This window comes from Rubricoccus marinus (genome assembly GCF_002257665.1).
GTDB classification, from domain to species: Bacteria; Bacteroidota; Rhodothermia; order Rhodothermales; family Rubricoccaceae; genus Rubricoccus; species Rubricoccus marinus.
Genome location: NZ_MQWB01000001.1, coordinates 3284962 through 3399139, shown reverse-complemented (window position 1 = coordinate 3399139; position 114178 = coordinate 3284962). Strand labels below are relative to the sequence as shown.

General features: G+C 70.0%; 95 protein-coding genes and 2 tRNA genes (2 of these 97 running past the window's edge). 54 read left to right on the top strand and 43 right to left on the bottom strand.

Annotated features, from left to right (window positions below; genetic code table 11):
• From BSZ36_RS14390 to BSZ36_RS14370, 5 genes are all read right to left on the bottom strand, one after another.
• Window positions 1-449, bottom strand: the 5' portion of a protein-coding gene (locus BSZ36_RS14390; RefSeq protein ID WP_218827681.1) for a serine hydrolase. Its footprint begins 454 nt before the window's first position; the window shows 449 of its 903 coding nt (coding positions 1-449); it begins with the start codon at window positions 447-449; its stop codon lies off the left edge, out of view.
• 50 nt (window positions 450-499) lie between these two features.
• Window positions 500-877 carry a hypothetical protein gene (locus BSZ36_RS14385; protein ID WP_094550161.1) on the bottom strand — a complete coding sequence of 126 codons (378 nt, stop codon included), beginning with the start codon at window positions 875-877 and terminating at the stop codon, window positions 500-502.
• 70 nt (window positions 878-947) lie between these two features.
• Entirely contained in the window at window positions 948-1403 is a 456-nt protein-coding gene (gene arsN2, locus BSZ36_RS14380; protein ID WP_094550159.1) for an arsenic resistance N-acetyltransferase ArsN2, read from the bottom strand.
• Window positions 1400-1894, bottom strand: a complete 495-nt coding sequence (locus BSZ36_RS14375; RefSeq protein WP_218827680.1) for an arsenate reductase ArsC — start codon at window positions 1892-1894, stop codon at window positions 1400-1402. The genes arsN2 and BSZ36_RS14375 overlap by 4 nt, the downstream gene beginning before the upstream one ends.
• Window positions 1881-2183 carry an ArsR/SmtB family transcription factor gene (locus BSZ36_RS14370; protein WP_094550155.1) on the bottom strand — a complete coding sequence of 101 codons (303 nt, stop codon included), beginning with the start codon at window positions 2181-2183 and terminating at the stop codon, window positions 1881-1883. The genes BSZ36_RS14375 and BSZ36_RS14370 overlap by 14 nt, the downstream gene beginning before the upstream one ends.
• A 253-nt stretch (window positions 2184-2436) precedes the next feature.
• On the opposite strand from BSZ36_RS14370, the gene BSZ36_RS14365 reads away from it, so the two are divergent.
• The 6 genes from BSZ36_RS14365 to BSZ36_RS14340 all read left to right on the top strand — a co-directional run bounded on the left by BSZ36_RS14365 (window position 2437) and on the right by BSZ36_RS14340 (window position 6047).
• Window positions 2437-2970 carry a LysM peptidoglycan-binding domain-containing protein gene (locus tag BSZ36_RS14365; protein ID WP_094550153.1) on the top strand — a complete coding sequence of 178 codons (534 nt, stop codon included), beginning with the start codon at window positions 2437-2439 and terminating at the stop codon, window positions 2968-2970.
• Window positions 2971-3055: 85 nt separating this feature from the next.
• The gene (locus tag BSZ36_RS14360; protein WP_094550151.1) at window positions 3056-3280 is read left to right on the top strand and encodes a hypothetical protein; all 225 of its coding nucleotides are present in this window, start codon (window positions 3056-3058) and stop codon (window positions 3278-3280) included.
• Between the two features lie 121 nt (window positions 3281-3401).
• Entirely contained in the window at window positions 3402-3635 is a 234-nt protein-coding gene (locus tag BSZ36_RS14355) for a hypothetical protein (protein ID WP_094550149.1), read from the top strand.
• Between the two features lie 110 nt (window positions 3636-3745).
• Window positions 3746-4960, top strand: a complete 1215-nt coding sequence (locus tag BSZ36_RS14350; protein WP_245837507.1) for an MDR family MFS transporter — start codon at window positions 3746-3748, stop codon at window positions 4958-4960.
• A 92-nt stretch (window positions 4961-5052) separates the two neighbouring features.
• On the top strand, window positions 5053-5811 hold the full coding sequence (locus tag BSZ36_RS14345; RefSeq protein ID WP_094550145.1) for a hypothetical protein: 759 nt from the start codon (window positions 5053-5055) through the stop codon (window positions 5809-5811).
• The gene (locus BSZ36_RS14340) at window positions 5808-6047 is read left to right on the top strand and encodes a hypothetical protein (protein WP_094550142.1); all 240 of its coding nucleotides are present in this window, start codon (window positions 5808-5810) and stop codon (window positions 6045-6047) included. The genes BSZ36_RS14345 and BSZ36_RS14340 overlap by 4 nt, the downstream gene beginning before the upstream one ends.
• A gap of 127 nt (window positions 6048-6174) precedes the next feature.
• Here BSZ36_RS14340 and BSZ36_RS14335 read toward each other — a convergent pair whose 3' ends face one another.
• Window positions 6175-6369 carry a hypothetical protein gene (locus BSZ36_RS14335; RefSeq protein ID WP_143536911.1) on the bottom strand — a complete coding sequence of 65 codons (195 nt, stop codon included), beginning with the start codon at window positions 6367-6369 and terminating at the stop codon, window positions 6175-6177.
• Between the two features lie 118 nt (window positions 6370-6487).
• On the bottom strand, window positions 6488-7330 hold the full coding sequence (locus BSZ36_RS20110) for a tetratricopeptide repeat protein (RefSeq protein WP_094550138.1): 843 nt from the start codon (window positions 7328-7330) through the stop codon (window positions 6488-6490).
• A 115-nt stretch (window positions 7331-7445) separates the two neighbouring features.
• On the opposite strand from BSZ36_RS20110, the gene BSZ36_RS14325 reads away from it, so the two are divergent.
• Together BSZ36_RS14325 and BSZ36_RS20050 are read left to right on the top strand one after the other, a co-directional pair.
• Complete coding sequence (locus BSZ36_RS14325) at window positions 7446-8648, top strand: TolB family protein (RefSeq protein ID WP_094550136.1); 1203 nt, start codon at window positions 7446-7448, stop codon at window positions 8646-8648.
• A 111-nt stretch (window positions 8649-8759) separates the two neighbouring features.
• Complete coding sequence (locus BSZ36_RS20050; protein WP_281253157.1) at window positions 8760-8891, top strand: hypothetical protein; 132 nt, start codon at window positions 8760-8762, stop codon at window positions 8889-8891.
• 44 nt (window positions 8892-8935) lie between these two features.
• On the opposite strand, the gene BSZ36_RS14320 is transcribed toward BSZ36_RS20050, so the two are convergent.
• Entirely contained in the window at window positions 8936-17869 is an 8934-nt protein-coding gene (locus BSZ36_RS14320; protein ID WP_094550134.1) for an Ig-like domain-containing protein, read from the bottom strand.
• A gap of 168 nt (window positions 17870-18037) precedes the next feature.
• Here BSZ36_RS14320 and BSZ36_RS14315 point away from each other — a divergent pair, with 168 nt between their 5' ends.
• The 4 genes from BSZ36_RS14315 to BSZ36_RS14300 are packed head-to-tail and all read left to right on the top strand — an operon-like array spanning window position 18038 to window position 36287.
• A complete protein-coding gene (locus tag BSZ36_RS14315; protein ID WP_094550132.1) occupies window positions 18038-19789 on the top strand; it encodes a hypothetical protein in 1752 nt (583 codons plus the stop codon).
• A gap of 3 nt (window positions 19790-19792) precedes the next feature.
• On the top strand, window positions 19793-32245 hold the full coding sequence (locus BSZ36_RS14310) for a hypothetical protein (RefSeq protein ID WP_094550130.1): 12453 nt from the start codon (window positions 19793-19795) through the stop codon (window positions 32243-32245).
• Window positions 32246-32300: 55 nt separating this feature from the next.
• Window positions 32301-34313: a fibronectin type III domain-containing protein gene (locus BSZ36_RS14305; RefSeq protein WP_094550128.1), complete on the top strand. Its 2013-nt coding sequence runs from the start codon at window positions 32301-32303 to the stop codon at window positions 34311-34313.
• Window positions 34314-34343: 30 nt separating this feature from the next.
• A complete protein-coding gene (locus tag BSZ36_RS14300; RefSeq protein ID WP_179271206.1) occupies window positions 34344-36287 on the top strand; it encodes a tetratricopeptide repeat protein in 1944 nt (647 codons plus the stop codon).
• A 24-nt stretch (window positions 36288-36311) separates the two neighbouring features.
• Here BSZ36_RS14300 and BSZ36_RS14295 read toward each other — a convergent pair whose 3' ends face one another.
• The 6 genes from BSZ36_RS14295 to BSZ36_RS14270 all read right to left on the bottom strand — a co-directional run bounded on the left by BSZ36_RS14295 (window position 36312) and on the right by BSZ36_RS14270 (window position 42528).
• A complete protein-coding gene (locus BSZ36_RS14295; RefSeq protein ID WP_179271205.1) occupies window positions 36312-37052 on the bottom strand; it encodes an HAD family hydrolase in 741 nt (246 codons plus the stop codon).
• 312 nt (window positions 37053-37364) lie between these two features.
• Complete coding sequence (locus tag BSZ36_RS14290; RefSeq protein ID WP_094551343.1) at window positions 37365-38075, bottom strand: succinate dehydrogenase iron-sulfur subunit; 711 nt, start codon at window positions 38073-38075, stop codon at window positions 37365-37367.
• A 163-nt stretch (window positions 38076-38238) separates the two neighbouring features.
• Entirely contained in the window at window positions 38239-39978 is a 1740-nt protein-coding gene (gene sdhA, locus BSZ36_RS14285; protein ID WP_094550122.1) for a succinate dehydrogenase flavoprotein subunit, read from the bottom strand.
• Window positions 39979-40029: 51 nt separating this feature from the next.
• Window positions 40030-40620 carry a succinate dehydrogenase/fumarate reductase transmembrane subunit gene (locus BSZ36_RS14280; RefSeq protein WP_094550119.1) on the bottom strand — a complete coding sequence of 197 codons (591 nt, stop codon included), beginning with the start codon at window positions 40618-40620 and terminating at the stop codon, window positions 40030-40032.
• A 1-nt stretch (window position 40621) separates the two neighbouring features.
• On the bottom strand, window positions 40622-41041 hold the full coding sequence (gene sdhC, locus BSZ36_RS14275) for a succinate dehydrogenase, cytochrome b556 subunit (protein WP_094550117.1): 420 nt from the start codon (window positions 41039-41041) through the stop codon (window positions 40622-40624).
• A 311-nt stretch (window positions 41042-41352) separates the two neighbouring features.
• The gene (locus BSZ36_RS14270) at window positions 41353-42528 is read right to left on the bottom strand and encodes a citrate synthase (RefSeq protein ID WP_094550115.1); all 1176 of its coding nucleotides are present in this window, start codon (window positions 42526-42528) and stop codon (window positions 41353-41355) included.
• Window positions 42529-43144: 616 nt separating this feature from the next.
• Between BSZ36_RS14270 and BSZ36_RS14260 the strand changes: the two genes are divergently transcribed.
• From BSZ36_RS14260 to BSZ36_RS14250, 3 genes are all read left to right on the top strand, one after another.
• Entirely contained in the window at window positions 43145-46570 is a 3426-nt protein-coding gene (locus BSZ36_RS14260; RefSeq protein WP_218827678.1) for an Rne/Rng family ribonuclease, read from the top strand.
• A 130-nt stretch (window positions 46571-46700) separates the two neighbouring features.
• Window positions 46701-47006: a hypothetical protein gene (locus BSZ36_RS14255; protein ID WP_094550111.1), complete on the top strand. Its 306-nt coding sequence runs from the start codon at window positions 46701-46703 to the stop codon at window positions 47004-47006.
• A gap of 85 nt (window positions 47007-47091) precedes the next feature.
• Window positions 47092-47892, top strand: a complete 801-nt coding sequence (locus BSZ36_RS14250) for an MBL fold metallo-hydrolase (protein WP_094550109.1) — start codon at window positions 47092-47094, stop codon at window positions 47890-47892.
• Between the two features lie 53 nt (window positions 47893-47945).
• Here BSZ36_RS14250 and BSZ36_RS14245 read toward each other — a convergent pair whose 3' ends face one another.
• The 3 genes from BSZ36_RS14245 to BSZ36_RS14235 all read right to left on the bottom strand — a co-directional run bounded on the left by BSZ36_RS14245 (window position 47946) and on the right by BSZ36_RS14235 (window position 52821).
• Window positions 47946-49253 carry a dipeptidase gene (locus BSZ36_RS14245; RefSeq protein ID WP_218827677.1) on the bottom strand — a complete coding sequence of 436 codons (1308 nt, stop codon included), beginning with the start codon at window positions 49251-49253 and terminating at the stop codon, window positions 47946-47948.
• Window positions 49254-49445: 192 nt separating this feature from the next.
• Window positions 49446-50558: a 2-oxoacid:ferredoxin oxidoreductase subunit beta gene (locus BSZ36_RS14240; RefSeq protein ID WP_094551337.1), complete on the bottom strand. Its 1113-nt coding sequence runs from the start codon at window positions 50556-50558 to the stop codon at window positions 49446-49448.
• A gap of 382 nt (window positions 50559-50940) precedes the next feature.
• Window positions 50941-52821: a 2-oxoacid:acceptor oxidoreductase subunit alpha gene (locus tag BSZ36_RS14235; protein WP_094550107.1), complete on the bottom strand. Its 1881-nt coding sequence runs from the start codon at window positions 52819-52821 to the stop codon at window positions 50941-50943.
• 167 nt (window positions 52822-52988) lie between these two features.
• On the opposite strand from BSZ36_RS14235, the gene BSZ36_RS14230 reads away from it, so the two are divergent.
• From BSZ36_RS14230 to BSZ36_RS14220, 3 genes are all read left to right on the top strand, one after another.
• Window positions 52989-53516 carry a hypothetical protein gene (locus BSZ36_RS14230; RefSeq protein ID WP_094550105.1) on the top strand — a complete coding sequence of 176 codons (528 nt, stop codon included), beginning with the start codon at window positions 52989-52991 and terminating at the stop codon, window positions 53514-53516.
• Between the two features lie 237 nt (window positions 53517-53753).
• Window positions 53754-55220: an aldehyde dehydrogenase family protein gene (locus tag BSZ36_RS14225; RefSeq protein WP_094550103.1), complete on the top strand. Its 1467-nt coding sequence runs from the start codon at window positions 53754-53756 to the stop codon at window positions 55218-55220.
• 45 nt (window positions 55221-55265) lie between these two features.
• Window positions 55266-55670, top strand: coding sequence for a GIY-YIG nuclease family protein (locus BSZ36_RS14220; RefSeq protein ID WP_094550101.1), 405 nt, complete (start codon window positions 55266-55268; stop codon window positions 55668-55670).
• A gap of 23 nt (window positions 55671-55693) precedes the next feature.
• On the opposite strand, the gene BSZ36_RS14215 is transcribed toward BSZ36_RS14220, so the two are convergent.
• The 5 genes from BSZ36_RS14215 to BSZ36_RS14195 form a co-directional block, all read right to left on the bottom strand.
• Window positions 55694-57661, bottom strand: a complete 1968-nt coding sequence (locus BSZ36_RS14215; protein WP_094550099.1) for an FG-GAP-like repeat-containing protein — start codon at window positions 57659-57661, stop codon at window positions 55694-55696.
• Window positions 57662-57766: 105 nt separating this feature from the next.
• Window positions 57767-59290: a MoxR family ATPase gene (locus tag BSZ36_RS14210; RefSeq protein WP_094550097.1), complete on the bottom strand. Its 1524-nt coding sequence runs from the start codon at window positions 59288-59290 to the stop codon at window positions 57767-57769.
• Between the two features lie 240 nt (window positions 59291-59530).
• The gene (locus BSZ36_RS14205; RefSeq protein ID WP_094550095.1) at window positions 59531-60196 is read right to left on the bottom strand and encodes a hypothetical protein; all 666 of its coding nucleotides are present in this window, start codon (window positions 60194-60196) and stop codon (window positions 59531-59533) included.
• Window positions 60197-60236: 40 nt separating this feature from the next.
• Complete coding sequence (locus tag BSZ36_RS14200; protein WP_094550093.1) at window positions 60237-61406, bottom strand: hypothetical protein; 1170 nt, start codon at window positions 61404-61406, stop codon at window positions 60237-60239.
• Window positions 61403-62548: a S1C family serine protease gene (locus BSZ36_RS14195; RefSeq protein WP_094550092.1), complete on the bottom strand. Its 1146-nt coding sequence runs from the start codon at window positions 62546-62548 to the stop codon at window positions 61403-61405. Before BSZ36_RS14195 ends, BSZ36_RS14200 begins: the two co-directional genes overlap by 4 nt.
• Before the next feature lie 508 nt (window positions 62549-63056).
• Here BSZ36_RS14195 and BSZ36_RS14190 point away from each other — a divergent pair.
• The 5 genes from BSZ36_RS14190 (at window position 63057) to BSZ36_RS14170 (ending at window position 68972) form a co-directional block, all read left to right on the top strand.
• Complete coding sequence (locus BSZ36_RS14190) at window positions 63057-64073, top strand: YndJ family transporter (RefSeq protein WP_094550090.1); 1017 nt, start codon at window positions 63057-63059, stop codon at window positions 64071-64073.
• A 79-nt stretch (window positions 64074-64152) separates the two neighbouring features.
• The gene (locus tag BSZ36_RS14185; protein ID WP_094550088.1) at window positions 64153-66492 is read left to right on the top strand and encodes a FlgD immunoglobulin-like domain containing protein; all 2340 of its coding nucleotides are present in this window, start codon (window positions 64153-64155) and stop codon (window positions 66490-66492) included.
• 125 nt (window positions 66493-66617) lie between these two features.
• The gene (locus tag BSZ36_RS14180) at window positions 66618-67445 is read left to right on the top strand and encodes a sulfite exporter TauE/SafE family protein (protein ID WP_094550086.1); all 828 of its coding nucleotides are present in this window, start codon (window positions 66618-66620) and stop codon (window positions 67443-67445) included.
• Window positions 67432-68763, top strand: coding sequence for a glycosyltransferase family 87 protein (locus BSZ36_RS14175; RefSeq protein ID WP_094550084.1), 1332 nt, complete (start codon window positions 67432-67434; stop codon window positions 68761-68763). Before BSZ36_RS14180 ends, BSZ36_RS14175 begins: the two co-directional genes overlap by 14 nt.
• Window positions 68763-68972 (top strand): hypothetical protein, encoded by a 210-nt coding sequence (locus BSZ36_RS14170; RefSeq protein WP_094550082.1) that lies wholly within the window; start codon window positions 68763-68765, stop codon window positions 68970-68972. The genes BSZ36_RS14175 and BSZ36_RS14170 overlap by 1 nt, the downstream gene beginning before the upstream one ends.
• Before the next feature lie 74 nt (window positions 68973-69046).
• On the opposite strand, the gene BSZ36_RS14165 is transcribed toward BSZ36_RS14170, so the two are convergent.
• Complete coding sequence (locus BSZ36_RS14165) at window positions 69047-69265, bottom strand: dodecin family protein (protein WP_094550080.1); 219 nt, start codon at window positions 69263-69265, stop codon at window positions 69047-69049.
• Window positions 69266-69278: 13 nt separating this feature from the next.
• Between BSZ36_RS14165 and BSZ36_RS14160 the strand changes: the two genes are divergently transcribed.
• Both BSZ36_RS14160 and BSZ36_RS14155 read left to right on the top strand, forming a co-directional pair.
• Complete coding sequence (locus BSZ36_RS14160) at window positions 69279-69956, top strand: class I SAM-dependent methyltransferase (RefSeq protein ID WP_094550078.1); 678 nt, start codon at window positions 69279-69281, stop codon at window positions 69954-69956.
• 135 nt (window positions 69957-70091) lie between these two features.
• Entirely contained in the window at window positions 70092-71147 is a 1056-nt protein-coding gene (locus BSZ36_RS14155) for a methyltransferase domain-containing protein (protein ID WP_094550076.1), read from the top strand.
• A 30-nt stretch (window positions 71148-71177) separates the two neighbouring features.
• Here the strand turns inward: BSZ36_RS14155 and BSZ36_RS14150 are convergent, their stop codons facing one another.
• From BSZ36_RS14150 to BSZ36_RS14135, 4 genes are all read right to left on the bottom strand, one after another.
• The gene (locus BSZ36_RS14150) at window positions 71178-71792 is read right to left on the bottom strand and encodes a Uma2 family endonuclease (protein WP_094550074.1); all 615 of its coding nucleotides are present in this window, start codon (window positions 71790-71792) and stop codon (window positions 71178-71180) included.
• A 60-nt stretch (window positions 71793-71852) separates the two neighbouring features.
• Window positions 71853-72515, bottom strand: a complete 663-nt coding sequence (locus tag BSZ36_RS14145) for an MIP/aquaporin family protein (RefSeq protein WP_094550071.1) — start codon at window positions 72513-72515, stop codon at window positions 71853-71855.
• A 63-nt stretch (window positions 72516-72578) separates the two neighbouring features.
• A complete protein-coding gene (locus BSZ36_RS14140; protein ID WP_094550069.1) occupies window positions 72579-73082 on the bottom strand; it encodes an ankyrin repeat domain-containing protein in 504 nt (167 codons plus the stop codon).
• Window positions 73083-73212: 130 nt separating this feature from the next.
• Complete coding sequence (locus tag BSZ36_RS14135) at window positions 73213-74766, bottom strand: catalase (protein ID WP_094550067.1); 1554 nt, start codon at window positions 74764-74766, stop codon at window positions 73213-73215.
• A gap of 109 nt (window positions 74767-74875) precedes the next feature.
• Here BSZ36_RS14135 and BSZ36_RS14130 point away from each other — a divergent pair, with 109 nt between their 5' ends.
• Window positions 74876-75784 (top strand): LysR substrate-binding domain-containing protein, encoded by a 909-nt coding sequence (locus BSZ36_RS14130; protein WP_094550065.1) that lies wholly within the window; start codon window positions 74876-74878, stop codon window positions 75782-75784.
• A 190-nt stretch (window positions 75785-75974) separates the two neighbouring features.
• On the opposite strand, the gene BSZ36_RS14125 is transcribed toward BSZ36_RS14130, so the two are convergent.
• Window positions 75975-77087 (bottom strand): amidohydrolase family protein, encoded by a 1113-nt coding sequence (locus BSZ36_RS14125; protein WP_094550063.1) that lies wholly within the window; start codon window positions 77085-77087, stop codon window positions 75975-75977.
• Window positions 77088-77371: 284 nt separating this feature from the next.
• Between BSZ36_RS14125 and BSZ36_RS14120 the strand changes: the two genes are divergently transcribed.
• From BSZ36_RS14120 to BSZ36_RS14060, 14 genes are all read left to right on the top strand, one after another.
• A complete protein-coding gene (locus BSZ36_RS14120; protein ID WP_094550061.1) occupies window positions 77372-78613 on the top strand; it encodes a tyrosine-type recombinase/integrase in 1242 nt (413 codons plus the stop codon).
• Entirely contained in the window at window positions 78606-79358 is a 753-nt protein-coding gene (locus tag BSZ36_RS14115) for a hypothetical protein (RefSeq protein WP_094550059.1), read from the top strand. The genes BSZ36_RS14120 and BSZ36_RS14115 overlap by 8 nt, the downstream gene beginning before the upstream one ends.
• Window positions 79359-79538: 180 nt before the next feature.
• Window positions 79539-79850, top strand: a complete 312-nt coding sequence (locus BSZ36_RS14110; protein WP_179271204.1) for a helix-turn-helix domain-containing protein — start codon at window positions 79539-79541, stop codon at window positions 79848-79850.
• Between the two features lie 106 nt (window positions 79851-79956).
• Complete coding sequence (locus BSZ36_RS19035) at window positions 79957-80199, top strand: hypothetical protein (protein ID WP_143536909.1); 243 nt, start codon at window positions 79957-79959, stop codon at window positions 80197-80199.
• Window positions 80196-80537, top strand: a complete 342-nt coding sequence (locus tag BSZ36_RS14105) for a hypothetical protein (protein WP_143536908.1) — start codon at window positions 80196-80198, stop codon at window positions 80535-80537. The genes BSZ36_RS19035 and BSZ36_RS14105 overlap by 4 nt, the downstream gene beginning before the upstream one ends.
• Window positions 80534-83350 (top strand): hypothetical protein, encoded by a 2817-nt coding sequence (locus tag BSZ36_RS14100; protein WP_094550053.1) that lies wholly within the window; start codon window positions 80534-80536, stop codon window positions 83348-83350. The genes BSZ36_RS14105 and BSZ36_RS14100 overlap by 4 nt, the downstream gene beginning before the upstream one ends.
• Window positions 83319-83939: a hypothetical protein gene (locus BSZ36_RS14095; protein ID WP_143536907.1), complete on the top strand. Its 621-nt coding sequence runs from the start codon at window positions 83319-83321 to the stop codon at window positions 83937-83939. Before BSZ36_RS14100 ends, BSZ36_RS14095 begins: the two co-directional genes overlap by 32 nt.
• 68 nt (window positions 83940-84007) lie before the next feature.
• Window positions 84008-84304 carry a hypothetical protein gene (locus tag BSZ36_RS14090; RefSeq protein ID WP_094550049.1) on the top strand — a complete coding sequence of 99 codons (297 nt, stop codon included), beginning with the start codon at window positions 84008-84010 and terminating at the stop codon, window positions 84302-84304.
• 2 nt (window positions 84305-84306) lie between these two features.
• On the top strand, window positions 84307-84576 hold the full coding sequence (locus BSZ36_RS14085) for a hypothetical protein (RefSeq protein ID WP_094550047.1): 270 nt from the start codon (window positions 84307-84309) through the stop codon (window positions 84574-84576).
• Complete coding sequence (locus tag BSZ36_RS14080) at window positions 84569-85087, top strand: hypothetical protein (protein WP_094550045.1); 519 nt, start codon at window positions 84569-84571, stop codon at window positions 85085-85087. The genes BSZ36_RS14085 and BSZ36_RS14080 overlap by 8 nt, the downstream gene beginning before the upstream one ends.
• Window positions 85084-85773 (top strand): hypothetical protein, encoded by a 690-nt coding sequence (locus BSZ36_RS14075; protein ID WP_094550043.1) that lies wholly within the window; start codon window positions 85084-85086, stop codon window positions 85771-85773. Before BSZ36_RS14080 ends, BSZ36_RS14075 begins: the two co-directional genes overlap by 4 nt.
• Window positions 85770-88676, top strand: a complete 2907-nt coding sequence (locus tag BSZ36_RS14070) for a coiled-coil domain-containing protein (RefSeq protein WP_094550042.1) — start codon at window positions 85770-85772, stop codon at window positions 88674-88676. Before BSZ36_RS14075 ends, BSZ36_RS14070 begins: the two co-directional genes overlap by 4 nt.
• Window positions 88677-88678: 2 nt before the next feature.
• On the top strand, window positions 88679-89203 hold the full coding sequence (locus BSZ36_RS14065) for a hypothetical protein (protein ID WP_094550040.1): 525 nt from the start codon (window positions 88679-88681) through the stop codon (window positions 89201-89203).
• 222 nt (window positions 89204-89425) lie between these two features.
• Window positions 89426-89839 carry a hypothetical protein gene (locus BSZ36_RS14060; RefSeq protein WP_094550038.1) on the top strand — a complete coding sequence of 138 codons (414 nt, stop codon included), beginning with the start codon at window positions 89426-89428 and terminating at the stop codon, window positions 89837-89839.
• 140 nt (window positions 89840-89979) lie between these two features.
• Here BSZ36_RS14060 and BSZ36_RS14055 read toward each other — a convergent pair whose 3' ends face one another.
• Window positions 89980-90486 (bottom strand): hypothetical protein, encoded by a 507-nt coding sequence (locus BSZ36_RS14055; protein WP_094550036.1) that lies wholly within the window; start codon window positions 90484-90486, stop codon window positions 89980-89982.
• A gap of 162 nt (window positions 90487-90648) precedes the next feature.
• Here BSZ36_RS14055 and BSZ36_RS14050 point away from each other — a divergent pair, with 162 nt between their 5' ends.
• Entirely contained in the window at window positions 90649-91821 is a 1173-nt protein-coding gene (locus BSZ36_RS14050; RefSeq protein ID WP_094550034.1) for a PIN-like domain-containing protein, read from the top strand.
• A gap of 241 nt (window positions 91822-92062) precedes the next feature.
• Here the strand turns inward: BSZ36_RS14050 and BSZ36_RS14045 are convergent, their stop codons facing one another.
• Window positions 92063-93016, bottom strand: a complete 954-nt coding sequence (locus tag BSZ36_RS14045) for a hypothetical protein (protein ID WP_094550032.1) — start codon at window positions 93014-93016, stop codon at window positions 92063-92065.
• 653 nt (window positions 93017-93669) lie between these two features.
• Here BSZ36_RS14045 and BSZ36_RS14040 point away from each other — a divergent pair.
• The 3 genes from BSZ36_RS14040 to BSZ36_RS14030 all read left to right on the top strand — a co-directional run bounded on the left by BSZ36_RS14040 (window position 93670) and on the right by BSZ36_RS14030 (window position 96342).
• Entirely contained in the window at window positions 93670-94806 is a 1137-nt protein-coding gene (locus BSZ36_RS14040) for a hypothetical protein (RefSeq protein WP_094550030.1), read from the top strand.
• A gap of 50 nt (window positions 94807-94856) precedes the next feature.
• Window positions 94857-95564, top strand: a complete 708-nt coding sequence (locus BSZ36_RS14035) for a hypothetical protein (protein ID WP_094550028.1) — start codon at window positions 94857-94859, stop codon at window positions 95562-95564.
• Between the two features lie 70 nt (window positions 95565-95634).
• Window positions 95635-96342 carry a hypothetical protein gene (locus tag BSZ36_RS14030; protein WP_094550026.1) on the top strand — a complete coding sequence of 236 codons (708 nt, stop codon included), beginning with the start codon at window positions 95635-95637 and terminating at the stop codon, window positions 96340-96342.
• Between the two features lie 27 nt (window positions 96343-96369).
• Here the strand turns inward: BSZ36_RS14030 and BSZ36_RS14025 are convergent, their stop codons facing one another.
• From BSZ36_RS14025 to BSZ36_RS14000, 6 genes are all read right to left on the bottom strand, one after another.
• Window positions 96370-96750: a DUF2513 domain-containing protein gene (locus tag BSZ36_RS14025; RefSeq protein WP_094550024.1), complete on the bottom strand. Its 381-nt coding sequence runs from the start codon at window positions 96748-96750 to the stop codon at window positions 96370-96372.
• Window positions 96747-97148, bottom strand: a complete 402-nt coding sequence (locus BSZ36_RS14020) for a hypothetical protein (protein WP_094550022.1) — start codon at window positions 97146-97148, stop codon at window positions 96747-96749. The genes BSZ36_RS14025 and BSZ36_RS14020 overlap by 4 nt, the downstream gene beginning before the upstream one ends.
• 48 nt (window positions 97149-97196) lie before the next feature.
• Complete coding sequence (locus BSZ36_RS14015) at window positions 97197-98108, bottom strand: hypothetical protein (protein ID WP_143536906.1); 912 nt, start codon at window positions 98106-98108, stop codon at window positions 97197-97199.
• A gap of 66 nt (window positions 98109-98174) precedes the next feature.
• Complete coding sequence (locus BSZ36_RS14010) at window positions 98175-98915, bottom strand: hypothetical protein (RefSeq protein ID WP_143536905.1); 741 nt, start codon at window positions 98913-98915, stop codon at window positions 98175-98177.
• Between the two features lie 124 nt (window positions 98916-99039).
• Window positions 99040-99113 (bottom strand) — tRNA-Val (locus tag BSZ36_RS14005).
• A 38-nt stretch (window positions 99114-99151) separates the two neighbouring features.
• A tRNA-Gly gene (locus BSZ36_RS14000) sits at window positions 99152-99224 on the bottom strand.
• A gap of 268 nt (window positions 99225-99492) precedes the next feature.
• On the opposite strand from BSZ36_RS14000, the gene rpmH reads away from it, so the two are divergent.
• The 7 genes from rpmH to BSZ36_RS13965 all read left to right on the top strand — a co-directional run bounded on the left by rpmH (window position 99493) and on the right by BSZ36_RS13965 (window position 107204).
• Window positions 99493-99648, top strand: a complete 156-nt coding sequence (gene rpmH / locus BSZ36_RS13995) for a 50S ribosomal protein L34 (protein ID WP_094550016.1) — start codon at window positions 99493-99495, stop codon at window positions 99646-99648.
• Window positions 99645-100217: a ribonuclease P protein component gene (locus BSZ36_RS13990; RefSeq protein ID WP_179271203.1), complete on the top strand. Its 573-nt coding sequence runs from the start codon at window positions 99645-99647 to the stop codon at window positions 100215-100217. The genes rpmH and BSZ36_RS13990 overlap by 4 nt, the downstream gene beginning before the upstream one ends.
• Window positions 100218-100248: 31 nt before the next feature.
• Complete coding sequence (gene yidC / locus BSZ36_RS13985) at window positions 100249-102153, top strand: membrane protein insertase YidC (RefSeq protein WP_094550014.1); 1905 nt, start codon at window positions 100249-100251, stop codon at window positions 102151-102153.
• Between the two features lie 238 nt (window positions 102154-102391).
• Window positions 102392-103807 carry a tRNA uridine-5-carboxymethylaminomethyl(34) synthesis GTPase MnmE gene (gene mnmE, locus BSZ36_RS13980; protein ID WP_094550012.1) on the top strand — a complete coding sequence of 472 codons (1416 nt, stop codon included), beginning with the start codon at window positions 102392-102394 and terminating at the stop codon, window positions 103805-103807.
• Between the two features lie 96 nt (window positions 103808-103903).
• The gene (locus BSZ36_RS13975) at window positions 103904-104443 is read left to right on the top strand and encodes a hypothetical protein (protein ID WP_218827674.1); all 540 of its coding nucleotides are present in this window, start codon (window positions 103904-103906) and stop codon (window positions 104441-104443) included.
• An 87-nt stretch (window positions 104444-104530) separates the two neighbouring features.
• Entirely contained in the window at window positions 104531-105838 is a 1308-nt protein-coding gene (locus BSZ36_RS13970) for an MgtC/SapB family protein (RefSeq protein WP_094550010.1), read from the top strand.
• A 124-nt stretch (window positions 105839-105962) separates the two neighbouring features.
• Complete coding sequence (locus BSZ36_RS13965) at window positions 105963-107204, top strand: hypothetical protein (RefSeq protein WP_179271202.1); 1242 nt, start codon at window positions 105963-105965, stop codon at window positions 107202-107204.
• Window positions 107205-107225: 21 nt separating this feature from the next.
• Here the strand turns inward: BSZ36_RS13965 and BSZ36_RS13960 are convergent, their stop codons facing one another.
• The 5 genes from BSZ36_RS13960 to BSZ36_RS13940 form a co-directional block, all read right to left on the bottom strand.
• Entirely contained in the window at window positions 107226-107579 is a 354-nt protein-coding gene (locus BSZ36_RS13960) for a hypothetical protein (protein WP_094550006.1), read from the bottom strand.
• 76 nt (window positions 107580-107655) lie between these two features.
• Window positions 107656-108627 (bottom strand): AAA family ATPase, encoded by a 972-nt coding sequence (locus tag BSZ36_RS13955; RefSeq protein ID WP_094550004.1) that lies wholly within the window; start codon window positions 108625-108627, stop codon window positions 107656-107658.
• Window positions 108624-109238, bottom strand: a complete 615-nt coding sequence (gene pnuC, locus BSZ36_RS13950; protein ID WP_094550002.1) for a nicotinamide riboside transporter PnuC — start codon at window positions 109236-109238, stop codon at window positions 108624-108626. Before pnuC ends, BSZ36_RS13955 begins: the two co-directional genes overlap by 4 nt.
• Before the next feature lie 52 nt (window positions 109239-109290).
• Window positions 109291-109668, bottom strand: coding sequence for a hypothetical protein (locus tag BSZ36_RS13945; protein ID WP_094550000.1), 378 nt, complete (start codon window positions 109666-109668; stop codon window positions 109291-109293).
• Window positions 109669-109920: 252 nt separating this feature from the next.
• A complete protein-coding gene (locus BSZ36_RS13940) occupies window positions 109921-110157 on the bottom strand; it encodes a CsbD family protein (protein WP_218827673.1) in 237 nt (78 codons plus the stop codon).
• A gap of 237 nt (window positions 110158-110394) precedes the next feature.
• Here BSZ36_RS13940 and BSZ36_RS13935 point away from each other — a divergent pair, with 237 nt between their 5' ends.
• Together BSZ36_RS13935 and BSZ36_RS13930 are read left to right on the top strand one after the other, a co-directional pair.
• On the top strand, window positions 110395-111138 hold the full coding sequence (locus tag BSZ36_RS13935; protein WP_094549996.1) for an SDR family oxidoreductase: 744 nt from the start codon (window positions 110395-110397) through the stop codon (window positions 111136-111138).
• Window positions 111139-111241: 103 nt separating this feature from the next.
• Window positions 111242-112273 carry an alpha/beta fold hydrolase gene (locus BSZ36_RS13930; protein WP_143536904.1) on the top strand — a complete coding sequence of 344 codons (1032 nt, stop codon included), beginning with the start codon at window positions 111242-111244 and terminating at the stop codon, window positions 112271-112273.
• Window positions 112274-112309: 36 nt separating this feature from the next.
• On the opposite strand, the gene BSZ36_RS13925 is transcribed toward BSZ36_RS13930, so the two are convergent.
• Window positions 112310-113170, bottom strand: coding sequence for a DMT family transporter (locus tag BSZ36_RS13925; protein WP_094549992.1), 861 nt, complete (start codon window positions 113168-113170; stop codon window positions 112310-112312).
• A gap of 60 nt (window positions 113171-113230) precedes the next feature.
• Here BSZ36_RS13925 and BSZ36_RS13920 point away from each other — a divergent pair, with 60 nt between their 5' ends.
• Entirely contained in the window at window positions 113231-113668 is a 438-nt protein-coding gene (locus tag BSZ36_RS13920; RefSeq protein ID WP_094549990.1) for an FKBP-type peptidyl-prolyl cis-trans isomerase, read from the top strand.
• Window positions 113669-113765: 97 nt separating this feature from the next.
• On the opposite strand, the gene BSZ36_RS13915 is transcribed toward BSZ36_RS13920, so the two are convergent.
• Window positions 113766-114178, bottom strand: the 3' portion of a protein-coding gene (locus BSZ36_RS13915; RefSeq protein WP_094549988.1) for a MarR family winged helix-turn-helix transcriptional regulator. 37 nt of this gene lie beyond the right edge of the window; 413 of the gene's 450 nt are visible here — the last part of the coding sequence; its start codon lies beyond the right edge, outside the window; its stop codon occupies window positions 113766-113768.

Below are 114178 nucleotides of genomic sequence, written 5' to 3'. Positions count from 1 at the left end.
TTCGTCGCGAGGTTGGACGAGGTCGTGATGGCCCGGCGCGTGAGGTCCGCCAGAGGCATCCGGGTACCCAGCCGTTCGTAGAGCCCGTCGTCGGAGTCGTCGCCGATGGAGAACGGGGAGCCGTCCACGATGGACGTGAAGCGGTTGACGACATCGATGGAATCGTCCCAGGCGAGGCGCCCGGCTTCTACCTGACGAAACGCCTCGATCATGACCGGCACCTTCATCGTGCTCGCGGCATGGAACGGCCGGTCGGCGGCGATGTCCAGCCGGGTCTCTCCATCGCGCACGGCCACGGCAACCGTCGCCTCGGGATATCGCGCCGCGATGGCTTCGATCCTCTGGCGAAGCGCGTCCGTTTCGGCGGGCTCGGTAGCGGGCATCGTGCTGCGGCAGCCCGCGAGCGCTAGCGGCAGGACCGCCAGGGAGAGGAGGAGGGCGCGGGTCATGCGCCGAGACTACGACGCGCCTCCGGCGTCTCGCCAGAGGCGCGCGGCGGCTACAGGTCGGCCATGACGGCCACGCGGAGGTCGTCCGGAATCGGCCGCTGGCGTGGGAGCGTCTGCACGCGCGAGGAGAACACGGCGTCGGGGTCCGTGAAGGGCTGGATCAGCACCTCGGTAAAGTCCGCGGAGCCGCCGGCAAGGGAGACCGTGAGCGCCACCTCGCCCGCATCTGTGCGGCCGACGCGCTCCACCTGGTAGCCGGTGCGGTTCAGCGCGCGCTCCATCGCGCTCGCGATGGCCTCGGTGTCGGCCTGGAAGTAGGTCCACCGCGTCGCGTCTGGCACGCCGTAGGCGCTGTCGATGGTGCCGGAGCAGCCGCTGGCGAGGAGGGCGGCAACGGCGACGAGGGGAAGAGCGAGAAAGCGGCGCATGCGTGCGGGGGAAGAGAGGTCAGGGCGTACGAACGTCAGGACGCCGGGTGCCCGTGCCCCGTCACGCGGGTCACTCCGGTTCGCCCTTCGCCGTGGGCAACTCGCGTCCCAGACACACGGCGCTCGCGCAGCACCCGCCGGTGAACTCGCTCGACTGTTGCACCGCCAGAGGCAGCGCCTCTCGCGCGATCGGGGCCCAGCCTCTCCTCTGGAAAAAGTCCTCGGCCGTCGTGGTCAGAAGCACCAGGCGTCGGATGCCGCGCTCGGCCGCCCGCCCCAGCGCGGCGTCCACGAGCGCGCCACCGAGCCCCTGTCCGCGCGCCTCTGGCGAGACAGCGAGCGACCGCAAGAGGCCGTGGTCCCCATGCGTCTCGATGGCCACGCACCCGGCGACCTCGCCCGAGGCGCCTCTGGCGACCCAGAACGCGCCGACGTGCTCGGGCCTGAGATCTGCGGTAGGCAGGCCGCTGGCGCCGACGAGCGCGAGGACGGCGGGCCACTCGCCAGGGGCCGCGGGCCGGATCATCCGAAGGTGGCGTCCAGCCAGTCGGCGATCTCCTCGCGGACCTCGGCAAAGGCGCGCCGCCGGTCATCGTCGGTGCCCTCCACCGCCGAGGGGTCGCGGAAGGCGTGGTGGAGGTTGCGCTCCGCCGGGATGTACGGGCACGCCTCGCGCGCGTTGTCGCAAACCGTCACGACAACGTCGGGCGTGAGGTCTCCCAGACTCTCAATCGTTTTCGACGTGTGCGCGCTCGCGTCGATGCCGACGGCCTGGAGCGCTTCGGCCGCGAGCGGGTGGACGCCTCTGGCGACGGTCCCGGCGCTCTCGGCGCGGTAGCGGGCGCCGTACTTCTGGCGCAAGAGGCCCTCGGCGAGCTGGGAGCGCGCGGAGTTGTGCGTGCACACGAACAGGACGAGCGGGCGCGCATCGGAAAACACGTCGTGGTGGTCGGAGCCTTCTAGCGCGGACATCGCGCCAGAGGCGACCGGCGAGGCGCCAGGGTTAGCAGCAGGCATGGCCGTGGAGGTCGTCGAACAGGGAGGTGAAGGCGTCTTTCGCGTGCGCGATGCCGGCGGGGGAGAGGCAGTAGCAGGTGCGCGGGCCGTCTACGGTCCCGGTCACGAGCCCGGCCTCGCGAAGCACTTTCAGGTGCTGCGAGACCGTGGATTGCGCGAGGCCGACGACCTCGACGATCTCGCCGCACAGGCACTCGCCTCTGGCGCCGAGCGCCGCGAGCACGCGGAGCCGGGCGGGATGGGCGAGGGCCTTCGCCAGAGGCGCGAGCGTTTCGGGGGGTGTCGTCATGGAAACCAGGGCCGGCGGGCCGGAACAGGTCCGGCCCACCGGCGGGGCGTTAGCAGCAGTCGCCTCCGCACGTGCAGAGATCGGTGCCGCAGCAGCCGCAACAGGAGGTCTTCATAGGAGTGGGGGTGTTGGTGAAACAGGAACGTGATCGATCATCGTCGATGAACGATAAGACATCTTGTCCTGGCCTGCAACTGCTCGCGCCAGAGGCTCCGGGCGTGCCTGTATTTTTAGGCGCCCCCCCTGCCGCCCCATGCTCCGCACCCTCACGCTTCTGCTCCTCGTCGCCTCTGGCGCTCCGGCCGTTGCCCAGAGCCTGCCGGCGCGTTCGCTGCAGGCCGGCATGGCCGATCTCCGCCTCGCGACGGCCGTCCGCCTCGCGCTCGTGGCCGATCTCCGCACGCGCACGCTCGACGTGGAGGTGGCCGCCCGCGATGGCGTCGTAACCGTCACGGGCATCAACGACGAGGCGTACCAGTCCGTGGCGGCACAGGTCGCGCGGGCGAACCCGCGCGTTCGGGGCCTCCAGGGGCTCGGCGCCGCAGGCCTCAACGCCGCCCCGCCAGAGGCCCGGTCTGCGGGGGCGACGGCCGAGGGGGCCGCTGGCGACGTGGCCGCTCCCGCGCCGGTGCAGATCTCCGAGCAGCCGCGTACCCACACGGTCCGCCGCGGCGACACGCTCTACGGCATCGCGCGGGAGTACAACACGACGCTGGACGAACTGGTGCGGATCAACGGCCTGCGCTCGACCGACATCCGCATCGGGCAGCGCGTGCGCGTGCGCTGAGCCGCTGGCGAGAACCCACGCGCCAGAGGCCCGTAGAGAACGGCCCTGGCAGACGTTATCCTTCGCTCTCACCCCCCACGCATCCATGTTCGACAAGCTCAAAGACCAGGCCGGCGACCTCGCCAAAAACCTCGCCGCTAACTCCGATGGCCTCACCGATAAGGCCGGCGAGATGATCGACGCCGCCGCCGACAAGGCCGCTGACCTCGCCCCAGACGCGCTGAAAGACGCCGCCTCTGGCGCCGCTGACAAGGCGGCCGATCTGGCCAAGAGCGCCCTCGACAGCGCGAAGGACAAGCTGGGCAGCTAGAGCGCCCGCTCCCTCTCTACGCCCCGGTCCGCTCTGCGCAGGCTGGGGCGTTTTGCGTCCCGGGGTGCCGCCGGACCGTGGCTGAGGCGTAACCTCCGGCCCCACGTCTCCCCTCCGTTCTATGTTCGACAAGCTCAAAGACCAGGCTGGCGACTTCGCCAAGGATCTCGCCGACAAAGCCGGCCACCTCGCAGGCGACCTCGCGGACAAAGCGGGCGACCTCGCCGAGGCCGCTGGCGACAAGATTTCCGACATCGTCCCCGACGATATCGAGGACAAGGTCAAAGACGCCGCGGGCAAGGCCGTGGACAGCGCCAAGGGCGCCTTCGACAGCGTCAAGGACAAGCTCGACTGAGCCCGCGCAGGGCTCCGCCTCTGGCGCCCCGGTCCACACGCATGGGCCGGGGCGCCTTGTTTCTCGCCAGAGGCCAGCGGCGCCTCGCTTCTCGACGGGTCGTGCGTGGCATGCTGAGCGGGTATCCTCGTGCCTTCTGGGTGCTCTTTGCCGGGACGTTCGTCAACCGGCTGGGGCTGGTGGTGCTGCCGTTCCTGACGCTGTACCTCACGGGCGAGCGCGGCGCGAGCATTGAACAGGCGACGCTAGTGGTAAGCCTGTACGGCGCCGGAGCGTTCGCGGCAGGACCCATCGGCGGGGCGCTCTCGGACCGGTTTGGGCGACGCGCGGTGTTGATCGGGAGCTTGGTGGGCGGCGCGGCGCTGATGGCGGGGATGCCGCTGGTGCAAGGTTATTGGCCTCTGGCGGGGCTGGTGCTCGCGTTCGGGCTCGTGGGCGAGATGTACCGCCCGGCGGTCTCGGCGGCGGTCTCGGACCTGGTGCCGCCGGAGCGGTTCGCGCGGGCGTTCTCGCTCCTCTACTGGGCCATCAACCTGGGGGTGGCGTTCGGCCCGGCGCTGGGCGGGGTCCTGGCCGAGCGCGTGGGCTACACGGCGCTGTTCGCCGTCGATGCGGCCTCGATGGTGATCTACGCCGTCGCCATCTTTTTCGGCGTGCCGGAGACGAAGCCTCTGGCGGAGGAAGCGGGAGGCGCCGAGGACGAGGCTACGCTGGAAGCCGCGCCGCGCGCCAGAGGCCTGGCGGACGCGTTGCGGGACCCGGCGCTTCTCGGCCTCGCCATCGCTACGCTCGGCGTCGGCATCGCGTTTATGCAGGCCTTTGCAACGCTGCCTCTGGCGATGGAGGCCGACGGGTTGAGCGAGAGGCTGTACGGGTTCGCCGTGATGGTGAACGGCCTCGTCGTGGTGGCCTTCAGCCTTCCCGTTGCGCGGTGGGCGGAGACGCGGCTCGGCCCGGGGCTTCTGGCGTCGGCCGTAGCCACCATCGGCGTGGGCGTGGGGATGCACGCGCTCGCGGATTCGTTCTGGGGCCACGCGGCGGCGGTCGCGGTCTGGTCGCTGGGGGAGATCGCGTTTATCCCACTCGTGCCCGCGATTGTGGCTCGGCTGGCGCCAGAGGCGCTCCGGGGCACGTACCAGGGCGTGCAGCAGTCGGGGTGGGGGCTGTCCAAAATGCTTGGCCCAGCGCTCGGCGGGCTCATCCTCGCGCAGTTGGGCGACGCGGCGCTGTGGGGGAGCGGCCTCGCGCTGGCGCTGGTGGTGGCGGCGGTGATCCTCGCCCTGCGCCTGGGAGCGCCGAACCCTGACCGAGTGGGTGCAGGCTAAGAAGAGACAGCAAGATGGCCCCCTGCAAGCGCCCTCCGGGTGGCCTCTGGCGCGTGGCGGATCCTCAGGCGGGGCCGGGCGGTTGAGAGCCCATGACCGGAACCACTCGCCAGATCGCCGTCGTCGCCGCGGCCCTCTTCAACGTCGGTATGAACGCGCTCGCGGGCGCGGGCATCCTGTTCGATACGCAGACGGGCGCGGTCTCCGATTCCATCCAGACCGGCATCACGCCTGCCGGGTGGGCCTTCGGGATCTGGAGCCTCATCTTTGTCGGCGTGCTCGTGTTCGCGGGCTACCAGGCGCGTCCCAACGCCAGAGGCCCCCGGTACGACGCCATCGCGCTACCGTTTATCGCGGCGAACGTGCTCAACGGGCTGTGGCAGCTCCCGTGGCTCTCGCGGCTGTTCGGCGTCGCGGCGGTCGTGATCTGTGGCATTCTCGCGAGCCTGGTGTGGCTGTACATCCGCCTGGATTGGATGGGCATGAGCAAAAGCGAGCGGCTCGCGCTCGGCGTGCCGACCTCGCTGTTTTTCGCGTGGCTCTGCGTGGCGACGCCGCTCAACATCACCGTCGCGCTCGTCGCGATTGGGTGGACGGGAGCGGCGTTCTGGCCCGCGCTGCTCGTGCTGATCGTGGCGGGCATCGGCGCGGTCATCCTCTGGCGCACCGGGGACGTGGCCTTCGCGGCGGTTCTGCTGTGGGCCTTTGCCGCCATCCTGGCCAAGAATGCGCTCCCGCTGGGCTCGGCACCGCTGCTGACGGGCGCGCTCGGGCTCGGCGCGCTCCTGTTCCTCGCCGCCACCGCCAGAGGCCTCTCGCGCGGCGGCACGTTGCTCCCCGCCTCGCCATGACGGATTACACCCCCATCGCCTGCGATTTCCACGACCGGCTGGAAAGCTGGGCCGTCCGCCGCGAGGCCGTCGAGGTCCTCTGGCGGGCGCCAGAGGCCGAGCACGCGGCACGCACGACGATCGAGGACGTGTTCGCGAAAGACGGCGCGGACTGGGTGCGACTCGGGACCGGTGAGACTGTCCGCGCCGATGCGCTGGTCTCGGTCGGCGGCGTGCCTCTGGCGAAAGCCTGTTGAGCCTTCGGCGCCCGCCAGAGGCCTAGGCGGGGAGGCGGCGCACCACCCTCCTACAACAACGCCCCACCGGCCGAACCGATGGGGCTGAACGCCTCTGGCGCCAGAGGCAGAAGCTGCGCGGTGAGCGCTACATGATCGCGACGACCCGGCGGCGGATGTCGGCGCGCTTCTCGTCCGTCTTGGACTGGATCAGCGACACCATTTGTTTGAGGCTGCCCCGCACGCGCTTCATGTTCTTGTCGTCGAACTCCACGTCGCTCCAGGTTGCTTTGACGCGGTCGCGAACTTGTCTCCAGTCGCGGTTCATCTTCGGGGTAGCCATTTTCAATCGCGCTCTTCAGCGCCGGGTTATAGTACGTCGGTGTTGTATATACACGACCTACATAAAGTGGTTCCCGCAAGACCGTTAGGCTCTCCGGGCCTCTGGCGCGTGAGGCCGCCTAGTACAGCGAGCGGTTGAACACCGGGCGGTGCTGCCTCACGACCGGATCGCTTTCGCCGAGCGTCTGAAAGACGGCCACGATGAGCTTCCGCGCGCCGTCGTCGTCGTAGGCGCGGTCGCTCTGGACGATGTGGATAAGCGTGCCGAGCGCGGCGTCCACGTCGCCTCTGGCGAGCGCCGTGTGGGCGTTGGCGTAGGATTCCTGCCACGTGCCCTCGGGGTACGACTCGCGCAACAGGCTTTCGGCCAACGTGAGGATGGCCTCGGCCTCGGTGGAGAGCAGGCCGCTGGCGAGATCGCGCGCCCGCGCGGGGTCGTCGAAGACGGACAACTGGGCCAGGAGCAGGCGCGCCGCCTCCGCGTCTGAGCCGCTGGCGCCAGAGGCCTCCGCAGCGGTGACGGAGGCTTCGAGCGCTTCGAGCGCGCCGCCCCGGTCGCCGTCGTCCAGGCTCTGGCGGGCTTCGGCGAACAGGCGCCCGGCCTCGGTGGGAAGCACGCCGTCCAGCCACTGCTTGAGCATGTACTCCGGCAGCGCGCCGCTTTGCTCGGCGATCACCTCGCCGTCCACGAACAGCTTCATCGCGGGAATCCCGCGGATGCCGTAGCGCTCCATCAACTCCGGGTGCTGGTCCGTGTTGACCTTGCGAAGCAGCCAGCGCGGTTCGCCAGAGGCGGATTCCTCGTCGGCCATGCGCTCCAAGACGGGGCCGAGCACGCGGCAGGGGCCGCACCACGGCGCCCAGAAGTCGACGAGGACTGGCGTCTCGCGAGAGGCCGAGAGCACGTCGCGGCCGAAGTCATCGGTGTCGTACGTCGGGGCCTCTGGCGGTGTGCTAGACATGTCTCTGGAAGATGGGGCGAAAGTGGGTAAAATGGGGTACGGCTGCGCGCCAGAAGCGGTAGGGTTCAACGCGCCGTGCGCCTTCGCACCGCTTCTCTCGATCCTAGTTCCAGCCATGCTCCGCTCCCTCTCGCTTGTCGCCCTCGCGCTCACCCTCGCCGCGTGCAGCGGCCAGGCCCGCCGCACCGTCCAGGGCGCCGTCCAGGTGGCATCCGCCGACCAGCAGCCCGAGCCGGCCTCTGGCGCCCGTACCGCGTACGATCCCGCGACGGACAGCCTGCGGTTCACCGGCGAGGTGCACCTCCGCAACATCCGGCAACTCACCTTCGGCGGCAACAACGCCGAGGCGTACTGGAGCTACGACGGCACTCAGCTCGTTTTTCAGAGCGACTGGAAGCAGATCAACGACCAGGGCTGTGACCAGCAGTTTGTGATGAACGCCGACGGCTCGGACCTGTCCTCTGGCGAGAAGTACCAGCTCGTCTCCACCGGCCAGGGCCGGACGACGTGCGGCTACTTCCTGCCCGACGGCCGCGTGATCTATTCCTCCACGCACGCCGCCAGCCCCGCCTGCCCCACGACCGCGGCTGAGCGTACGCGCTCCTACGTCTGGGACGTGTTCGCCACGTTCGACATCTACGTCGCTAACGCGGACGGGACGGGCCAGGAGCTCCTCATCGGTGGCGAGGGTTACGACGCCGAGCCAACGGTCAGCCCCGACGGCAAGTACGTCATCTTCACCTCGACGCGCAGCGGCGACCTAGAGCTGTACCGCTACGAGCTGGCCTCTGGCGAGACGATCCAGCTCACCGACGAGCTGGGCTACGACGGCGGCGCGTTCTTCTCGCCCGACAGCAAGCAGATCGTGTGGCGCGCGAGCCGCCCAACGGGCGAGGACGCCGAGACGTACCGGAGCCTCTTGCGCCAGAACGCCGTGCAGCCCGGCGCGCTCGACCTCTACGTCGCCAACATCGACGGGACGAACAAGCGCCGCGTGACGCAGCTCCCGGGTGCCAACTGGGCGCCGTTTTTCCACCCGAGCGGCGAGAAGATCCTCTTCGCAAGCAACCACCACACGATGGCCGAGGGCGGGCGCGAGTTCGACCTCTTCCTCATCGATATCGCCTCTGGCGACCTGGAGCGCGTGACCTACTCCGGCACGTTCGACGCCTTCCCAATGTTCTCGCCCGACGGCACGAAGCTGGTCTTCGCCAGCAACCGCCGCGGCGACCGCGCCGACTCCCGCGACACCAACGTCTTCGTCGCGGACTGGGTGGAAACGCCCACACCGGCGGACCGGGCGTTCACGACGCGGTAGCCGCTGGCGCCAGCGGCGCGTGAACGTTTCGCGACCTCGCCTCTGGCGGCAACCGGCTGAAAGCCGCGAGGTACTGCGCGCCTCCACACCGTCCGCTCCGCGGACACGCCGGTGACTCCTGTTGCCCCCCGCCAGCCCCGTCGCGTTTCATCCGACGACCTGGCACTGTTTGGATTCCTGGGACTGATCGTCCTCAGCATCGTGTTCATCCTCGTGCTCGGCATGTCCGGGCACCTGATGTAGCACGGCCTCTGGCGGGGGGCCACCACACCCCCGCCAGTTGTGGATTAGCGCACGACGGTAAAGGTGCGCATCAGCGCCTGACCGCCTACGAGGAGGCGGCAGACGTAAGTGCCGGGCGCGAGCCCGCGCACGTCGAACCGAACGGTGTGCTCGCCTGCGTCTCGCGCGCCCTCCGTTGCGACGGCGAGGGAGCGGCCGAGCAGGTCGGTCACGTCCAGCCGCACGTCGTCTTGGGGCGCGTCCAGGGTGAACGCGAACGCGATGTCGCCAGAGGCGGGGTTGGGCGCGGGCGTGCGAAGCGCGAAGGGCTCTGGCGCCTCGGCGCGGACCAGAACGCGGACCTCGGCCTGAGCCAATCCGCCCCGCCCGTCGGCGAGGGTGTAGCCGAAGGTGTCCTCGCCGGTGAAGCCCGGCGCGGGCGTGTAGCGCGCCGCCAGAGGCCCGGCTGCCTGGACGCTGCCGTGCTCAGGCGCGAGAAGCGCCGCCACCGTTAGCGCGTCGCCGTCGTCGTCCCGGTCGTTGGCGACCAGCGCGATCTCAACGGATTGCCCCATCGCGGTTTCTGCGCGGTCTGCCACCGCCAGAGGCGCCGCGTTGTCAGTCGGTGTGAGGAGGAAGGCGCGAGGCTGGCCGTTGAAAAGCCCCGTCCCGGCGATCTGGCCCGCGTCGTTGATGCCGCGCGCTTCCAGCAGCGTCCAGCCCGGCACGTCGATGATCGTCCCGAGGTCGAGGGTTTGGCCGTCCACCCACAACACCGCGCGCGTCTCGATCGCGCCAGAGGCTCCCGCCTTCTGCACCTCCGCGCCTCTGGCGGAGCGCTTGATGCTGGATGTTTCGGCAGGCGCACCGCCGCCCAGCGTCTGGGCCTCTGGCGCCAGGCGCCCGCCCAGCGGGAGCGGCCCGCGCGCGGGCGCACCGCCGCTCTTCGCAGCAGGGCCTGCTTCCGCGCCAGAGGCGCCTACCACCCAGCCCGCGCTGTTGATGGCGTACGCCTCGGCAAAGCCGCCGCCGAGGCCGTCCAGCACCTCTGGCGCGCCTCCCCCGGTCCAACGGACCGCGCTGACGTCGCCCGTGCCGTTGCCGATACTGCCCACGACGACGCCCGAGACGTTCGCGGCGTAGGCGCGCCCGTCAGCGCCGGAGAGCAGGTCTGCGCCGGCAAAGGCGCGGGCGTCCACGTCAGACTGCGCATAGCCGACGACGAGGCCAAGCGGGGAGACGCCGAACGCCTCGCTGCGCGCGAGCCCGAACGTGCCGAGCGGCGTGGCCGCGCCGGCTTCGTCCCACGCCAGCGCCTCGATCCCGCCAGAGGCCGGAGCGGACGAGCCCACCGTCGCGCCGCCCTCGCGCACGCCGTAGGCGTTGGTAAGCGTGCCGCCCAGCCCGGGAAGCGTGCCCGTCCCCGTGCGGAACGCCTCGGCCTCGCCGCCCGCGCCGTACTGCACGCCCACTACGGTTTGCCCGTCGATGGCCGTCGCGAAGCCCGAGGGCGCGCCTGGCAGGCCGAGGGCCTCTGGCGTGGCGGCGCCCGTTCCGGTGCGCCAGAGCGTGGGGCGGAGCGCGCCCCCGGCGTCCTCCGCCGTGCCGACCACGCGGCCGTCGGCGGCGACCGCCATCGCGGCGGATCGCGCGCCACCAAGCGTCCCCAGGTCCGTCAGCGCGAAGCGGTAGGCCTGCGCCGTGATGGTGACGGTGGCCGTCGCGGTCGCGCCCTGCGGATCGGAGACGGTGTAGGTGAACGTGTCCGTGTCGCTAAAGCCCGAGGGCGCGGTGTAGCGGATCTGCCCGGCCTCTGGCGCAGCCGTGCCGCCAGAGGCGGGCGTGCCGACAGACGCGATGGTGAGCGCGCCGCCTTCGGGGTCCTCGTCGTTGGCGAGCACGTCGATCAGGACCGAGTCGCCGGGGCGGACGGGCGCCGCGTCGTCGCGCGCGATGGGCGGGAGGTTGGCGCCGCTGACCGTTACGGTGACCTCGGCGGTATCGGTGAGATCGCCGTCCGTGACGGTGTAGGTAAACGCGACCGTGCCGTTAAACCCGGACGCGGGCGTGAACGTGACCGTGGTGCCGTCGGTCGTGGCCGTGCCGCCAGAGGCGGGCGGCGTGACGCTCGCGACGCTCAGCGCGTCGCCGTCCGGGTCCGAATCGTTGGCCAGCACGGCGATCTCGACGGCCGTGGCCTCTGGCGTGACGGCGCTGTCATCGCTCGCCAGAGGCGCGTCGTTGACGGGCGTGACGGTAATGGTGACCGTGGCCGTCGCGCTCCCGCCGGCGCCGTCGGCGAGCGTGTAGGTAAATCGGTCCGTGCCGTTGAAGTCCGGCGCGGGCGTGTAGGTAACGGTCACGCCGTCGGTCTCGGCGGCGCCAGAGGCGGGCTGCGTCACGCTGGAGACCGTCAGGGCGTCACCGTCCGGGTCGCTGTCGTTCGCGAGGACCGCGACCGTTACGGCCTGGTCCTCTGGCGTCGTTGCGTCGTCGTCGGCCGCCAGAGGCGGAGCGTTGCCGCCGACGGTGACGGTGACGGTCGCCGTCGCGGTCAGCGCGCCGTCCGAGACCGTGTATGCAAAGCTGTCGGTCCCGCGGAAGCCGGGGGCGGGCGTGTAGGTCACCGTCTCGCCGTTGGTCGCGAGCGTGCCGTTGGCCGCGCCGGTCGCCTCCGTGACGGTCAGGGCGTCGCCGTCCACGTCGGAGTCGTTGGCGAGGACCGCGATCTCGACCGCCTCGTTCGGGCTCGTCGACGCCGCGTCGTCCTGCGCCAGAGGCGCGTCGTTGACGGGCGTGACCGTGACCGTGACCGTCGCCGTGTCCGTTCCGCCGTTGCCATCGCTCGCGGTGTAGGCAAACGTGTCGGTGCCGAAGAAGTCGGCCTCTGGCGTGTACACGACCGTCGCGCCGTCCGTGGTGGCGGTCCCGTTGCTGGGTTGGGTAAGGCTGGAGACCGCTAGTGCGTCGCCGTCGGCGTCGGCGTCGTTCGCGAGGACGGCGATCGTGATCGCGGCGTCCTCGGCCGTTGTCGCGGCGTCCGCCTCCGCCAGAGGCGCGTCGTTGACGGGCGTCACCGTGACCGTGACCGCCGCCGAGGCCGTGAGCACGCCGTCGGTGATGGTGTAGGTAAAGAGGTCCGTCCCGTTGAAGTCCGGAGCGGGCGTGTACGTGACCGTCGTTCCGTTGGTCGTGACCGAGCCGCTGGCGGGAGTGCCGAGCGCGGAGACCGTGAGGGCGTCGCCATCCGGGTCGGAGTCGTTGGCGAGGACCGCGATCTCGACGGCCTGATCCTCTGGCGTGCTCGCCGCGTCGTCGGCAGCCACCGGCGCGTCGTTCGTGCCGCCGACCTGCACCGTCACGGTCGCCGTATCGGTCCCGCCATTGCCGTCGGCGACGGTGTAGGTGAAGCTGTCCGTCCCCACAAAGTCTAGCGCGGGCGTGTAGCGGACCGCCGCGCCGCCCTCGATGATCACCGCGGCGCCAGAGGCCGGCGCGGTCACGCTCGCGACGTTCAGCGCGTCGCCGTCGGCGTCCGCGTCGTTGGCCAGCACGTCGACGCGGACCGCGGTGTCCTCTTGCGTTGCGACGGCGTCGTTCTGCGCCACCGGCGCGTCGTTGACGGGCGCGACGGTCACGGTCACGGTGGCCGTATCGGTCCCGCCCGCGCCGTCGGCGACGGTGTACGTGAAGGCGTCCGTCCCGAAGAAGTCGGCCTCTGGCGTGTAGCGCACGCGCGTCCCGCCGCTCACGATCACGGCCGCGCCAGAGGCCGGTTGGGTGACGCTCGCGACCGTGAGCGTCTCGCTGTCGATGTCGGAATCGTTCGCGAGCACCTGAACGGTGACCGGCGTGTCCTCGTCGGTCGCGGCCTCGTCGTCGGTCGCCAGCGGCGCGTCGTTGACGGGCGCGACGGTGACGGTGACCGTTGCCGTATCGCTGCCGCCGGAGTCGGTGATGGTGTAGGTGAAGCTGTCGGTCCCGAAGAAGTTGGATGCGGGCGTGTAGAGAATCGCTGCGCCGTCCACCTCCACGGCGCCGTTGCCGGGCGCGGTCGTGGCCGTGATCGCCAGAGGCTCGCTGACCCGGCTCTCGTCGTTGGCGAGCACGCTGATGCGGACGGCGGTGTCCTCGGGCGTTGCCGCGGCGTCGTTTCGCGCGATGGGCGGCAGGACAACAGCGGTGACCGTCACCGTTACGGTGGCGGTGTCTGTCCCGCCCTCGCCGTCGCTGACGGTGTAGGCGAACGAGTCCGTGCCGGAGAAGCCCGCCACTGGCGTGTACCGCACGGCGGAGCCGCCGGCGATGATCTCGACCGAGCCGTTGTCGGGCGTCGTCGTCTCGGCCACGCTCAGCGTGCCGCTGTCCACGTCGGCGTCGTTGGCGAGCACGGCGATGGTGACGGGCGTGTCCTGATTGGTCGTGGCCTCGTCGTCCTGCGCAACGGGCGCGTCGTTCACGGGCGAGACCGTGACGGTCACCGTTGCCGTATCGCTGCCACCGGAGTCGGTGATGGTGTAGGTGAAGTTGTCCGTCCCGAAGAAGTCCGCCTCTGGCGTGTAACGGATGCGCGTGCCGCCGTTGGTGAGCGCGAGGGCGCCGTTGGCGGGGGCGGTCGTCGCCGTGATCGCCAGCGGCTCGCTGACGGTGCTCGTGTCGTTGTTCAGCACCTGCACGGTGACCGGCGTGTCCTCGGGCGTGGTCGCCTCGTCGTCGCGCGCCAGAGGCGGCGTGGCGCTCTCGATGCCCGTTCCGGTGACCTGGACGGTTACAAAGCTGCTCTCCTCGGAGTCGGACTCGACGAATATCTGCCCCTCGAAGGCGCCGGCCTCTGGCGGCGTGAACGTGATCGCTACGTCCACGCTCGCGCCGGGCGCGATCAGGACGGCGTCGTCGAAGGCGGCGGCAAAGGCGGGCTGGGCGCCGCCCTCGTACACGTCGAACACGGTCAGCGGCGAGCCACCGGTGTTGCTCAGCTGAAGCGTGCGCGTCTCCGTCGTGCCCGCCGCGACCTCGCCAAAGCCGAGGGCCTCTGGCGAGACGCTGAGGACCGGACCGCCCGCGGCGGTAAACGCCAGGAGCCCGTCGTACGTCGGCACGATCACGCGGCCCTGGTCGTCCAGGATCGGCGCCCGCTCCAGCCGGGCGTCGATGGGCGTGGTGGAGAGGACGGCGCCAGAGGCGGCGTCGAGGACGAGGAGCGCGCCCGTCTCGCCGGGAAACCGGCGGAGCACGTAGGCCTTGCCCAGCGCGTCAAGCGTGACGGCGGACGGGAACGTGTTCTCACCGAGGTCCACCTCCCACACGGTCTCGCCAGAGGCCACGCTCAGCGCGACCAGGCTGTTTCCGCTCTGAGCGAACGTGAGCGGCGTTGCCCCCGCGAGGTAGCCGGGCGTCTCACCCTGCGTCACGCCGACGCGCTCCCAGATCTGAGAGCCCGTCTCCAGCCCGAGCGCGACGAAGCGCTCGTCCAGCCCCACCAGCACGCGCCCATCGGGCGTGAGGGTGGGGGAGCGGGTGACGCCCTCGAATGCCGCGTTCCACCGGAACGAGCCGTCGGCCGCGAAGGCGACGACGTTGCCGGCGGAGCTTCCCGTCACCACCGTTCCGTCCTCCGCCACGGCGGGCGAGGACAGCGCGAAGCCGCCCAGGTTGCGCTCCCACTTGAGCGTTCCATCCGGGTTGACCGCGAAAAGCTTCTGCGCGTTGGAGGCGATGTAGACCGTGCCATCGGGCGCGATGGCGGGCGAGGTGTTGACGCGATCCCCAGCGTTGAAGCGCCACTTCTGGCTGCCGTCCGGATTGATGGCATACAGGCCGCCGTCGCTAGAGCCGGAGTAGATCGTGCCGTCCTCGGCGACGGCAGCGCTGTTGCGCACGCCGCCGGTTTCGGCCCGCCACCGCTCGGTCCCGTCCGGGTTGACCGCGAACAGGAAGTCCCCGATGTCGGACGTGTAAAGCGTGCCGTCCTCGCCCAGGACGGGCTGGTTGACGAGCGCGAAGCTGACGCCCGCGTCGTACTCCCAGTCCAGCGCGAGGCCGGTCGGGCCCTCCACCGGCGCCTGGTTCGTGTGGGCGAGGTCGCCCCCCTGCATCGGCCACGGCGAGTCCGCGAGGCCGGGGCCGCCCGCGCCAGAGGCCCGCAGCAGCACGCGCGTGGGCTCGTAGACGACCTCGAAGCCCGCCGGCAGATCGGTCTCGTCGAACGAGCCCGCGAGCGCGTTGGCCGTCACGATGGCGTACTCCGCCCCGGCCTCTGGCGCGTACCCGTCGGCGAGGCGCACGCGGAGCGTGCCGGAGAGCGTGGCCGTGCGCGTGACCGTGAGTTGGTCGTGCCCCGTCCCCGGCTCCGTCCCGCCGATCCCGATGTCCAGCGTGCCCGGTCCGGCCGCCCAGTTGCCGCGGACGGGGAGGATGGCCGTGCCGCCGTCCGAGTCCTCTGGCGCCACGACGCCGCGGTTTACGAGGGCGCCGGTGCCGTTGTCCAGGTCGATCTGGCCCTCACCTTGGAGCCGCCCGTCCGGCGTGTTGTCCCACGTGCCCGTGATGCGGGTGCCTGCGCCCAAGACGCTCGCCGTGCCGGTGTTCTCCACATCCCAGGCCATCGACCAAGAGAAGTCGCCCGTAAACACGAGGTCTCCCTGGAGGTCCAGCGTTCCCCCGGTGCCTTCGGTGCGCCAGTCCGGGCCGTCTGCCGAGAGGTCCAGCGCCGCGCCGGGCTCGATCACGAGGCGCCCGCCGTCGCTCACGGTCGTCCGGGCCGAGCCGGGCCACGCGGCGGTCTCGCCAGAGGCGACGGTCAGGGTGCGGCCTTCGATGCGCTTGTACCAGCTCGCCGAGCCACCATTCTGGAGCGCTGTCAGGCCACCCTCGAACCGCGTTTCGCCCTCGCCCGCGTGGACCCCGCCCGTCCACGTCGTGAGCCCCCGAACGGTCAGCGTGCGGGGGCCTTGCACGCGGGCACTGGAGTTGGCGTGCTCGAACGCGCCCGTTACCGTCAGGTCCGATCTCAGGTCGAGCGTGCCTCCAAAGCCGATAGCGAGGCTGGGAACCGTCGAGGCCAGCCCCGGCTCCAGGATCAACGTTCCCCGGTTGCCGCCCACGATGAGGCCGTCGCCCGCGAGGCGCTCCAGCCCGATGCCCTCGCGCAGGGTGAGGGAGCCGCCCGCCCCCCCGAGGCCGCTGGCGTCCTTGATCGCGAGCGTTCCGCCGACGTCGAACGCGCCAGAGGCCGTGACGTCACCGCGCGCCACGCCCAGAGTCGCGCCGGGGCTGACGAGGATCTGGCTCGACGGGGTCAGAAGGACCGAGGTGCCGTCGGGCGTGCCGAACACCAGGCTTCCGGCCGTGACCCTGTAGGTGCCGCCTTCGTCCGTGAGCGCCCCGCGGATCTGGATCTCTTCGTCCGCTGTCTCTAGCTGCAGCGTGCCGCTGATCTCGCTGTCCCAATCCAGCCGGAAGGACGGGAACGAGGACGCGCTGCGGACCAGCGTGCCATCGACGTCGAGGACCGGCGGGGCGGTGCTGCCCGCCTCCACCCAGAAGCCGCGGTACATCTGCCCGACCGAGAGGTCCAGCGTGGCGCCCTCCTGAATCTCCAGCTCGGCGCCGTTGGCGCCGAAGAAGTACCACGCCTCGTAGGTGTTGCTCGTGCCGCCGGGGAGCACCAGCTTCGTGCCGTCCAGCGCCTTCGTGTACGACGCCGACGCGCCCTCGCCGATAAACGAGACGCCGCCGTTGGCCTCTACCGTTCCGCCGCCCTCGATGCGCCCGCCGCGCCACGTCAGGCGCCCGCCCACCGTGACGGCCTCTGGCGCCGAGAGCCGCGAGGACTGGTCCCAGAGCGTGAGGTCCCCGCTTACCGCCAGAGGCCCGTTGAGGTTGAGCACGCCCTGGAAGTCGATGTAGAGCGAGGCGACGGAAAGCGGCGCGGTGCGCGCGAGCGTGACCGTCGCGCGTTGCCCGATGCGGAGCGCGTCGCCGCCGAGCCGCTCCACCGAGAGCGATGCCGGAAGCGTCACGGCCACGCCATTGCCGCCGACGTTGGCGTCCGTGCCGAGCGCGAGCGTGCCGCCGTTGTCCAGCAGGCCACGGAGTTCGAGGTCGCCTCTGGCGAGGCCGAGCGTGGCGCCAGAGGCCACGAGGAACTGGCTCCCCTCGCCGAAGACGACCGGCACGTCGTCCGACGGCCCGAGCACGAGCGTGCCCGCCCCGGCGCGGTAGGTGGCGTTCTGGTCCTCGAAGGCGCCCTCGAACACCAGCTTGGCCTCTGGCGCCGTCACCGCGACCTCGCCGGCGACCCGCGCCCCCCATTGGATCTCCAAAGGCGAGCCCGCCGCCGAGCGCGTGAGCGTGCCGTCCACGACAAGCTGAGGAGCGAGCGTGGAGCCGGCGCCCACGCGGAACACGTTGACAGTCCCGCTCTCTGAGAACTCCAGCGTGGCGCCTTCCTGCACCTCCAGGGTGCCGCCGTTGAGCCCATAAAAGTACCAGGCCGCGAAGTCGCTTTCGGTCCCGGAGGCGAGCACGAGCCGCGAGCCGTCCAGGTTTTTGACGTTGCCGGATGATGCCGAGGCTCCTGTAAACGTCGCGCCGCCTCTGGCGAGAACGGTGGCGGGCGCAGCGGCGTCGCTCTGGAAGGTGCCGCTCTTCCAGCGCAGGCGCCCGTCGATGGTGAGGTCTTCGGGCCCGGTGATGCGTGCGTTCGCGTGGTCGAAGCGCACGTCGCCGCTTACCGCCAGAGGCGCACTCAGCGCGATGGACGCGTTGATGGCCGTCAGCGAGAGCGAGCCGATGGTCAGCGGCTCGTCCACGACGGTCGCGGCGTCCCGAAGGTCGACCACCGCGTCGGCGCTGGGGCCGGGCGTTGTGCCCGTGCTCCAGTTCGCGCCGTCGCTCCACGAGGTGCCGTCGCCACCGCCGGTCCACGTCACGGTCTGCGCCAGCGGCGCGCCCGCGAGGAGCACGAAGAAGAGCGAGGAAACGAGAAAACGAAGCACGGAGTCGGGGGGCGAAGGCGCGCCAGCGGCGGCATCGGGGAGGCTCGGTCACTTCCCACTACATGGATTTGGCGCCCACCTCGTCACCTGACCGAAAAAAAATGAGCGCCGCGTGACGAGGTGCCGCGGAAAACCATGTAGAGGGGGGTGAGCCGCCCGCGCCCCCACGTGCTTTTTCGCTTCCCTCTCCTGATCCTAACCCTCGCGGTCCTCGCGCCAGAGGCCCTCGTGACGGGCGCCCGCGCGCAGACCTCGCTGGGCCCGCTGGAGCTCAGCGGCTCGGTCACGGCCTCTGGCGAGGCCTACGGCGCCAGCGGCATCGAGGCGCGGCGGCCGGGGCTGCTGGGGCGCGTGGGCGCGAACGCGCGGTTCTCGCTTTTCGGCATCGGCACGCGGCTCTCGCTCTCGCTGTCCAGCGACGAGGGGACCGAGTTTCGCCAAGACCTCGACCGCATCCGGCTCGCGACGCGGTGGTCCTGGGGCGGGGCCGAACTGGGCGACGTGTCCCCGACCCTTTCGCCGTACGTGCTCTCCGGCCTCACGCCGCGCGGCGGGTTGCTTCAGCTCCGCCGCTCCGGCATCGAGGTCCTCGCTGGAGGCGGGCGCACGCGTCAGGCCGAGAGCGGCATCACCGCCGAGGGCAACGCGGCCTCTGGCGCCGGGCTCCAGGCCTACGAGCAGTACCTGTGGGCGGGCCGCGTGCGCGTCGGCAACCCGAGCGGCACGTTCGGGGGGCTCTCTCTCGCCGTCGCGCGCGATGTCGCAGGATCGCTCGACGAGTTTGGCCTCGACGCCGAGGACTTCCTCCTGCGCCCCCGCGCCAGCGCGACGCTCGCGCCAGAGGCCGGCGTCTCCTTGCTGGACGGCGCGATCCGCCTGCGCGGCCTGGCAGCTACGAGCGCGTTCACGCCCGATCTGGACGCGGCCTCTGGCGACGGCGAGATCCCCGGCTACCTCCGCCCGCTGGCGGTCTCGCGCGCCGGGGCCTTCGCGCAGAACGCCTACGAGGCCGACCTCTTCGCCGACCTCGCCGCGCTCGGCCTTGCGAGCGACCTGGGCCTGGCGCTCGACGCCTCCTACAGCCGCGTCGCCCCCGGCTACCGGACCCTTGGCGCGCCGCGCCTGCGCGACGACGAGGCGACGTTCCGCCTCCGCCCCCGCGCGACGATGCTCGAAGGCCGCCTGGCGCTCACCGGCGACTTCTCGCGCACGGCCACCAACCTCTCGGACCAGGAGATCGCCTCTGGCGAGCGGCTGGGCTTCGGCGGGACGGTCCTCGCGCGGCCGACCGAATGGCTGAGCCTGACCGCCGCCTACAACGGGCTCCGCAACGAGCGCGAGGCGGGCGTCTTCGGCTCGGGGCCACAGGCCACGCCCGATCCCGGCCTGCTCCAGACCACCCAGACCGTTACGCTCGCGCCGACGCTGAGCCTCCGCCGCGAGTCCGGCCTCACCCACACCGCCACGCTCGCCACCACGCTTGTCCGCTCGCGCGACCGCTCCGCCGACGTGCTGGACGGCACGCGCCCCGGCGCCGAGGCCGACAACGCCTCTGGCGCGGCCAGCTACGCGTTCGCCGCGCCCTCCGGCCTCACGCTCACCGCCACCGCCGACGCCGCCCGGTCCGCGCTGGGCGAGAACAGCTCGCTCCGCACCGGCCTCACGCTCGGCGCCGGGCAGGCCTTTCTCGAGCGCGCCCTCAACCTCGCCGCGAGCGCGGGCGTCGCGCGCACGACGGCCGACTACGCCGTCGGCAGCTTTACCCAGACCCATTTCACCGGCACCCTGACCGGCACCTACCGCCTCGCCTCTGGCGACGCGCTGCGCCTCCAGGTCACCGGCTTCACGTCCGCTGCCGACGCCGGCGCGCCGTCCTTCCAGGAGGTCCGCGCCCGCGTCGCCTACAGCCGCCGCTTCTAGCCCATGCGACGACTGCTCGCTCTTTTCGCTCTCCTCTCCCTCGCCGCGCCAGAGGCCGCCGCCCAGGGGACGGTCCAGACGCAAATCCTCGGCGTGCCGCCGTCGCTCTCGTCGCCGTACCTCAGCGAGCTCGTGCGCGACGTCGAGATCGGGCGCTACCCGCTCCAGATCCTCTACTCCGCGCCCACCGCCGAGCCGCTGGAGGTGCGTCTGCGCCTCGCGATCACCGTCGACGGCCGGCCTCTGGCGGACGCCGAGAGCGCGCCCTTCGAGGTCCGCCCCGGCGCGACGACGCTGCCCCTGGCGGGGCCCGACGTGCGGTTCGATACGCCACTCGAAACCCTCCTCGCGACGGCCTCTGGCGCCGACGGCGAGACGATCCGCCAGACCGGCGCGCTGCCCGAAGGGCTCTACCAGCTCACCGCCGAGGCCGTCCCGACCGACCCGGCGCAGTTCGTGACCTCGGTCCCGGGCACGGCCATTTTTACGGTCCGCTACGCCGAGCCGCCCGTCCCCATCACGCCGCCCGAGCAGACGACCGTGCTGCAAGACGCGCCCGTTTTCGCGTGGACCGCCGTGAGCGCGGCCCCGGGAGCGGACGTGACCTACGAGTTCCGCCTCGTCGAAGTGCGCCGCCTGCAGACCCCGCTGGACGCGCTGCTCGCCAACCGCCCGTGGGCGCAGGTCACGCTGGGTGGCTCGTCGCTGACGTACCTCGCGAACACGCCGCCGCCCACGTCCTTCCCCGCCGCGGGCGACGTGCTGCCGCAGGCGCTCCGGCCGGGCCAACTCTACGCGTGGCAGGTCGTCGCGCGCGATGAGAACCGGCTCACCGCCTTTACCGAGGGCGGCGCGAGTGAGGTCCGCACTTTCCTCTACGACCCGTCGGCCTCTGGCGGGCAGGTCGCCGATCTCGACTTTCTGGATCTGGAGCCTGGCTTCGCGCGCCTTACCGGCCTGCGCGACGCCATCCTGCGCCAGAGGCTCACGCTCGACGTTGACGAGTTCGGCGCGCGGCTGGACGGCGCGGTCACGCTCGAACTGCAACTGCCCAGCGGGGCGGTCACGCAAACCGTGCAGGTCAACGATCTGGAGATCCAGCGCGTCGGCAATGAGCTGCCGGTTCTCGTCTCGGGCGGGCTCAGCGCGCGCGTCTCCCAGGGGCTCCTGGCGGGACTGGGCGACGGGTTGGACGAGGTGCTCCGCCTCCGCGCCGTGGAGTGGACCGTCGGCGGCGGGTTCACGCTGACGGACCCGCAGCTCGTCATCGCGGGCCAGACGATCCGTTCAGCGGGCACCGTCCGGCTCACGCGCAACGGCGTGGCGGGAACGCTCGTCGCCGAGGACGCCAGCGGCCTCGTCAAACTGGGCGAGGACCCCGTCTCGCTTGTCGTCACGCGCGTCCAGGCCGCGTTCCCCTCTGGCGAGACGCTTGCGGACGGCCGCCTCCAACTCTTCAACGGCCCCGAGTGCGACCTGGGCCGGCTCGCGCTTGCCGGCCCGGAGCTGACCGCCCAGGTCTCGTGCGAGGTCAACGAAACGCTCGCGCTTACTGGGGAGGCCTCTGGCGGGCTCGCCTCGCTCGCGCTCACGGTGGGCGGCGTGCGCGGCACGCTGACCGGCAACCTCGCCTCGGGTGACATTTCGCCCGCCCTCCGCGCCGACCTGACCGCCGCGCTCGACGCCCCGCAGGCCGCCTGCTCCGCCCTCGCCACGGTCGATATCAGCGCCTCTGGCGCGACCGCCCGCGAGCTCCGCCCGAGCTGCAACGCGGGCACGCTCGACCTCGGCATCGCGCGGCTGGACCTCGCGGGCCTCGACCTGAGCGGCCTGGCCTACACCGCGGCCTCGGCCGCCGCCACGCCAGAGGACGCGGGCTGGAAACTGGCCTCGCTCGACCTCGACGGCGCTCTCTCGTTCCCGGCTCTCGGCGTCTCGCTGCCACAGATGAACCTCGGCATCAGCGCCAGAGGCCTGGAGGTCCCCGCCATCACGGCCTCTGGCGTGAGCTTGGGCGCGCGGCCGGTCCGCCTGGGCGGCTTCGGGCTGGACCTGACCGAACTGACGCTGCCGGACCTCACGATCCCTCTCCCGTCGCTCGGCGGGATCCGCGCGAGCGCCGACAGCCTCGCGCAAGAGGCCGACAGCACCGCCCGCGCGTGGCGCTTCGCGCTGCGCAGCAAACTGAAAATGCCCGACACGCCCGCGATGCCAGCCTGCCTCCGAGGCCGCGAGGTGGACCTGGGCTCGGCGGGCTACGCCGACGGCGTGCTTACGCTGCCTCTGGCGGGAACGGCGTTCAATGGTTGTCGCCTGGAGATCGCGCCCGGCACGGCCGTCGTCATCGAGAGTCTGGGCGGCGAGCTGACCGCCGGCGTCTCGCTCCAGAGCCTGGACGTGCGCGATGGCGCGCTGGACCTCGCGGCGCAGCTCGAGCTCGGCGCGCCCTTTAGCTGCGCTGGCCCGGCCACTGCTGGCGCCGACCTGGATCTCTCCATCCTGCAAGACGGCAGCATCGCGGGCGTGGCTGAACTCCCCGCGCTCGCCTGCCCGTTCCCACTCGGCCCGATGGACGGGCGGGTGACACGCGCCACGCTGACCTTCGACCGGGCCTCTGGCGGCGGCACGCAGGCGTACCTCGCGAGCGACATCGAGATCGCCCTCAGCGACACGGACAACGCCGTCGGCTTCGCGGGCTTCGACCTGGACGCGGCGCGCATCGACACGCTCAGCGCTACCATCGCCGGGCCGTTCCAGTGGGCCGTCCCTTCGCCAGAGGCCGCGGCGCTGACCTTCGAGATTCAGGGCGCCACGCTGGGTCTGGGCGGCATCGCGATGGACGAGCGCCAGAAGCTGCTCTTCTCCGACGGCTCCGAGATCGGCGCCACGTTCGACGCCGTCCGCGTGCCGTTCGACCGGCTGGGCCTGGACGGCCGCATCCTCTTCGACGCGCCCTTCGCGCTCCAGGCTGGGCTGGATTCGTTCTCCGAGCCCGCCTTCCGCGCCGTGCCGGATACGGCCCGCCTGGACCTCGCGCCGGGCGCGCTGCTCTCGCTCGGCCAGGGCGTCGAGATCTCCGCCGGGCAGATCCGCACCAGCGGGCAGGCCCGCGCCGCCGTCCAGGCCGGCCCCATCGACGCCGAGGCCATCGTGGACTTCCAGGACTTCGGGCTCGACCTGTTCCCCTTCGGCGTCGCCAGAGGCGAGGCGGGCTTCTCCACAGCCTCTGGCGTCCGCGTCGCGGTCCTCGACGCCAGCGGCTTCCGCCTGGACCCCGCCTTTGCCGAAGGCCTCTTGCCCGACACGCTGGGTCTGCCGACCCAGGACGTGGCGTACGTCGTCTTGCGCGATCCGCAGGGCAACGCGCTCGTGGACGTGCAGGAGCTCGGCTCGGGCGGGATCGCAGTTTCCACGCGCGGGCCTCTGGCGCTCGCCGTACCGGCGCTAAGCGCGGCCACAGGCCAGGCGCCGAGCGTGGCGGTTCAGTTCACCGACCTCGCGCTGGACGCCAGCGGCCAGGTCTCGGCCGGCGAGGTCCGCGCCGCGCTCTCGCCCACGCTCTCGCTGGAGCCGTACGGCGTGCCCTTCGAGGTCCGCGAGCTCGTCTACGGCGAGCAGGACGTAGCGGGCGTGCCGACGTGGGGGCTCCACCTCGCGGGCGATCCCATCGCGTTTGAGCAAACGCTGGGCGACGCGGGCACGGCCTCGCTGTTGCTCTCCTCCAACCGCATCCGCGGCGGCCTCGCGCTCCGCGACCTCGGCGCCGACGTGACGCTCGCGGGCGACGCCTCTGGCGCGAGCGCGACGCTGACCGTGGACCGTCTGGACGCCCTGATCGACGTGCCGCTGGCGCTCGGTCCCAAGCCGGGCCTCGCCCTCACGCTCGGCGCCGACTTCGCGCTGCGCGACGTCAACGCCGACGAGCTCGCGGGCGTTGGCCTCGAAGCCGTCGCCAGAGGCGCCTCTTTCCAGGTCACGAGCCTCACGCCGCGCGCCAGCATCGACGGCCGCCGTCTGGACGCCGGGCCTCTGGCGCTGCGCGTGGACAGCCTCAAAACGCTCAGCCTCACGCCGCGGCAGGGCCAGGCGCCCGCCTTCGAGGTCGCGCTCGACCTTACGCTTCTCCTCGACGTGGAAGGCCCGGACGGCGCCACGCAGAAGGTCTCGGTCCCGCTCCAGTCCGCGACGGTCACCAACAGCGGCTTCCGTCTGCCCCGGCAGATGCTCTCCGCCAGCGGCCAGCCCGCGCTCAGCGTCCCGCCGGTCGCGTTCGGCCCGCTCTCGCTGGAGATCGTCACGCTGGACATCACGCGCGACCTCACGCTCCCGTGGGCGCTCAGCGTCCCCGACCTCACCGCGCTCCGCGCCGACCTGCTCCTCCGCCTGGACGAACTCGCCGACGCGGCGCCCGCGCTCGGCGACGATACCATCTTGCTCAACGGCGTCGGATACGATGGCGGCGTGTGGGTGGGCGCGATGGAGCCGTACACCTTCGACGACGCCGCAAGCGTCACGCTCAACCCGACCTCTGGCGCCGCGTTCGCGTTCCAGACCGCCAGCGGCCGCCTCTACCGCGATGGCAACGCGCAGGGCATCGAACTCACGCTGACGGGCGAACTCGACCCGCCGGACCTCTTCGCGCCAGAGGCCGCCTGCGTCCCTGCCGACGTGACGCTCACGCTGAACGCCGCGGGTGACTTCAACGGCGTTGCGAGCCCGTTCGTGCCGTGCGGCTCGCTCGCCTTCGGCCCCGCGACCGTCGCCTTTGCCGCGACCGATGCGGCGGCTCCCGCCGTCACCTCGTCCCTCGCGATCACCGTTTCGCCAGCGGCGTCGAGCGCGGTCTACGATGGCATCCTCGTCGGCACCTGGGCGCGCGAAAACGACCCGGACCTCCGCGCAGTTGGGCGCGGAACCGTCAACCTCCTCACCGGCGAGCTGGACAACGGCTTTATCGACTTCGCCGGGCCTCTGGCGCTCGGCGTGCCGTTCGGCTCGCCCGATCCGCTGTTCGCCTTTACCGTGGACGGCCTGCGGCTCACGCAAGACCGCGTGCAGGTCACCGGCGGCGGCACCATCGATCTGCCCGGCGATGCGTCATCGGCCTCGGTCAGCTTCACTGACTTCGCCATCGGCTTCTCCGGCGACGTCGTCGGCGGCAGCGCCACCATCCAGGCCGCCGCCGCGCTGGACCTCCAACTCGACGCCACCCTCGACTGGACGGTCGTCTCGCCTCTGGCGCCCGTGCCCGTCGGCGCCGCGGCGCGCCTCGCCGCCAGCGGCCAGGTCACCATTACGCCGCAGGGCGTCGGCTTCAATGCGGGCGGGACGGGCTTTATCGCGTACAACGGCGAGACGTACGGCAACCTCGACCTCGACTTCCGCCAGTTCCAGATCGGCCTGGACCCCGTCCGCGTGGCCTCTGGCGTGGTGGACTTCGAGGACGGCGGCAACCGCATCGCCTACCTCGACGCCAGCGGCTTCCACGCCGACTTTATCGGCGCCGCGCTCGCGCTCATCCCCGAGCGCATCGCGCTACCGACCGAGGACGTCGGCTACCTCGACATCGGCCCCGACGCCGAGGGGCAGTCGCGGCTCGTCGTCACCCGCGACGGCAACGGCACGACCGTCGCCACGGCGCCCAACCAGACCGTCGACCTCGTCTTGCCCGCGCTGGGCGCGACGGTCGTGCAGGCCGCCTTTAGCGTCACGCTGGACGACCTCGGCAACGTCGGCAACGCCTCGCTCTCGCTGACGGGCGCGACGGACCTCTCCGGTCCCACCGGCCTGCCCGTCACGCTCACGGCGCTCTCCTTCGCCAACGGCCAGCTCTCCGCCTCGCTCACGGCGGACCTCCCCGACGCGCTCACCGGCGCCGACTTCGCGCTCTCCGCGAGCGTCAGCGCCAGCGGCCTCGACAACATCGCGGGCGCGCTGGGGCAGTTCGCCGCCGCCTACGACGCCTCGCAAGAGGCCGTCACGCCCATCTACGAGGAGTCCTTCGGCCCCGTCCGCGTCGCCCTCCGCGGCGCCGAGGTGGCCTCTGGCGCCAGCGGCCGCGTGCTCCGCCTGTCGGGCCAGGTCTACTCCTCGCTCTACGCCGACGAGAACGGCGATGAACAGCCCATTCACGTCGTCCTCGCCTACGAGAGCGGCGCGTGGGGCGGCGAGATCGATGCGGGCAACCTCCCTGCCGAAGGTCTGGACATGGACTTCGCGACGTTCGAGCCCATCCCAGACGCGAACGACCCGCAGAAGGTCTGGGACTTCACGCTCAACGACCAGGAGCTGTCGCTTTCCGTCGCGGGCCTGTTCAAAACCGACCTGCTGGGCGACGGCTTCGCGCTTACCGTGCGCGATCTCACGCTCACCACGCGGGCGCCCTACGTCACCGTTGCCGCCCAGGGCGACCTCCCACCGCAGGCGCTCGACCTCTTCGGCGGCGTTCTCGCCCTTACCGCGACCGACATCGGCGCGAGCGTAGACGTCAACGGCGCGAGCGTGCTCATGGCCGTCGAACTCGACGGCTCCGCCGTCCTCCTCGACAAGACGCTCACGGTCGACGGCCTCCGCGTCCGCTCCGACGGAGACGTGTCGCTAGCCTCTGGCGAGGCGGTCCTGTTCCGCGACATCGCCGTCATCCCGGACGCCTTCGTCGTGGACGAGGTCAGCATCGTCGCCGGGCAGAACGTCGCCAGCGGCCTCGCGCTCAAGCTGGCCGCGACGGCGACGCTCCCCGCGCCCGTCGCGAGCAGCGCGTCCATGACCGCCCGCATCGACCGCACCGGCCGCCCGACGATTACCGGCCCTACGTTCGACTTCGCGAACAACCCCAACACGGAGTTCGCCATCCCAGGCGACTTCGGCACGCTCAAGCTCACCGCCGCCGCGCTCGACCTCAACATCGCGCAGCCCGCCCAGTCCGCGCTGCTGGCCACAGGCGTCCTCTACGTCGAGAACGACCGGAGCGACCCCACCAAGCACATCTACTTCGGCCAGGCCGCCGACATTCTGACCGACTACGGCGTGCGGCTCACGGCCTCTGGCGAGACCGCGTGGCGCGTGTCGTCGTCCAGCGTGTCCACGAGCAACCCGCTGGAGTTCGAGTACGACTTCTTCCGCTTTGCCCTTACGGCTCTCCAGATCGAGACCAACGTGCAGCGGCCGAATGGGGGCAACCTCCCGTTCCGCCTCACGCTCGGAGGCCGCGCCGGCTTCGCGCTGGACGCCGTGGAGGGCTCGGCGGGCTTCGAGGACTTCATCGTCTCCACCGAAGGCGTCGAGAACATCGGCCGTTTCGCCGGCGGCGCCACGTTCACGCTCTCGGAGATCTTCTCGCTCACCGTCGGCGAGTTCACCTACGCCGAGAACGAGACGCTGCAGATGGAGCGCCGGGCCTCTGGCGCCAGAGGCTCCGCGGAGACCGAGATGGTGGACGTGGCCGTGCGGCAGTACCTCCGCTTCGGGGACGGCGCCGCCAACCCCGCGCTGCGGATCTCGTTTACGGACGCCTTCGTGGGCGGCATCGCCGAGGTGCTGTTCTACGAGGAGACCAACGGCGCCTTCGAGATCGCGCTGACCGACGTGGAGATGGCGATGAGCGACGCCGCGAGCCTCAAGGCGTCCATGCGCTACCGCCAGGTCCCGAACGAGGGCTTCCTCTTCGAGGTCGCCGGTGGCGGCACCTTCGGTCAGACGGGCTTCGGCGCCGCAGGCAAAATCTCGACGCTCAACGACGAACTCCGCTTCGGCATCTTCGCCGCCGCGACGGTCCCGATCCCCATCATCCCCGTCATCATCGAGTTGGACGGCATCGGCGGCGGCTTCTTCTACCGGCCTGAGATCGACGACTTCAGGCTCGTCGAGACCGCGCTTGCCGGCGCCACCGCCAACGGGCGCCCGTTCCGGCTCGTCGGGCCCACGCCAGAGGTCAGCGATTTGAAGTTCGCGGCATTCCTCTACGCGGGCGCCTCGGTCATCAAAGAGCCCTCGATGGGCACCGCGATGCTGAAGGGGCACGTGCTCCTCACCGTCACCGACCAGTTCACCAAGCTAGACGTGAACACGACGATGTACGGGCAGAGCAACCCCGGCACCAACCTCCTCGCAGCCGACATGTACCTCACGGTCCTCTATGGATCGGGCGCCTCTGGCGTCGAGGGCGGCGTGGCTTTCTACGCCGAGTTCGGCCCCGCGCTGGACGCCGAGGCCGGGCTGGACTTCTTCGCGCTCAAGCAGGGCAGCGGCCCCGCTGTCTGGGGCATCGACGGCTACCTGGAGGCGGACGTGCTCTCCTTCCTCGAAGCCGACGGCGACTTCATGGCCGGCCCGGACGGGATGCTGCTGGACCTGACCGTCGAGGTCAGCGGCGACCTCGCCATCGTCTCGGCAGAAGCAGGCATGGACCTCCTTGTCTGGAACCTGCCGAACGGCACCAACCCGTTCGGCGCCTACGCCGGGCTCTACATCGGCTTCGACGTGCTCGGCGGCCTCGCCGCGCTCCGCGCCGACGCGAAGGGTCTTTTCCTGAAACGGAGCGACGCGCTCTACGAGGTCTACCTCGCGGGCAGCGCCACAGTCACCGTCGCCTTCGTCTTCGATGGCACCATCGCGGGGTGGGTCAAGGGCGACTCCCGCGGCGATGTGGACTGGGGCACCGGTCGTAACGCCGACCTGGACGCCGCCATCCAGCAGGCTCGCGCCGACGCCTCTGGCGCGCAGACCAAGGCGCAAGAGGCCCAGAGCGAGATGGCCGCAGCCAAGGACGCGCTCGCAGCCGCGCAGGCGGCCCTCGCGGCCGAGCTGGCGAACCCCGCCAACTACCGCGTGTCCGCCTCGGATATCCGCCTCGCGGGCACGCACATGCTCCTCGCCAACAAGGGACCGTGGGATGTCCCGGCCTCCGCCGCCAGAGGCCCGGTCCTGGACGCGGTGATCGCCGACGAGCGCGCACTGTTCGGCACCGCCGCGTTCTCGGACCCGGGCACGTATGAGGGCTGGCTCTATACCAACGTGATGCGCGGCTCGACCGCCGACCAGCAGTCCGGCTACTACGGCCAGCGCTCTGCGTCCACGCCGTTTGCGGGCAACGCGCACTCGGAGTCTCAGCCCGCCGTGCGCGCCTCCCAGGCCGACGCCGACGCCGTCGCGCAGAAGATCCAGGCTGTGAGCGCCGAGGCCGATCAGGTGGCGCAACGCTTGGCGGCCGCCCGGACCGTGCTGGGCTCCCTCGCCACCCAACTCCGAGACGCGACGACCTCTGGCGACCCGGCGGCCTTCAACGTCCCGAACCCCGTCTCCGCGATCCGCCCTGCCGTTGTTGGCGCGGGCGGGCAGGTGCTCCAAAGCCCCGGCTTCACCTACGACGTGGCCGCGTACGACGCAGGCGCGGACGCGCTCGACGGCTTCGACGCGGACCTCGCCGCTCTCGACCAGGCGTACCGCGACGCTTTGGGAGCGGCGGCAGCGAGCGCCAAGCTCGTGGACCTCGTGCTGGACGGCGCGAGCGCGGTCAACTGGGGCGCCGGCCTCCCCGACATCAGCGCCGTGGAGACGACCGGCACCGCGGTCAACGCCGTCGGCTACGGCTTTGTGAACGCATCGCTGGACCTGGACGGGTACTACGCCTACGCCGTGCAGCGCCTGTGGGACCTCCGCGAGTGGGCCTCCACGCGCGAGGCGCTCCTGCCCTCACTCCCGCTGGCCTCTGGCGGCGCGATGCGGACAGCCGTCCGCAACGCCGCGCACTGGAGGGACGCCTGGATGAACAACGGACTCTCTGCGACCGAAGCCCAGGAAATTGGAGAGGCCGGTGCGGAGAGGCTCCGCGCGATCTGGAAGTTCAACGGCAACGTGAGCGAGGGCACCTCGCGCGCCAACGACTTCATCGCGAGCGTCAACAATCTGCGCCAGAGTCCGAACAACACGACGCTCCGCAACAGCGTCCGCGCCACGTTCAACCAGGCCGCCGACCAGTTCTGGCTGGAGATGCCCAAGCGCGGGCTGGCCGAGGTCGTCACCGCGTCGGAGTCGGCCGTGCAACGCCTCGTGACCGCGTACGACGCGCAGCGGCCAGCGCTGACAACGGCGCACGCCACGTTTACGTCCACCATCGACGAGATGTACGGCCTCAAGGCCGGGATGCTGGTGTCCACATACGGCATGATTGAGCAGTACGAGGCGTGGCGGACAGACGCCGGCCTACCCGCGGCCTCTGGCGTGCGCAACGCTCGTGCGGACGTGGTGGACGCGCTCGCGCCGCCGGACATCGCCTACCTCCGCCTGGAAGGCGATACCGACGACGCCGGCCTGCGCATGGCCAGCGTGATCTGGGGCGTGGGGCACCCGGTTGGCGTGCCGGAATTGAGCTACGCCTTCCGCGTCAACGGCCCGTCGTTGGCGTCGGTCTACGATGATGTGCCGTACCTCACCTCAGGCACCGCGTCTCCGGGAGACGGCTGGTTCCCCGACGCGAACATCGCGATCCAGGAGTTCCCCATGCTGCGCCGCTCGCGCACGCAGACCGCCGCCCGCACCACGCTCTACGTCCGCGCCAGAAGCGCCGGCGGCGTGACGGCCACCCGCTACGTGCAGGCAACCGTGCCTCTGGCGGAGGGCGGCACGTCTACCCAGGGGCAAGGCGGATCGGTGGACGGCACGGACGCGACGCCGCCAGCGGTCCCGACGGCCGTCCTACCCAACACGCGCCGCGCAGGCACGACGTGGGCGCCGGATTCCTCACGCCTGGACCTCGTGCTGTCCTCCCGCGATCCCGAGAGCGGCATCGCGCAATGGGAGGTGGCGCTGGGCACCACACGAGGCGGAACAGACGTGCGGAACTGGGAGGTTTTCCAGGGCGACCGCAGCACCAGCACGCAGGCGACGGGCTGGGGCGGCTGGGGCGCGGGCGACGCCATCGCGGGAACCTTGTACGGCCTCAACCTCGGCTCCACGCCGGTCTACCTCTCCGTCCGCGCGACCAACGGCGCAGGCGCCGTGTCTTCGGTCTACACCCGCTACGAGGGGATCACGCACGACGCGACGCCGCCCGAGGTGACGCTGAGCGTGGCGCCAGAGGCCCCGGTTGTGATCCCGCCCGCCGGGCCGGCGGTGCAGCGCCCGGCGGTCCGCGCCCGCGCAGAGTGGGACGCGCAGCGCATCGAGTTCGACACGAGCGACATCGACGCGGAAACCGTTGACGTGACGTGGGACGGGAGCGATCCGGAAAGCGGGATCAGCCACTACGACCTGGGGTGGGTCGCGGCCTCTGGCGTCGCCCGGTTCGACTCCACGAACCAGGGGTGGGGTTGGAACCAGCAGAGCCGCTTCAACTCGCGGACGGCGGCCTTCCCGTTCCCCTTTACGGGCTCGTTCCGCATTATCGCGCGGGCGCAGAACCAGGCGGGTGGCCTGAGCGCGCCCGTCGTCACCGAGCCCATCCGCCGCGCGGACCCCACGCGGCCCACGACGCCGACCGTCCGCGTGTGGCCGGCTCTCGGCGGGCCCGTTCTAACCCTCTCGCGCGTTTCGCGGGACAACGAGAGCGGCATCCTGGGCTACCAGGTGGCCGTCGGGAGCGCCCCGGGCTTGGACGACCTCCGCGCGTGGCCGCGGGACTCGCTCCGTGTGGACTGGACCGTTCCGGAGGACGTCGCCCTGCGCCCGGCCGCGCAGCACCTCACATGGCGGTACGCCCGCGATGGCGAGCAGTGGGTCAGCGTCCGCGCCATCAACGGCCAGGGCGTCGCGAGCCGCGCCACCACGTCGCTCGTCGTCCACGACCCGACGGCGCCCGTCGTGAGTGAGGCCTCGGTCTCGTTCGAGAGAGACCGCGCGGGCCGCATCACCGCCCAGGTCCGCGCGACGCCGCCCCAGGACCCGGAAACCGGCGTCGTGTCTGCAACCGTCAAGGTGCGCGTGCCGCGCTTTGGAGGCCGCTCGCTCGTGGGCGCCACGACCGTTATCGAGGTGCCTCTGGCGCCGAACGGACAGGCCTCGGCTGGACTGACCGCGACAGAGGCCGCACGGCTGCCCGCTCCCGGCTCCGACATCGCGATCACCATTGAGGCTCGCAACGGGGTCGGCCGCACGTCCTCGCGCACGGCGTGGGTGGCGTACCAACCGCCAGAGGCCCTGCTGGACGCGTACGGCGCGTGCGTGATCGACGCTGAGGCCTCTGGCGTGAGCGCCCGCGAGGCCGTTCAGCAGTGCGTAGAGCGGGCAGGGATGCCCAGGCCGGACGCGGACGGACTCCGCCGCATGATCCAGGAGGAAGAAGAGCGCCGCCGCGGCGGAGGCGCCAGCGCCGCCCTGACGCGGTGCTTGGACAATTCGCTGGAGCTCGACCCCGCCGACGCCGTCCGGTCCTGCCGCGAAAACCTGGGCCTGCCTCGCCTGAGCGACCCCGACCTCAAGGCCGCCGTCGCCGCCGAGGAGCAGCGCCGCGCGGCCCGGTGACGCGCCGCGCCGGCTTTCTCGGTGTATAGAATGACGACCGATCCACTCCCACCCGATGACGCTCTCCCGTTTCCTGTCTCTGGCCTTCGCCCTCGTGCTTCTCGCGCCAGAGGCTTCGGCGCAATCCGCCTCGGGCGGCCTCGCCAGCGCAGGCCTCCGCGTGCTGACCGACGAGGCGGGCCGGACGCACGTCTACCACACGCTGCCGCTCCGCCCCGATGGCGGCGTGGTGGTCACGCGTGAGAGCGGCGGGATCCTCGACACGCTCACCGCCGAGCCTCTGGCGGCGCCGGTCTCGCCAAGCGCGTTCGTGCGCGTGGCCGGCGTAGAAGCGCTGGAAGCACTCGTTCAGGACGACGAGACGCCCGCCGAGGCGTTTTTCCGCGTCCGCACCGGGCCCGTCTCCAACCGCCTCGCGGCATTTCTCTCGCCCGACGTAGCGCGTGGCTTGGGCCGCCTGGTCATCGACGAGACCGCGCCCGACGGCGCGACGGTGACGTACCGCGCGACCCGCGTCGACGCTGACCTCCGGCCGGATGGTGAAGCCGCCGAGGCCACCGTCACCATCCGGCGCCAGAGGCCTCTGGCGCCCGACTCCCTCGCGCTGGATCATGTGGGCCGGCGCGTGACCGTGGCCTGGGAGTACCCGGCGAACCCCCTGGTGAGCGGGGGAGAGGACGACGGCGTGGTGCACTTCCGGCTCTACCGCGAGGCCGGCGGAGAGATGGTGCCGGTGGACGGGGGCCCGGCGATCCTTCGCGTGGACAACCAGACGGCGTACTCCACCGTCATCACGCTTGCCTCGCCAGAGGAAACCGCCGCGGTGGCGGTCGCGGCGGTGGACGCGATGGCGCAAGAGGCCCGGACCGAGACGGCGCGCTACCAGCCTCTGGCGGCAGAGCCGCCGCCGCCGCTGGACGGCATCGGCGCGAACGCGCGGCGCGAGGACGGGGCCGACGTGGTGGACGTGACGTGGCCGGTCAGCGTGGTCTCCGACGCGGCGGGCTACTGGGTGCTCCGTGCCGAGCGCATCAACGGCCCGTACGAGCGGCTCAACGCCGAGCCTCTGGCGGTCCTCGAAACCGTCTACATCGACCGGCCCGAGCCGGGCGCGTACTTCTACGCCGTCGTGGTGGTAGACGAGATGGGCAACGAGAGCCGCCAGAGCGGCGCCGTGGCCGCGACGGTGGAAGACACGACGCCGCCGTCCGCGGTCACGAACCTGAGCGCCGAGCCTCTGGCGGACGGCAGCGTGCGCATCGCGTGGACCGCACCTCAGGCCGCGGATTACGAGGGCGCGCTCGTGCTGCGCCGCCGCGTGGCCGCGGACGGCGGGCCCTACAACGGTGGCGAGGCCGACGTGCAGCTCAACGCGGAGCCCACGCCAGAGGCCTCCTGGCTCGACACGGGCGAGACCGGCGCGCTCGAAGAAGGCGCCTTCTACCGCTACGCCGTCGTGGCCCGCGATACGTCCTCGCTCTCGGCCGATACTGCCGCGGTGGTGCTCCAACTCCCGGACCGCACGCCACCCGCTCCGCCGACGGACCTCGCCGCACTCGTGGACGACGCCTCGCGCCAGACCGTTCTCCGCTGGCAGGCCTCGGCCTCGCGCGACGTGGGCCGCTACATCGTCTACCGTGATTCAGAGCCTCTGGCGGAGGTGTCCGACGTGGCGCTGAGCTTCCGTGACACGACGGCGCTCACCGCGGTGCGGTACACGTACGCCGTCGCCGCCGTGGACACGCTCGCGAACGAAGGCCCGCGCTCCGAGCCTCTGGCGTTCGCGCGGCCCGACCCCGACCCGCCGCGCCCGGTCTACAACCTCCGCGCGCGGCTGGACCGCGACGTGACGGTGCTCACCTGGCCCGCCGTGCCGGCCGAAGACCTCGCGCACTACGTCGTGGAATCCTCCAGCATCCCGACCGGCGTGTTCCAGGCCGTGGGCGAGCCTCTGACCCAAACGACGCTGCGCGTGCCGACGGACTTTGGGCCGTGGTTCCGCGTCCGCGCCGTGGACACGTCCGGCAACGAGGGCGCGCCGAGCGAGGCCGTCCGCGCGAGGCGCTAGCCGCCGCGCCGCGTGCGTAGGATGGGTCCCATGCGCTTCCTCGTCTTCCTCCTTCTCTCGCTCGCCTCTGGCGCGAGCGCTCAGACCTCGGACCCGATGGCCCGGGCGGACGAGGCCTACCGTGCCGGGCGCTACGCCGAGGCTGCGCGCCACGCCGAAACCGCCGTTCGCCAGAGGCCGGGCCTGGCGTCGGCGCACGTCGCGCTGTCCTCCGCGCGCCTCCGCTCCGGCGACGCCTCTGGCGCCGAGCAAGCCGCCCGCTCCGCGCTCCAGCGCTTCCCCGGCGATGCGCTCCTGACGGCGCTCCGCGCCGACGCCCTTCTCACGCTCGAACGCTTCGAGGACGCGATTCCGCTGCTGGACGCCCTGCGTCGGAGTCCGCCGCCCGGCATGACGCCAGAGGTCGCCCGCGAGCGCGCCGCACAGGTGCGGCTCGTCGCCGCGGTGCGCTCGTCGGATCCCCAGCAGCAACTCGCCTGGGCGCGCGAGGCGCGCGAGATCGCGCCGGAGATGCTGAACGCGCGGACCCTCGAAGCTGGGGCGCTGCTCGCGTTGGACCGCGCGCCAGAGGCCCGCGAGGTCGCCGAAGCCGCGCTCCGCCTCGCGCCCGAAGATCCAGTCCTGCTCCGCCTCGTCGCCCAGGCCGATGCGGCCTCTGGCGATGCCGCGGCGCTTTCGGTTTCCGCCGCTCGCCTGGCCGAGGCCGCGCCCGAAGACCTCAGCGCCGCTTTGCTCGCCGGGCGCGCCTATCTGGCCTCTGGCGAGACGGAGCGTGCGGCCGAGACCTTCGGGGACGTGCTGGAGCGCTTTGCAGACAGGCCCGCCGCGTACGACGGCGTCGCGGCGGCGTACGAGCAGGTCGGCTTCGCGCCCGCAGCTGTCGGCGTGCTGGAGGCATGGCGGGAGATCGCGCCAGAGGACACGGCCGTCGTCTCCCGCCTGGGCGACGCCCTCGCGGCGAGCGCGCGGCCCGTGGAGGCCGAGGCCGTTCTGGACACGCTCCGCGCGATGGGCGGCAACGCCGCCTGGTCGCTCCGCCGCTCCGCCCGCGCCCACGCGCTTCTCGACCGCTGGACTGATGCGGCTCGCCTCTACGAAGCCGCCTTTGGAGCCTCTGGCGACGCAGCAGACGCTCGCGCAGCCGTTCGAGCCGCCCACCGCGTAGACGATCTGGACGCGGTGCGCCGCGTCGCTGCCCTCTGGCGCGCGCGCGCGCCCTCGCCGGAGGCTGCCGCAGCGTACGCGCTCTCGCTGCCGCTTCCCGAGGCCCGCGTGCCAACGCGCGATCTGGCCTCTGGCGACGATCCGCGGGTCGCGCTACGCCTCGCGCAATGGAACCGTGATCCCACGCAGGCGATCCGCGCCGCGCGACTCGCGCTCGCCCTGGTCGCCAGAGGCCGCGCGGACGCGCAGGCGGCCCTCGCCGGCTCCGGCCTTCAGACCGACGCCACGCCCGCTCTCGAACGCCCGGGCCTGGACGCCCGGGCCGCTTCTCGCGTGGCTGAAGACGCCCTCGCTCTTGCGGTCGATCTCGACGCGCAGCGCGCGCTTGAGGTGCTAGAGGAACTCCAGGCATCGGATCCAGAAAGCGCGTGGATCGGCGCGTTTCAGGGCCGCGCCCTCGCGGCGCTCGGCCAAGTCGATAGGGCCCGCGACGCCTTTGCGCGCGCGGCTCGGCTCGCGCCAGAGGCGTTCGTCGTCCACGCAGAAGCGGGCCGGTGGTACGAGAGCGTGGGCGAGTGGGACGCTGCGGCACTGGCCTGGGAAAGGGCGGCTGCGCTGGACGGCCCCGCCGCCTACGCCAGCCTGATCCGGGTGCACCGCGCAAGAGGCTCGCTTGGCGCTCTCGCGGATCGCTGGCTTGCCCGCCTCCGCACGACCGCCCACGACGAGCCGCTGCGGCAGGCCACCATTGAGGCGTTGCACAAAGCCGGGCGCTCCGCCGAGGCGCGCGCCCTCGCAGGTCGGGGGTAGCCGCTGGCGCCAGAGGCGGGGCTATCAGCCCGCCATCTCCGAGACCCTCCGGTGTACCGTCTCCGCGAGCGCCTCTGGCGCTACGACAGCCGCCGCCCCCACTTCGCCCGCCTCCACCATCTTCGCGACGCGGGCACGTGTGTAATGGGTGGGCACCGCCAGAGGCTGGATCCCGGCCGCGAGGGCGGCGCGGAGTCCCGCGGGCGAGTCCTCGATCGCGAGCGTGCGATCGCCCCGTGCGCCTAGCCTCTCCATCGCGAGGTCGTACCCCGCGGGGTGCGGCTTTACGCTCGGCACGTCGTCCGCGGTGACCACGGCGTCGAAGTGGTCGTGCCAGTCCAGGGCGTTTAGGACCGCCGTCGCGGCCCAGCACTCGCTGGTGGTGACCAGCGCCACGCGCTCGGCGACCTCTCGCGCCTGTTCCAACAGCGCGGCCGCCTCCGGCCACGTGTTCGCGCGCACGAGGTCACGGTCCGCCAGCATCGCACGGTAGCGCTCCAGCCGGATGCCCACGTACGTCTGCCACGGCTCTCGGCTCGCGCCAGAGGCGTGCTCGCGGGCCTCTGGCGCGAGCGAGAACGTGTCGACGAGCGAGCGCGAGATCTCCTCGCGGGAGTGCCCCACGAGGTGCCCGTAGGCGCGTTCCACCTCGCCGCGGTCGATGCCCGGCCGAAGCTGCTCGGCGGCCCAGGCGTAGGATTGCGCCTTGAGTTCTTCGGAGCGGATAAGGGTGCCGTCGAGGTCGAAGGCGAGCAGGCGGATCACAGGCGGCGGAGAAGAGGTCTGCTCAGACGCCATTCGAGCGTGCGAAGATCTACGCGCCACCTATGGCGCCAGAGGCCTAAAACAGACCCGCCCGCAACCGGAGTCGCGGGCGGGCTGGCAAGCAGGGAGGACCCTGTTGTTAGAGTCACCGGCGGGGCCGGTGCTGGTGTGCTAACCGGCGCGATGCGGGATTGTTGCCAGGCACAGCGCAAAAGCTCGTATTCCGATCCCGCGCCAGAGGCCTCTGGCGCAAACAAAACGCCCCGCTCACCGAAGCGAGCGGGGCGCTAAACCTGTCTCAGACGCCAGGGGCTAGTAGCGCGTCGTGACGGACTTGCGCTTGAGCGCAGAGAGCCAGCGCGTGATGTCGATGCCCTTGGGGCATGCCTGCACGCAGTTGAAGATGGTGTAGCACTTCCACAGGCCGTCCTTGGAGTCGACGACTTTGAGGCGCTCCTCGGACTCCGTATCGCGGGAGTCGAAGACGTAGCGGTACGCCTTGAGCATGGCCGCGGGCCCGAGGTAGTCCGGGTCGGCCCAGGTGCTCGGGCACGAGTGCGTGCACGCTCCACACATGATGCACTTCGTCGCGTCCTCGATGACGGCGTGCTGCTCCGGGCTCTGGATGCGCTCCTTCTCCGGCGTCGGGCCATCGTGGATGAGCCAGGGCATGACCGCGCGGTACTTGTCGAAGAATCGGCTCTGATCGATGACGAGGTCTTTCACGATGGGCGCAGCCGGCAGCGCCTCGAACGTGATCGTGTCACCGTTCTTGAGGCCCATGTCCTGGACGAGGATCGAGCAGGCGAGCTTGTTCTCGCCGTTGATCTTCATCGCGTCGGACCCGCAGATGCCGTGTGCGCAGCTCTTGCGGAAGGACAACGAGCCGTCGAGGTGCCACTTGATGTAGTGGAGGAGGTCCAGTGCGCGGTCCATCGGGTCCGCAGGGACCTGGAACTCCTGCCAGCGGGGGCGGGCGTCCTTCTCGGGGTCGTAGCGCTTCACCTTGACGGTGAGCGTCATCTCGGCCTCTGGCGCCTTGTGGGTGCGCTCAGCTTTGGCGGCCTTATCGGCAGCGGTGGGAGCAGCAGCTTTGATTTCCATTGTGTGGGGGACTAGGGACTAGGGGTTGGGGACCGGGGGGCGTGTTCTGCCAGTCCCCAGTCGCCAGTCCCCATTCCCTGGGCTAGTACTTCCGCTCCTTGGGCTGGAACTGGGTGATGATGACGTCCTTGTAGCCGAGCTCGGTGCCGCCCTTCTGGTCGCTCCAGAACATGGTGTGCTTGAGCCACTGGTCGTCGTTGCGGTCCGAGTAGTCCTCGCGGAGGTGAGCGCCACGGCTCTCGGTCCGGTTGCGGGCGCTGACCGTGATGGCCTCGGCGTAGTCCACCATGAACTGGATCTCGACGGCGTCCATGAGGTCGGTGTTGAACCGCTTGCCCTTGTCGTCGCAGGTGACCGTCGCGGCGCGCTCGCGGAGCGTCTGGAGGTCGTCCAGCGCCTCGCCGAGCGTCTCGTCGGTGCGGTAGACCGAGACGTTCTTCATCATGGTCTCCTGCAGGTCCGTGCGGATGGACACCGCGCGCTCGCCGTTCGTGCGCGAGAGGATGCCGTCGAGCATCTCGCGCGTGCGGGCCTCTGGCGCATCGGTCATGGCGTTGTGGCCCTGGCCTTCCTTGATGGCCTTCGCCATCGCCATGCCCGTGCGTCGTCCGAAGACGACGAGGTCGAGCAGGGAGTTGGTGCCCAGACGGTTGGCGCCGTGGACGCTCACGCACGCGCACTCGCCGCAGGCGTACATCCCCTCCACAACGTCGGAGCGGTCGCCAGAGGCCATGACCTGCCCGTCCACGTTGGTCGGGATGCCGCCCATCGCGTAGTGGCACGTCGGCGCCACCGGAATGGGCTGCTTAACGGGGTCGATGCCCAGGTAGACGCGGCTAAAGGTGCTGATCTCGGGCAGCTTGTGCTCCAGGACTTCTTTGCCAACGTGCGTCATGTCGAGCACGACGTGGTCGCGGCCGTTGACGCCGCGGCCCTCGCGGATCTCCTTGTAAATGCACTGGCTCACCATGTCACGCGGCGCGAGGTCCTTGACCGTCGGCGCGTAGCGCTCCATGAACCGCTCCCCCTCCGAGTTGCGGAGGATGCCGCCCTCGCCTCTGGCGCCCTCGGTGATGAGGATGCCGAGGCGGTAGAGGCCCGTGGGGTGGAACTGGATGAACTCCATGTCCTCCAGCGGGAGGCCTGCGCGGAGCGCGATCGCGAAGCCGTCGCCGGTTCCGGCGTGGGCGTTGCTCGTCGTCTTGAACGCGCGGCCGTAGCCGCCCGTCGCGAAGCAGGTGATCTTGGCGTGGAAGGTGTGGACCTCGCCGGTCAGGATCTCATAGGCCACGCAGCCTGCCACGGGACCGTCGCCGTCGCGGATGAGATCGAGCACCTGGTACTCGTCGTAGAAGTTGACGTTTTTCTTGACGCACTGCTCGTAGAGCGTGTGCAGGATCATGTGGCCGGTGCGGTCGGCCGCGTAGCACGCGCGGCGGACGGGGGCCTCACCGAAGTTGCGCGTGTGCCCGCCAAAACGGCGCTGCGCGATCTTGCCTGCCTTGGTGCGGCTAAACGGCACGCCGTAGTGCTCCAACTCGATGATGGTGCGCGGCGCGTCCTGGCACATCTGCTCGATGGCGTCCTGGTCGCCCAGATAGTCCGAGCCCTTCGTGGTGTCGAAGGCGTGCCAGAGCCAGTTGTCCTCCTCCTCGTTGCCCAGCGCGGCGCCGATGCCGCCCTGCGCGGCGCCCGTGTGCGAGCGGAGCGGGTGGAGCTTGGAAACGACGGCGACGTCGGCGCCGCCTTCGGCGGCGTAGAGCGCGGCCATCAGTCCGGCGCCTCCGGCGCCGACGATGACGATGTCGTGGGAGAAGGTCATGGGTTTAGGGTCGCCAGAGGCGAGGGGAAAGCGCTCCGGGCGCCTCTGGCGCTAGAGGCCAGCGACGATGACGGAGTAGGCACCGATCAGGAAGAGCACAAGCGCGACCGTCCAGGACAGCGCGGCAAGGCCGACCCGCAGCATGTCGTTGCGGACGTAATCGGTGATGACGTTGTTGAGCCCGTAGAAGCCGTGGTGCAGAGCAAAGGCCAGGAAGAGCAGGTTGAAAGCCTTCCAGAGCCCAGCGTAGACGGGGTCCGCGAGTCGAAGCATCAGCACGTCGTAGGACGTGACGGAGGCGTTCTCGCCGGGCGGGTGCGTCGGGCCGGGGGCGTCGCCCTCACGCTCGCCGAAGCGCTCGCTCTGAGCCGGGACGGTGCGCGGGGCCTCTGGCGTCGCGGTGCCCTCGCGCTCCTTGAAGGCGCGGACGGCGGCCGCGGCCTCGTCGGTGTAAAGTGGGCCGATGCCGGCCTCTGCCTCCTCGGCCGTGACGACCGAGTGCGAGATGCTGGCCGTTGTGCGGTCGTAGTGCTGCACCCAGAAGTGGGTGATGAGCAGAAAGACGAGGAAGGTGCCCGTGATCCGGTGGAGGAACCACTGGAAGGCGCTGGATCGGGCGGTGGCGCCGTACTTGCTAGCCATCTCAGCCGGTGGTGAAGTGGTCGACGAGGGCGGCGATGGAGGGGTACCCACCGACGGCGAAAAGGACGGCGGCGATGGCGCCAAGCGACCAGAAAAGCTTTTTCTGGTTCGGGCTCCAGCCCACAAAGTCGATGAGCACAATCCGCATCCCGTTGAGGGCGTGGTAGATCACCGCGCCGAGGAGCAAGAACTCACCCACCTTGAATATGGGCGCGTGGTAGCTCGCGATCAGGGCGTTGTACGCCTCGGGGTTGGTGATCGCCTTGAGGCCCCAGATGTGGACTACGAGGTAGCCCACGAGCGCGAGCCCGGTGAGGCGGTGCAGGATCCAGGCAAACATGCCGACCCGCATCTTGTAGCTCTGTACGGGCTTGGGCGTGTAGGCGAGCGTGCCCGGAGCGTCTTGAACGGCGGTGGCCATACCGAAAAGGGGGGATTAACCGGCGGAATAGAGCAACCCGGACCGGTGTGCCAGGTTTCACTCCAGAGTGAAAGTTCGGCGGGGAGTGCCGCCGGACGTGCCCCGCGAAGGTACGACGGGGCCGCGCGGCGTGCGCCAGAGGCCTCTGGTGGAATCCTCGTAGCCGCGCACCGACGAGTCCCCGTTGCGCCTCTGGCGCCAGAGGCGCGAATAGAAACGGGGCGCGAAGCCGAAGCCCCGCGCCCCGCAGGCGCTGCCGTCGCTCGGCCTCTGGCGCCGGAGGCGCTCCAAAGGCTGGCGGCGTGCATTCTCTACCGCTCCGCCAGAGGCGTGACCGTCAGGCCCTTCGGCCCGTTGTAGCCCGCGCGGGGGCGGATGAGGCGGTTGTCCTCCCACTGCTCCAAGAGGTGCGCCGTCCAGCCGGTGATGCGGCTGAGGGCGAAGATCGGCGTGTAGAGGTCGGTCTCGATGCCGAGGAGGTAGTAGACGCTTGCCGAGTAGAAGTCGACGTTGGCGTTGAGGCCCTTGGCGTCGAGGACGTGCTGGCGGATGGTGTCGCTCATCTCCATCCACTTGCGGTCGCCCTTCTCGTCGGAGAGGTCCTCCAACATGTCGCGGAGGATCGTCGCACGAGGGTCGAGCGCGGTGTAGACGCGGTGGCCGATGCCCATGACCTTCTCCTTGCGGGAGAGCATGTCGTCGATGTAGTCCGTCGCGTTGGCGCCCTTCTCGTCGATGTCGAGCAGCATCTCCATCACCTTGATGTTGGCGCCGCCGTGGAGCGGCCCCTTCAGCGCGCCAATCGCGCCGGTGATGGCGGAGTACATGTCGCTCAGCGTCGCGCCGATCACGCGGGCGGCGAACGTGCTCGCGTTCAGGCCGTGCTCAGCGTGGAGCACGAGGGCGGCGTCCATGATGGCCTCCGCGCTCGGGCCCGGCTTCTCGCCGTTGAGCATGTAGAGGAAGTCGGCCGCGGCAGATCCCTCGCCGCTCGGGGCCACAGGCTCCTTGCCCTTGCGGATGCGGTCGAACGCGGCCACGATGGTCGGCATCTTGGCCGTAAGGCGGACAGCCTTGCGGACGTTGGCCTCGCGGCTCATGTCATCCGCCTCCTCGTCGTAGTGCGCGAGCATCGAGACGGCGGTGCGGAGCGCCGCCATCGGGTTCGTGTTCTCGGGCGTGTGGTGCCGGAGGTGGTCGAGGAGGTCCGGGTGCAGCGCGCGCTCGGCGCGGAGCTGGCTCTGGAGCTCGTTCAGCTCGCTCTGCGAGGGGAGGTCCCCGTTCCACAGCAAGTACGCGACCTCCTCGAAGTCCGTGTTCTTCGCGAGGTCACTGATCTCGTAGCCGCGGTAGAGCAGCTCGCCCTTGGCGCCGTCGATGAACGAGATACCGGAATCGAGGGCGACGACGCCTGCGAGGCCGGCGGCCTGCTTGGGCTTCGCGTCGGCAGCGCTTCCGGCGGGGGTCTGGGTGGGGGTCTGGGCCATCGTTGGGGAAAGGAGGCGGGCGGCCCACTCATCCCGACAAGGCGGGGCCGCAGATAACAAAACAGAGAGGCACCTGGAATCAGGCGCGTCGGATTCGAACGGAGTCCGACGGGCGAGGTTCGCGATACGGAGCCGCGAGAATGGGGAAGACGGCGCGGATACGACGCGTCTCACGGATCGCGGCCGTTCTCGGGCCTGCCGCCCCGTAGCTTCCCTTACCGAGCCCCGCGCGCTATGGTTTTGTGTTGAAGACGCGCCGGGCTCCCCACAGACTGTCAGGACGCCTCTGGCGCCGCCCCGCTCCTCTGGAGCCGCCCACCCTGGGCGATGCGGTCCCATCCCATGCGCTCCCCCCTTTCCCCCGACTTCGGCCTGTTCCTCGGCGCGCTCCTCCTGAGCGCGCTGACCGGCTGGATCGCGCGTGCCGCCGTGGGGCGCCGCGCCGTCCGCCCCAGGCCTTCCACTGCGTCCCCGGCCCCGACGGCCGCCTCCGCGACCGGACCGTTCTCCATGAACGGACCGCTCGCCGCGAGCACACTGCTCGCGCCAGAGGCCCCGCATTCCGCCTCTGGCGGAGCGCCCGTCCGCGTGCGCCGCAGACGCCACCCACACCTCCATGAAGAAGGAGATCGTCATCAACGCGAGCAAAGACCGCGCTCGCATCGCGATTGTAGAAGACGGCCAGTTGGCCGAGCTGTACGTCGAGCACCCCGATAACGTCCGCACGCTGGGCAACATCTACCTGGGCAAAGTCGCCAAGGTGATGGGCCAGATCCACGCCGCGTTTGTCGACATCGGGCAGAAGCAGGACGCGTTCCTGCACTTCTCGGACCTGACGGAGAACGCGCCGCAGCTGTTCGTCATGGCCGGCGAGGACGTGCCCGGCCTGGAAGCCCCCATCCTCGCGAAGGCGCCGCAGAAGCGTGTCGCCGACGACGAGAGCGAGCCCGACGTGGAGGAAACCCTCGAGGTCGAGGACGCCGCCGACGAGTCCAAAACCGCCCGCACGGGCCGCTCGCGGAGCCGCCGCCGCCGCCGTGGCGGACGGGGACGGCGCGGAGGCAGTGGCCGCGACGGCCGCAAGACCGAGGAAGAGGAGGAGCAGGAGGAACGCCGCCTGCCGCACGTGATCGACCTGACGCAGAAGTCCGGCTCGGTCCGCCCGAAGCCGGCCCCCAAGCCCGCTCCGGAGCCCGCCTCTGGCGACGAGAACAAGGACACCGACGAGGCGCCAGAGGCCGAGAAGCCGAAGCGCACGCGCACCCGCTCCAAGAAGAAAACCGACGACGCGCCCGCGGAGGACGACGCCCCGAAGACCGACGGCGACGCACCAGAGGCCGAGGAGGCGCCGAAGCCGAAGCGCAAGACGCGCTCGCGCAAGAAGAAGGAGGACGTAGACGGCGGCGCTGAAGAGGCTGCCTCCGACGAGCAGGCGGAGAAGCCCAAGCGCACCCGCTTGCGCAAGAAGAAGGCCGATGCGCCCGACGACGCCTCTGGCGCCGACGCGAACGATGCCGACGAGGCGCCAGAGGCTGAGAAGCCCAAGCGCACGCGTAGCCGCTCCAAGAAAAAGGCCGACGAGTCCAACGATGAGGTCGCCTCGGAGGAGAAGCCGAAGCGCACCCGCAGCCGGTCCAAGGCAAAGGAAGCGGACGACGCCTCCGGCGACGAAGCCGACGAGAAGCCCAAGGGCCGCGTCCGCACGCCGAAGCAGGAGAAGTCCGACCACGAGAAGCGTGAGGCCGACGAGGCCTCGGAGGACGAGAAGCCGAAGCGCACCCGCAGCCGCTCGCGCAAGAAGAAGGACGAGACGCCAGAGGCCTCTGGCGATGACTCTGGAGCCGAGGAGAAGGCCGAGAAGCCGAAGCGCACGCGCTCGCGGAAGAAGACCGAGGACGCCCCCGCGCCAGAGGCCGACGAGCCCGCCGCGGAAGCGAAGCCCGTCTCGCACGCCGCCAAGCACACCATCGACCTCTCGACGCCCAGCCGCTCTTCGCGGCGCTCTGCGCCGAAGGAGGAAGAGCAGGACGACGAGCCGCGCTCGCGCCGCTCTCGCTCGGACAGTGAGGACGACGCCTCTGGCGAGAACTCGGGCCGCTCACGCCGCAGCCGTTCCAAGAGCGACGACGACTCCAACGAGGACTCTGGCCGCTCGCGTCGGGGCCGCAGCCGGAAGGATGAGGATTCCGATTCCTCCTCCGAGGACGACAACGGCCGCTCGCGCCGCCGCTCCCGCTCGGACAGCAGCGACGACGACGCATCTGGCGACGACTCGCGCTCACGCCGCCGGTCCCGCTCCACGAGCGACGACGACTCGGATAGCGGCGACTCCCGCCGCAGCCGCTCCAAAAAGGACGACGACGCCGACAGCGACGACGCCAGAGGCTCCCGTAGCCGCCGGGGTGGCCGCGGATCGTCCAGCAAGGACGACGACTCGGACGACGACAGCCGCTCCTCGCGGGGCAGCCGTGGTGGACGCTCTTCCGAGCGCCGCAGCGACGACGGCGGGCGCAGCGAGGACACCCGCGACCGCGGCCGCAGCGGCGCCAGAGGCGGACGCAACGGCAACGGCCGCAGTGGCGGCCAGAAAGGTGCTCCGCAGTGGAACGGCAAAGCCGAGGACCTGCTGAAGCGCGGAAGCCGCGTGCTCGTCAAGATCACCAAGGAGCCCATCTCCTCGAAGGGCAGCCGCGTCTCGACCGACATCTCGCTCGCGGGCCGCTTCCTCGTCCTCGTGCCCGCTGCGGACTACGTGGCGGTCTCGAAGAAGATCGAGAGCTCTAAGGAGCGCCGCCGCTTGCGCGCGCTGGCCTCCAGCCTCAAGCCGGCCAACTGTGGCGTCATCGTGCGCACGGTCGCAGGTGGGCAGGACGCGAAGGCGCTGGACCAGGACCTCCGCTTGCTCATTAACAAGTGGAACAAGATCGAGGCGAAGCTGGACAACGGGAACGCCGAGCCGCCGATCCTCCTGCATGAGGATCTGGACATGGTCTCGTCCATCATGCGGGACCTGTTCACGTCGGACTTCGACCGCATCCTGATCGACGACCCGCACCTGCACCGCAAGCTGCAGAACTACGTCAAGGCCGTGGCGCCGGACATGGTGGACAAGGTGCAGATGCACCGCTCCAACCAGCCCGTCTTCCGCGCCTGCGGAATCGAGAAGCAGGTTGAAGAGGCGTTCTCCGAGCGCGTCAACATGAAGGGCGGAGGCTACCTCATCATCGAGCACACCGAGGCGATGCACGTCGTAGACGTGAACTCGGGCCGCGCCGGGCGTGGCAAGCGCCGCGCGGAGGAGAACCTGCTCGCGGTCAACATGGAGGCCGCCAAGGAGATCGGCCGCCAGCTCCGCCTGCGTGACCTCGGCGGCATCATCTGCGTGGACTTTATCGACCTCCGCCACGACCGCGACCGCCGCAAGGTGACCGACGCGATCAAGAAGGAGTTCGCCAAGGACCGCGCCGTCACCAAGGTGATCGGCATGAGCGACTTCGGCGTGATGCAGATCACGCGCCAGAGGCTCCGCCCGAGCATCACCGCGCAGGACGACAGCGAAGGCATGGACGCGATGGAGGCCGCTGGCGCGACCGAGATCGTGCAGCCCGAGCGCGACCACCCGGAGCCCGCGCCGGAGGCGCAGGAAGAGCCGCGCCAGAGCGGACGCCGTGAGGCCTCTGGCGGCGGCCGTTCGCGCCGCGGCGAGTCCCGCCGTGGGGAATCCCGCCGCGAGAGCTCGCGCCCGTCCGAAGACGTCAGCCCGGTCCAGTTGGCCGAGCGCGTCCGCGACTGGCTCGCGCACTACCGCGACAACGTGGACGCGAAGTTCGCTCGCAAGCCCATCGTGGTGAGCGTGCACCCTCTCATGGGCTCGTACCTGCGGCGCGGCTTCCCGAGCCCGCTCACGCGGCTCCGGTTCCGCCTCCGCAACGTCCCGTTCAGCGTCGTGGACGACCCGAAGGTGGACCCGCTCTCGTTCGAGGTTGTCGATGAGAAGTCCGGGCGCCCGCTGCGCTCGAAGTACCCCCTCGGCGACGACTAGAGCCCGAGCGCTCCGCACTCGGTAGACTCCGCGGTCGGCCTCTGGCGCCAGAGGCCGGCCGCTTTACGTTGGCGCGCGGTGGATCCGCCTCTCGCGCGCGTTCGTCTGTTCCACCCCGCCGCACCCCGCTGTGAAGCCCGCCACCGTCCTCCGCGAACTCGAAGACGCCCTGCGCACGCTCGACGTGCGCGTGCGGCGCGAGCGCGGCACGTTCCGCGGCGGCCTGTGCACCGTTGCTGGGCGCGAGGTGGTGGTGCTCAACAAGCTGCACCCGCCAGAGGCGCAACTGGTCGTGCTCGCGGAGTCGATGCGAGAGCTTCCGCACGATGAGCTGTACTTGCGACCCGCAGTTCGCGCGGTCGTAGACGACGTGTGGAGCGAGCTCGACGCGGGCGTAGACGCGCTCGCGGGCACCTCTGGCGAGGACGACGCGTGATGCGCGCGCGTCCAAACGCGTTCGCGCGCCACGTTCGCGCAGAGGGAACGCTCGCCATGCGCCAGCGGCCTCTGGCGCCGGAGGCATGAGGGTAGACGCGACCTTGCTCGGGACGGGGACATCCGTCGGTGTGCCCATCATTGGCTGCAGCTGCGCGGTCTGCACATCCGACGATCCGCGCGACACACGGCTCCGGACCTCGGCGCACGTGGTCGCGCACACCAGCGCGGGGCCGGTACACCTCCAGATCGACGCCGGGCCGGACTTCCGGCAACAGGCCTTCGCCGGGGGGGTGAGCACCGTGGACGCCGTGCTGGTAACGCACGAGCACTTCGACCACGTCGTCGGCCTGGACGACCTGCGGCCGTTCTTTTTCCGCGACCGCACGCCGATCCCGGTCCTCACGCTCCCGCGCACCGCCGCGGCGCTGGAGCAGATGTTCAGCTACATCTTCCGCGACGGCACCTATCCCGGCGTCTCGCGCCTGGAGCTCCAGCCCGTGGAGGACGCCTTCACGGTCGCGAGCCGTTCGGCGCCAGAGGCCACGGTGGAGGTGATCCCGGTCCCTGTTTTCCACGGCGATCTCCCCATCCTCGGCTGGCGCATCGGGCCTCTGGCGTACCTCACCGATGTGAGCCGCATACCGGACGAAAGCCTGGAGCTATTGGAAGGCGTGGACGTGCTCGTCCTCGACGGGCTCCGGCCGACGCCGCACCCGACGCACCTCTCGTTCGAGGAGGCCGCCGGCATCGCGGCGCAAATCGGCGCACGCCAGACGTGGCTGGTCCACATGACGCACGACGTGCTCCACGCAGAAGCCGACGCGATGCTGCCTGAGGGCGTGCGGCTGGGCTACGACGGCCTCCAAATCACGGCCGGCGCGTAGCCGCTGGTGCCAGAGGCCGCTGGCGCAGCGGCAGTCACCCAGGCAGCGGGTCCTTACGGCGTGTTGGCTACGCGCTCCGCGTCTTCCAGAACCCGAAGCGTGCTCAGGCCGAGCACCTTTCGCACGTCGGTCTCGGACATCCCGCCGCGCAAGAGGCCATAGGTGACCCACGGCAGCCGCGTCACGTCGCCCAGCCCATCGGGCAGGCGGGGCACGCCGTCGAAGTCCGAGCCCAGGCCGACGTGGTCAGCGCCGATGACTTGGACCGCGTGCTCGATGTGGGCCACCACGTCGTCCAGGGTCGGCTCGGGGATCTTGCGCGCCTGCTGCTCCTCGCGCACGGCGGTCCACAGCTTGGCGCCGTCGCCGCCGTAGGTGCGCTCCAGCCTCTGGCGCGCGGCTTCCATGACCTCGGGCGTGAGGCGGCGGTTGACGACCGGGTTGTAGTAGTTGATCATCACGACCCCGCCAGAGGCCGCGATGGCGCGCATCTGGTCGTCCGAGAGGTTGCGCGGGTTGTCCACGAGCGCGCGGGCCGACGAGTGGCTCGCGATGACGGGCGCGGTGCTGACGCGCAGCACGTCGTCCAGGGTGGCGTCGCTCACGTGCGACACGTCCACGAGCACGCCCATCCGGTTCATCTCGCGGACCATCTCCTCGCCCAGTTCGCTCAGGCCGTCGTGGATCGGGCGGTCCTGGGAGGAGTCGGCGAGCTTGTTCGAGTTGGTGTGTGTGAGCGTGACGTAGCGCACGCCTGCGGCTGCGAGGTCGCGCAGCACGTCCACGCTGCCCGCGAGCGCGTGGCCGCCTTCCAGGCCGAGCAGCACCACCTTGTCGCCTCTGGCGGTGACGCGGCGCACGTCGGCGGCCGTCCGTGCGATCTCGACGCCAGAGGCGGCCGTGATCTGGCGCTCGATCTCCGCGACCATGTCGGTCGCTCGCCGAGTGGCGTTCTCGCCCTCGCCGAGGTCGCGGCTGACCCAGATGGCGAAAAACGGGGCGTCGAGCCCGCCCTCGATCATGCGCGGCAGGTCGACGTGCGCGCTCCCGCCTCTGGCGCGGTGCCGGCTCGCAAAGCGGTAGCGCCGCAGCAGCATCTCCGTCGGCGTGTCGATGTGGCCGTCCATGATCAGCGCGTCGTAGTGGATGCGGAGCGCGTCCTCCCACAGCGGGTCCTCGGCGATAAGCCGCGCGACGGTCGCGGAGTCCATCTGGACCGTTCCGCCGGTCGAAAACAGCGTGTCAGCGCCAGAGGCGGCGGTGTCGCCGGAGGCGTCGGGCATAGGGGCGGGGGCGTCGGCGCCGCAGGCCGCGGTGGCGACGGCGAGCGCCAGAGGCACAGCGAGAAGGAGGCGGGACACGACGATGGGTCGGTGGCGCCAAAGGTAGAACGGCCTCTGGCGCGGTGTGGCCTCCAAACGCCGCCACGGCCGAGTCCAGCGTGCGGCCTGGGCGCGCCGCGAATCGCCGGCTCCTCGTGCGACGGCCCTACGCGCCGCGTCTAGAGCCGTGCGTACCAGGCCTCTGGCGCCAGAGGCCCGGCCGTCACAGGCTCAGGCCTCGATGGTCCATGTCTGGCCTGCGCGCAAGAGGTCGTCCAGGCTCACGTCGCCCTGGTCGGCGACGACGGCCTCGATCTGCGCGTTGAGAAGCGCGTCGTACGTCGGCCGGTCCTCCTGGTAGAGCACGCCGAAGGGGCGCGGCATCTCGGCATCCCAGAAGGTCTGCTGCGCGACGAGGAGGGCGAGCGCCTTGTCTGTGCTGTCGTACACCACGCAGTCGTCCGCGCTCCATTCGCCAGAGGCCAAGTCGGCCACCTTCAGGTGGATGCCATCGAGGCGGAGGCCTCTGGCGCCCCCGGCGAACAGGAGCGGCTTGCCGTCCTCCACGAACAGCGCGCGCTCGGGCTTGCTCTCCTTCTCGGTGAAGTCGAAAAAGGCGCCGTCGTTAAAGATGTTGCAGTTCTGGTAGATCTCGACGAGCGACGTGCCGGTGTGGCCATGCGCGGCCTTGAGGACCGTCTGCATGTGCTTCGGGTCGCGGTCCAGCGTGCGGGCCACGAACGAGGCGTCGGCGCCGAGCGCGAACTGCACCGGGTTCACCGGATGGTCCAGCGAGCCGTACGGCGTGGACTTCGTCACCTTACCGACCTCGCTCGTCGGCGAGTACTGGCCCTTGGTGAGGCCGTAGATCTGGTTGTTGAACAAGAGCACCTGGCAGTCCAGGTTGCGCCGCAAGAGGTGCAGGATGTGGTTGCCGCCGATGCTCAGCGCGTCGCCGTCGCCCGTCACGACCCACACGTCGAGTTCGGGGCGCGTCGCCTTGAGGCCTGTGGCCACGCTCGGCGCGCGGCCGTGGATGGTGTGGAAGCCGTACGTGTCCATGTAGTACGGGAAGCGGCTGGAGCAGCCGATGCCCGAGATGAACACCACGTTCTCTTTGTTCTCGGCCAGATCGGGCAGCACGCGCTGGACCGCCGCGAGAACCGCGTAGTCGCCGCAACCGGGGCACCAGCGCACGTCGGCGCCGCTGACGAAGTCCTTCCGCGTGAGGACCGGCAGGTCGCCGCCACCGTCGCCACCGGGGACGAGCCGGCCGCCGGGCGGAAGGCCCGGGCGCTTGGCGCCGGGCGGGCGTGCCGGAGGCCGCACCGGCTTGGGCGGCATCTTCGGGCCTCTGGCGGGAGGCCCGGCAGGCTTAGCGCCCGAAGGGCCCTTCGGCTTCGCGGGGCCGACCGCAGACGTGGCCGCGCCAGAGGCGGGCACGTCGCCGTCATCGGAGTGCGCCTCTGGCGCGTCGGACTGAATCGGCGGGAGCGCGGGCTGGTCGCCGACGCGCGGCGACTCCGGCGCCTGGACGGGCTTGCGCGTGCCCGCAGGCTCGGGCGTGTCGGGGCGCGCGCCTTCCATGCCGCGGGGCTCGGGGGCGTCGCCGCCGGGCTGGATGGAGTCGGGCTGACGGTCTTCGGTGTTCTCGCTCATGTCGGGGTGGGTGTGCATCTGCGCCAGAGGCCTCGGTAGGTGCCCCTCGCGCATCACGCAATACGCTTTACGCGACGGCCTCTGGCGTCTCGGACGTGGCAAGCTCCACGACGGCCGCGCCGATCTCGCGGGCGCTGAACGGGAGGCCCTGGATCTTGGCGAGGCTCACGGCATCGAGCAGGTAACGCTCGCGCAAGAGGCGGATGAGTTGGCCGTGGTTGAGCTCCGGCACGAGGACGCGGCGGTACTTCGCGAACGTCTCGGGGAGCGCGGGCGGCATCGGGTTGAGCCACCGGAGGTGGAGGTGGCCCGCCGTCACGCCCTGCTCGCGGGCACGCTCTACGCCGGCCTTCACGGCGCCATAGGTGGAGCCCCAGGCCACGACGAGCACGTCGCCCTCCTGGTCGCCTTCGACCTCGACGGGCGCGAGCTCGGCGGCGAGCCGCTCCAGCTTCTCGGCGCGCGTGTCGGTCATGTGCTGGTGGTTTTCCGGGTCGTAGCTCACGCCGCCGGTGAGGGCGTCTTTCTCCAGCCCGCCGATGCGGTGCTCCAGGCCCTTCGTGCCCGGCCGCGCCCACGGACGCGCAAGCGTCGCCTCGTCGCGCGCATAGGGGAGGAGGGCGCCATTTTCGTCCTTCGGTGCCGTATCGCCTTCTGCGAACGTCACGTCGAAGTCCGCGAGGCCGCTGGCCTCGGGGATGCGCCAGGGCTCCGACCCGTTGCCGAGGTAGCCATCGGAGAGCACGATGACGGGCGTCATAAAGCGCGCGGCGACGCGGCAGGCGTTGTAGGCCACCTCGAAGCAGTCGCCCGGGGTGCGGGCGGCCAGGACAGGCGTCGGCGCTTCGCCGTTGCGGCCGTAGACGGCCATCATGAGGTCGCTCTGCTCGGTCTTGGTTGGCATCCCGGTGCTCGGGCCGGCGCGCTGCACGTCGATGATGACGAGCGGCAACTCGGTCATCGTCGCGAGCCCCATGAACTCAGACTTGAGCGCCATACCGGGGCCGGATGTCGCCGTTACGCCCAGGTTGCCGCCAAACGCCGCGCCGATCGCGGCGCCGATCGCGGCGATCTCGTCCTCGGCCTGAAACGTCTTCACGCCAGAGGCCTTGTAGCGCGAAAGCGCGTGGAGCAGATCGCTCGCGGGCGTGATGGGGTAGGTGGCGTAGAAGATGCCGAGCCCGCTCTTCTGGCCTGCGGCCGTGAGGCCGAGTGCGAGGGCGTCGTTGCCCTTGATCGCGCGGTACGTCCCGGGCGCGAGCTCAGCGGGCGCGACCTCGTAGCGGTTGGCGAAGGCCTCGGTGATGTCGCCGTAGTGGACGCCTTTTTCGAGCGCCGTGAGGTTGGCGTCGCGGATCTCGGGGACCTTGGCAAACTTCTTCCGCACCCACTCGCGCGCGGGGTCGATGGGCCGCGTGTACATCCACAGCGCGAGGCCGAGGGCGAACATGTTTTTGCAGCGGTCGACCTCCTTGAGCGAGAGGTCCGTATCGGCCAGAGCCTCTCGCGTGAGCCTCGTCAGCTCCACCTCGAACAGCTGGTAGCCGTCGAGCGACCCGTTTTCGAGCGGGTTCTCGTCGAGCCCCGCCAGCTTGAGGTCGCGCGCCTCGAAGCTGCTCGTGTTGACGAGCACGGCCCCGCCCTCGCGCACGCGGTGCAGGTTGACGTGCAGCGCCGCCGGGTTCATCGCCACCAGCAGGTCCACTTCGTCGCCGGGCGTGTGGATGTCGCCGGAGCCGAAGTGGAGCTGGAAGCCACTCACGCCGTAGAGCGTGCCTGCGGGGGCGCGGATCTCGGCGGGGAAGTCGGGGAGCGTCGCGAGGTCGTTGCGGGCGAGCGCGGTGGCGAGCGTGAACTGGCTGCCGGTGAGCTGCATTCCATCGCCGGAGTCGCCGGCGAAGAGGATGGTGACCTCGGGGACCTGAACGGTGGTCGTCGTGCTAGACATGCGGAGTGCGGGATCTGCGCCGGGTACGCGGCGCCTCTGGCGCGGATTCGCAAGGTCGGCACCGCCAGAGGCCGGTTCGGGCCTTTCGCGGGGAATCCTCGCCTCTGGCGTCAGGGACGAGAGCCTTCTGGGGGTTAGTCTCGTCTTCTAGAGACACACCGAACTGTATGGACACCATCCGACTTGACGTAGAGAATGTCCGCTGGCTGGAAGGCATTGACTCAACTCACGACCTCTGCGCTCATGGAGATGTAGTGTTCGATCTTGATGGCCGCTCTGCGTGGGCGACCGGCTCGGACGACCTCTGCGTCAGCGCTGCAGCCATGAACCTGCTGAGGACGCTAGAGCAGGACCATCCGAAAGAGGATCCGGTCACGGATGATCTCTTTCCTCACTGCGGCCACATGTGGTGGCTATCGGAAGACCACGGCTTGGTGAACATCGCTGGCTGCTCGGCTGGGAAGGATGCGCTTGTATTCCACCGAGGCAAGAACGTTGTGATCCAAACACCTGCAGGCGGGACAGCCGAGATCTTGAGGACAGAATGGGTCGGTCATGTTTGCGCGTTCGCAGATAAGGTCGAGGCGCTCTATCAACGGTCCGATCCGAAGGAGCCCGACGCCGACGATGCGGCGTGGTACGAGTTGTTCTGGCCTGAATGGCGAGCTCGGCGCGCACGCGCTCAGGAGGAATAGCACGGCGCCCTCTGGCGTCAGAGGGCCACTGTCTCTCAACCTTGTCATCCCGACAGAGCGGAGCGACGAGGGTTTTAGCCTGTCACCAAAGGGCTGCGCAGCGTCCGACGCCACACTGCAAGTAGTGCGCTCTGGACGGTAACTGAAGCGGTCCTCGCCTCTGGCGCCAGAGGCCTCTGGCGGAACACCGCCCGCCGCCAGAGGCTAGGCAACGGCGTAAACATCCCCGCACCGCACATGGACCGCTACAGCACCCTCGCCCAACTCTACATCGGCGGCGAATGGCGCGCCGCCGCCTCTGGCGAGACGGCCCCGGCCACCGACCCGTTTACCGACGAGACGCTTCTCGACGTCGCCCAGGCGACCAAAGACGACGTGGACGCCGCCTACCGCGCCGCCGAGGCCGCGCAGGCCGAGTGGATGGAGATGCTGCCCACGAAGCGGCAGGCCATCCTCGCCAAGGCCGCCGAGGTCATTGAGCAGCGCCGCGAGGAGATCACCGACTGGCTCGTCAAGGAGTCCGGCAGCACGAAGCTCAAGGCAGGTTTCGAGATCAGCAACGCGATCGGCATCACGCAAGAGGCCGCGACCTTCCCGCTCCGCATGGAAGGCGAGCTGTACCCCTCCGTCACGCCCGGCAAGGAGAACCGCGTGTACCGCCAGCCGGTCGGCGTGGTGGGCGTGATCTCGCCGTGGAACTTCCCGTTTCACCTCTCGATGCGCAGCGTGGCGCCCGCGCTTGGAGCCGGCAACGCGGTCGTGCTCAAGCCGGCGTCCAACACGGCCGTGACGGGCGGGACGATCATCGGCGCCATCTTCGAGGAGGCCGGGTTGCCAGCCGGGATGCTCAACGTGCTGCCCGGCTCGGGCAGCGAGATCGGCGACGCCATCGTGACTCACCCGGTCCCGCGCGTGATCTCGTTTACGGGCTCCACCAAGGTGGGGAAGGGCATCGCGGAGCAGGCCGGCAAGCACCTCAAGCGCGTCGAGCTGGAGCTGGGCGGCAACAACATCATGCTCGTCCTGGACGACGCCGACGTGGAGCAGGCCGCTCGCGCCGCCGCGTTCGGCAAGTTTCTCCACCAGGGCCAGATCTGCATCGCGCTCAACCGCATCGCCGTGCACGCCTCCCTCGCGGACGCCTTTACCGAGGCGTTCCTGGGCACTGTCCGCGCCCTCCAGGCCGGCGACCCGTCCGACGGCCAGACGTTTGTCGGCCCCATCATCGACGACGACCAACTGGAGTCCATCCTTGACATCCTGAAGCGGACGAAAGAGGCCGGCGCGACGGTTGCGCTCGGCGGCGGCCATGAGGGCCGCGTGATCGAGCCTACAGTCCTCACGGGCGTGACGCAGGACATGTCCGCCGCGTCCGAGGAGATCTTCGGGCCTCTGGCGCCGATCCTGACGTTCGAGAGCGACGAGGAGGCGCTGGAGATCGCCAACGCGACCGACTACGGCCTCTCAGGGTCGGTCTTCACCGGCAACACCGAGCGCGGCCTGCGCCTCGCGCGGCGCGTCAAGACCGGCATGATCCACGTCAACGACATGTCCGTCAACGACGAGCCGCACGTCGCCTTTGGCGGCATGGGCGCCAGCGGCCTCGGGCGCTTTGGCGGGAAGTGGGCGCTGGACGCCTTCTCGACTGTGCAGTGGGTCTCCATCCAGCACCAGCCGCGCACGTACCGCTTCTCGGCGAAGTAGCGCCTCTGGCGCCAGAGGCCACCCCGCCTCTGGCGCCCACGGCTCATGGACCGTTCCCTCTCCGGCCGCTACCGTTTCGCCGACGTGGACTGGTCCGCCGTGCCCGATTCTCCGGGCGCGTATGTCATCTACGACGGCGACGAGGCGATCTACATCGGCATGGCAGGGCGAAACGGGAAGGGCAGCCTGCGGCGGCGCCTGAAAGACCACGCCAGCGGCCAGATCGTCAACATGTTCGCGCAGTACCTCTTTCTAGACCGCGCGCAGTTCGCGTACGAGGCCGAGCATGGCGAGCGCATCCGGCACCCGCGCGTGGCCAAGCGAGCGTGCCGGAGTTACATCGACGCGCGGTGCTCGTTCGCCTGGGTGGTCACGCGCGACGGGGCGGAGGCCCGCACTCTGGAAGCCGACCTGCGGCGCTCGCTCCTGCCTGCGCTCAACCCGCTCTAGCCTCTGGCGCCAGAGGCTCGGCCTCAGCGCGCGAGCACGAAAGGCGCGGTCGAGACGCCACTCGTTGACTCTACGCGGACGGTGTAGGCGCCCGGAGGTAGCGCGCGGAGGTCCAGCGTCGCCTCGCCCGCTGCCACGCGCTCGGTGAGCACGCGGCGGCCTCGCGCGTCGAGGACCGTCAGCGTCGCCGGGGCCGGGTCCGCGACCTGCACGCGGAGGTGACTGCGGGCTGGGTTGGGCCCGAGCGTGAGCGCCGGCCCGGCCTCTGGCGTCTCCTCTGCCGCATCCACGACCACGAACGAGAACGCGCGCGCCTCCAGGCTCGTCCGCTCGCTACGCCCGTCGTTCGCGACGACCGCCCACGAGAAAGGACCGGGAAACAAGTCGTTCTGGGGGACGGTGAACGATGTCTCGGTCGTCGAATAGGTCAGGGCCGTTCCCCCATCGTGCTCGATCAGGAGCGAGTACGTCACCGGCCCCTCGTCGGCGGAGGGCGCCCACGAAAAGGTGGCCGGCTCGGTGCTGGCGAGTTCGGCGCTAGAGGCGGGCGCGATCAGCGCGAAGGCCTCTGGCGCGTCGTTGCGCCCCTCGCCTTCGACGATGGTGATGCGCTGGTTGGCCGTCACGCCCGTCACCACGTCGACCTGCCCGCTGGGCCAGCGGACGGTCACGTTGGCCGTTGTCTCGGTCCCGAGCCCGACGTGCGCTTCGAGCGCGTGGCTCTGCGCCATGAACCCGTCGCCCCCGGTGATCTCGCGCACCTGCGTCCGCCCGCCAGAGGCCACCTCGACTCGCGCGCCGATCCCCTCGGTGTTGGAGGCGAGGCCGCGCAGGCGCACGCCGAGCCATGCGTTGGTGCCGCCACCGTTGCGGAGGAGAACGGGGAGGTTGGACTGCTCGCCCACGAGGTCGACCCACCCGTCCCCGTCGACGTCGCCCGCGCCGATAAAGATAGTCTCCACGCTCCCCAGGCCCGAGCCGGGCGTGACATCCTCGAACTGCCCTCCGGTGTTGCGCCAGAGCCGCCAGGGTTGAGCGGCGCCGGTGCCGCTGCGGCGGTTGGCCACGGCAAGGTCGGTCCAGCCGTCGTTGTCGAAGTCGGCTGCGACGGCACTCCAACTGTTCTCGCCCGTAGGGCCTGCCACGCCAGCGTCGCCCGCTACATCGGTAAAAGTGCCGTCCTGGTTGTTACGGAAGAGTCCGTTGGCGCCGTCGGAGGTTTGCCCGTCGACGTCGATGGGCATGTTGGCGACGAACAGGTCGAGCCAGCCATCGCCGTCGTAATCCAGCCACGCCATGCCCCAACTCGCACGCGGGTCGTCCGTCTGCGTGCTCGCTCCCACTTCGGTGTAGCGAGAGGCGCCTCGGAGGTAGAGCAGGTTATGAGCCGGGAGAGGCGCGCAAAGCCCCACGGCCACGTCGAGGTCTCCGTCCCGATCGAAGTCGGCCGCGGCCATGCCATAGGTGCCGCCTTCCGTCCCGGGAAGTACGCTTGCACTGAGGTCGTCAAACGTGCCGCCGATCCTCTGGCGCAGCAGCACGTCCGGCGGGCCGTCGTTGCCGATGAGAAGGTCGAGCCTGCCGTCGCGGTCGTCGTCGAGGAGGACGGAGCCCTGGATGAGGTTGAACCGGGGCGTCTCCAGACCTGTCCCCGCCAGAGGCTCCAGCGCGCCTCTGGCGCGGTTCCACCGCGCGGGGCGGACGCGGTAGGCGCCGAGCACAGCCACCTCGCGGGCGCCGTCGCCGCTCCAATCCGCGACGAGGACTCCGAGCGCCAACTGGTCATCGAGAACGGACACCTCCCATCCCCCATCGGTCTGACGCGCCACGGACTGGCCGGACAAGACGTCGGTGCGGCCATCGCCGTCGATGTCGACGATCGCGGGCGCGAGCCCGCCTACAAGATCGGGCGGCAGGGTGACGGCCGTGAACGTCTGCGCGCCAGAGGTCGCCGGCAGAAAGAGGAGGCCGAGGAGGACGCGGCGAAGCATGGGCGGTGGGGGCGAAGACTGCGAAGTAACGGATCCGTCCCTTTCACTATGGGGCAAAGCCAGACGCCCATGTCCTCCTCTGACGGTGCCAGATCCGCCAGATGTTTAGCCGCGGCGGCGCCAGTCCTCGTAATCCTCGTCGTCGTCCTCCTCTCCAAAGGATCCGAGGCCAGAGAGGACGGAGCCCATCATATCGGAATACCCGGTCCCGCCGTCGGCGAGGTCCTTGCCGAGGAGGGAGCGCTGGTGCAAGGAGTCCAGCGCGAGCTCCATCATGCTGGCCTTCTCGGCAGGCGTGGCCGAGGTCGTGTGCTTGCTGACAAGTGCCGCGAGGCCATCCACGGAATCGAGGACGCGCGCGTAGGCGTCGAACGGCATCTCGGGTCCGATCTCGATGCCGTTCCCCTTCGCGAACCACGCGAGTACGTCGGCATAGGCCTTCCGGCCCTCGGCTTTGTCGGCGGGGTCGGGGAGGTAGCGGGGGAGGGTCGCCGCCACGGCGCGGCCGATCAGGGCGCGCGCGACGCCTTGCGCGCCTTCCTGCTCGCCTTCATAGACGAGTTCGACCTTGCCGGTCACGGCGGGCTCGATGGACATCAGGTCCGTCGCACGGAGCGTGGTTTCGGTCTCGCCGTTGAGGATCGCGCGGCGCTCGGCCGCGCTCACCAAGTCCTCCAGAGCCGCGCGGGTCAGGCGAGCGCTCACGCCGGATTTCTGGTCCACGTACTCGCTCTCGCGCGCCTCGAAGGCGACCTGCTCCACGATCTCGCGGAAGATGTGGGGGACGCGAACGGTCACGCCGCCAGAGGCCGCGCGGTCCTGCCACGCTTCCTGGCGCGTGATCTCGATGCCGATCTCCAGATCGCGCGGGTAGTGCGTCAGGATCTGGCTGTCGATGCGGTCCTTGAGCGGCGTGATGATGCTGCCGCGGTTGGTGTAATCCTCGGGGTTGGCAGTGAACACCATCATGAGGTCCAGCGGGAGCCGCACGTTGAAGCCGCGGATCTGCACGTCCTGCTCCTCCATCACGTTGAGCAGTCCCACCTGGATGCGCGGCTGCAAATCCGGGAGCTCGTTGATGGCGAAGATGCCGCGGTGCGTGCGCGGGATGATGCCAAAGTGGATCACCTCCTCGTCCGCGTAGGTGAGCTGCTGCGTGGCCGCCTTGATGGGGTCGATGTCGCCGATGAGGTCGGCGATGGAGGTGTCCGGCGTGGCCAGCTTTTCGCCGTAGCGCTCGCTGCGGTGCAGCCACCCGACGGGCGCCTCGTCGCCTCTGGCGGCCACGAGGTCGCGGCCGAACTTGGAGACCGGCGCCAGAGGATCGTCGTGGATCTCGGAGCCTTCCAAGACCGGCACCCACTCGTCGAGAAGGGTGGGGAGCAGGCGCACCAAGCGGCTCTTGGCCTGGCCGCGGAGGCCGAGCAGGATGAAATCGTGCTTGCCAAGGATCGCGTTTTGCACCTGCGGGATGACCGTCCGGTCAAAGCCGAGGATGCCGGGGAAGACCTCCTCGCCGGACTGCAGCTTGGCGATAAGGTTGGCCCGCACTTCGTCCTTGACGGAACGGGGCGCGTAGCCGCTGGCGCGGAGCGCGCCGAGGGTGGAGATCTGAGGTGCGTCGGCCATGTCGTGCGTGTGCGGCGCCTGCCGCGGTCGTCGCCTCTAACGGGCGTCGTCAGAGGGGCGTGGTCCACGCGATGCGGGGGGCGCTGTTCCGCAGAGACATGATCTCCGCACGGCTTCCAAGGTGCCGCGCGGGCTCCAGCGGATGCCTCCAGGCGGAGAACGTTCTAGCGCCTGTGGCGGCACGAGAGATTCGGGCCTCTGGCGCCAGAGGCAGGGTTCGCCAGCGCGGTCGCCACCCGGTCAACCGAAGGCGTCGGCGCCACTCACGCTGGGGGTGCGGTCCATCCACAGCCAGCCCTCGCGGCCATCGGCGAGGCGGACGTGGGCCCACCACTGGTACTCGGCGGGGCGAAGCGTCCGGAGCGCGGGGCCTTCGCCGCCGGGGCCGTTCATGTCCACATCCACGCCGGAGAAGCCGAGGACGCCGTTTGCCCACACGCGGGAGCTGCCCTCGCCCTCGGGATCTAGCACGAGAAGCGTGTCGCCCGCGGCGACAGGCTGCTCTCCACCAGACGCGAGGTAAATCACGGCATCGCGCTCCACCAGAATCTGCCCGAGGCGGGTGACGAGCGCGAAGCCGCGGTCGGCTTCTATCTCCGTCCCGGCGGGGACCGTAAACGCGCGGCTCGTGGTGTCTCCGGCGGCGGTGTACACCGCCGTCTCGCCAGAGGCCGTCCACGTGCCGTACATGCAGCCCTCGAACGGGCAGGCGCCGTCCACGCGCACGGGCGCCGTGAGGCGGGCGGAAGTGCTGTCGTCCGCGGAGATCGTGCTCGCCTCCATCGCAGGCGCGGCCTCTGGCGTGACCTCGGCGGGAGCGGGGGAGGCCTCCGGCTCGGGTGCGTCGGGTGCGGGTTCGCAGGCGGCGAGTGCCAGAACGAGGGCGAGGGCGGAGAGTCGTGGCATGGCAGACGGGGAGCAGGTAGGCGCCAAGTCTAGCGCCGCTTTACCGAACTGCCGATACCTCGCTCGAATCTCGGTTCGTCACGCCAGAGGCCTCTAGCGGCTGGGGCGCCCACCGGTACAGGAGAACGCGCGCGTCGGCGCGCTGGAAGAGGCCGCGGTCGCGCTTCATCAGCAGCGCGATCTCGACCGCGCCAGAGGCGGTCTGCCGGACGGCGAGATCGGCGGGGTAGACGTCCAGCACCTGTTGCTTCCCTTCGGCGCTGAGGGGGACCGCGCCCTGGAGCACGCGCACGAGCTGGCCGCGGCGGTCGTACACGTCGATGCGGACGCGCTCACTCCGCACGTTGAGCACGTACAGCCTCTCGCCCAGCGCGGCGGCCGCGGGCGAGAGCAGCGGCGGCTCGTCGACCTCGCCGGTCATGAACTGGTAGCTGCGCACGAGCTGCGGCGAGTCGAAGCCGGCAAACGCGAGCGTGTCGAGCGCGCCGGCGCCAGAGGCCTCTGGCGTGAGCACGTCGGCGACTGGCCGGTAGCCGGACAGCGCGAGAACGGAGTCGCCCCAGGGGCGGACAAAGCCCCAGGCGCGCCATGGCTGAGCAAACGTGAAGCGCCCGGTCTCGTCGCCGCTTGCGCTGAGGGACACGAGCGCGGGAGATACTTCGCTCGGCCCACCGCCCACGCGCACGATGGTACGCGTGCGGTCCACGAACGCCGCCGTAGCGCCCTCGGGGACGGGCACGCTCCGCGCCACGCCAGAGGCCGTCACCCACTCCAGCGCCGGTACGCCGCGCGAGAGCACCACGACGGTATCGCCGACGACGCCCGCGAGGTAGGGGTACCGCTCCTCGCCCACGCTCCATACCGGCCCCCGCTCGCCGCTGGCGCTGACGGTGTGGACGGCACCGTTCTTCGTTTCCACCACTGCCAGGCGCGCGCCAGAGGCGGAGTCCGGCTGGATCCACGCGATGTTGGACGGCACCTCGGCCACCTCGCCCATCGGCAGCGACCACACTTCCACGAGTGAGTCTACGGGCACTGCCGAAGCGAGCCCAGCCGCGGCGGAATCGGCGGGCGCGAGCGCGCGCGTGTTCTGGCGTCCGCTGCCGGGCAGGCAGGCGGTCAGCGCGAGCAACGGGACGAGAGCGAGGGCCGCGAGAACGCGCCGGCTACGGCGCCAGAGGCGATTGGTCGGGCGGGAAGGCTGGGTCATCCGCTCGCGCCGAGGGTCAGGTTGACGTTTTGCTCGCGCCCATCGCGCACGATGCCGAGCGTGACGGTGTCGCCCGCGCGGTTGTCGATAAGGCGATCCTGGATATAGCCGCGTGGATTGCGTACCTCGCCGATGGTCTCGCCCGCGATGCGCACGATGATGTCGTACGGGCGGAGGCCGGCGCGGTCGGCCGGGCTGTCCGGGTCCACGCTCGCCACGATGAGGCCTCTGGCGTCGTTGAGCCCGAGCGCCTGCACGATGCGCGCGTTGATGGGCTGCACGTTGAGGCCGGAGTAGAACGAGCGGTTCACCACGCCAGAGGTCCGGAGCTCCTCCACCACGCGCTCGATGCGCCACGCCGGGACGGCGAAGCCGATGCCGACCGAGCCGCCCGTGCGCGAGAAGATGAAGGTGTTCATGCCCAGCACGCGGCCCGTCGCGTCCACGAGCGGCCCGCCGGAGTTGCCGGAGTTGATGGCCGCGTCGGTCTGGATCATGTCGCGGAACGTGCGGCCCTCCTGCATGGGGAAGTCGCGGCCCACGGCACTCACCACGCCAACGGTCACGCTGGGCTCGGCGGCCTCGAACAGACCGAACGGGTTGCCCAGCGCGATGGCCCACTCACCCACGATGGCGTCCTCGCGATTCTCGAAGTCGAGAAACGGCAGGTCCTCCTCTGGCGTGACTTTGATCAGCGCGATGTCGGTCTCCGGGTCACTGCCGATCAGTTGCGCGTCCATCGTCTTCCCGTCGGGGAAGGCGACCGTGATCTTGGTGGCGTTGCCCGCCACGTGATCGTTGGTCACGATGTAGCCGTCTGGCGAGATCACGAAGCCGGAGCCCAGTCCCTGCACCTGCTGCTGGTACACCTGGTCCGGCACGCGTCCGAAAAAGCCCGCAAACGGGTCGCGGACGCGCACCTGCCGCACCTCGATCACGTTGACCGAGACGACCGCCGGCGACGCCGCCTCCACGGCGCGCGTGATCGCGGTCCGCCGGCCGGAGTCGATCTCGACGTTGGTGCGTTCGAGCGCGTCGGCGACTTCGCCTAGGGGCGCGTCTACGCTTTGGGGCTGCTGGGACTGCGCGGAACGGTCGCAGCCGATCAGCACGAGGAGAAGGAAAAAGGCAGTCAGGCGCATGGGTGCGGGAAGAGAAGACCGGAGCCGGGACCTACGGAGCGTCGCCCGGGCTGTTTCCAACCGGCGCAACGGAGCAGGCCTCTCGCGGCGTGTGCAGTCTACCCGACCGGCGGGCTTTCGGCCGTGGCCTTCCGGGGAATGAGGGATGAGGGATGAGGGATGAGGGATGAGGAGGAGCGCCGGCTGATTTGTTCCGCCAGAGGCCCCGTTCGCCATCCGCCTCTGGCGCCGCCTCCGTTCGCCCGTAGGGGCGCGTCGCATACGCCCAGCGCTCAGGACGGCTTCGAGTCACGCCAGAGGCCTCTGGCGGTCGAACCGGTCCTCACCCTGTCTCTCTCCCGAGGGAAGGGGACCTCGCAGGTAAGCCTCAGGAATCCTCTGGCGCCAGAGGCGAGCGCGGGACAGCTTTACCCAGTACCCAGTACCCAGTACCCAGTACCCAGTACCCAGTACCCGCTCCGCGCCAGAGGCGGGTGCATCTTGCGCGTGCCACCGCCGTTCTCCGCCCATGCCGTCTCGCCGCTTTGCCCGCGCCTCGTTCGTGGGCGCCCTCGTCTGGTGTGTGTTGTTGTGGGTGCCTCTGGCGCCAGGGGCCGGCGTGTTCGACCTCGTGTCAAGGCTGGTGCTGCTGGCCGTGCTCGTCGCCGTGCCCATGCTGCTGGAGAGCACGTGCGACCTGTGGGACAATGATTCCCTCGCGATGCGGCTGGCCTCGCGCTCGGTTCTCGCGGCCTCGTTGCTCGGTGCGGCAGCGTTTCTCGCGCCGACCGGGATGCGCGCGGGCGTGCTCACGCTGGGCTGGGCCGCGTTTTCTCTTTTGGTTGCGGCCGAGGGCGCGCGCCGGCTTCTCGCGATGCGGCGCGAGGGCCTCTGGCGCGCCGAAGAGGTCGTGCTCGCGCTCGGTCTCGTGGCGTTGCCCGGCGGTGCGGCATGGCTCACGATGTCGCGGTGGGGGATCGATCCGGGACCGTACGGGCCGCTCGTGGTGCTTCTCACCGCCATCCACTTCCACTACGCCGCCGTGATCGCGCCCCTTTGGGCGGGGTTTTTAGGGCGCGAGATCCGCCAGAGGTGGACAGGCGCTCACCTCGCATATACGGTTCTCGCGAGCGCTGTTCTGGCAGGGACACCGCTCGTCGCGCTCGGCATCGCGCTGTCGCGGACGCCAGCAGGCGGCACGGCCGCGGAAACGCTGGGCGTGCTCCTGCTCACCGTCGGCGCCATCGGGCTTGGCGCGCTCGCCCTGGGCCTCGCGCCTCGCATGGACGACCGCTGGGGCGGCGTGTTCGTGGGCGTCTCCGGCGGCTCGCTTCTCCTCGCGATGGTTCTGGCCCTCTGGTTCCACCTCGGCGATGGGCTCGGCATCGGAGCGCCGGACGTGGAGTGGATGGTGCCGCGCCACGGCTGGCTCAACGGCATCGGGTTCGCACTGTGGGGCGCGTTGGGTTGGCGCCGGCTGAAGCCACGTGCTGTGCCGCCAGAAGCCTTAGCGCCAGAGGCCCGTCGGCCGGAGGTCAACGCGTGAACGGACGCGGTCTGCACAGCCTCGGGCTCTGGAAAACCCGAACGCCGCTCTATCTTGAAGGACACACGCCCGCACACATATGACCATGCGCCACCTCGTACTGGCCGCGTTCGCCCTCCTGTTCGCCTCTGGCGGCTCGCTCGGCCTCACCGGCGCCAGCGCTCAGCCGGACGCGTTTTTCCCACCGGTCCCGCAACTGCCGGCGAACGTGAACAACGTCGCCCCGGAGGGCTTCGGCGCGGGCGGAGGGCTTGAGCCTCTGGCGCGGTGGCCGTACGGCTACGCTCGCTCGGTCGCGTTTACGAGCAGCGGCGTTGGCGTGACGATGCAGGGGAGCGTGCTCCAGACCCTAGACCTCTCCACGTCGGGGCAGGTGTCCGTAGTCGGCGAGTTGGTGTTCCCGGGCGTTATCAGCGACATGGCGACGCAGGGCGACATGGTATACCTCATGCTGACGCACTTCTTGAACACCGAAACCGGGCTGTTCATCGTGGACCTCTCGGACCCCGCGGCCCCGGTGCGCCGCGGATCGGTGACGGGCCTCGCGGCCACATCTGTCCTGGTGCAGGATGACTACGCATACGTCGGGACGTACAACACGGCAGAGGGGCCCAGCCTCTCGCTCCGCGTGATCTCGGTCGCGGACGCGGACGCCCCCGTTCAGGTGGGAGCGGTGGAGACTCCTTCCTTCCCGGAGGATATCGCGATCCGCGGCGGCTACGCCTACCTCGCGCTCAACGACGCCGGACTCGGCATCGTGGACGTTTCGGCGCCAGAGGGCCCGGCTTTGGGCAACACGTCGGTTACGGCGTACGTGGGTGCCGTGGGGATCAGCGACGCGGGGACGCTCGCGGTTGGGCAGCGCAACTCCGCCGGGCGCGGGTTGGTGAAGCTGTACAGCCTGGACAACCCCGATGTCCCGGTAGAGCTCGGCACGGTGACGCTCAGCAGCCGGGCGGACCCGCTGGACCTTCTCTGGTCTGGCAACCAGATTCTCGTGGCAGGCCTTTTTGGTGGGGTCCAGTTCGTGAACGCGAGCGATCCCGCGGCCCCCGTATACGTCCGCCGAAGGGAGACGAGCACCGCGTTCAGCGCCAGCGGCGCCAACCGGGTCGCCGTGCAGGGCAACACATTTCTCGTCTCGGACTTCTATAGTGGCATCCATCAGGGGAGCGTGTCCGGGCAGAATCTGCGCGGCTTCCTGCAAGGCGGTGGCCTGGCGCAAGACCTCGTTGTAGATGACGAGACAGACATCATTTACTCCGCGCAAGCGGGCTCCGGGGTGATGGCGCTGGAGCGCGTGGTGCCGGTGGGCGGCGGTCCAGAGCGGCTAGAGCCGTTCATGAACCGGGCGCACACGTCGCAGTGGAACTACACGACCGACGTCGCGCTGCAACTCAACCACCTGTACGCCGCCGATGGCTTCGCAGGCATCTGGGCGATCGACAAGACGACGATGACGACCACGGCGAACGTGCTCCGCAACACGCCGATTCGGACCGTGTCTGTTACGGAAGACGGGAAGTTCCTTCTCGCGCTCGATGACGCGCAGACCGTGTACGTCCTGTCGCTTGACAATCCGGCATCGCCGGTCCAGATCGCGACCATCACGCCGCCGGCGGGCGCGGCAGACGTGGGCGGAACCGGCCCGGTGGTCTGGGTCTCCGACGTGAACGACACCCGGCTCCGCCTGTACGACATGAGCACGCCCTCGGCACCGCAGGCGCTCTCCAGCCTCGACCTCCGCGGCTCTCGCTTCCGCCTCGCGCGTGCCGGCGACCGCCTGTATACGAACGGCGCTGGCGGCTTCATCACCGTTGTCGACGTCTCGGACCCTGCCGCCGCATCCGTAAAGGGCGCGTTCGACGTAGCGGGCTCCAACCAGGTGCCTCTGGCGGGTCTGGGCGACGTGCTCGTCGTGGCGGGCAACGGCGTCTATTCGTACAACGTGGCCAACGTGCCGTCCACGCCCCCCTTCCCACGCTTCACGCCGACCTCCTCCTCCCAGCAGATCGGCGACGTGGTCACGGGCGTGGAGTTTGTCCAGCCGGGCGTGGTGGCGCTCTCGGTAGGCCACGCGGGCGTCTCCACGTTTTCCGCTCCCCTGCCGACCTCTGGCGAGTCGCCCGCGGCTCTGGCGGGGGAGCTGAGCTTGAGCGTCTCTCCGAACCCCTCGCGCGGGACGATGACCGTCGGCGTCACGCTCGCAGCGCCAGAGGCCGTGGAGGTGGCTGTTTTCGACGTGCTCGGCCGCCGCGTCCGCACGCTGGCGACGGGCCTCGCCGGGACCTCGCCAGAGGCGATCGCCTGGGACGGCCGCAGCGACGCTGGAGCGCCTCTGGCGTCGGGCGTGTACGTGGTCCGTGCGCAGTCGGCCTCGGGCGCTGTGGCGACGGCCCGCATCACCATCGTGCGCTGAGCCGCGGTGCTCGCCAGAGGCCTCGGGCGAGCTGTGCGTAGGGGCGGCGAGTCCGTTAGAGGCCGACGCGCCAGAGGCGAGATACAGCCTCTGGCGGTATCGTGCCGTTTCACAGAGCCCCACCCATGTCGCTGACCGTTCTCGCCCTGTTGATCGCCGCGGGCGCGCTGGGCGGGTTCGTGGCCGGGCTGGTAGGCGTTGGCGGGGGCATCATCTTCGGCCCCGTCCTGTTCTTCGTACTTCAGGGCATCGGCATTGAGGACCCTGTCTTGACGCCGCTGACGCTGGGCTCCAGCCTGTTCTGCACGCTCGCAGCGAGCGCCAGCGGCGCCGTCGCGCAGAACAAGGCAGGCGCTGTGGACTGGCGGACGGCGCTGACGACGGGCGCGATCGCCGCCGTTGCCGTTGTGCTGATGACGCTGCTGGTGACCACGCAGCCGTGGTACTCCAAGCGCGTGTTCCAGATCGTGCTCGGCGTGGTGCTCTTGGTGGTAGTGGCGCGGATGCTGACGAAGAAGAGCCACGGGGGCGGCGCGATCACGGCCTCTGGCGCGCGGCGGAGCTGGAGCGCGCTGATCGGGACGGGCGCCGCGGCGGGCGCGCTCTCCAGCGCGGCGGGCGTGGGCGGAGGCGTGGTCCTCGTGCCTGCGTTCAATGGGCCCTTGCGGCTTCCGCTCAAGGCCGCCGCAGGGACCTCGACCGCCGCCATCGTGCTGATCACCGCCGTGGGCGTGGCGATGTACGCGGTTCGGGGATTGGCCGCGCCCGTGCCCTCTGGCGCCGTCGGCTACGTCCACGTGCCGTACGCGCTCGCGCTCGCGCTGCCCGCGATGGTGACGGCCCGGTTTGGCGTTTCGACGGCGCACCGCGTCAACGTGAAGTGGGTGCGGTGGGCGTTCGGGCTGTTCGCAGGGATCGTGGCCGTGCGCCTGCTGTGGAATGCGTTCGTCTGAGGCCTCTGGCGGAGACGACGCAGCGACCCGCGCCAGAGGCGTGAAAGGTGCGCTGCAAGAGCTCAGGCGCCAGCCGCACCTCGCGGCGGTGGCGGCGCTCTCGGCGCTCTGGCTGCCCGTTATGCCGGTCTACCTCGCGGCGACGTTCTACCGCTTCGCGCTGGCCGAGCCGTGGCACTTCCTGGTGGACTACAGCTGGTTCCACGAGGCCGCGCTGCGCTTTTTCAGCGACCCGCTCACGCTCTACGCCGACGCGGAATACTTCTACCCGCCGCCCGCCGTGCTCGCCTTCTGGCCGACGACGTGGGTCTCGGGCGTGGCGGGCTACATCGCCAGTGGGCCGCTGATCTTCGGGGGGCTCGCCGCCGCGTTTGCGTGGGCGCTGCGGCTGTGGGAGCGCGAGACGGGCTCGCGCCTGGACCGGGCGACACGCATCGCGCTCCTCATCACCGGCCTCGCGTCCGCCCCCGTCTTTCAGAACCTGAAGTACGCGCAGGTCAACGTGCTCGTACTGCTCTCGGCGCTCGCGTTTCTGCACCTCTGCCAGCGCCAGAGGCCCGGTTGGGGCGCGCTCGCGCTTGCGGGCGGCTTCTGGCTCAAGGTGCTGCCTCTGGCGCTGCTCCCGCTCGGGCTCGGGCGGCTGCGCGCGAGGTCGCCAGAGGCGAGCGACTGGCGCCGCTGGCGCGGGCTCGTGGGGGGCGCGGCGGCGGGATGGCTGGCGCTGCCTCTGGCGCTGCTGCCGTGGGTGCCGTGGGCGCTCTACCGCGAGTACGCGCTGGAGCGCTTCCCCGCGTTCTCCGGCCTCACGGATCCCGGCGCACTCAGCACGTCGATCCAGGCGACGGTTACGCGTCTGGACCTTCCCATCGAGATCGTAACGGCGTCGGGGATGATGCCCGCGTCGCCAGAGGCTACGCTCGTGGCTGGCGCGGTCGGCGCGCTGGTCGTGGGCGCGGCGATCCTGAGCGTGTGGAGCGGAGGGGCAGGGATCGTGCGTGCGGGGCTTGTCGTGCTCGCGGTCCTACCGGCGGTGGTTCCGCTGGGCTGGGAGCACACGTTCGTGCTCGCGGTCCCGCTGCTGCTCGTCGCGCTCGCCGAGGCGCGCCAGAGGCCGCCTCTGGCGCGGTGGGTGGTGGCGCTGTGCGCGCTGGCGTTTTTCGCGCAGCGCCCGCCGCCGCCGATGATGGCGAGCCTGATCGAGACGCTCCCGCGCGCGTGCATCGACCTCTACCTCGCGAGGCTGTGGATGGCCGTGCTCGTGCTCGTCGGGCTCGGCCTCTGGCGCCGTACACTGAGGCCTTCTCTCGCCACCTCCTGATGATTCGTCTCGCCGCTCTCGCCCTCTTGCTGCCTCTGGCGGCGTGCGGGGCTGAGGAGGATCCCGATCTCGTGCTCGAAGGCGCCGACCCCGTGCAGGCCGACGGCGACCTCGCGCCCGACGCAACGCTCGCGCCAGAGGCCGAACAAGCGCCGAGCTCCGACCTCGCGCCCGAGGCGGAACTGGAGCCCGACGCCGTGATCGAATGAGCCCCGGCTGCGCACGGCAACCGGGGCTCACAGCGGCGTTCCAACGGGGACGCTGCAAAAAGCGGGGGGAACGCTTAGTCGTTCGCGTTCTCGACCATGAACGTCACCTTGCAGTGGACGCGGAAGCGACCGCCGGTCTCGTCGGCCTCTCCGGGCTCGTAGAGGAAGTCCTGTACGTAGACGCTCTTGACGTTGCGGACGGTCTGGGCGACCTCTGCGTATGCGTTCTTGACGGCGTCGTCGAAGCTGGTCTGGGACGAGGACGAGACCTCGATGATTTTGGCGAGTGCCATGTCGGATAGGGGAATGGAGATAGAGGGAAGCGAGCGTACGCCGCCAGAGGCGGGCGAGGTCCGACGCGGTCTGGGCAAAGCGTTTTTCGCGTGGCTCCTGGCACACGGAGGGGGGACGGACCGGCGCCTCTACGGCGCTCGCAAGAGGCTGCTTCTGGGCGGCCTCTCGGGGACGGTCGTCGAGATCGGCGCGGGCGCCGGGCCAAACGCGGAGTACCTCGGCGCAGAAGCCGGAGCCTCTGGCGTGCGCTGGATCGCCGTGGAGCCCAACGTGCACTTCCACCCACGCCTGCGGAGGGCCGCTGGCGCCAGAGGCCTGGACCTGGAGATCGTCGGCGGCGTGGCGGAGCGGCTGCCTCTGGCGGACGCGAGCGCAGACGCCGTGGTGAGCACGCTCGTGCTCTGCTCCGTGGACAGCGTGGCGGGCGTTCTCGCGGAGGTCCAGCGTGTGCTCAAGCCCGGCGGGCGGTTCGTGTTTATCGAGCACGTCGCGGCGCCAGAGGCCTCGGTACTCCGGCGCTGGCAAAGGCGCCTGCGGCGCCCGTGGGGCGCGCTCGCTGACGGCTGCCGCCCGGATCAGGACACCCTCGCGATGATCGATCGGGCCGGCTTCGCGCGCGTCGACGCCGAGCGGTTCCACCTCCGCGCCGGGCTCGTCGCGCCGCACGTCGCGGGCGTGGCGGTGCGGTAGAACGCCGCGGTAGCGCCTCTGGCGCCAGAGGCGGATTCGGTGTCCGGCCGACAGCGGGCCTCTGGCGAAACGGCTATCCTCCGCGCGATCACGACGCGGACCCGACCGTCTGCCCCCTACACCGCCACTCCCCACATGGAAGCCACCGCCACCGTCCACGCCCAGGTCCGCGAGTACTACGGCGAGACGCTGAAAACGTCCGACGACCTGCTCACCACCGCCTGCTGCTCTGACGAGGCCGTCCCCGAGCACCACAAGCCGATCCTCTCGCTCCTGCCCGATGAGGTGCTGAGCAAGTTCTACGGCTGCGGCTCGCCCATCCCGGGCGCGCTCACCGGCCAGACGATCCTCGACCTCGGCTGCGGGACCGGCCGTGACGCGTTCGTCGCCGCCGCGCTCGCCGGGCCCGAGGGCCGCGTGATCGGCATCGACATGACCGAGGCGCAGATCGACGTGGCGCGCCGCCACCAAGCCGCCGTCGCCGAGTCGCTCGGGTTCGACGCGCCCACGACTGACTTCCGCCTCGGCATCATCGAGGACCTCGCGGCCTCTGGCGTCGAGGACGAGAGCGTGGACGTGGTGATCTCCAACTGCGTGCTCAACCTCGCGAGCGAGAAGGAACAGGTCTTCCGCGAGATCACGCGCGTGCTCAAGCCTGGCGGCGAGCTCTACTTCTCGGACGTGTTCGTGGACCGGCGCCTCTCGCCAGAGGCCCAGGCCGACCCCATCCTCGTCGGCGAGTGCTTGGGCGGCGCGATGTACGGCGAGGACTTCCGCCGCATGATGGCCGCCCTCGGCTGGGCCGACGTGCGGACGGTCAGCGAGCGCCCGCTGGAGGTCGAGGACCCCGCGCTCCGCGACATGCTGGGCAACGCGGTGTTCACCTCGCGCACGGTCCGCGCCTTTAAGCTGCCCGACCTCATCGAGGACCAGTGCGAGGACTACGGCCAGGTCGCGATCTACAAGGGCGGCATCGAGGGCCAGCGCCACGCGTTCACGCTCGACGACCACCACGTCTTCGAGGCCGGCCGCCCGATGCTCGTCTGCGGCAACTCCGCCGCGATGGTGCAGAACACCCGCTTCGGCGCCTACTTCGACGTGCTCGGCGACCGCAGCACGCACTTCGGCCTCTTCGACTGCGCCCCGGCTCCGGCCTCTGGCGACGGCGCCCCGATGGGAAGCTGCTGCTGACGTGGCTCCGCCAGAGGCCTCTGGCGCGGGCTACCCGCGTTCGCCAGAGGCCTCGCCGGGGGTGGGGTGCTCGGCCGCATCGACCGTCACGCCCTCGTACAGGTCGTCCAGGCTGAGCGTCGCGCCGACGGAGACGAATTCGACGCTGTCGGCGTCCGGCTCCACGACGAGCCAGCCTCTGGCGTCGCGCCGGAACACGTCGACGGCGCGCTCCTTCTGCGAGATCAGCACGTACTCCACCAGCGACGGGATCTCGCGGTACAGCCGGAACTTGGCGCCCCGGTCGTAGGACTCGGTCGAGTCCGAGAGCACCTCGATGATGAGGACGGGGTTTGTCAGCGTGGTCTCGCGGTCGGTCTCAAACTCGGGCTCGCCGCAGATCGCTGAGAGGTCCGGGTACGTGTACAGGCCGTTGGCGCGGACGAGAACGCGCATGTCGCTGGAGAGCACCTGGCAACCCGATCCGCGCAGCGCGTTACGTAGCTCGCCGGTTGCGTTCGCCGTCAGCTGCGAGTGCCGGAACGAGCCGCCGGCCATCGCGAACACCTCGCCGCGGTAGAACTCGTGGCGCTCCAGTTGCGCCTCCTCCCAGTCGAGGTAGGCCTCTGGCGTCGTGGGGAGAAGGGAAGTCGCGGGGAGAGCCATCGGTCGGGGCGGATGCGTGCCTAAGTCTACGGCGCGCGCCAGAGGCATCGCGCCAGAGGCTCACCCGCCAGAGGCCTCTGGCGCGTCGCGGCCGTTCATCGCGAAGTAGGCCGGGACGGCGAGCGCGGCCCCGGCGCTCGTGGCGACGAGGTAGACCCACAGCCCGGACAGCGCGCCCTCCTGCCCGAAGACGAGGTTGACGAGCGCGGGTCCGAGCGCGACGGCCGGGTTAAAGGCGCCGCCCGAGATGGGCCCCGCCGCGTAGGCCCCGCCCATCACGATAAAGCCGATGGCGATGCCGTAGTGGCCGTTGCCCTCCAGCGTCGGCGCCGTCGCCACGTTGAGGATGACGAGCGCGAGCGCGAAGGTGAACAGGAACTCCAGGAGCGCAAACGAGCCCAGACCCGTGCCCACGCCCGGCGAGACGACCAGAAACTGATCCGTCACGCCGTGGACCGCCAGCGACGCCAGGACGGACGCCCCCACCTGCGCCGCGATGTACGGCGCGATGCCTCTGGCGGGAAACGTGCCGCGCAGCCAGAAGGCGAGCGTGATCGCCGGGTTGTAGTGCGCCTTCGAGACGTGCCCGCCCATGTAGATCATCGCGATCAGCGACGCCGCAATCGCGATGGGCGCGAAGTCGGTCCCGATCAGGACCGTGAGCCCGATCGTGAGCACGAGGAAAAACGTCCCGATGAACTCGGTGACCAGCTGGGCTTTCATGGGCGGCGCGAGGGCAAGCACCAAGCTAGACCCGGCCTCTTGCGCCAGAGGCGACGGCGCTGGTTACGCGCCAGGGGCGGGCGTCCCGGCGAGCACCTGCGCCACGTCCTCGCGGCCCATCCCGCGCGCGATGTCGAGCGCCGTCCGCCCCTGCGGATCGGTCAGCGCGGCATCGGCGCCGTGGTCGAGGAGGAGCTGCACAAAGGCGGGCGTGCCCATCATCGCGGCCGTCATGAGGACCGTCGCGCCCGAGCCGTTGCGCGCGTTGGGGTCGGCGCCAGAGGCAAGGAGCTGCCGCGCGCGGTCGGGGTAGCCTTTGAACGCCATGCCCATCAGCGGCGTGTTGCCTGCCGGGTCCGCCCCGTCGGGGTCGGCGCCTCTGGCGAGGAGCAGCGTCGTCGTCGGCTCCTGGTCGCTGTACGCCGCGATCATGAGCAGCGAGTAGCCTCTGGCGTCGCGGAGGTCGGGGTCGAGGCCGGCGTCGAGAAATACGCCGAGCACTTCGGCATCGCCGCGGCGGGCGATCTCGTGGTAGTCGACGGTGGCGGGGTCGATGGGAGCAGACATAGAGGGGATCGTAGCAAAGCGGAGCCTCTGGCGCGCTCGGCGGCGCTCGGAGCGGGCCGCCAGAGGCCGAACAAAACGGCGCCCCGGTGGACACGACCACCGGGGCGCCAGAGGCGAACCAGACGGGGCGCTAGTCGCGCTGCGCCTCGCCCTCGGGGACGGCGTCGCGGACGGCCATCGCGGCGTCGAGCGACTGCCCGTCGCCACCGGCGTTGCGGGCGGCGGTCACGGCCTCGCGGACGCGGCGGCCGTACTCCTCGTCCACGTTGTCGAAGTGGCCGAGCTGGCGGTCGATGATCTCCTGGCGCGTCACGCCCGCCATCGCGCCGGCGAGCGACTGCACCAGGCGCTCCTTGGCGTCCTCGTCCATGAGGTGGTAGAGCGCCGCGGCCTGCGAGAAGTCGTCGTGATCCTCGCGGGAGTTGTAGCGCTCCACGGTCACGTCACCCAGGTGCCACGCGGGCTCCGCGTAGCTCGGGTCCGGGCGCGGGGCGCCCTCCACCGAGTTGGGGTAGTAGTTCGGGTGGCCGGTGCCCTCGTCGAGCTGGCCGCCGAACTGGCCGTCGCGCATGTAGCTCCGCACCTCGGTTCTCGGGCGGTTGACGCGAAGGTCGCGGTAGTTGACGCCGATGCGGTAGAGGTGCGCGTCCTGGTAGCTCATCAGGCGGCCCTGGAGCATCTTGTCCGGGCTCGGCCCGATGCCGGGCACGAGCGAGCTCGGGTTGTACGCCGCCTGCTCCACCTCGTGGTGGTAGTTGTTGGGGTTCCGGTTGAGCTCCAGCTTGCCGACCTCGATCAGCGGGAAGTCGCCGTGCGGCCACACCTTGGTGAGGTCGAACGGGTTGTAGTCCACCTCGGCGGCCTGCTCCTGCGTCATCACCTGGATGTAGGCCGTCCACGTTGGGAAGTCGCCGTTGTCGATGGCCTCCCAGAGGTCGCGCTGGTGGCTCTCGCGGTCCTGTGCGATGAGGTCGGCGGCCTCCTCGTTGGTCAGGCACTCGATGCCCTGGTCCGTCTTGAAGTGGAACTTGACCCAGACGCGCTCGCCCTCGGCGTTGATGAGGGAGTAGGTGTGCGAGCCGTACCCGTTCATGTGGCGGTACGTCTTCGGAATCCCGCGGTCACCGAAGAGCCACGTCACCTGGTGGAGGCTTTCGGGGCAGAGGCTCCAGAAGTCCCACTGCATGTCGGCATCGCGCAGGTTGGTGTGCGGGTGCCGCTTCTGCGAGTGGATGAACATGGCGAACTTGTACGGGTCGCGCACAAAGAACACCGGCGTGTTGTTGCCGACGAGGTCCCAGTTGCCTTCCTCGGTGTAGAACTTGACCGCGAAGCCGCGCGGGTCGCGCTCGGCATCCGCCGCGCCGCGCTCACCGGCGACCGTCGAGAACCGGATCGAGAGCTCGGTCTCCTTGCCGACCTCGGAGAACATCGCGGCGCGCGTGTACTTCGAGATGTCGTTCGTGACGGTAAACGTGCCGTAGGCGCCGGAGCCCTTGGCGTGGACCACGCGCTCGGGCACGCGCTCGCGGTTGAACCGCTGCATCTGCTCCTGCAGAACCACGTCCTGCATCAGGAGCGGGCCGCGCGGGCCTGCCGTCAGGGAGTTCTCCTGATCGGCGATGGGCGCACCGTCCGCAGTGGTGAGGAGGGGGCCGTTTTTCTTGGTGGGCTCGGTCGCCATATAGAGAGGGTTCGGAATGGGGAGGGGATCTCAGGCCTACAGAGTAGGACGCGCAGACCCATAGATCAAATCGATTCTGCGTATCCTCTGATAGCTCATCCCTATCGATTTGACCCTCTCGCAACTCCGCTACGCCGTCGCCATCGACACCCACCGCCACTTCGGCCGGGCCGCCGAGGCGTGCTACGTCTCGCAGCCCACGCTCAGCGCCGGGCTCAAGCGACTGGAGGAAGAACTCGGGATCGTGCTCTTCGACCGGAGCCGGCAGCCCGTGGTGCCGACCGAGGCGGGCGCCGAGGCGCTCGTGCGCGCCCGGGCCGTGTTGCGCGAGGCCGAAGGGCTGGCCGCGCTTACGGATGAGCAGAGCAACGAGCCCGCAGGCGAACTCCGCATAGGCGTGATCCCGACCGTCGCGGCGTGCCTCCTCCCGCTCGTCACCGGACCGTTTGCGGAGCGCTACCCGCACGTCTCGCTCTCCATCCACGAGCTCACGACCGAGTCCATCCTGGACCACCTGGCGACCGAGCGGATCGACGCGGGGATTGTGGCGACGGACGAGCGGGCGGCGGGGCTCCACACAGAGCCGCTCTACACCGAGCAGTTCGTGGCGTACGTGGGCGCCGAGCATCCTCTGGCGTCGCACGAGGTCGTCGCGTGCGACCGGTTGGCGCCAGAGGAGGTCTGGCTGCTGAGTGAGGGGCACTGCTTCCGCGATCAGGTGCTCCACCTGTGCGGCGCGGCGCCGACCAAGGGCACCGGCCGGAACGTGCGGTTCGAGAGCGGCAACCTCGAAACGCTCCGCCGCATGGTGGACCGCGCCGGCGGCGTGACGCTTTTGCCCGAGCTCTCGACGCTCTACCTCACCGCCGACGAGGCGAGGCGCGTGCGGCCTCTGGCGGAGCCCATTCCCCAGCGCGAGGTGCGACTGGTGACGGGCCGGACGCACCTCCGGCGCACGCTCGTGGCGGCCTACGCAGATGCTGTTCGTGAAGCGGCGGGCGCAGCGCTGGCCCGTTGAGGTGTCTCGCCAGAGGCCTCTGGCGCCAGAGGCGGCATCCCTGTGTCCTCACGTGGAGCTTGTACGGCTGTGATCAGGGCAGGCTCCGCGCCCCGGCGACCTGGGTGGTCCGCACTCGGCGTCACGGGATCGCCGCGCTCCGCTCGCGATGACACCCGTTTGGGGAGGGCGCCGAGTTTCGCCAGAGGCGCTACTCTGCGAACGCGCTGGCGTCCAGGCCGGGGATGATGCGCCGGGCGTTGCCGGCGTAGACCTTCGCGAGCACGTCGGCGGGGAGGTCCAGGCCGTAGAGGCGCCAGTTGGCGTGGCGGCGGCGGTAGTACTCGATGTAGTCGTCGTCGGTCTCGAAGACGCGGAAGTAGACGTGGTACTCCTCTGGCGCGTAGGAGTCCTTGCCCATCAGGACGCGGTCCTGGTAGTCGATCAGGAACTGCCGTGCGGTGCGGGGCTGGCGGCCCAGTTCGGCGAGAACGGCGCCGAGTTCGGTGACCACGTTGGGATGCTCGTCCAGGAGCTCTCCCAGCCGCGCGAGGTCGTTGCCATACCAGCCGAGGTGCGCGTTGATAAACGTCGTTTGGGGGTGGCGCCGGAAGACAGCGTGCTGCTCCCCGATCACGTCCTCGAACGACGGCGGAGCGATCTGGCGCCGGTTGGGCCGCTCGGTCAGCTCGTAGTAGCGCTCGTTGTGCGCATTGTACGGCTCCCAGAACGGCGCGGGGTCGGCGGAGTGGATGAGGACCGGCACGCCCAGTTCGCCCGCGGCCTCCCACACGGGCGCGATGCGCGGATCGTCCACGGCCACGCGCTGCCCGTCGCTATCGGTGACCGAGAGCCCGAGGCTCTTAAAGATCTTCAGGCCTCTGGCGCCAGAGGCTACGTCCTCACGGAACTGCGCCTCGGCGCGCTCGCTCCATCCCGGCGTGCCGATGCTGTCGAAGTCGACGTTGGCGAAGTGGACGATCCGGCCCGGCGCGTGGCGCTCGGTGTTGGCGATGCTCTCGCGCAGGCGCTCGCCGCTGCCGCCGCTGAGGTTGACCATGACGGCCATGTTCATCGCGTCCATCTCGCCGATAAGCTCCGCCATGTCGTCGGCGCTCATCGTCCCGGCGCGCCAGAGGTGCGCGTGGGCGTCCACGAACGGGACGGAGGCGCGCGTGAGTCGCGTCTCGGGCACGACGAGCGTGGAGCGCGGCTCGTACTCCATCACGGTCACGCCCTCGCCAGAGGCCGGGTTTGCCGCTGGCGCGTCTTGGGCGCAGACGGCGACGGGGAAGAGGAGGAGAGCGAGCCAGGGACGAAGCATCGGAGCGGGGCAGAGGGGCCGCCAACGTACGGGCATTCCAGGCCAACCCTCCACGCTACGGCCCTGCAACACGGGCGCGATCCTCGGTGCGCCAGCGGCCTCTGGCGCGGTGTGGGCGGTCAGGTACCCGAGACCGCGGCGCGGTCGGCGCTACCTTGCGCCGCACGGTGCCACGAACCGGGAATCACGCCCGATCCTGGCACGTCCGTACCCGCTCCCCGACGCCCCGCGCCGGCCTTTGTTGTACCCATGTTGTACCAGGCCTCTGGCGTGACCCGCCCCCGATGGCCGCGCCGTCCGTCTCCCTCGTCCACCGCACCTCGAAGACCCGGCCCAACGGGGAGGCACCTGTGTGGATCCGCGTGACGCACGCCCGCCGCTCCCGCTTCTACACCGGCACCGGCGTCGAGGTGAAGCCCGCCGACTGGAACGACGTCAAGAAGAAGGTCCGCGGCGGGCACGCGCTCTCCACGGCGTTCAACGCCACGCTCTCCGACCTCCTCAACAGGGCGCAGACGGCCGCGCTCTCGGCCGACTCCGCCGAGGCCGTGATCGCCGCCATCGACGGGGCGGGCGCGGCCTCGCTCTCGGACTTCTTCGACCGCTACCTCGAACGCCTCGCCCGCGGCGCGCAGGTCTGGGAGGGGAAGAAGTACCGGACGCTGAGGCGGAAGCTCTCCGACGCGCTCGGCTGGCCGCTCACGTGGGGCGCGCTCACGCCGGACCGCCTCGACGCCTTCGCAGCCTACATGCGCACGGAAGAGGGGAACGGGACGAACACCGTTCGCAAGGAGCTGGAGCGGCTCCGGCGCCTCGCCCGCCTTGCGATCCGCGAGGGGGACCTGGAGCCCGGCGGCGACCCGTTCCTCCGCTTCAAGATGCCGAAGTCGGCGCCAGTCTCCCGCCGTCGCCTCTCGCCTGGCGACGTGCAGAGGCTCCTCGCGCTCGGGCCCGCCGACGGCGTCGCAGACGGCACCCGGCTCGCGGCCACGCGCGACCTCTTCGCGCTGCAGTACTACGGCGCCGGCGTCCGCATCTCGGACGCGCTGCGGCTGACTCCCGAGAACGTCGCCGGCGACCGCCTCACCTATACCATGATGAAGACCGAGCACGCGCAGTCGGTCCGGCTCCCGCCCGCCGCGCTCCGCGTCGCGCGTCGGCTTGCCTCTGGCGTGGAGGCCCGCGACGCCAGAGGCCGCGCCCGCTACGGCCGCTACCTCGTCCCGCTGCTGAAGCCCGGCGACGACGCGGACCCCGTAGGCGTCCGCCGCCGCATCGCCTCGGCGTCGACGCAAGTGAACAAGCTCCTCAAGGAGCTCGCGCGCCTAGCCGGCCTCGACCCGACCGGGCTCTCCTCCCACGTCGCGCGCCACAGCTTCGCCGACTTCGCCCGCCAGTCGGGCGACCTCTACGCCGTCTCGAAAGCGCTCGGGCACACCGACCTCAAGACGACGCAGGCCTACCTCTCCTCCTTCGACCGCGACGCGGTGGATTCCCTGACCGACTCCCTCTGGACCGATGAGTAAAGACGCCCCTGCACCGCTGGACCACCTGTCCTCTCGCCTGCGAAAGGAGCTGTTCGCCTTCACAGGGGCGTTCCTCTACAACGAGATCTCCCTCGGTCGCGTACCGCTTGAGCCCATCGCGGCGTTCATCCCTGTGGCAGTCGAGGAGGCGAGGGGCGCGATGGCGGAGGGGCACATTGACGGCTTCACCGCGTGGTGGAAGCAGAGCCACGAGGCCTCGCTCGCGGTGCACCGGGCGCTCTACAACAAATCCGGCGCCTACACGCTCGCAACGCCGAGTGGGGACCGTGAGATGAGAGAAGGATTCGAAGATGTCGGGCTGACGGAGGCCGACATCGCCCCCTCGCCTGAGCGTTGGCATCCGACCGTACGCGAGAACGCAGCGAGGTACGTCGCCGCCTACTTCATTGACCCTGAGAACCCCCTCCCGGCTCGCCACAGGAGGTTCAAGACCGGGGCCGATCTCTCGATCCTCGGCGGGCTACCCAAGCGGCTCCCGGCTCACGAGCTCGCGGCCCGGATCGCGACGCGCCTGACGGCCGAGGGCCAACCGAACCGCTTGGACTACCGGCTGAGGACGCGCCGCGGCAAGGGGCCGCACTACCCCACGGCTCTCGTGGAGGCCGTCGCGGAGGAGATGAGCGTCTCGGTCGCCACAGCGCGCCGGCGGATGGTGGAGGGAGAGTTCGAGCTGCCCCTCGATCTCACCTTCGTGCTCCGGTCACCGCGGAATCCGAAGGGCTGACGCGGTAGGTTCAGAAATGGTCGGGCTTGTTTCGGCCCTGCAGGGCTCTATTTCGGGCCTCTGTCCTCCTCGTCCGGGCCTCCGGCGCGGATCGGAGGAAACGCCAAACGGCGACAGAATGAGGCCGGGATGTTGTGAATGAGGGCGTATAATGGTGAACGAGAGCCACGCCCCTTCGCCATGCAGTTCCCCGATTCCATCGCGCTCATCCCCGCGTCCGTCGCCGAGATCGGCGCTGAGATCGGGAAGTCCACAGCGAGCGACCTCCTCGCTACGCTGCCAGAGATCCTCCGCCGCTCGAGGCTGGGGGAGTTCATGACCGACGCCGAGGTCACGCGCGAGACGGGCCTCTCGAAGCGGCAGCTCCGGCACCTCCGGAGCGAGAGGCGGCTCCCCTATGTCAAGCAGGGGCAGACCATTCGCTACCGGACGTCCGAGGTCTTCGCGTTCATGGACGCCGGGCACGTCCCGGCCCGTCCGCCAACCCCGTAAACATGAGAAGCCCCGCACTGGCCATCAGGCCGGGCGGGGCTTCTCGCTTTCATCAACAGGCACCCTGACCGCCAAGTCAAATCGGGTGCCGTATCCGACGACGCAGATGCAACATACAACACGCCCAGCCCTCACCAAGGTCCCCGAGGGCGGTCCTACGCTCCTCCGCTTCACGCCTACGGGAGCCCTCGCGTTCGCGACGACAGCCGTGGACGACATCCACGCGAGCCCCGCGGACCTCGCGCGCTATCTGGCGCCAGCGGCCTCGCGCGCTCGCCAGAGGCCTCGGCGTCCGGCCCGTCTCTTCACCCGCACGGCACCCGCCGCGCGCGTCCGGGTGGCCGCATGAGAGACGCCTCCACAACCGGAGCCGCGGCGTGCCGCTTGTTCGGACGCCCGCCTCTGGCGACGCGACCGCCAGAGGCTCCTAGCCCGCAACAGGTGCCCGCCATCTCCGCCGTCGCAACGGGCGCGTTCTCGCTCTCGCGGCGCGTCCGCGTCATCGAGGTCGACATCACTGTCGGCCCCATCGTCATCTCCGCCCTCGTCCGAGGTGGGCGCGTGGCCCTGCCGTTCCTTCGTGGGACGGCAGGCGTCCGCTTCGCCGACCCCGCGACGGAGGCCCACGCGCGCCGCGCGGCCATAGAGGCCGCGCGCGCCGACGACTCTCTCGGGTGGGTGGCATGAAAACACCCGAGATCCAAGCCCTCATTGAGGCCAAGACAGGGAAGCCAGGGCGCCGCTCCGGCTCCAACGTGCTGCTGCGGTGCCCGTCTCACGACGACACCAACCCGAGCCTCACGCTGCAGCAAGGCAACGACGGCCGCACGCTCGTCAAGTGCCAGCGCGGATGCGACTTCGGCGCCATCGCGGGCGCGCTCGGCCTGCAGCCCGCCGACTTCTACGACCGCGAAGATGAGGTACCCAAGTGGGACCCGAAGGGCGACGGCCACGAGGTCACGGCCCGGCACGTATACACCGACGCCTCTGGCGCGACGCTTTTCGAGAAGGTGCGCAAGGAGCCGAAGCGAGGGCATCCGGCCCGTGGCCACGCCAAGACGTTCACCGTCCGCCGTCGGGGCGCGGGCTCTCAGCGGTGGCTCTACAACCTCGACGGCACCGAACGTCCACTCTACCGCCTGCCCGAGGTCCTCCAAGCCGTCGCCGACGGCCGCCGCGTGTTCGTGGTCGAGGGCGAGAAGGACGCCGACCGTCTCGCGGACCTCGGCTTCGTCGCGACGTGCAACGACGGCGGGGCAGGGAAGTGGGGCGAGGAGCACACGGCGCCTCTGGCGTCGGCGCACGTGGTCCTGATCCCGGACAACGACGCGACGGGCCGCACGCACGCCCGAACCGTCGCGGCGTCGCTCTCCGGGACCGCGGCCTCGGTCGTCGTCCCGGACCTCTCCGCGCTCGCCACGGGCGCGCCGATGCCCGTCAAGGGAGACGTGTCCGACTGGCTGGCCTCTGGCGGCACGGCGGATGCGCTCAAGGCCCTCGTGCGAGACGCCCCCACGTTTGCGGACTCGCCTCTGGCGCGCGACGAGCCCTCAGAGGAGCCGAAGGAGAAGAAAGGCCGCCCGCCGTCCGCGTCGACGGGCCTGGTGGAGATCGCCCGCGCGCGGCTCGACCTCTGGCACGACGCCGAGGGGAAGCCCTACGCCACGCTGCCCAACCCCGCGGGAGGCCGGGAATCGCTGCCGCTGCGCTCGACCCGCGTGAAGTCCTACCTCCACCGGCTCTACTACGAGGAGGAGGGGCGCACGCCCGGCGGGCAGGCGACCGAGGACGCGCTCGGCGTGCTCACCGGCGTCGCGCTCTACGAGGGGTCCGAGCACCGGACGGCCGTCCGCGTGGCCGAGGCCGAAGACGAGGGCGGCGTGCTGAGGCTCTACCTCGACCTCGGCGACGAGTCCGGCCGCGTGGTCGAGACCCGCCCCGGAGGCTGGTCCATCATCGCGCCAGAGGCCTGCCCCGTCCGCTTCGTACGCCGCAGCGGGGCGCTCCCGTTGCCAGAGCCCGTCTCCGGTGGAGAAGTGAGCGAGTTGGGCGAGTTCGTCAACGCGACGCCGACGGCGTCTGTGCTCCTCACCGCTTGGCTGCTCATCGCGCTCCGCGGCCGAGGCCCGTACCCCATCCTCGGCCTCTCAGGAGAGCAGGGGACGGGCAAGAGCACGGCGGCGCGGATCATCCGCTCCGTCATCGACCCCAACGTCGCCGCGCTCCGCTCGCTCCCGCGCAACGAGCGAGAGGCGTTCATCTCGGCGCAGTCCTCGGCCGTGCTCGTCTACGACAACGTGAGCACGATCTCGCCCGCGCTTTCGGACGTGATGTGCAGGCTCGCCACCGGAGGCGGCTACGCGACGCGTATGCTCCACACCGACGACGAGGAGCAGATCTTCAACACGACGAGCCGCCAGATCCTGACGGCCATCGGCGACGCGGTGAGCCGACCCGACCTCGCCGAGCGGACGCTTGCCGTCACGCTGGAGCGCATCCCCGACGAGAACAGGCGCACCGAGTCGGCGCTGGACTCCGCGTTTCAGGAGGCGCATCCTCGCATCCTCGGCGCGCTCCTCGACGCCGCGGCACTCGGGCTGGAGCGCCTGCCCCACACGCATCCGGATCGTCTGCCACGCCTCGCCGACGCCGCCCGCTGGGTGATCGCGTGCGAAGACGCCGGGGGCCTCCCGTTCGGGCCTGGCACGTTCCTGTCCGCCTTCGACAGCGCGAAAGACGAGCTGGTCGAGGCCGCCCTCGACGCGGACCCTGTGGCCACGCTCATCCGCGCGCTCCGCGACGCCGCCGCGCCAGAGGCCGGGGCGGTCTTCTTCACCGGCACGTCCGGCGAACTGCTGGACCGGCTCACGCTGCTCCACCGCGAGGAGGACGAGAAGCGCCGGATGCCACACGGCTGGCCCCGCACGCCGCGCGCGCTCTCGTCGGCCGTGACCCGCTCCGCGCCTCCGCTCCGCGCCGTCGGCATCGACAGCGAGCGCGCCCGCGGCGGGAAGGACCGCTCGCGCCTCTGGGTGCTGAGGCAGGTCGAGGATGCCCATGCAGAACATGGGCGCACACAACCGTCCGCACCGTCCGCCTCCGTCCCGGACGCTTCCGAAATCGCCTCTGGCGACGGCGCGAGCGTTGATTTCGAGGCGGACGGTATAGGATTCGCCGACCGTCCGCAACCGTCCGCCGACGCTCCCAACCGTCCGCCTCCGACCGTCCGACCGTCCGCCCAACCGTCCGCCAATTATCGCCCCGTACGCGCAGGAAACGGACAAGCGGACGGTGCGGACGGTCGGGACGGTATCCGACGGTCTCCTTCCAAGGGGTCCGCTGTCGCGCCGCTCGCGCCAGGCGACGTCGTCAGCACGCCGCAAGGGAATGGGACCGTCTCCGCTGCGCCAGAGGCCGGGCGCGTCTCGGTCGACGTGGACGGGATGCCGACATCGTTCCCGCTCTCGGATGTCCGACTCTCCACCGATGCCCCCTTCTGAGATGCTGCCACCGAACCCGCCCCGCGTTCTGTACCTGGGCATAGACCCTGGTACCACAACAGGCCTCGCCCTCGCCGACGGTGCCGATGGCCGCCTCGTGTCCGTCGCGTCCGCTGGGCCTCTGGCGACGGTGCGGCACCTCGACGCCCTCGCGCGGGAGCACGCTGCAGGCGCCGTCTTGGTGCGCGGCGTCTGGATCGAGGACTCGCGCCCGCTCCCCATCTACGCGCGCAACCGGAACGCGAACCGAGGCGAGCGAGACCGCATCGCGCGTGCCGTGGGGCACACCGACCTCCTGACGGGCTTCTACGCCGACCTCTGCGCCTCGCACGGCTGGGCGGTCGCGCTCGTCGAGCCGAAGCGCGTGGCCAAGTGGGACGCCGACACGCTCCGCCGCCTGGCTGGGTGGGAGGCGCGCACGAACGAGCACGGCCGCGACGCCGCCCGCCTCGTCTTCGGTCGCACGTCGCCGCCGCCAGAGGCTCGCACGCCAACGCCCTCAAAGGTGTCCGCGGACACGTCCAGCCGCGCGCCATCCACACAGAGAGGGGGGGGATCCCCTCGACAGCCCCGTCAAAGATGCCCGTAGATCGCAACAACACCCATCTCGCCCGCCTCGCGAAGCGACAGCGGCGCACGAAAGGGACCCTTAGCGGGATGCGTGGCCGCCTCTGGCGCGCCGTCGAAGCCGCCGAGGCCGTGCTGATGGACTCCGCCGAGCGCGGCAACATCGACGGCGTGCTCCGAGCCGTCCACGCGCTCACACAGGCCTCCGGCGCGTACGCCCGCCTCATCGAGACCGGTGAGCTGGAGGCCCGTCTCGCCGCTCTGGAGGCGTCGTTAGAGGCCGCCGCCGAGACGCCTGCAACGGGTGCCGCCTCTCGCACCGCCGAGGCCTCTGGCGCCAGAGGCGGCACCGCCAGAGGCTTCACGTCTTCCCCCGCATCCGCCTGACCATGCCGTCCATCCGCTCCCGCCTCGCCCGCGCCGAACGCGCCGCCGCCGAGGTCTCCTCGCCCTCCGACCCTGTGCTCCACTTCTATACCGTGAACGCCGACGGCACCGAAGAGCCCGCCGTCGAGACCCGCCTCGCGATGGACGAGGCCGCGTCCCCGCGTCCTGTCGTCTGGGGCTGTGTCCGCATCTCGCCGCCGCTCACCGAGCGCCTCGCTGACCGCCGCGACCGCGAGCGCTGTGAGGCTGCATCCCCCTCTACCGATGCCTAGTACATCCACCCGACTCTCCCGCATCGAGGACGCCGCGCGCGACCGGCACCGATCCGCGTGGATGCTCTTCTTCGCCGACGCAACGCGCGCGACGGGCGACCCCGCCGCCGACGTCTGCGCCGACGAATTGGACGCTCAGGAGGCCATGACGGACACCGCGCGCGACGCCCGGACGGCCGCGATAGAGCAGGCGCTCCACGCCTATCGCGACGAGTGCCGGGTCTCTGGCGCCGACCCGTGGCCAGAGGCCGCCGATGCTGCGCTCTCTGCCTGGTCCGAGGCACTCGACGCGCTCCACCCGGAAGGGTACCAGCCCGAAGATCTCAGCGCGTGGCCCCACCTCGCGCCAGAGCCTCCAGAGCTACCGGCCGACGTGCCGCGGCTCCGGCGCGACTTCGCGCGAGCGCCAGAGGGGAGCCTTCTCCAGATCGCGCTCGCCCACGTGCTCCTCGCCGTGGGCTACGTCGAGGGCGCCCGCCTGGCGCGCGAGCGCCGCACCCCCCTCGCATGATGGCCGCCGACTCACCCCACGACGAGACCCGCGCCGCAACCGCGCCAGAGGCCGCCAAGCGTCCCGGCTTCCGCGAGCGCCGCCGTCTCCGCAAATGGGCACGCCGTCTCGCCGACCCCTCCGGACCGTTCGCGCTCGCGCCAGAAGCGCCGTCGCTCGGCCGCATCCGCCGTCTCGCCCACGCGCTCGGCTCCTACGGCTACGCCGAGGGCACCGTCCGCTGGCACCCGTTCGCGACCGACCCGCTCGCGATGGCGAGGCCAGAAAGCGGCCCCTCTGGCGACAGCCCCTCGGTCCTCGACTGCGCCACCCGCGACGAGCTCGCCCGCGCGCTCCCGGTCTGCTACGCAGGCGCCGACGGCGTGCTCTCAGCACTCGCGGAGTGCCCGGCCGAGACGGCGCGGGCGTGGGCCTCTGGCGCCGTCGAGGCGTGGCTCGCCCTCGCCGCCGCCGACGCGCAGGCCGCCTCTGGCGAGGCCGGGGACCTCATGTACCGCACGCTCACGCCCGCCTCGACCGGATCCGCACCGGGCCTCGACCTCGCGCTCGGCGGCCTCGACGCCCCGGCCTACCTCGACCTCATGCGCGCGCCGCTCATCGACGCGCTCGCGTGGCTCTACACCGGCGGCGTCGCGGCATCGGTCCGCGAGCGCCGCACCGCCAAACCCAGCACCCCCTACCCATGAAGAACCGCGTGGTCGTCATGCTCGACCTCGACGCCAGAGGCGTCCTCAAAGGCACCCAGGCCGCCCGAACAGGCGTGCTCTCCGTCGGGTCTGCCGCCGACACCTCACAGAAACGGATGGGCGGGCTGAAGAAGGCGCTCGTCGGACTCGCCGCGGGCTACGTCAGCGTGCAGGGCGCCGTAAACGCCCTCCGCGCGGGCTTTCGACTCCTCTCTGAGTCCGTCAAGCTCGCCGGCATCCAGCAGATCGCGGACCGCCGCCTGGAGCAGTCGCTGAAGAACCTCGAACCCGCCGCGCTGGAGGCCGCCGGAGGCCTGGAGGCCGCGCGGCGGTCGCTCTCCGACCTCGCGGCCGAGACGCAGGACAACAGCAACTTCGGCGACGAGCTCATCACCTCGGCGCAGTCCGTGCTCCTCTCGTTCAAGGAGGCCGCCGGACCCGAGGGCGCCGGGCTCCTCACGCAAGGGCTCGTGGACCTCGCGGCGTTCGCCGAGAAGGCGGGCAAGCCCATCGGCGACCTCAACCAGGTCGCCATGCTGATGGGCCGCGCGCTCGTCTCCGGCGCCGGCGCGCTCACCGAGGTCGGCGTCTCGCTGACCGAGACGCAGAAGGCGGCGTTTAACAGCGCCGAGGGGCTGGACAAGGTCCGCCTCTTGAGCGAGATCATCGCCGCCAACGCGGGCGGCCTCGCCGAGGCCACGGTCGACGAGTTCCGCCAGATGGAGAACGCCGTCGGCGACCTCAAGGAGGCGCTCGGCGACGGGCTCCGCGGCGTGCTCGGACGGCTCGCGAGCAAGCTCACCGCCATCGCGCGGGACGAGGGCTTCGTGCAGATGGTGCGGCGGACCGGCACGGCCATCGCCGACGCGGCGAAGCAGGCGTGGGTCTACGTCGACCAACTCCTGCAGGTGGCCAAGACCGCGCTCAGCCTCGGGCGCACGCTTGACCGCGTCGGAGGGGGCGAGGGGAGCTCGCTCGGCGTCTTCCGCATGGCGCTGGAGGCCGCGCTCTGGAGCCTGCTGAGCCTGGAGCGGTGGGCGCTCCGCGCGCAGTGGGCCATCGAGGGCCTGAGCAAGTCGTGGAACAAGTGGACCGGCGACAAGGCGGGGTTCAAGGAGGCACACGTCTCGCTGACGCGGATCAACGAGCGGCTCGACGAGCTCGGCGACATCCTCGGGCGCGGGCTCGTGCCGGAGCTGAACCTCCCGGAGGTGACGGGGCTGGACGAGGCCGAGGGCGAGATCGGCGAGCTCGAGGACTCGCTGAACGACCTCGGGGAGTCGGCAGACGCCGCGGGCGACTCGCTCGGGGACGCTGGGGGGAAGGCCTCTGGCGCCATGCGCGAGGCGTCGGACGCCGCGGCGGACTACGAGGAGAAGCTCGACGGCATCCTCGTCACGGCATCACGCCTCGCCGCCTCGCTCGACGCGCTGAAAGCGAAGCTGGGCCCGCTGGCGGCCGAGAAGGTCGGCGCCGCCGCCGACAAGCTCCGGCTCGACGCCGCGAAGGCATACGTCGAGGCCAAACGCGAGGCAAACGCGCTCGACCTCGTCAACCTCGGCGTGATCGAGGGGATCACTCTGGAGACCGAGCTGCTCGGCAGCGAGGCGGAGCGGAGGGCCGCCGCGGCCCGGAACCGGGTCCTGGTGGAGACCGACCTCGCCGAGCGGATCGCCCGTCAGCGCGTCGAGACCGAGCGGATGGCGGACGCCTCCGAGAGGATCCTCGACCTCGCGATGCGCCGCCAGAGGCGGCTCTCAGAAGGCGACCCCACCGGCGCACGGGACGCCCTCCGGAACGGAGAGGAGAACGGCGCGCTCGCCAGCGGCTTCGAGGCCGTCCGCGGCGCCGGCGTGGGCGGCGTGCGCCAGCTTCCCATCGAGGTCGACACGCGCGATGCCGACGCCTCCCTGCAGCGCGTGATCCTCGCCATCCAGAGCGACCTTGTCGCGTCGGTGGACCAGGCGGAGGCCGCGCTGCAGCGGCTCGGGGAGGCCTACGGGGCCGCGACCTCCGACGAGGAGCGCCGGAGGCTCGCGGGCCTCGCCGACGACGTCCGCGCGCTGGGAGACGAGTTCGACGCCGCCGCGGTAGCAGGTCACGACTGGGGGGCCTCGCTCGCGGCCGACATCCAGCTCGTCTCAGACCAGGCCCAGCAGGCCGTCGCGGTCGTCTCGGAGGTGACGGGGTTGCTGGCGCAGCACGCGGCGAACAAGGCACGCGAGGCCGACGCCGAAGCGAGGGAGAGCGCGCAGGCGGTCGGCGAGGCGAGGCGGGAGGCCGAGCGGGTGGGCACCGACGCGACGGAGGAGTCGATCCAGGCGTCGAGGAACGCCGTGAAGGAGGCCGAAGAGCGCGCTGCGGGCGACGCCGCGCGGGCCGAAAGGGCGTTCGAGGTCCAGAAGGCCGCCGCGCTGCGGACGGCGAAGATCGACACCGCCCTCGCGATCCTGAACGCGCTAGCGACCACGAAGCCCCTCGTCCCAGCCGGGCTCATCGCGGCGGGGCTCGCGGGCGCCGCGGGCGCGGTCCAGATCGCCGCCATCGGCGGGCAGTCCTACTCCGCGCCGAAGATCCCAAGCGCGTCCGAGGCCTCTGGCGCCAGCGGCTCCGAGGCCTCCGGCACCGCCGGGCTCTACGTCGCGGGTCAAGGCGCCCCGCCAGTAGGTCCCAACCCGAACGGGTACGCCGGCCGGGGCATCCAGCCGGGGGGCACGACGGTCAACGTCGCCGCGCCGAACGTGGCCTCTCCCGAGATCACCGTCGAGGTCAACGGCCACGGGTTGGACCGGCTGATCTCCGAGATCCGCGTCCGCGAGGACCAGCAGGCGCGGACGCGCGGCTCGGGCGCCGCCGGGCGGATGGGTTCCGGTGGCCGCCCCACGTCCTCCGCAGGACTGTGACAGTGCTCCCCCTCATCTCGGCGCCTCTGGCAGCGCTCTCCGTCGCCCTCTACCGCCGCGCACGCCGCGCCGAGGCCTCGCGCCGCCAGAGGCGCCGTTTGCACCGGCTGGGCCGCTACGCCGCGCTCTCGGCCGCGTACGTCGTCGAGCCCTCGGACGCGCTCGCCCCGTCGATGGCCGCGGCGCGTGTGCTCGGCCTCTCGCCCGACGAGGCGTGCGCCGAGGCCGAGGTGTTCCGCGCGCTGAACGCGGCGGAGCTGCCGACGCTGCGGGCCTCTGGCGCCGAGATCCCGCTCGTCTCCGGTGGCGACGGTCGGCCGTTCCTCGCGCCGCCAGAGGCGCTACCCGACCGCTTGGCCGTGGCGTGGCTCCGCTCTGCTCTGGCGGACACGATCCTCAGCGCGACGCTCCGCGACGTCGAGGGGGTCGTCGCGACGGCGCCCATCGGCGGCAGCGCGAGCGTGCGTGCGCGGGCGCGGGTCGTTGGCGAGCGGGGTACCGACGGGCGGACGGTAGGCGGACGGTAGGGGCCTTTGGCGGACGGTCGCGGACGGTAGGGGTTTGGGCGACCGTCCGCCTCAGAACCGGCGTTTGCAGCGCCAGAGGCTTCGTTTTGAGGGGGGCTGAGACGGGGCGGACGGTAGGGACGGTAGATCGCGCCCATGTTCTGCATGGGTGCCCTCCAGGGAACCCCCACCGGAATGGCACGAGGGTTGCCTTACGCCTGGCTCACACCCCTAGGTACCCGAATGGTCCCCGACCTCACCGCTTCCTCCTGCACCCACCATCCCCACGCCGAGCGAGCGCTCCGCCTCGCGGTCGCAGTCGTCGATAGGCTCGTCTCCGAGCCTATCGCGTCTGGAGTCGGTCCGCCTGTCAGCTATAGTGGGGGCCACGGCATCGAGCTCGGACCCGAGAGCTGCCTCGTCTGGTACCGCGCCCTCGTGCTCGGTCACGATCGCCACGCCTCCGACATCATTGAGGTGCGGCACGAGCCTCTGGAGAGGTACCGCCGCGAGAACACCGAGCACGTGGGGGCCGTCTTCGCGCGCGGCGCATTCGAGGAGCAAGAGGGCCCCGGCCTCTGGCGCGCCGTCGTCTTTAAGGACGGCGGGTGGCTCGGCGACCTCGGGACGTTCGCGTTGAGGTTTGGGGCTGCGTAGGCGGGCCGCTGGCGCACCCCATCGCCTAGCTTCCTCGTGTCGGCTCGCACTCCCACGGCAACGACGCCGGAGCCCACTCCCGCCCGCTCGGCTGGCACGGTCGCCAGCCGCAGCGGGCGCCTTCGCTCTACGACACAGCGTCAGCGGTTTCGGTGGCGCCCGAAGGCGCCCCTGTCGGCGCATGGAGCCCACGACGCCTCGTGCTCGCGTTCTACACGTTCTTGGATCCGGTTGGTCTCGCGCACCGTCCGGTTGAACGCTGACATGAACGAGCCGCCATCCTCAGCGGTGCGCGGCCCAAGGCCGACGACGCCGATAAACTCCGCGCTGATGTAGTACGCCTCCCATGCGATTTCGCGCACGGCCGGCTCTGTCGTGACCTCTGCTATCCTCACGAGCGGTTCCATTTCCGATAGGACGGCGAGCGCTTTCCCGACTTGGTCCGACAGCTCCTGTAGGCCTTTTCCCTGTTCCGAGTTGCGCGGCGTGAGCTCGGTCGCGACCTCAAGGGTCCTGTAGACGGATCGGTATTCCTCTAGCCACGCCGCGAGAGAATCCGCCGGCGGCGCGCAGGTGTCTTGGGCATGAGCGAGCGTGGGAAGCGCCAGCGCGGTGAGGCAGAGTGCGGAGAGCAGAAGCCGATTCATCAGAGAAGCCTCTTTCTGGTGGAGGAGTGGAGTCTACGGTCTGCCGCGCTCGCACAGGCCTCACGCCAGAGGCTCCGCACGTACCGCCTCTGGCGGCACCGCACAGCAGCGAGGAACGGGGGGCCAGATCTGCTGTTTGTCCCTGCCACGAACGCTAGAGCCTTGCCGTCCACTCACCCCTACGAAGACGCATTCCCTTCCCCCCTGGACACGCTCAACTTTGAGCGCGGAGAGCTTCAGGGCGCGCTGGAGACCGGGCTGCTCGTCCTGGACGCGAACGTCCTCCTCGCGCTATACGGCAAGACGGCCCAGACGCAGAACGCCATCGCGGGGCTGTTCGTCCAGGCGCACGAGGCCGGGCGGCTCGTGGTGCCTGAGCACTCCTTGAGGGAGTACCTCAGCAACAGGGCCGAGAAGCTCGCGGGCGAGTTGGAGGCGCTGCGCACGCTGAAGTCGAAAGCGGGAAGGGCGAAGGGGGATCAGGACTTGCACCTACCGGACACCTTCGCCCCTTTCGCCCTAGCCGGTCCCGCGAATGATGCGATTGAGCGCCTGAGAGACGCCGACGAGGCGCTCAAGCAAGCAGCGAAGCAAGCTCAGGAATCTCTGGACGAGCTCATCGAGGACGCCGAGGTCGTGATTCGCGAGAAGGACCCCGTGATGGCGATCGTTCAGTCCTTCGCGGATGAAAGCTCTGTAGAGAAGCTGAAGGACACGTACGACGAGGTCGAGAAGGAGGCTAAGACGAGGCTCACACGCCCGCCGCTCGGGGACAAGAAGGACCTGAACAAGCGCAACGGCAACGAGCTCGGGGATTACCTCGTCTGGAAGGCGCTCCTGCAAGCGGCAGAGTCCCGCTCAGCAGACGGCGCGGCGGACACGGTCTTCGTGACGAACGATACCAAGCCCAATTGGTGGGCAGACAAGGGCGATGACGGACCTGTCATGCCACGGGACGAGCTAACCGAGGAATACAGGACGACAACTGGTGGGGGCACGCTTCATCTACTCACGCTTGACGATTACGTCGAGATGATGGACGCAGAAGAGACGGTCGTCGTAGAGCTAAGACAAAGCTCTGAACCAGAGCCCAAGTCAGATCCGGAGTCGGAGGCCGCGATGGACGCTTGGTCGACAGTGATAGATCGAGCGTTTAGGAGTTCATCAACGGCGAGTTCCTCGCTTCTCACACTCGCCATTAGGCTAAAAAGGGCGAAAGAAGATCCTGATGTGTCACAGGAAGACATTGCAGGCCTGGAAGCGGAGTACAACAAAGCGTTTACGAACTATCTCTTGTTTAAGAACATGCAGAGGAGAGGGCATACGCCAGATTGATCAGGCACAGCAGCGCTTGCCTCTGCGAAAGGCACGGGATGGAGGTAGGCAGATACAGTAGCGCCCCGCCAGAACGTGTCCAGCGGGGCGCAGTGGCATCGGGGAACGTGGCGCCCTCTTTTGGCGCGGAGCGCTTCTCTCAGTCGGCGGAAGTAGCAGTCCGGGCAGCGGTCGCGGCCTCTGGCGGGGCGGCGGCAGTCCGGGCACGCGCGCACCCGGACCGCCCTCGCTGTTGCAGCGCTCACGCCGGGGCGTACCAGCCCGTCGGCGCGCCCGCCGTCGTCACGTAGGCCGACCCCGGCGGCTCGGTCCCGATGGAGTCGGGCTTGGCGAGCAGCCGCGCCATCGCGACGGTCTCGGCGGCGGCCGCGAGCTTCTCCCCGACCTCGTAGGCCAGCTCGTGCGCGTGCTGCCAGAACGCCCGCGCGACGGCCTCGGCACCGGCGGCGAAGACGGCGGGGTGGACGGTGTAGGCGCGGCGCCTGCGCAAGGGCGCCGACGGGTCCTCGCGGTTGTACGCCGTCTCGTCTTCGGTGTCGAAGAGCAGCGAGGGGACCGGCGACCCGAACGGGATGTGGAAGACGGTGTCGGTGAGCGCGCACCGGCGCTCCTCGGTCATCCCCGCTTTCTTCGCCGCGTCTCGCCTGCGCTCCCAATGCTTCGTCTCCCACTCGCTCGCGCCCTTGCCGGGGTGCGAGGCGCCGGGCACGAAGCCGAGCCGCGGGCGCGACGGCTGAGACGACGGGACGTAGGACTCGGCGTACACGTCGGCCGCAGGCGCGGTCTGCGCGAGCTCGGCGAGGGCGCAGAGGAGGGGGCCGACCGGGGCGTCGTCGTCGGTGCCGCCGGCGAGGCGCCACGCATCGACGGCGCCGCCGGTGGCGCCCGCAGCGTCGAACGGCTCGGCGAGCCACGCGGGCACCTCCGGCGTCTCGACGATCCAGGCGAGCGCGTGCGCGACGACCTCGGGGGGGCTCTCGCCCGCGAGGCGGATGCGGTCGGCCGCGGCCTCGCCGACGAACCGGTGCGGGTGCTCGCCCTTCTCGGCGGCGTCGGCCATGCGGCGGAAGACGACCTGAGCCGCGGGCGGGAGCGAGGCGAAGAGGCGCGCGGCTGTGGCGTCCGCGGCGGTGACGCCAGAGGCCTCTGGCGTGGCCCGTGTGGTCTTCTTCGGGGTGGTCTTGGTCTTGGGCATCGGTGTGGATGCTGCGCCGAGACCGGCGGCGCAACCTCGCAGCCCGAGGCTCCGTAGGTTTGCGCCGATCCGGCTTCGGCTGGTGGAACCGATGGCTCGCCCCTCTTGCTTGGTTGTTGGAGGGCGGGCCGTCGGCGTGTTTGGGCGGTATGCCCGGTGCCAGGCGTCAGAGGTGACGCCGAGCGATGAAGTTCAGCCTACGCGGTAGAGCGGGCCTTCGAGTGACGCGCCAGTCAGTGCTCGAATGATGTCGAGTTGAAGAGCGGCGACCTTCGATCCTGTCTCCCGCCGCGCGCCAGAGACGGCGGAGCGGGACGGAGGCTTATCCCGATCAGAGACCCGTTCAGCTATCAGCGCCGCGGTCTCGTCTAGGGTAAGACGGGCCTCGGCAATCGCTGACTCACAAGCCGCCCGTAGGCCCTCCGAGTCGAGAATGGTTCCACTCTTGGGAGGCTTCGAGGTTGGAGCTGGAGGCATGAAAGCAGGTGGATGGTCGGAGCTGTAGGCTACGGGAACGGGCGGCAGCATGTCAAGCCGACAGCCGAATAAAAATGCACCTATCAGCCGTAATTAGTTCGGCTGATAGCTTGACAAATGAAGCTGTGGGCTGTACCTTGGAATCACCAACCAAGCCGCCTGAAAGGGCACCAGACATGCCCCGCACCGCTCCGCTCTCCGCCTCCGACTTCGACGCGCTCCACACCTCGCACGACGCGCCAGAGGCCGCCCCTGAGTGCTCCTACTGCGGAGCCGAAGACGCCCCGCTCTTCCCCGTCCACGGCGAGACGCTCTGCCGCGCCTGCCTCCGCGAGTTGGAGGCCGAGCGCGCCGCGGACTACCTCGCGAGCGCCCCCTCTCACGCCACCTACAGCGTAGCCCGCCGCGCACAGTCCGAGCGCTTCGACCCGAAGACGGCGCACATCGTCGCGCGCTTCCTCACGCGCCCCGAGGCCGACCAGCTCTCGCGCATCCTCCGCGAGTCCGAGCCCGACGCGGTGTTCACGACCTTCGCCTCGCCTCTGGCGGATCAGATGGAGGCCGCGCTCGCGCCAGAGGCCATCACACCCGAGGCCCGCGCGGTCGCAGCCTCCGGCTCCGAGGCCCGCGAGGGACTGGAGGCGCCCGCTGTGGCCGGTGCGGTCGCGGACGGTGCCGTCTTCGCCCGGCTCACGCGCGAGGACGCCGTCGAGGCCGACGCCGCCGACGTGTACGCGCACTGGGTCGCCACGGGCGCCACCTTCCCGCTCGGCCTCAAGATGGAGCGGAGCGAGGCCTACAGCGTCCGCGCGGGCGCGTCCTCGCTCCGCATCCCGTCCAAGCTCTCCGGCGTCTCCGGCTTGCAGGGCCGCATCGCGACGGCCGCGGCCCATGTGGAGGCCTCTGGCGCCGCTCCGCTCCCCACGGTCCTGCACGTGACGCCAGAGGGCGATGGGCAGCCCTCGCGCATCGCGGTCCTCGCGGCGCCCCACGGAGACAACCGAGACGAGACGCGCGCCCGCCGCGGCGCGGTCCTCGTCGGCTACATCCAACAGAAGCACGCGGCGTGGCTCGGCCCGCTCCTCCGGGCCTCTGGCGCCGGGACGGTCACGCGCGAGGGCACCCCGGTTCGGGTCCGCATCACGGCCGTGACCGGCGGCACAGCGGAGCGCACGACGCGCGGGGTCAACGTCGAGATCCTCGGCGTGGCGAACGCCGTGCGCGGCCTCTGGCGCGAAGCCGAGCGCGAGATGATCGAAGAGGAGGCTTACGCGAGCGGGAGCCGGGCGGCCGTCGAGGCGGCGATGGTGTAACCGAAGCGGACGGGGCGCCGTAGCCTGGCGCCCCGCTCCTGGCCGTACCGATGGAAGAGAACACGCTCGCGATCCGCCTCGCCAGTCGCTACGAAGCGTCGACGCCCGTGCGCGCGCTCGTGCAACTCATCCCGTTCGGGATCGGATCGGCGGCCGACGTCGCCATCGTCGGCAAGCTAGAAGCCATCCGAGAGGACCGAGCCCGGACGTTTTTAGACGGCCTCGCGCTCGGCCAGGTGGAGCTCACATCGGAGGTCATCGAGTCGGAAGACTTCCTCCATGCCTTCTTCTCTACCTACGCTGCGGCGATGCGGGCGCGTCGCAGAGAGAAGACCAGGCTTTTGGCCGATCTCCTTCTAGGGGCGGTCCGAGAAGACGCCATCGCTGGCAGCGACGAATACGAGGAGTTGGTCTCGACGCTCGACTCGCTCTCTTACCGTGAGATCAGAGTCCTCGCGATCCTCGACGCGCACGAGTCAGAAAACGAGAGGGGGGACGAGGATGTGGACGTCTGGTTCGGGCGACACAAGGAGGCCGCCGAGGGGGAGATCTGCGCTGAGCTAGACGTGAGCGCCGATGCCATCCCTGGAGTCATGCGGCGGCTCGCTCGGTCGGCATTTGTGCTCGAGCCCGGGGTGCTCTACCGCGAGAGCGACCGTACCTATTCGGTGTTCTCGGATTGGGAGGTGTACTACCTGTCCGACCGCTATCACAGGCTAACAGGCCTGCTTCGAAGCGGGAGAAGCCACGCCGTGTAGAGCCTCTGGCGCCAGAGGCCTACGTGTCTGCAGACACGCTAGGAGACCGTTCATCGCCCAACACGACATCGTGACCGAGATCCTCACCGCTCTTCTGCTTTTCGTGACGGCGTGGTACGCGTGGACCACCAGGCGGATTTTGCTCGCGAACGAAGCGGCGGTAGAGGCCATGCGTGAGCAGAGCGAGGCCCTGACCAGGCCGCACGTCATCGTCGAGACCTTCAATGAGGGGGCGACGTACTACCTCCGTGTGCGGAACGGAGGCACGACAGTAGCTCACGATCTACGGCTCCAGATGGACCGCTCTTTCCACCAGTGGGGCAGAGACGGCCGGGACATCTCGGCCTCTCAGCTGTTTACTGTAGGTACAGCCTCGTTCTCACCAGGGTCTGAGATCGTTTACGGTCTCGGCGTCGGACACGACCTGTTCAGAGACGACTCGCTCCGCGACGCGATGCCGGTGCAATTTTCCGTCACAGCGACCTACCGCTTCGGCAGCCGCACCGTCGAGGAGAAGACCACGATCGACCTGGAGCAGTACCGCGGGATGATGCTCCACTGGTCTCCGTTGGAGAAGGAACTCAAAGGGATCCGGGAGGCGCTCGAAAAGCAGAACAGTGAGCTTCGGCAGCTGCAGGACCTAGCACGCGATCAGTCCTGCAAGTCGCCTGGATTGATCACGCAAAACAGCGAGGCGGGAGGGCGCGTCCGCGCTTCGTGGTCCTCGACCCTCTCGGCGGTTCGGTCTGCTATCTCGGCCGTCACCGCGCGCCGTTGAACGAGCCGCCCTGTGTTCAATCTCGCGTCACCCGAGACCGATCAGCTGCGCCGAGATGCTCCCCGCCAGTTGCTTCACGACTGCGAGCCCAGCGGAGCCACCGACCTTCGCGAGCCCCTTCTTCGTCTGCCGGTACACTTCAGGGCTGCGGACGGAGTCGAGGTAGTCCGCGCCGTCGTGCGTGAGACGCGCGACGTACCAATCGAGGTAGGCCGTCCCGTTGCTCCCAAAGGTCTGGCCGACGACGAACCCGGCATCGAGCATGAGGTCGACGTGGTAGCCGCTGGCGGCGATGGTGAGGTCGTCGTCTCGGTCGCGGTGGAAGCCGAGGGAGTCGAGTTGCACTCCCGGTCCGTTGGCTTCCACGGCAAAAAGGATCTCCCGGATCAGGTCGAGGTCTCGCCTCATCCGTCCACGCCCGCCGGTCCGACCGTCACGACCCCGCCGCCAGAGGCGAATGCGACCAGCTCGGCCCGGCGCAGCGCGTCGAGCGCCTCGCGCGTGGACTCAGCCGAGAGTCCGCACTTCTTTCCGGCATCGAGGACCTCCGCGTCACTGAACCCGCCGCCGGGTCCCGGCATCGGCAGCCGCCGCCAGAGGTCCGCCGCGCCAGAGGCCTCCGCCTCGGCCGCCTGCAGGAACGGCGGGACGCCCCCCGGGTCGGCCGCCCATCCGCCCGCGTCTCGCGCGCGCCTGCGCCGCTCCTGCCCGGTGCGGTAGTCCGCGAGCTCGCGCGAGGCCTCTGGCGTGAGCGAGGCCGCGAGGGCAGGGGGGAGGGATCGGAGGTGAGCAGGCGTCTTCGGCATCGGTCTGGCGGTCAGGAGCCAACGAACCTACGCAAGGCGCCTGCACTTTTACCCAGCGTGCCAGAGGACAGAGCCACTGGCCTTGAGCAGTTCGTCCGACTCGTCTTCCGCGCCGAGCATCCACACGATGCCCTGCTCCTCTTGCCAACGCTCGGCTTGGCGCTCCTTGCCGAAGGCGAGCGGATGCGGGTGCTCCACCCGGAAGACAGGGAGTTCGAGCCTGACGGTAGCTCGCTCCTTGAAACCGTACTCCGCCCACTCCCTCACGTCGACAGTCTCGCCGATGAGAGAGAGCGGCGCGCGACCGCGCATCTCCTCTTCGGGCAGCGTCATGATCACGCCGAGACCTGGAAAGGCGAACTCGCAACCAGCCCACGCCCACCCTTTACCGTTGGCCGAGAACATGGAGGCGAAAGACGCCGCACGATACGTGTTCGACTTGTTGAGGTAGAGCGACGGGCGAGGCGCGTCCGACGGCAGCGGCTCCTCTCCGTAGCGCACAAACTCTCGGATCGCATCATTCGACTCGGTGCGGCCGGGTCTACACAGCGAGAGGAACGTGAGGTAAAACTGCCGTGCGATACGCTGAGGGTAGACGTTCTCAGCCTCGACGTAGGCGCGGCTCCCCGCTGTGACCAGCTTCCCTGAGCGGCGCACCCGCTTCGCGAACTCGCTGAATTCGGTTCCGACTTGCACGCCGAGCCTGTTGTTGCACCTCTGACAGAGAGACCGGATGCTGAGCCCCCCGTAGACCGTGTGCGAGTTGTCGTACTGGCCGCTCTTGTGCCCGTAGGCCTGAGCCTTCATTCTCACCCTGTTGCCCGTGCTCTGAGGCGGCACGTGCTCCGGGCTGTCGGCCGGCCTCTTTAGGCATACTTGGCAGACGTGCCACGTAGTAGGAGGGGCCTCTGGCGTGAGCGCCTCGCGGTCTGGACCCTCCGAGGGTTGGCCGTCGAGCATCGCGATGATGGTAAATGATGGTGTGAGCGAGCGCGAGAGGCAGCACCATCATCGGCGCATGGTGCTCTACGGCTGCTCCTCCTGAGACTTCCTGACTTGGTCGAGCATCATCGCGCTCAGGGAGGCGACGAGGGCTTGGACTCCAGCCTGCGTTCCGTACTGAGCCGTGATCGCGACGACAACAAAGGCGAGCCACCCGAGATAGACCTCCATGAAGAGAGCCTTAGCTGCAGGCTCCGCTCTGACACCCTTGACGCCGAGATCCACTGCGCCATCGTGAGCCGGTTCGGACTCCCGGTCCGGTTTCAGAGCGGCCGAGATGGCTTCTGTCTCTCCTGTCTCGATCGCTTCGAGGACCCGCGTATTGGCCTCGTTCACCCACTCAAGGGGCGAGATCGCCTGAGCGAACTGGCCTCCGAAGGGTAGCTCACCGTTGGCCGCCCGAATTGCCTCGCTCGCGACCTGCATCTGCCGCGCCAGAGGCGCAAAAGCGGACTCAAGTGCCGTGCCCACTCCGGCGGAGACGCCTATAACATCTTCTGGACGGCCAGCGGTCTGGACGGCTGCGAGCGCCTTCGCGGCGTCGAGGGCAGAGAGGGAGAGCATTGGCACCGTTGCGATCCTGCCCACCTCGGCGAACGTCTCCGCCAGAGCCCGGTTGCTCGCGTTGATCCTCTGGAGCGACGAGCCGAGGGAGGAGAAGTCGGGCAGATCCGTGAGCGGGTGCGAGGCCGCGGCGAGCTGCTCTCGTACGAGCCGCATCGTCTCCGCTAGGCCGCCCGTTCCCATCAGGTCATGAAGGCTCATGTCGAGGCCCGTGTGCTCGGTGTGGACCCGGCCCCGGATCAGGCGTTTCGGGCGATTGTTGTACCCATGTTGTACCGCCGGAGGCATACCCCCTTGGCGCGCAAGACCTTACGGCCTGGTAGTGTGGGCGGTCAGGGACTCGAACCCCGGACCCCTTCGGTGTAAACGAAGTGCTCTAACCAACTGAGCTAACCGCCCGACAAAAAATCCGCCTCTGGCGCCAGAGGCGACCAGGGGGCGGGAAACGGGATTCGAACCCGCGACCTCCAGCTTGGGAAGCTGATGCTCTACCAACTGAGCTATTCCCGCGCTCGGCGCCTCCAGGTACGGGTCGGGACCCGTTTGGAGGGGCGCCCAAGGTACGCCTGCGGCGGCGCGCGGGGCAAGACGCCTGGTGTGCGAAGTCAAACCGGCTTCACGGAGCGCACGCGGCGGCCCTGTATCTTGCGCCCCGGCCGTCCCGCCCGCCGCTTGTCTAGCGGCAGCTCGCCTCCGCGCACTTCCGCGCGCCGTGAGCCCGAGGACGGCTTTTTTGTCGCAGGGCCGTGATCACGCCCCGCCCCGACCTCCCCGACCGATGAAGCGCACCTACCAGCCCAGCCGACGCAAGCGCGCCAACAAGCACGGCTTCCGTTCCAAGATGGCGACCAAGAATGGCCGCAGCCTCCTCGCGCGTCGCCGCGCGAAGGGCCGTCACAAGCTGACCATCAGCGACGCCAAGCCGGGCAAGTGAGTCCGGCGGGCCGCCCGCCAGAGGCCGACCCGCACGCCTCGGGCACGAGTGCCGACGGGGCCAGCGCCCACGAGGCCCGCGCCTCTGGCGCTGCGGAGACCTTCCCGCGTACGCGGCGGCTCAAGCGGCGGCGGCTTATCCGCCCGCTCTTCGACCGGCGCCGGACCGACGTGTCCAGCCTCGCCGTCGGCGTGGTGCGGCTCAAGTGGCGGCTCGTGCCGCAAGAGGCCACCGGTGAGCGCACGCCGTTCCAAGTCGGCTTCGCGCCCGGGCGCCGCGCCCGCACCAACGCCGGCCGCACGACGCTCCGGCGGCACCTCCGCGAGACCTTCCGGCGGCACCAGCACGGCCTCTTCGCCGCGATGGAGCTCCACCCCGGGCAGGCGCTCACGCTGATGCTGCTCTTCCGGGGCAACGAGGCCACCGCCTCCGCCGACCTCCGCCGCGACCTTCCTCTCGCGCTCGACCGCCTCGCGCGGCGCCTCGCCTCTGGCGGCCGGCGCGCGCCAGAGGCCGCCCGTCCCGCCTCTGGCGAGACCGAGCGCACCCCGGACGCCGCCGCGCCGTAGCGACGGCTCCCGCTCCCTACCCCCGCTTTCCGTGGAATCTCAGGGCCTCGACCGCAGTGCCGTATTCGGCATCCTGCTGATCTCGCTCCTCCTCCTCGTCTGGATGCTCACCCAGACGCCCCGCCCGGAGGACGAGGCGACCGTGGACCAAACCGCGGAGGCGGTCGAAGCCGCCGGCGAGCCGTCCATCGGGCCGGCGCCAGAGGCCGACGAGTCCATCGCGCTCCGCGCGCCGACGGACTCCCTCTTCGCAGGTGCCACCGGCGGCACCACGCGCGAGGTCGTCGTGCTCTCGGATCGCCAGAGGGCGACGTTCTCCACGCGCGGCGGCACGTTCCGCTCGCTCCAGCTCCTGCGGTACAGCAACGCCGTCACAGGCGAGCCGGTCGAGTTGATCGCGGACTCCGTGGGCGCGTTCGCCCTCGGCTTCAACCCGCCGCAGGGCGCGTACGTGGACACGCGGACGCTGAACTTCCAGCCCGTCGTGGACGGCGGCGTGTTCGAGGGCGACACGTTGCGCGTGACCGACGCGCCGCGCGAGATCGCGTTTGAGGCACCCATCGGGACAGGCGCGCTCCGCCTCGTCTACACCTTCTCGCCCGACGAGTACGAGGTCGGCTTCCGCGTCGAAACGCCCGGGACGGACATCCTCCAGCAGGGCAACGGCTACGACGTGACGTGGGACGGCGCGCTGCCTCTGGCGGAGGGCGACGCTCAGCAGGAGACCACGCAGGCCGGCGCTTACATGCGCTACGGCGGCGATACGAGCGTGCTGCGCCTGAGCGAAGAGGGCACGCTGGAGCCGCTCGACGCGACCGGCCAGATCCAGTGGGTGGCGGTCAAGACCAAGTTCTTCCTCGCCTCCATCCTCCCCGGCGAGGGGACGGAGACCTCTGGCGCCCGCCTCACGGCGGCACAGATCGGCGAGGCTGACGGCGGCGAGTTCGCGCAGGACTACACCGCCACGATGGAGATGCCCGCCCTCGGGGCGAACCAGAAGGCGGAGTTCACGCTCTACATGGGACCCGTCGAGCTCCGGCGGCTGGCGGCGCTGGACCTGTACGACGTCGTGGACTTCGGCTTCGGCGAGACCATCACGCGGCCCATCGCGCGCTACCTCATCGCGCCGACGATCAACTTCCTGACGGGGATCATCTCTAGCTTCGGGCTTGCGATCCTCGTCTTCGCGCTTCTGGTCAAGCTCCTCCTGTGGCCGCTGACGGCCGCGAGCTACAAGAACGCGGCGAAGATGCGCGAGCTGCAGCCCAAGATGGCCGCCATCAAGGAGAAGTACGGGGACGACCCGCAGAAGCAGCAGGAGGCGACGATGAAGATGTACAAGGAGGAGAAGGTGAACCCGCTCGGCGGGTGTCTCCCGATGCTCCTTCAGTACCCCATCCTCATCAGCCTCTGGCGCTACTTCCAGAGCACGCTCGTCCTCCGGCAACAGGGCTTCCTCTGGGCGGCCGACCTCTCGGCCCCAGACCCCATCCTGCACCTGCCGTTTACGATCCCGTTCTACGGCGACTTCGTGGCAGGCTTCACGCTGCTCATGGGGCTCTCCATGATCGTGCAGATGAAGGTGTCCATGAGCGGCAGCACCGCGATGGGCGGGCAGCAGAAGGTCATCATGTACATGATGCCGCTGATGTTCTTCGTCTTCTTCAACCGCTTCCCGTCCGGCCTGAGCCTGTACTACCTCGGGTTCAACTTCCTGTCCATCATCCAGCAGCGCCTGGTGAACAAGCAGGTTCACGACGCTGCGGTCAACGGCACGGCGGAGCCGAAGACGAACGGCAAGGCGTCCTCGAACGGGAAGGCCAAAGCCGGCAAGCCGTCCATGGCAGGCAAGAAGCGGAAAAAGAACAGCGGCTCGTTCACGTCGTCCGTCATCGCCGACGCCAAGCGCGCGCGCGACCGGAAGAACAAGAAGTAGCCGCCTCTGGCGCCAGAGGCCGCGTTCTTTCCGAAGAAGCAAGGCCGCTGACTTCCACTTCTCAAGCCCCAGACGTGTCCCCCGAACGAACGCGAGGGGTCTAGCCGCAAGCGACTCCGTGCTCGCTTCAGGCCACGGAGCCTCTGGCCCGTAGATCCCTCGTCGCTCCGCTTCCTTCGGGATGACTGCAGGAAGGGGCGTGCGTTCACCTGAAGCCGTGAGAGGGCAACGACACCGCATGCACCACCCCGACACCATCGCCGCGCTCGCGACCGCCAGAGGCGAGAGCGCTCTCGCGGTTGTCCGCGTTAGCGGGCCTCTGGCGCTGGAGGTGGCGTCCAGCCGGTTTACGAACGCGAAGCTGGCCGATGCGCCGAGCCACACCGCGCACGTCGGCTGGGTGACCAACGCCAGAGGCGAGCGCGTGGATCAGGCCGTCGCCACGGTCTTTCGGGGCCCGACAAGCGCGACGGGCGAGGACGTGGTGGAGCTGACCACGCACGGAGGGACCGCGGCGCCGCAGGCGGTTCTCCGGGCCCTTCTGGACGCGGGGGTGCGGCTAGCGGAGCCCGGCGAGTTCACCCAGCGCGCTTTTCTCGCGGGCAAGCTGGACCTCGCGCAGGCCGAGGCCATCGCCGACCTCATCCACGCCCGTAGTACCGCCGCGGCGCGCTCGGCCGCTAGAGGCATCGAGGGTCGCACGTCGGGCGCGCTGGCGACGATCAAGGACCGGCTCGTCGAAACCGCCGCGCTCGTCGAGCTAGAACTGGACTTTTCCGACGAGGACGTGGAGTTCGCGGACCGCGAGACGCTGGTGCGCCTGCTAGGGGAGGCCTCTGGCGAGATCGCAGCGCTGCTCTCGACGGCACGACTGGGAGCGTTCGTGCGCGACGGCGTGCGCGTCGTCCTGGGCGGACGCCCGAACGCCGGCAAGAGCACGCTGCTCAACGCGCTCGTGGAACGCGACCGCGCGATCGTGAGCGAGGTGGCGGGGACCACGCGCGATTCCGTGGAGGCCGAGCGCGAGATCGACGGGCTCCTGTTCCGCTTCGTGGATACGGCGGGGCTACGCGAGACCGAGGACGCGATCGAGGCCGAGGGCGTGCGCCGCTCGCGAGAAGCCGCCGGGGGCGCCGATGTGCTCGTCTACGTCGCAGACGCGCGAACGGGCCTGGACGCGCAAGAGGCCGCGTTCCTAGCAGATCTGACCGCGCGGCGCCCGGACCTGCCCATCGTGCACGTCGCCAACAAAGCGGACCTCTTGGCCTCTGGTGGGGCGCCGAACGGGCAGGCTGGCAGCGCGTCCCCACAGAACGTTGGTGCGCCAGAGGCCCTCGCTCTTTCGGCACATCGCGCTCTGACCGATCCCGCCGCGCTCGATGGCCTACGCCAGAGGCTTCTCAGCATCGTACGCGCGGGGGAGTCCGAGGCGGAGAGCAGCGTGATTGTGACGAACGAGCGGCACCGGCAACTGCTCGCGCAGGCGCACGAGGCCGTCGGGCGGGCGCAATCGCAACTCGAAGCGGGCGCCAGCGGCGACCTCCTCGCGCTGGACCTACGCGCGGCGCTGGACGCGCTGGGACGCATCACCGGCGCGGTCACAGCCGACGACGTGCTGGGCGCCGTGTTTGGGCGCTTCTGCATCGGGAAGTAGCGCGCAGGCGCCGACCCCGCCGGGCCGAGCAGCGCCGGAGGCCTCTGGCGCCAGAGGCTTTTGTCCTATCCTCAGGCGCACCTTCTACTTGTGACCATGAGACGGCTCCTTCTTCTCCTCTCGCTCGCCGCGCTCGCGCTGCCCGCCCGCGCCCAGGCGCCAGAGGCGGACCCGGCCGACGTCGGCACGATTAGCGCGATCCTCGATGCGGTCTACGACGTCATTTCCGGACCCGCGACGGAGGCGCGAGACTGGGATCGGTTTCGCTCCCTTCTGCACCCCGAGGCGCGGCTGATTCCGCTCGGCCAGCGTCCGGATTCCTCGTGGGCGCCGGCGGTGATCTGGAGCGTGGAGGACTACGTGGCCTATGGCTCCAACGCCTTCGCGAACGCGCCTCTCTTCCAGGGAAAGGGGTTTTACGAGGTGGAGTCCGCGCGCCGCATCGAGCGCTACGCGCACCTCGCGCACGCTTGGAGCACCTACGAAAGCCGTCTGGACCCAGATGAGGAGCCGTTTGCCCGAGGCATCAACAGCTTCCAACTCGTCCACGATGGTGCCCGCTGGTGGGTGCTGGCCATCACGTGGGAGCAAGAGTCGCCCGCGACGCCCATTCCCGCGCCGTACCTGCCGGAGTAGCCTCTGGCGCCAGGGGCTTCTCCCGGGCAGGGGCGGGACCCTCCGGGCGGGTGCGATGTTGGTGGCGTAACAGTCCCGTAACACGCCATGCTCGAAGATCCCCTCGCCCTGTTCGGCCGCCTCGGCGCCGCGCTCGCCATCGGCCTGCTCGTGGGCACGCAGCGCGAGTTCCAGCACCGCAACGAAGCCGACGACGGCTCCGAGGCCCCTGGCGCCAGAGGCGGGCCCATCGCGGGGATCCGGACGTTCCCGCTCGTGGCGCTGGCCGGGGGGCTCGCGGCGGTGCTCGGCGGCTTGTTCAACAGCCCGCTCTTGGTCGGCATCGTGGTCCTGATCGTTGGCGCGATGGCGGTCGTGGCGTACCGCGCGGGGAGCGCCAGAGGCGACCTGGGGCTGACGACCGAGGTCGCGCTCGTGGTGACGGCCCTGGCGGGCGCGTTGTGCGTGGCCGGGCCTCTGGCGGTGGCCGCCGGCGCGGGCGTCGCGATGGCGGTCTTGCTGGAGTTGAAGCCCGAGGCGCGCCGCTTTGTGCGCGCACTGGACGATGAGGACATCTCGGCCGCACTCAAGTTCGCCGCCGTCAGTGCCCTCATCCTCCCCATCCTACCCGACGAGACGTATGGGCCGGCACCGTTCAACGTCGTGAGTCCGTTCAAGGTGTGGCTCATGGTCGTGTTCATCTCCGGGATCTCGTTCCTGGGCTACGTCCTGGTCCAGGTGGTGGGGCCTAAGCGCGGCGTCGGGATCACGGGCATCGTAGGCGGGCTGGCGTCCAGCACGGCGGTGACGCTCTCGTTCGCAGAGAGGAGCCAGAACCAGGCAAAGCTGGCGGCGGCGCTGGCCCTCGGCATCGTGCTCGCGTGGACGGTGATGTTCGCGCGAGTCCTCGTAGAGGCCGGCGCAGTCAACCCGGCGCTTCTGGCGGTGGTCTGGCCCGCGATCGTGGCCGGCGGCGCGGCAGGCCTGCTGTACGCGGGCGTGCTCTGGTGGCGCTCCCGTGGCGATAGCGAGACGCCAGAGGAAGGCGAGCGGCAGTTCACCAACCCCTTCGAGCTCAAGAGCGCCCTCGCCTTTGGCGCCCTCTATGCGCTCATCCTCGTCGGCTCCAAGGCCGCCGAGATGTACCTCGGGACGGCGGGCATCTACGCCTCCGCCATCGCCAGCGGCCTAGCCGACGTGGACGCGGTCACGCTCACGATGGCGGAGCTGAGCAGGCCGGGCGGGAGCCTCTCCGTCGAGACGGCCTCTCGCGCCGTCGTCCTCGCCGCCGCGAGCAACACCGTCGTCAAGGGCGGCATCGTGCTCTCCATCGGCGCGGGCGCGATGAAAAAGGCCATCTTGCCCGGCGTCGCCGCCATCCTCGCCGCGATGCTCGTCGTCGGCTTCCTGTTCTAGACGCGCCTCTGGCGCCAGAGGCGCGCGATGATGCGGTTCATCCACCTCAACCACACGAACCCAGCGCTGTGGCCAGGGCTGTAGCCTCTGATGCTATATTTTCGGGATGAAGTTGCGTTTGTATATGCTCGCTCTCGTTGTCCTCGTAGGCTGTGATACAGCTTCGGATCCACCGACACCGAGTAGGCTGGAGCCGATTTCCAGCGACTACCAGTCCCTAATCGTCGAGACTCTGAGGCAGACGTCGCTGACCGCTCGCGTTGTGTCAGAGTTAGGTGCGGGAGTCGAGGGCGTGGCGGTCTCGTTCCAAGTGACGAGCGGCGACGCCGAGATGCTGCAAGAGACTGTGATGACAGATCTAGACGGCCATGCGGTCGCGTTGCTACGCGCTGGGTCAGACGTTGGCGAGATCACGGTGCGTGCCACGACGAGTGTGCTGCCAGGCGCAGATGTCACGTTTTTGCTCACCGCTCGCGTTCCCTCAGACATCCTCGTCAAGTTGAGAGCCGAGATTGGAAGTCTCGAACTCGACCGGGAGCGCGGTTTGCTCTACGCGACTCTGACGCACGTGAATGAGCTCGTAGTGATCTCGGCCGAAGACGGCACGGTTGTGCGGCGGATCTCGCTACCCAATCCTGCGGGCAGGGTGCACCTCAACGCTACTGGCGAGCGCCTGTACGTAGGAGTCCGTGACGGCACGGTGCGCGTTTTCGATGCCGAGACGCTTGTTCAACTCCATAGCGTCTCCGTGCAGTCGTGGACGGGCGATGAGCGTACTTACGACGTGGTAGAGGTGGCGCAGGACCGTATCGCGGTCACCGCCAATCCGAGAAGCGAAGGGTCATCGTATGTCGGGCTGGTGGATTTCTCCACGACGCCTGTGACAGGCGTACGGCTCGCGCCCTTGGAGATGATCCGATTCAACCCCAAGCTCCAGCTTTCGCCCGACCGCACTCGATTCTACGTGAGTGATTATCTGACAGCGATGTTCGTATTTACGCTCGGAGATACTCCTGCGTTCAGCCGGAAGATTCGACATCCGGGCCTCTGGATTAGGGACTATAGCCTGAGCACGGACGGCTCGCGCCTGCACTATTGGGGCGGTCAAGTTTTAGACTCGAAGACTCTTGAGGTCGTCGGTATGATAGACGAAGGCATCCCTGCGGTGGATCCAGCCAGCGATCTCGTCTATGTCGCGGGGTCCAGCGGTGTCAGTAGCTACCGAGGGCTGGAGAAGCAGGGCCGCACGGAGATTTCGCTGCCAACACCACAAGACCATCAAGTGTGGGTCGAGCGAGGAGCAGCCTACGTTCTTGCGTGCCCGCTCCGGTCCTGCACCACGATTTTTTCGGTCAGCATTAAATAGCGACGCCTCTGGCGCCAGAGGCTACCGGTGCACGTCTAGAAAGCCGCTGGCACCGATCTCGCCGTTCTCGACGGTGATCCAACTGACGGAGTAACGGTCGTCGTCCCTGCGGACCATGCCGTCCTCCTCAAAGGGGACCTCCACCTGTCCGCTGGCGGCAACTTCGAGCCCGGGGTTCTCGGCCGTCTGCGGCATGGGATCTACAAAGATCAACGCCCACTCTCCAAACGTCGCGATGTAGATCGGCTCAGCGCGCTCGTTCGCGATCACGAGGCCATCGGATGCGACCTGCACGCTCACGCCGTCGTCGCTGACAAGGGCACCGTCGCAGCCGCTGGCGGCGACGAGAAGGGCGAAGAGAAAGAGGCGGCGCATACAACTGGGGAAGGGGTTCAGGAGCGCATACGGAGGCCGCGCCCCAACCGCTGCGCCGCGCCAGAGGCCTCTGGCGCTACACGCCGAGCGCTGCCCGCACCTGCGCCACGCGCGCCGCCAGAGGCCCACCGACAACGGTATAGGGAATCCCGCGGATGGTGAGGTCGTTGCGGATGGCGCCGTCCATGTATTGCTGCACCTGCGGGTGCACGCGCGTGCCGTCCTGGTCGAACGGGATGTCCGCGGCGCAGACGAACGTGTGCGCGTAGCGCTCGCGGCACCGCGCGGCGTAGGCCTGGACTTCGGGCGGGCACGTGCCGAAAAAGAAGAAGGCGTACTCCTGCGTCGTGATGGCGTTGGTGTCCACGAACACGAAGCGCCGGGCGCGTTGCACGGCTTGGTCCTCCAGCGCGACGTGCTCTCGGCAGATCGTCTCGTACTCCGCCAGAGGCAGATCACCGTCGGCCTCCACCCACAGCGTCCGGCCGACTTCCTCGACGTACGGCTCGCCCGTAGCCTCGGCGAGCGCCTGCGCGAGCGTGCTTTTGCCCGTGGACTCGGCGCCCAGGAACGCCACCTTCTGCACGAAGTGACCGCGCACGAGCGGGTGCAACTCGGCCTCTGGCGACAGAGGGTCCACGCGCGCCGCGGTCCCCGAAAGGCCCTCGATCCGGCGGTCCACGACCACATGCTCGGCTCCCAGCGTTTCCGCCAGAGGCTCGCCGTAGGCCTCGCCGCCCGTAAATACCGCATCAACGGGGAACGGCAGGTGCTCGCGCACGAACGCGCGGTGCACCTCGCCCGGCGCCGCGTTCGGCGGCGGCACGGGTGCCGCGCCAGAGGCGAACGGCAGAACCGTCACGCCGGGGTACAGCGCCTGCACCCAACCCGCGCGCACGTCGGTTGGCATGTCCGGGAAGTCCGGCTCCGACCACAGCATGACCACAACGCGGCCACAGGCCTCTTGCGCCGCCTCGATCAGCCGCTGGTGCCCGCGGTGCAGCGGCGCAAACTTGCCCACGACGAGGCCACTCGCGAACCGCTTCATGCCGCGCCCGACGGTGTGGAAACGAGCTCCGCCGGCGCGACGCCCTGCGCGGCGTACAGGCGCCGCCATTCCAGAATGCCCTGGACGCACAGCGCGAGAAGCACTGCGTAGACGCCCGCGGTCAGGAACGCCCCTTTCGTAGCGTACACGATCACCGCGACGACATCCACCGCGATCCAGATCGGCCAGTGGTCCCGGATGCGGCGCATCATCAGCAACTGCGCGACCACGCTGCCGCCGAGGATGAACGAGTCGGGGTAGGGCAGCGCAGCATCGGTGAAGCGCGAGAACACGGTCCCGAAGAACAGCACCGCCGCGGCGATGGCGCCCAGCGCGGCCAGCCTCTGGCGCGGCGAGAGCGTGGAGATTGGAAGCTCTTCGCCGCCGGCGCCCCCGCGCGTCCACGCCCACCACCCGTAGACGCACGTGCCGAAAAAGAACACCTGCAAGACGACGTCGGCGTAGAGCTTGAGGTCGTAGAAGAAGAGCGCGAACAGCACGACGGCTGCCATGCCCGTCCACCACGTGTGGACGCTGTTGCGCCGCGCGAGGTACACGGACGCCAGAATGGCGACGTTGGCGGACGCTTCGAGCGGGGAGGGGACTTCCATCCCGCGAAACTACCGGCGCCAGAGGCCCGCGCCCGCCTCTGGCGCGCCGAGCCTAGCGCCTCAGCTCCAGGCTCCCCCGCGGCCCGATCACCGGCCGCTCCGCGCTGCCCTTGACGGTGATCCACGTGACCGAGTAGAAGCCGTCATCGGAGCGGATAAAGTCCTCCTCAGAGAAGCGCAACAGAACGGTTTCGCCGAGAGGGAGAGCCCGGCCCGGCGCCTCTACCGTCTGGGGAGGAATAAACGCGGTGGCGAGGGCCTCCTCGCCATAGGCCGCGACGTAGATCGCCTCCTCGAACTCGTTGGTTACCCGGATGCCGTCTGCGGTCAGCTCTGCCGTAACGCCGCGCTCGCGGTCGATGGCGCCGACGGGGCCATCGCAGCCGCTGGCGAGAAGGAGGGCAAGCGCGAGAAGTGGGAAGCGGAGCATAGAGGTCCGAGAGAAGGCTAGGAGGAACAACATCGCTACAGGGGCGCAGTGCGGGAGGACGAGCGGGTCCGTAGCGGCTGGCCCCATGGCGAACCATCGGCCGCTTGGCGAGTGGCCTGTTCAGCGCTGTGGATTGTTGCAGACTCGTACTCCGGGCCTGGGCCTGTACGCCGCGGGGCTTCGCAAGAGGCCTGAACCCAACGCGCCCCGGCCTCTTGCGAAGCCGGGGCGCGGAACGGGAAGCCGAGGGGCTCAGTCGATGGCGTCTTCGGCCGCGTCGGCAGCCTCGGAGCGAGCGTTGCCCGCCTCGCGCTTCAGCTTGCCGCCGGCCTCCTGCATGCGGCCCTCGGCCTCCATGCTCTCATTGCCGATCAGGTCACCGACGTTTTTCTTGATGTTGCCTGCCGCCTGGTCCAGGGCGCCAGAGGCTTGATCCTTGCGGCCTTCGGCCTGCTCGTGGTCGAGGCGGTCCTCGACGCGGTCTTTCATGTCGCTCATCAGAATGGGGGGAAGAGAGGGAGGCGAGGCCGACGGCCGCGCGGATGTGTAGACCGTGTGCAGGTCGGATGGATCCACCCCTTGCCAACTTGAGGATTTCCCCGATGTGGGAGCGCGGATCCGGCGTTGTTCGGGCTGCTCCTCGCCTCTGGCGCCAGAGGCTTAGGAAACCCCGGCAGGCGTGGGCGGTTGGGGCGGCCGCTTCCTCCCCCTCTTTCCGCTTCTGCTATGACCTCCCTTCAGGACCTCTCCGTCGTCATCACCGGCGCCTCGTCTGGCATCGGCGATGCCACCGCTCGGCTTCTCGCGAAAGAGGGCGCCCGCGTCGTGCTGGCCGCGCGCCGCGCCGACCGGCTGGAAGCGCTCAAGGCCGACATCGAAGCCTCTGGCGGAACGGCGCTCGTGGTCGAGACCGACGTAACGGACCGCGCGCAGTGCGAGGCGCTGATCCAGGCCGCGATGGACGCCTACGGGCGGATCGACGTGCTCATCAACAACGCAGGCGTGATGCCGCTCTCGCTCGCCGAGAGCGTCCGCATGGAGGAGTGGATGCAGATGGTGGACGTGAACATCAACGGTGTGCTCTACTGCACCGGTGCGGCGATCCCGCACATGATCTCGCAAGAGGCCGGGCACATCGTCAACGTGTCTTCGGTCGCGGGGCGGCGGCTCTTTTTCGGCGGCTCCGTCTACTGCGCGACCAAGCACGCCATCACGGCCTTTTCCGAAGGGCTGCGCATGGAGCTTGGCCCGCGGCACGGCATCCGCGTGACGTGCATCGAGCCCGGCGCGGTCTCGACCGAGCTGTTCCAGGCCATCGAGGACCCGGCGTTCAAGGAGGCGGCGCCGGAGTTCAAGGCCACGCCGATCGCGCCCGAGGACATCGCCGAATCGATCCGCTACGCCGTCTCCGCGCCCTCTGGCGCGACCGTCGCCGAGGTCCTCGTGATGCCAACGGACCAGGTGCGGTAGCCTCTCGCGCCAGAGGCCTCTGGCGTCGAAGAAGCGCGGAGGACGGCGCGTCGGCCGAACTCTGCGCCAGAGGCGACGTGAGAGCGCGAAACACAACGCTCTCGTGTCCGCTCTCTCCGTTCCGGCTTCGTCTCCGCTTCAGGTTCTCAGCGCCCGCGCGGTGCGCGTCGAAGGCCTCGGCGCCACGCGCTACCGCCTCCGCCGCGATCACCCGTACACCGGCGACGCCGACCTGGACCTCGCGTTTTCGACGTTCGACGCTCTCGTGATTCCGCCCGCTGATGGGCGCGAAGGCGCTGCGGCGGTCACGCTGCTCAACGGCATCACGAAGCCTCTGGCGCACAGCATTCCCGCCGCGCTTGAGCTCGCCAGAGGCGGCGCCGGGGCCATTTTGATAGACACGCCGCTGGGAGGCGTGCGGCGTCCGGGCGGGGGCGGCAATCCCGGTGCGGCCGTGGCCGAGATCGCGCGCCGCGGTGTCGCGCTCGACGTGCCGCTCGTGGCGCGCATGTTCGATGGCGTCGCGGCCGACCTCGCGGCGGCGTTCGCGCTCGGCGCCGACGCGCACGGCATCGGCGCCAGAGGCCGGCGTGCTCTGTTCGGCGCCAGCTTCGGGTGCCTGCTTTCCAGCTTCGCCTTTGGCCGCGACGGGTTGGGCGACCGTCTGATCGGCGCCATCGGACACCCGGGGCTTCCCGGTATGGCGCGCGGGTTGGTGGACACGTTCGCGCAGTTCTCCGGCATCCCCGCGGCGGTGGTCACGGGCGGTCTTCGCCTGGGGCCTCTGGCGGAGACCGCGGCGCGGCGGATGGGCGGCGAGCCCGCGGTCGGCGCGCTGCGGTTTGCGCGGCTGCTCTCGCGGCTGGGCCGCGGCGGGCGCGCGCTGGACGGCCTGGACCCGCTGGGGTTCGCTTCTGGCGAGAGCCGCCCTGTTGCGTTCCTCGCTGGCGAGCGCGATCCGGTCGCGACGCCAGAGGCCATCCGGGACGCCGCATCGGCCTATCCAAGGAGCACCGTGGAGGTGCTCCCGGCGCTTGGCCACGGCTGGTACCCCGGCGCGCGCCCCGCTGACGCGCCGACGTTCGGCGAGGCCTGCGGCGCCTTCGCGCTCCGACAGGTGCGGGACTGGACCTGAGCCTCTGGCGCCAGAGGCCTCAGTGGCCGCCCAACTCTACCTCCCGCGCACCACGAGCGCGATCCCGCCCAGTGTCACCACGCTCGCGAGCGCGAGCCGTAGCGTGAGCGCCTCGCCCACAAGCGCGAGCCCGCCCAGCGCCGCGATCACCGGCACGCTGAGCTGGACCGTCGCCGCCGAGGACGCCCGCAGCGACGGCAGCACGCGGTACCACAGCGCGTAGCCCAGGCCCGACGTGAGCCCGCCAGAGGCCAGCGCCAAACCCGCGCCTCTGGCGTCTACGAACACGCCGCCGTGCGGCCAGACGTGCAGGGGCCACAGCCACGCCACGGCGAGCAGCGCCCCGCCCATCAGCGCCGCGCGCCAGAAGTTGCCGGCCGTGAGTGCGATGGGATCTCCCGCTCCTCGCCCGCGCAACGAGTACACGCCCCACGCCGCGCCAGAGGCGGCCATGAGCAACGCCGCCCCCAGCGGCGGCGCCGTCACGCCCGGCGCCAAGAGCACGACGAGGCCGCCCATCGCGAGGATCAATCCCACGGTTTGCACCACGCCGAACCGCTCGCCTCTGGCGAGGCCCCAGCCAATCATCGTGATCTGCACGGCGCCGAAGAGCAGGAGCGCCCCCGTGCCGGTGGAGAGCGAGAGGTAGGCGTAGGAAAAGGCCGCGGCGTACACGAACAGCGCGGCGCCAGAGGCCCAACTCCCGGTCCCGCGCAGCCTCTGGCGTGCGAGCAGTGCGAGAGCGAAGGCGCCGGCGCCGAGGCGGATCGCGGTAAACGATGCCGCGCCGGTTTCGGTCGTGGCGAGGGCCAGCCGCGCGAGCACGGAGTTGGCCGCAAAAGCGACCATCGTGAGCGTGGTCAGCGCGAGAACGGCGGGGCGGGAGAGCGTCGGCATCGCGCAAGATCGCCGCACTCGGCGGTCGTATTCTGCGCGCCCTTGCCTGCCGCTCAGCGTATGTCTCGCCTCGCTCTTCTCGTCCTGGCGTGTACGCTCGCCGCGTGTGACCCCGAGCCCGCCGCTGAGGCGGACGCCGTTTCCGCGGTGGAGGTCTCCGAGGCAGAGACCACGGGAGCCGACGCGGCGCCTGCGCCCGGCGAACCCACCGAGACCGCCACGACGGCGGCCGTCGCGACCGACCAAAGCACGCTCCTGCTCGATTACGAAGGGCGGCTGGAAGACGGCACCGTTTTCGATTCCGGCGAGGGCGTCACCTTCCGACTCCCGGAGATGATCGACGGCTTCCGAGAGGAGGTCGTCGGGATGCGCGAGGGCGAAACCAAGACGTTCAGCATTCCACCCGAAAATGGCTACGGCGCGATGGGCATTCCCGGAGCGGTCCCACCCAACGCGACGCTCACGTTCGAGGTCACCGTCTACGAGATCCTGGGCTGACCCGGCGGTCTCTGGCGCTGCCGCAGCGCGAAACGCCGGCCTCGGTCAGACCGGGGCGCGGTGCTGGCGCCGCTTCTTGGCCTCTGGCGCCAGAGGCTCAGCCAGCCTGCGTGTCCTCGATGTTGTCCATCATGCGGTAGAGCCCCTCGCGGAGCATCGAGATGTCGTCCTCGGGCAGGAGAAGCCGGCACCGGATGGCGTCCGGGACCGCCTCGATGGCCTGCGCCCTGAGCGCGCGGCCCGGCTCGGTCGGCTCCATCAGCGCGCCGTCGGCCGTTTCGGTGCGGCGGATAAAGCCTTTCGCCTGCAACTCGTCCGTCCACGCCGCGATCTCGGAGATGTCCGCCCTGAGCCTGTCCGCGAGGTCGTGCTCCAGGATGGTCCCCTCCTCCCACAGCACCATCATCGCGAGGTACTCCTGATACGTCAGGCCCAGCGGCGCCAGAATGGGCTCGTAGGCGTCGACGATCATTTTGGAGGAGGAGTAGAGCGCGAAGCACAACTGGTTGT

Coding starts and splice junctions, on each gene's coding strand:
- BSZ36_RS14385 (WP_094550161.1), bottom strand. CDS start 877: ATGCGCCGCTTTCTCGCTCTTCCCCTCGTCGCCGTTGCCGCCCTCCTC.
- arsN2 (WP_094550159.1), bottom strand. CDS start 1,403: ATGATCCGGCCCGCGGCCCCTGGCGAGTGGCCCGCCGTCCTCGCGCTC.
- BSZ36_RS14375 (WP_218827680.1), bottom strand. CDS start 1,894: ATGCCTGCTGCTAACCCTGGCGCCTCGCCGGTCGCCTCTGGCGCGATG.
- BSZ36_RS14370 (WP_094550155.1), bottom strand. CDS start 2,183: ATGACGACACCCCCCGAAACGCTCGCGCCTCTGGCGAAGGCCCTCGCC.
- BSZ36_RS14365 (WP_094550153.1), top strand. CDS start 2,437: ATGCTCCGCACCCTCACGCTTCTGCTCCTCGTCGCCTCTGGCGCTCCG.
- BSZ36_RS14360 (WP_094550151.1), top strand. CDS start 3,056: ATGTTCGACAAGCTCAAAGACCAGGCCGGCGACCTCGCCAAAAACCTC.
- BSZ36_RS14355 (WP_094550149.1), top strand. CDS start 3,402: ATGTTCGACAAGCTCAAAGACCAGGCTGGCGACTTCGCCAAGGATCTC.
- BSZ36_RS14350 (WP_245837507.1), top strand. CDS start 3,746: ATGCTGAGCGGGTATCCTCGTGCCTTCTGGGTGCTCTTTGCCGGGACG.
- BSZ36_RS14345 (WP_094550145.1), top strand. CDS start 5,053: ATGACCGGAACCACTCGCCAGATCGCCGTCGTCGCCGCGGCCCTCTTC.
- BSZ36_RS14340 (WP_094550142.1), top strand. CDS start 5,808: ATGACGGATTACACCCCCATCGCCTGCGATTTCCACGACCGGCTGGAA.
- BSZ36_RS14335 (WP_143536911.1), bottom strand. CDS start 6,369: ATGGCTACCCCGAAGATGAACCGCGACTGGAGACAAGTTCGCGACCGC.
- BSZ36_RS20110 (WP_094550138.1), bottom strand. CDS start 7,330: ATGTCTAGCACACCGCCAGAGGCCCCGACGTACGACACCGATGACTTC.
- BSZ36_RS14325 (WP_094550136.1), top strand. CDS start 7,446: ATGCTCCGCTCCCTCTCGCTTGTCGCCCTCGCGCTCACCCTCGCCGCG.
- BSZ36_RS14310 (WP_094550130.1), top strand. CDS start 19,793: ATGCGACGACTGCTCGCTCTTTTCGCTCTCCTCTCCCTCGCCGCGCCA.
- BSZ36_RS14305 (WP_094550128.1), top strand. CDS start 32,301: ATGACGCTCTCCCGTTTCCTGTCTCTGGCCTTCGCCCTCGTGCTTCTC.
- BSZ36_RS14300 (WP_179271206.1), top strand. CDS start 34,344: ATGCGCTTCCTCGTCTTCCTCCTTCTCTCGCTCGCCTCTGGCGCGAGC.
- BSZ36_RS14290 (WP_094551343.1), bottom strand. CDS start 38,075: ATGACGCTCACCGTCAAGGTGAAGCGCTACGACCCCGAGAAGGACGCC.
- sdhA (WP_094550122.1), bottom strand. CDS start 39,978: ATGACCTTCTCCCACGACATCGTCATCGTCGGCGCCGGAGGCGCCGGA.
- BSZ36_RS14280 (WP_094550119.1), bottom strand. CDS start 40,620: ATGGCTAGCAAGTACGGCGCCACCGCCCGATCCAGCGCCTTCCAGTGG.
- sdhC (WP_094550117.1), bottom strand. CDS start 41,041: ATGGCCACCGCCGTTCAAGACGCTCCGGGCACGCTCGCCTACACGCCC.
- BSZ36_RS14270 (WP_094550115.1), bottom strand. CDS start 42,528: ATGGCCCAGACCCCCACCCAGACCCCCGCCGGAAGCGCTGCCGACGCG.
- BSZ36_RS14260 (WP_218827678.1), top strand. CDS start 43,145: ATGAAGAAGGAGATCGTCATCAACGCGAGCAAAGACCGCGCTCGCATC.
- BSZ36_RS14250 (WP_094550109.1), top strand. CDS start 47,092: ATGAGGGTAGACGCGACCTTGCTCGGGACGGGGACATCCGTCGGTGTG.
- BSZ36_RS14240 (WP_094551337.1), bottom strand. CDS start 50,558: ATGCCGCCCAAGCCGGTGCGGCCTCCGGCACGCCCGCCCGGCGCCAAG.
- BSZ36_RS14235 (WP_094550107.1), bottom strand. CDS start 52,821: ATGTCTAGCACGACGACCACCGTTCAGGTCCCCGAGGTCACCATCCTC.
- BSZ36_RS14230 (WP_094550105.1), top strand. CDS start 52,989: ATGGACACCATCCGACTTGACGTAGAGAATGTCCGCTGGCTGGAAGGC.
- BSZ36_RS14225 (WP_094550103.1), top strand. CDS start 53,754: ATGGACCGCTACAGCACCCTCGCCCAACTCTACATCGGCGGCGAATGG.
- BSZ36_RS14220 (WP_094550101.1), top strand. CDS start 55,266: ATGGACCGTTCCCTCTCCGGCCGCTACCGTTTCGCCGACGTGGACTGG.
- BSZ36_RS14215 (WP_094550099.1), bottom strand. CDS start 57,661: ATGCTTCGCCGCGTCCTCCTCGGCCTCCTCTTTCTGCCGGCGACCTCT.
- BSZ36_RS14210 (WP_094550097.1), bottom strand. CDS start 59,290: ATGGCCGACGCACCTCAGATCTCCACCCTCGGCGCGCTCCGCGCCAGC.
- BSZ36_RS14205 (WP_094550095.1), bottom strand. CDS start 60,196: ATGCCACGACTCTCCGCCCTCGCCCTCGTTCTGGCACTCGCCGCCTGC.
- BSZ36_RS14200 (WP_094550093.1), bottom strand. CDS start 61,406: ATGACCCAGCCTTCCCGCCCGACCAATCGCCTCTGGCGCCGTAGCCGG.
- BSZ36_RS14195 (WP_094550092.1), bottom strand. CDS start 62,548: ATGCGCCTGACTGCCTTTTTCCTTCTCCTCGTGCTGATCGGCTGCGAC.
- BSZ36_RS14190 (WP_094550090.1), top strand. CDS start 63,057: ATGCCGTCTCGCCGCTTTGCCCGCGCCTCGTTCGTGGGCGCCCTCGTC.
- BSZ36_RS14185 (WP_094550088.1), top strand. CDS start 64,153: ATGACCATGCGCCACCTCGTACTGGCCGCGTTCGCCCTCCTGTTCGCC.
- BSZ36_RS14180 (WP_094550086.1), top strand. CDS start 66,618: ATGTCGCTGACCGTTCTCGCCCTGTTGATCGCCGCGGGCGCGCTGGGC.
- BSZ36_RS14175 (WP_094550084.1), top strand. CDS start 67,432: ATGCGTTCGTCTGAGGCCTCTGGCGGAGACGACGCAGCGACCCGCGCC.
- BSZ36_RS14170 (WP_094550082.1), top strand. CDS start 68,763: ATGATTCGTCTCGCCGCTCTCGCCCTCTTGCTGCCTCTGGCGGCGTGC.
- BSZ36_RS14165 (WP_094550080.1), bottom strand. CDS start 69,265: ATGGCACTCGCCAAAATCATCGAGGTCTCGTCCTCGTCCCAGACCAGC.
- BSZ36_RS14160 (WP_094550078.1), top strand. CDS start 69,279: ATGGAGATAGAGGGAAGCGAGCGTACGCCGCCAGAGGCGGGCGAGGTC.
- BSZ36_RS14155 (WP_094550076.1), top strand. CDS start 70,092: ATGGAAGCCACCGCCACCGTCCACGCCCAGGTCCGCGAGTACTACGGC.
- BSZ36_RS14150 (WP_094550074.1), bottom strand. CDS start 71,792: ATGGCTCTCCCCGCGACTTCCCTTCTCCCCACGACGCCAGAGGCCTAC.
- BSZ36_RS14145 (WP_094550071.1), bottom strand. CDS start 72,515: ATGAAAGCCCAGCTGGTCACCGAGTTCATCGGGACGTTTTTCCTCGTG.
- BSZ36_RS14140 (WP_094550069.1), bottom strand. CDS start 73,082: ATGTCTGCTCCCATCGACCCCGCCACCGTCGACTACCACGAGATCGCC.
- BSZ36_RS14135 (WP_094550067.1), bottom strand. CDS start 74,766: ATGGCGACCGAGCCCACCAAGAAAAACGGCCCCCTCCTCACCACTGCG.
- BSZ36_RS14125 (WP_094550063.1), bottom strand. CDS start 77,087: ATGCTTCGTCCCTGGCTCGCTCTCCTCCTCTTCCCCGTCGCCGTCTGC.
- BSZ36_RS14120 (WP_094550061.1), top strand. CDS start 77,372: ATGGCCGCGCCGTCCGTCTCCCTCGTCCACCGCACCTCGAAGACCCGG.
- BSZ36_RS14115 (WP_094550059.1), top strand. CDS start 78,606: ATGAGTAAAGACGCCCCTGCACCGCTGGACCACCTGTCCTCTCGCCTG.
- BSZ36_RS14110 (WP_179271204.1), top strand. CDS start 79,539: ATGCAGTTCCCCGATTCCATCGCGCTCATCCCCGCGTCCGTCGCCGAG.
- BSZ36_RS19035 (WP_143536909.1), top strand. CDS start 79,957: ATGCAACATACAACACGCCCAGCCCTCACCAAGGTCCCCGAGGGCGGT.
- BSZ36_RS14105 (WP_143536908.1), top strand. CDS start 80,196: ATGAGAGACGCCTCCACAACCGGAGCCGCGGCGTGCCGCTTGTTCGGA.
- BSZ36_RS14100 (WP_094550053.1), top strand. CDS start 80,534: ATGAAAACACCCGAGATCCAAGCCCTCATTGAGGCCAAGACAGGGAAG.
- BSZ36_RS14095 (WP_143536907.1), top strand. CDS start 83,319: ATGTCCGACTCTCCACCGATGCCCCCTTCTGAGATGCTGCCACCGAAC.
- BSZ36_RS14090 (WP_094550049.1), top strand. CDS start 84,008: ATGCGTGGCCGCCTCTGGCGCGCCGTCGAAGCCGCCGAGGCCGTGCTG.
- BSZ36_RS14085 (WP_094550047.1), top strand. CDS start 84,307: ATGCCGTCCATCCGCTCCCGCCTCGCCCGCGCCGAACGCGCCGCCGCC.
- BSZ36_RS14080 (WP_094550045.1), top strand. CDS start 84,569: ATGCCTAGTACATCCACCCGACTCTCCCGCATCGAGGACGCCGCGCGC.
- BSZ36_RS14075 (WP_094550043.1), top strand. CDS start 85,084: ATGATGGCCGCCGACTCACCCCACGACGAGACCCGCGCCGCAACCGCG.
- BSZ36_RS14070 (WP_094550042.1), top strand. CDS start 85,770: ATGAAGAACCGCGTGGTCGTCATGCTCGACCTCGACGCCAGAGGCGTC.
- BSZ36_RS14060 (WP_094550038.1), top strand. CDS start 89,426: ATGGTCCCCGACCTCACCGCTTCCTCCTGCACCCACCATCCCCACGCC.
- BSZ36_RS14055 (WP_094550036.1), bottom strand. CDS start 90,486: ATGAATCGGCTTCTGCTCTCCGCACTCTGCCTCACCGCGCTGGCGCTT.
- BSZ36_RS14045 (WP_094550032.1), bottom strand. CDS start 93,016: ATGCCCAAGACCAAGACCACCCCGAAGAAGACCACACGGGCCACGCCA.
- BSZ36_RS14040 (WP_094550030.1), top strand. CDS start 93,670: ATGCCCCGCACCGCTCCGCTCTCCGCCTCCGACTTCGACGCGCTCCAC.
- BSZ36_RS14035 (WP_094550028.1), top strand. CDS start 94,857: ATGGAAGAGAACACGCTCGCGATCCGCCTCGCCAGTCGCTACGAAGCG.
- BSZ36_RS14025 (WP_094550024.1), bottom strand. CDS start 96,750: ATGAGGCGAGACCTCGACCTGATCCGGGAGATCCTTTTTGCCGTGGAA.
- BSZ36_RS14020 (WP_094550022.1), bottom strand. CDS start 97,148: ATGCCGAAGACGCCTGCTCACCTCCGATCCCTCCCCCCTGCCCTCGCG.
- BSZ36_RS14015 (WP_143536906.1), bottom strand. CDS start 98,108: ATGCTCGACGGCCAACCCTCGGAGGGTCCAGACCGCGAGGCGCTCACG.
- BSZ36_RS14010 (WP_143536905.1), bottom strand. CDS start 98,915: ATGAGCCTTCATGACCTGATGGGAACGGGCGGCCTAGCGGAGACGATG.
- rpmH (WP_094550016.1), top strand. CDS start 99,493: ATGAAGCGCACCTACCAGCCCAGCCGACGCAAGCGCGCCAACAAGCAC.
- mnmE (WP_094550012.1), top strand. CDS start 102,392: ATGCACCACCCCGACACCATCGCCGCGCTCGCGACCGCCAGAGGCGAG.
- BSZ36_RS13975 (WP_218827674.1), top strand. CDS start 103,904: ATGAGACGGCTCCTTCTTCTCCTCTCGCTCGCCGCGCTCGCGCTGCCC.
- BSZ36_RS13970 (WP_094550010.1), top strand. CDS start 104,531: ATGCTCGAAGATCCCCTCGCCCTGTTCGGCCGCCTCGGCGCCGCGCTC.
- BSZ36_RS13965 (WP_179271202.1), top strand. CDS start 105,963: ATGCTCGCTCTCGTTGTCCTCGTAGGCTGTGATACAGCTTCGGATCCA.
- BSZ36_RS13960 (WP_094550006.1), bottom strand. CDS start 107,579: ATGCGCCGCCTCTTTCTCTTCGCCCTTCTCGTCGCCGCCAGCGGCTGC.
- BSZ36_RS13955 (WP_094550004.1), bottom strand. CDS start 108,627: ATGAAGCGGTTCGCGAGTGGCCTCGTCGTGGGCAAGTTTGCGCCGCTG.
- pnuC (WP_094550002.1), bottom strand. CDS start 109,238: ATGGAAGTCCCCTCCCCGCTCGAAGCGTCCGCCAACGTCGCCATTCTG.
- BSZ36_RS13945 (WP_094550000.1), bottom strand. CDS start 109,668: ATGCTCCGCTTCCCACTTCTCGCGCTTGCCCTCCTTCTCGCCAGCGGC.
- BSZ36_RS13940 (WP_218827673.1), bottom strand. CDS start 110,157: ATGAAAGACCGCGTCGAGGACCGCCTCGACCACGAGCAGGCCGAAGGC.
- BSZ36_RS13935 (WP_094549996.1), top strand. CDS start 110,395: ATGACCTCCCTTCAGGACCTCTCCGTCGTCATCACCGGCGCCTCGTCT.
- BSZ36_RS13925 (WP_094549992.1), bottom strand. CDS start 113,170: ATGCCGACGCTCTCCCGCCCCGCCGTTCTCGCGCTGACCACGCTCACG.
- BSZ36_RS13920 (WP_094549990.1), top strand. CDS start 113,231: ATGTCTCGCCTCGCTCTTCTCGTCCTGGCGTGTACGCTCGCCGCGTGT.